Source organism: Kitasatospora brasiliensis (assembly GCF_032654805.1).
Lineage (GTDB): Bacteria > Actinomycetota > Actinomycetes > Streptomycetales > Streptomycetaceae > Kitasatospora > Kitasatospora brasiliensis.
Window position 1 is genome coordinate 170,368 of record NZ_JAUOOW010000009.1, and the last position, 115,343, is coordinate 285,710.

Below are 115,343 nucleotides of genomic sequence, written 5' to 3' on the forward strand. Positions count from 1 at the left end.
GGCGGCGACCACCGCCGCCGACACCCGCGCGACGGTGCGCGCCTTGGTCGCGGCCGGCGCCGGACTGCTGCTGTTCTGCGGCGGCGACGGCACCGCCCGCGACGTGCTCGACGCGCTCGGGCCCGAACCCCGGCTGCCGGTGCTCGGCATTCCGGCCGGGGTCAAGATGCACTCCGCCGTGTTCGCCGTCCACCCCCGGGCCGCCGCCGAGGTCGCCGCGGCCTGGGCGGCCGGCCTGGGCGTGCGCCTGGAGGCCGCCGAGGTGGTGGACCGGGACGAGGCCGCGCTGCGGGCCGGCCTGGTCTCCGCCCGGCTGTACGGTCGACTGACCGTCCCGGTGCTGCCCACCCGGGTGCAGCAGCGCAAGACCGGCAGCTCCGGGCCCGACCCGGGGACACCGGCCGGCATCGCCGCCGAAGTCGCCGAACGGGTCGGCCCCGGCGGGCTGCTGCTCCTCGGGCCCGGCAGCACCACCCACGCGGTGGCCACCGCGCTCGGCGCACCGCACGCCAGCCTGACCGGCGTCGACCTGCTGCGACTCGGCCCCGCGGGCGCCCTCGGCCCCGGCCACGCCGACGGCCTCGCCACCGCCGCCCGCGTCCTGATCCGCGACGCCCGGGCCGACCAGCTGCGCACCCTGCCCGCCACCCCCTTCATCGCCCTCTCCCCGATCGGCGGCCAGGGCTTCCTGCTCGGCCGCGGCAATCAGCAGCTCACCCCCGAACTGCTGCGCGCCGCGGGCCGGGAGCGGCTGCTGGTGCTCGCCACCGAGGCCAAACTCGCCGCCCTGGCCGGCCGTCCACTGCTGCTGGACACCGGCGACCCGGCACTCGACGACGCGCTCTCCGGACACGTCCGGGTGATCACCGGCCGCCGCTCCGGCGCCGTCTATCGCCTCTCCGCCTGACCCTGTAGAGGAGTCCCCATGATCGACCTGCACGGCAAGCGCGCGATCGTCACCGGCGCCGCCTCCGGCATCGGCCGGGCCACCGCCGCCCTGCTCGCCGAACTCGGCGCCGCGGTCGTCCTCCTCGACCTCGACGCCGAACGCGGCGAACAGGCCGCCAAGGAGATCGGCGGCACCTTCGTCCGCTGCGACGTCTCCCAACGCGCCGACTGTGAACGGGCGGTGAGCACCGCCATCGAGCAACTCTGCGGCGTGGACGTGCTGTTCAACAACGCCGGCATCATGCGCCGGTCCACCGTCACCGAGATCAGCGACGAGGACTGGGATCTGGTGATGGCCGTCAACGTCCGCTCGATCATGCTGCTCAGCCGACTGGTGGTGCCGCTGATGGCCGCGAACGGCGGCGGCAGCATCGTCAACACCGGCTCCGGCTGGGGCATCAAGGGCGGCGGCCGGGCCGTCTCCTACTGCGCCTCCAAGGGCGCCGTGGTCAACATGACCCGGGCCATGGCCATCGACCACGGGCCGGACAACATCCGGGTCAACTGCGTCTGCCCGGGCGACACCGACACCGGCATGCTCGCCGAGGAGGCCCGCCAGCTCGGCGAGGACCCCGCCTCCTTCTACACCGACGCCGCCGACCGCCCACTAGGCCGGATCGGCCGGCCCCGGGACATCGCCCAGACCGTCGCCTTCCTGGCCAGCGACGCCGCCGCCTTCGTCAGCGGCGCGGTCATCACCGTGGACGGCGCCGGCACCGCCTGACCGGAGGGGAGATGACTCCGGGCGACCGGTCGTGGGGGCCGGTCGCCCGACCGGTACGCTACCGACCGAGGAAGAAGGGAAGCCCGATGGCGATCGAGCGGCGCCCGCTGCGCGAGCAGGTGAAGGACGAACTCCTGGAGCAGCTCGGCCGCGGCCGGTTCACCCCCGGCGAGTCGATCAACGAGGTCCAGCTCGCCGAGGAGCTCGGCGTCAGCCGAACTCCCTTGCGCGAGGCCATGATCAGCCTGGAACGCGAGGGCATCGTCACCAGCGAACGCGGCAAGGGATTCCGCTTCGCGCCCACCGGCAAGCAGGAGTTCCTCGACCTCACCGCGATCGTGATCGCCCTGGAGTCGCTGGCCCTGCGCACCTCCGACCCGGCCCACCTGTCCGAGATCGCCCCCCGGCTGCTCGCCGAGGCCCGCGCCTTCTCCGCCGCCCAGGCCCCGCACGGCACCATCGAACGCTACGACGACGCCTGGCACGCCCTGCTGCTCTCCGGCTGCGCCAACACCCGGCTGCGCGAGATGATCGACTCGCTGAAGCTCACCCTGCACCGCTACGAGCGGGTGGTGGTCGGCGACCACGAGATCCTGGAGCGCGCCGCCGAGGAGCACGAGCGGATCGCCCAGTGCCTGCTGGACGGCGACCTCGACCAGGCCGTCACCGCGCTGGAGGCCAACTGGACCAGCGGCATGGAACGCATCCTCCACCGCCTCCCCCCGGTCACCACCGGCTGACCGGGCCCGGCCGCCTTCCCGACCGCGCCCGGCCGATGCCTCCGCCGATGCCCCCGTGGAGGTCAGTCGAGCAGCTCGGCGACGCCCGGGGTGAGCCAGTGCAGCCGGTCGGCCAGCCCCGCCGCCGCGAACCGCCCGGTGGTCTCCGCCCGCCCTTCGGTGAAGTGCTCCCACGAGGCGTAGTGGACGGGGACGACCCTGCGGGCGCCCAGCGAGGCGGTGAGCGCCGCCGCCTGCGCCGCGTCCATGGTGATCAGACCACCGCCGCCGAAGGCCTCGATCCGGGCGGCGCCGAGGTGCAGCACGGCCGTGCCGATCCTGAACCTCCGCCCCACCTCGTCCAGTTCGGGGATGTGGACGGTGTCGCCCGAGACGTACAGCGCCTCCTGCTCACCGGGCACCTCGACCACGAAGCCGGTGACGTCCCCGACCGGTCCGTGCACCCCGGGCGTGCCCGTCACCCGCAGGGTCCGGCCGTCCACGGTCAGGTCGCGGGTCTGCCACGGCGCCAGCCCGAGCGCCCCGCCGCCGAGCCGGGCCGCACCGCTGACCGTCGTCAGCACCGGACGCCCGGCCAGCAGGGTACGGCCGGTGGCGTCCAGATTGTCGGGGTGCTCGTCGTGGCTGAGCAGCACGGCGTCCACCGCGGGCAGCTCGTGCACGCCGACCGCCGGGCCGCCGGTGCTGCGCAGCACCACCGGGTCGTGCCGGTACTCGGCGGGGGCCGGGTCGAAGACCGGATCGGTGAGCAGCCGCAGGCCGCCGACCTCCAGCAGGACGGTCGCGGTTCCGATGTGCGTCGCCTTGATCTTCACAACTTTCCTTCTGCATCGATGAATTGACTGCCATTCAGCTCTCCGGTGTCCGGAATCCCGAACCGGCGCCGGTACTCCCCCGGCGTGGTCGAGAGCCGGTCCCGGAACACCCGGTGCAGGGTCTCCACGGAGCCGAATCCGCAGGCCCGGGCGACGCCCGGCAGCGGGTGGTCGCTGCGCTCCAGCAGCCGCCGGGCCGCCTCCAGGCGCAGCTCCTCGACGTACGCCCCGGGGGTGGTGCCGGTCTCGGCGCGGAAGACCCGCGCGAAGTGCCGCTCGCTCATGGCGAGTCGCCCGGCGAGCACGGGCACCGCCAGGTCGGCGTCCAGGTGCTCGCCGATCCAGCGGCGCAGGCCCCGCAGGTCCTCCCGGGCGCCCGCGCGGTGCGCCAGCGGGACGCTGAACTGACTCTGCCCTCCCGGGCGTTGGAGGTACATCACCATGATCCGGGCGATCTCCAGCGCCAGGTCGTCGCCGTGGTCCTCGGCGACCAGGGCGAGGGTGAGGTCCATCGAGGCGGTCAGGCCCGCGCTGGTCCACATCCGCCCGGAGCGGATGAACACCGGGTCGGCGTCCACCTCGACGGCCGGGTGGTCGGCGGCCAACCGCTCGGCGGTCGCCCAGTGGGTGGTCGCGCGGTGCCCGTCCAACAGCCCGGCCGCGGCCGTCACATGCGCGCCCGCGCAGACCGAGGCGACCCGCCCGGCCCGCGGCCCGGCCTCCCGCAGCCAGGCGACCACCGCCGGATCCACCCGCGGCACCGGCCCGTCCGGCCCCAGGTCCACCCGCCCCGGCACCAGCACCGTGTCCGGCCGCACCCGCTCCCCGGCCAGCGTCCCGCTCACGTACAGCGGCACGCCCGAGAAGGTCGCCACCGGACCGGCCCACTCCGCGCACACCCGCACCACGTACCCGGGCCGCCCGGGCGGCAGCAGCCGTCCGGCCAGCGCGAGGATCTCGGCCGGCCCGGTCACATCCAGCGCGTTCACCCCGGGAAACACCGGGACCACGACCAGATGGGGCAGGCGGGGTGCGTCGTTCATGCCCCCACCCTCGCCCGACGACGCCGCCGGCGGCAATGACGGGACTCTGCAACATCCGGCCACGGCCCGGCGACCTACGCCTGTGGTCCGACCGCCCCCGGGACCAGCGCCCGATGGACGCCCGACCGCCTCCCCGCAGCATGATGGCCCGCATGTGGGGAAAGTGGATCGACTGCCGGGTACGGCCCGCAGCACACGAGGCGTTCGCCGCCGGCCAGCGCCGCTGGTCGGCGATCTCCGACCAGCCCGGTCTGGTCGGCCAGGCCGGCGGCTGGGCATCCGGCGCCGACCGGGCCCTCCTGCTCGCCCTGTGGGCCGACGAGCCCGCGTACGCCCGCTTCATGCGCGAACGCCACGACCAGGCCGCCGCACTGGCCGACCAGCGCTCCAGCTACACCGCGATCGAGACCGCCACCGGCCCGATCGTCCTCACCATGCCGGGCGCGGCCCCCTCCCTGCCCGCCGCCCTCACCCGCGCCACCGTCCTACGGGCCGCCGACTGCCGCCTCCACCCCGGCCGCGCCGACCACTTCCTCGACGTCCAGCGCGAGGTCTGGGCCCCGGGCATGGCCGCCGCCGACGGCATGCTCGGCGGCGCCGTCACCCGCCTCGCCGCCGACCGCTACCTCGTCACCACCCTCTGGACCACCCCGGCCGCCCACCACGCCTACACCGCCCGCCACCTCCCCGCCCTGCTCGCCCGCGCCGCCGTCCCCACCGACGTCCACACCCTCACCGGGGGGCTACTCTCCCTCGAACCGTCCTGGCTGGTCCTGCCCGCCTAGACGCCGGGCCATGTCGCTGCCGCACTCCGCGGGTTCCGCCGAAGACCAACTCTCCGTCGTGGACTCCCTGATCACCTCCCCGTTCCCCGAGCGCGAGGGCACGGTCTTCCACCTCCCGGTCTGGCGGGTGCCCTCCACCGGCCGCTGGGTCGGCCTGACCGTCGCCCAGACCGACCGGGAACTCCCCTTCGAACTCCTGACCCCGATCGGCGACGACTCCTGCCTCCCCGCTGAGGCACCGCGCACCCCTACCCGGCCGGGGAGCCAGATCCACGCCGACCGGATTCAGCGCGCCCGGTCCACCGACCGCTCGCTCTGGTCACCGGCCCCGTGGCCGTGGCGCAGATAGCCGATCTCATCAGGACGCGCACGTACCCGGACTCCGCGCCATGCAGCGTCGGGCCAGCGGAGGACGGCGCCGAGGCCGCCGGGTGGGCCGTCCACGGGTTCGGGGAGGTGGACGGCTGCGGCGGCGGAGGCGGTGGCGGCGCGGAGGGCCGCGAGGGTGGGCTCGTCGGCCCCGGCGTCGGCCAGTCGCTGGACGGCGGCACGGTCGATCAGCGCCCGGCGCCGGGCGGCGTCCTCGGTGGCCCGGGAGGTGTCGAGGGAGACGGAGGCCCAGGGGCCGGGCCGGTCGAGCAGCTCAGGAACGCGAGGTCCATGTCCATGGCGGCCTCCCGCGGTCGGTGGGACGGCGGGCAGGTGCTCAGCGCCCGAACAGGTGCCTGCTCCGGCCGCCGGGCTGCGCGGGATCCGTCGGGTTCGGGGGCGCCGTACCGATCGTCCGCCGGTGCGTGACCCTTCGGGACAGCCGCGTCAGCGCGAGGCCGAGGCAGAAGAGCAGGGCCAGCGCCACACCGGAGAGGAAGATGCTCAGGCTGTTCAGCGCCACCAGGTTGGTGCCGAGGATCGTCACCTGGTAGTCGGGCCCACCGGAGAGGTTGTCCGCGATCAGCAGTCCGACGAACGCGCCGGACGCCGCCATCAGCAGAAGTCCCAGCAGCAGCATGGGGATCCCGTCCCTCCTGGAGTTGGATCGACCCCCCGCGTGCGTTCGCGCCTACCCGCCCCGGGCGGCCCGTAACGGCCGCCCGGGGGAAGGCGCGGACGCGGTCAGGCCATCGCGACGAGGCGGCGCAGCGCGGCCCGGGCGGGCGGGCCGCCGGTCAGGGGGTGGTTGCGGAGCAACGCTAGCGGGCCGGTCATTCGGTCTGGACGGCGATCAGGCAGGTGTCGTCGTCGGTGTCGGCGGGGCTGAGTTCGAGCAGCCGGTCCAGGTACTGCTCCAGGTCCGGGCCGGGGGCGCCGGCCGCGCGCAGCAGCTGGTCCACCGACTCCTCCACCGGGCGGTCCCGGCGCTCGACCAGCCCGTCGGTGTAGAGCAGCAGGACGTCGCCCGGGTCGAGCCGGGCGGTGCTCTCCTCGTATTCGGCGTCGTCCAGCGCGCCGAGCAGCACGCCGTGGGGCAGCGGCAGCACCTGGGCGCCGTCGGCGCCGAGCCGGATCGGCGGCAGGTGGCCGGCCCGGGCCCAGCGCAGCTCGCCGCCCACCGGGTCCAGCAGGACGCAGACGGCGGTCGCGGTGACCTGGCCGGGTTCGCGCAGGGCGACGGTGTTGGCCCAGGCCAGCAGCCGGCCCGGACCGGCGCCGGTGACGGCGAGCCCGCGCAGGGCGTGGCGCAGCGCGACCATCCCGGTGGCCGCGCCGACGCCGTGCCCGGCCACGTCCCCGACCGCGAGCAGTACCCGCCGGTCAGGGAGCACCAGTACGTCGTACCAGTCGCCGCCGACCCGGTCGCGCTGGGCGGCGGGACGGTAGCGGACGGCGGCGTGCAGGCCGGTGACGCCGAGCGGGGGCGGCGCGGCGGGCAGGATCGCCTGTTGGAGCCGCAGCGCCAGCTGGGCCCGCTCGGCGGACTCCTGCTCGGTGTCGGCCAGCCGCTCCCGGGTGGCGCCGAGCGCGACCTCCGTCCAGTGCTGGGCGGACACGTCGTGGTAGGCGCCGCGGACGGCGACCAGTCGGCCGGTCTCGTCCACCACCGGCTCGGCGATCACCCGGGTGAAGCGGTGGGTGCCGTCGGGGCGGTCCAGCCGGACCACCGCGGAGGCGGTGCGGTGGTGATGGCGGACGGTGTCCAGCAGCCGCCGGATGGCCGGCCGGTCGTCCGGGTGGGTGTGCCGGGCGAGCCGGTCCAGCGGTACGGGCGGGGCGCCCGGCGGCAGCCCGTACAGCTCGTGCAGCCCTTCGCTCCAGCGGATCCGGCCCTCGGCGGGGCGCTCCTCGAACCCGGCCACCCGGGCCAGCCGCTGGGCCTGGTGGAGGAGGGCGGTGCGCTCGTCCTCCTCCTGTTCGTCGTCCAGCTGCCAGCAGACCAGCAGCCGGTCGCCGAGCGGGACGACCGACAGCAGGACGGCCACCGGGACGGCCGGCCCCTGGTCCCGGAAGGCCAGCCGCACCCGCTCGCCGGTCGACGGCACGCCGGTCTCGTACGCGCGCAGCAGCCGGTCGAGCAGTCCGGCGGCGCAGGCGACCGGGTAGGTCTCCAGCAGCGAGGCGCCCTCCAGGGTGTCCCGGGGGCGGCCGAGCGGGTCGCGGAACCGGGCGTTGACCCGCAGCACCGTGAAGTCGGCGATCCGGTCGGCCCGCAGGACGGGGGCCAGCAGCAGGGCGGGGGTGAGCAGCCCGTCCAGGAGTGCGGCGGACTGCTCGGGCGGGACGGGCTCCGGGGGCGGGCCGAGCAGGGTGGTGCAGAGGTCGGCGAGGGCGTACAGCTCGCGGCGCTGCGGCGGCCTCAGCTCGGGCGCGGGGACGGCGGCCGGCCAGAGCAGCTCCAGCGCGCCGCGGCGGCGGCCCCGGTCGAGCAGCGGGAGGACGGCCCGGGCGGCGGCGGCGCCCACCGAGGGCCGCTCCGTCCCGGGGTCGCCGGGCCACAGCTCGGTTCCGCCGCCGACGGCCAGGTGCGCGGGGGTGGGCACGCCTGGCGGTACCCGGGCCCAGTCGGCCGCCTCCTCGGCGGAGAGCCCGGCGTGGGCGGCGAGGGCGAGCGCGCCGCCGGGGAGGCGCTGCCAGACGGCCACGGCACGGATTCCGAGGGCCGCCGCGGCCTGGTCCAGTACGGCCGTGGCGGCGTGCCGCAGGTCGGGCGCGGCGGCGAGCGCGGGCGCGACGGACGGGCCGATCTCCAATGGGCCCGCGCCCAACGTCCCCGCGCCCAACGAGCCCGTGCCCAACGAGCCGGCCTCCGACGGGCCGGTCCCCAGCCGGCCGGCCTCCGACGGGCCGGCCTCCGACGGAAGCGGTCCCCCGGTCGGCCGGGGGGCCGCTTCCGGCAGCCCCACGATGTCCGCCGCCAGCGCGAGCACCGGCACGCCCGCCTCCCGGGCCAGCCGGGCGAGGTGGGCGGCTGCCTCGGCGACCGGCAGTCCGAGCCGCTCGGCCAGGACGCCGGTGGCCAGGTCGACGGCGGCCCTGGTCCGCGCTTCGGCGTGCGCCCGGGCGGTGGCGGCCTGGAGGCGGCGGACGGTCTCGGCCAGGGCCCGGGCGGTGCGCTCGGCCGACTCCTGTTCGGCGGAGGATTCCTGCTCGGCGGTCACGGGCTACCCCCGGTCATGACGCGCCCAGCCAGTCCCGCATCCGCTCCAGCAGCAGGGCCGTGTCGACCGGTTTGGTGACGTGGTCGTCGGCCCCGGCGTCCAGGCTGCGGTCCCGGTCGCCGGGCATGGCCTTGGCGGTCACGGCGACGACGGGCAGCTGCTCGAAGCGCGCGTCGGCGCGGATCGCCGCGATGGCCGCGTAGCCGTCCAGTCCGGGCATCATGACGTCCATCAGGACGAGGTCGACCTCCGGGTGGGCGCGCAGCAGGTCGAGCCCGGCGCGGCCGTCGGAGGCGTGCAGGACGGTCAGTCCGTGCCGTTCCAGGGCGGCGGCGAGCGCGAAGACGTTGCGGATGTCGTCGTCGACGATCAGCACCGTCCGCCCGGCGATCGGTCCCGCCTCGGCCGGGGGCGTCGGGGCCTCGGCCGGCGGGGCGCTCTCGCCCCCGAGTGCCCGGACCACCCGGACCCTCAGTTCGTCCAGCCCGCCGACGTGCTCCAGGCCCTGGGGCGGCTCGCCGCGGCCCCCGTACCCGAGCACCGGTGTGCCGCCCGCCGCGAGGCCGCCGAGCAGCGGAGCGAGTTCCGCGGCGCCGACCAGGTCCACCAGGACGCACCGGTACGGCCCGCCGGTGAGCGCGGCCCGCACCCCCGCCTCGTCGCCCACGCCGTCCACCCGCACCTCCGGTGACGAGTCCCCCGGCGCCACCGCCGCGGCCCGGGCGAGGTGGGTGAGCAGCCCCGGCGCCTCGGGCTCGACCACCAGGACCCGTGCCTCGGCCGCCGCCTCCCCGTCCGGCCCCCGCTCGGCCTCGGCCGCCGGGGCGTGCCCGTCCAGCGGCAGGTACAGCGTGAACCGGCTGCCCTGCCCGGCCGCGGAGCTGACGGCGATGGTCCCGCCGAGCAGCCGGGCCAGCTCCCGGCTGATCGACAGCCCGAGGCCGGTGCCGCCGTAGCGCCGCGCGGTGGAGCCGTCGGCCTGCTGGAAGGCGCCGAAGATGGTGTCCAGGTGGGCCGGGTCGATGCCGATCCCGGTGTCGTCCACGTGGAAGGCCACCGCCGCGTGCGCCCGGCCGAGACCGGGCGGCAGCTCCGCCTCCTCGACCCGCTCGATCCGCAGGTCGATCCGCCCGGTGTCGGTGAACTTGACGGCGTTGGACAGCAGGTTGCGCAGCACCTGGCGCAGCCGCGCCTGGTCGGTGACGATCCGCTCCGGCACGCCCCGGCCGATGGTCATCTCGAAGGCGAGACCCTTCTGGTCGGCCAGCGGCCGGAAGGCGGACTCCACGTACTCCAGCAGTTCGCGCACCGTGAAGGGTTCGATGGCCAGGTCCATCTTCCCGGCCTCCACCTTGGAGAGGTCGAGGATGTCGTTGATCAGCTGGAGCAGGTCGGTGCCGGCCGAGTGGATCACGCCCGCGTACTCGACCTGCTTGGCGGTGAGGTTGCCGCCGGAGTTCTCGGCGAGCAGCTGGGCGAGGATGAGCAGGCTGTTGAGCGGGGTGCGCAGCTCGTGGCTCATGTTGGCCAGGAACTCGGACTTGTACATCGAGGTACGGGTCAACTCCCCTGCCCGTTCCTCCAGTTCCTGACGGGCCTGCTCGATCTCCAGGTTCTTCGCCTCGATGTCCCGGTTGCGCTGGGCGAGCAGTGCGGCCTTGTCTTCCAACTCGGCGTTGGAGCGCCGCAGTTCCTCCTGCCCGGCCTGCAACTCCTCGGACTGGGCCTGGAGTTCGGCGGTGAGCCGCTGGGACTCGCCCAGCAGCTCGTCGGTGCGGGCGTTGGCCAGCAGGTTGCCGAGGTTGACCCCGCAGGCCTCGGCGAACTGGGCCAGGAAGTCACGGTGGACCTGGGTGAACGGATGGAAGGAGGCGAACTCCATCACGCCGATCAGCCACTCCTCCAGGGCGATCGGCAGGATGACCACGGAGCCGACGTCGGCCTCGCCCGCGCCGGAGGAGACGGTGGCGTAGCCGGGCGGCAGCCCGTCCACCGCGACGGTCCGCCGGTTCCGGGCGGCCTGGCCGACCAGGGACTCCCCCAGCCGCAGCCGGCGCCGCTCCCCGGCCGGGCGGCCGTACGCGCTGATCAGGGCCAGTTCGGTGCCGTCCGGGCCCTCCTCGGCGAGGAAGAACGCGCCGTACTGGGCACCGACCAGCGGGGTCAGCTCGTCGGTGATCATCTCGGCGACGGAGCGGATGTCCCGCCGGCCCTGGATGGCGGCGAAGAAGCGGGCCAGGTTGGTCTTGAGCCAGTCCTGTTCCTGGTTGGCCCGGGTGGTCTCGCGCAGCGATCCGACCATCGCGTTGATGTTGTCCTTGAGGTCGGCGACCTCGCCGGAGGCGTCCACGCTGATCGAGCGGGTCAGGTCGCCGGCCGCGACGGCGCTGGTGACCTCGGCGATCGCCCGGACCTGCCGGGTCAGGTTGCCGGCCAGCTCGTTGACGTTCTCGGTGAGCCTCTTCCAGGTGCCGGAGACGCCCTCCACCCGGGCCTGGCCGCCGAGCCGGCCCTCGCTGCCGACCTCGCGGGCCACCCGGGTGACCTCGGCGGCGAACGAGGACAGCTGGTCGACCATCGTGTTGACGGTCGTCTTCAGCTCCAGGATCTCGCCGCGCGCGTCCACGTCGATCTTGCGGGTGAGGTCCCCCACGGCGACGGCGGTGGTGACCTGGGCGATGTTGCGCACCTGGCTGGTCAGGTTGTGCGCCATGAAGTTGACGTTGTCGGTGAGGTTCTTCCACGTCCCGGCGACGTTGGGCACCCGGGCCTGGCCGCCCAGGATGCCCTCGGTGCCGACCTCCCGGGCGACCCTGGTCACCTCGTCGGCGAAGACGGACAGGGTGTCCACCATGGTGTTGATCGCGTCGGCGAGCGCCGCGACCTCGCCCTTGGCCTCTACGGTGATCTTGCGGGAGAGGTCGCCGCGCGCCACCGCCGTCGCCACCTCGGACATCGAGCGGACCTGGCCGGTCAGGTTGGAGGCCATCACGTTGACGTTGTCGGTCAGGTCCTTCCACGTCCCGGAGACGCCCCGGACGGTGGCCTGGCCGCCCAGGTTCCCGGCGGTGCCGACCTCCCGGGCGACCCGGGTGACCTCGTCCGCGAAGGAGGACAGCTGGTCGACCATCGTGTTGATGGTCTCCTTCAGCTCCAGGATCTCGCCGCGCGCGTCGACCCGGATCTTCTGGGTCAGGTCGCCCTCGGCGACGGCGGTGGTCACCTCGGCGATCGAGCGGACCTGGGCGGTGAGGTTGTCGGCCATGACGTTGACGGACTCGGTCAGCCCGCGCCAGGTGCCGGAGACGTCCCGGACGTCCGCCTGGCCGCCCAGCCGCCCCTCGGTGCCGACCTCGCGGGCCACCCGGGTGACCTCGGCGGCGAACGAGGACAGCTGGTCGACCATCGTGTTGATGGTCGTCTTGAGCTCCAGGATCTCGCCGCGGGCGGCGACCGAGATCTTCTGGGTGAGGTCCCCCTCGGCGACCGCGGTCGCCACCTGGGCGATGTTGCGCACCTGCCAGGTCAGGTTGCCCGCCATCGCGTTCACCGACTCGGTGAGGTCGCGCCACGTCCCGGCGACGCCCGGCACCTGGGCCTGGCCGCCCAGCCGGCCCTCGGTGCCGACCTCGCGGGCCACCCTGGTCACCTCGTCCGCGAACGAGGACAGCGTGTCCACCATGGTGTTGACGGTGTTCTTCAGCTCCAGGATCTCGCCGCGCGCGTCCACCTCGATCTTCTGGGTGAGGTCGCCGCGCGCCACCGCCGTGGTCACCTGGGCGATGTTGCGCACCTGCCAGGTCAGGTTGCCGGCCATCGCGTTCACCGCGTCGGTCAGCTCCAGCCACGTCCCGGTCGCGTCCGGCACCTGGGCCTGGCCGCCCAGCCGCCCGTCGGTGCCGACCTCCCGGGCCACCCTGGTCACCTCGTCGGTCACCCGGGCCAGCTGGTCGGCCATGCCGTTGAAGACCTCGGCGATCTCCCCGAGCACCCCCGGCCGGTCCGGGGCGAGCCGGGTGCGGAAGTCCCCGTCGCGCACCGCCGTGAGCCCGGCGAGCAGCTGCCGCAGCGCCTGCTCGGCCTGATCGGCCACCGGGGCGCCGGATTCCGGGCGCTCGTCCATCCGTCCACCGTCCGGATCGCTCGCACGGCCGGGGTGCGCCGTCCGGGCACCTCGGCCCCGAAGGCGGCGGCCGCCGCCCTGCTCCCACTGTGCCACCGAGAGCCGGGGGTGACACTCGGAGGGCCTCAGCCCGGGACGGTCTCGCGGATCGGGAAGGCGTCGGTGGCGCCGGTCAGTTCGAGCATCCGCAGGATCAGCGGCCGGGGCCGGGCCAGTTCGATCCGGCTGCCGTCGGCGGCGGCCCTGGCCTTGGCCCGCAGCAGCGCGTTGAGCCCGGTGGAGTCGCAGAACTCCAGCCCGGCGCAGTCCAGCACGACCACGGAAGCGGGCTCGGCGACCGCCCGGTCCAGGGCGGTGCGCAGCTCGTGGATCGAGTCGAGGTCCAGTTCGCCGAGCAGGACCAGCACGCTGCCCCGGGCCCACGGCCGGACGTCGATGGTGAGCCCTTCGGCCCGGTCGACGGCCGGACCGCCGGGGTTGGACGGGCGCTTCGTCATGGCGGCGGGCTCCTCTCGCTGCGTCCGGGGCCGCGCGGGCCGGCGCCCGGCGCTCACACCTCGCGGCTATCCGCTACGGCGCGCCGGAAACCCTCGCGGACGCCTCCCGGGCCGGCGCGGGAAGACGGGTGCCGGCGGGCGCGGCACCTCCAGCCACACCGACTTCCCGCCGTCTTCCGGCTGCGAGCCCCAGGCCCGGGCGAGCCGGTCCACCACCCGCAAACCGTGCCCGCCGGGCTGCCCCGCTCCGGCGAACGGGCGCAGCCGCGGCGGGACCGGGCTGTCGTCGGCGACCTCCACCCGCAGCCGGGCGCCGTTCCAGGACAGCCGCAGTTCGCGCGGGCCGCCGCGGGCGTGCAGACAGGCGTTGGTGACCAGCTCAGAGACCATCAGCAGGACGTCCTCGGCGGCGGCCCGCCCGTCGGCGTCGACGGCCGGCAGCCAGTGCCAGGACACCAGCGCCCGCCGGCTGAATTCGCGGCTGCGCTGCACCGCGCCGGTCCTGCCCTCCAGGGCCAGTCGTCTGGTCTGCTCCCGGCCTGGCGGCCCTCCGTTCGCGGGACGGTTCACGGCCGCCCTCCTCAGGCCCGCCCCGGGGGTGCGGCAGGGCTTCCGGGGCCGTCCTCGGAGGCCGCCAGCGCCGTCCGCAGGTCCGGATGGACGCGCAGCACGTCGTCGGCCCCGGTGATCGCGAACAGCCGCGCCACCAGCGGACGCGGACCGGCCAGCTCCAGGCACAGTCCGACCGCCTGCGCGTCCAGCCGGGCGCGCAGCAGGATGTTCAGCCCGGTGGAGTCGCAGAACCACAGGTCGGTGAGGTCGACCACGATCCGCTTGATGCCGTCCCGCGAGGGCGGCGGGGCGAGCGCGGCGCGCAGCCCGTCCGCGGTGTCGTGGTCCAGCTCCCCGGCCACGCTGACGACCCGTACCGGCCCGCGGTCGCCGACCGCGACGCGCAGGCCGCCGGGTTCACGGGATTCCTCGGATGGCCCTGGCATGGCTCGCTCCCGGTCCGGCCGGAACGCTGGGGCGCCGCCCCGACCATCATCGCGCGCACCGAACCCGATCGTCCGGACGGCCGTACCCGCGCGCGTTCCGGGTACGGGCGGGAGCACCGTCCGTCGGCCGACCATGCCCCGCGTCTGCCCGGGGCGGGCCCGGTCACACCTGCCGGACGGCCGACACTCCCGGCCTCCGGACGTTACGGCTCGCCCCGGCTGGGCAGCCGCCCAGTGCCGGTCCGAACGGTGACGGCGCCGTCCCGGCGGCTCCCAGGAGGAGGCCCACGGCCGTGAGGTTCATCGACCGCAGCACCGCGGGGCACCAGCTCGCCGCGCGGCTCGTCCCGCTGCTCCGCGACCGGGCGGGGGTGGTGGTCCTCGGTCTCGCCCCGGGCGGGCTGCCGGTGGCCGCCGAGGTCGCCGAGGTGCTGGGCGCGCCGCTGGACGCCGCGGTGGTCCGGCTGCTGGCCGTGTCGGGCCACGACCGGCCGGTCGGCGCGATCGCCGACGGCGACCCGCCGCTGGTCGACCGGTACACCCTGAAGAGTCTCGGCGTCACCGCGGCGGAGCTGGGCGCGAGCGTCAAGCGCGAGCGGGTCGAGGTCCACCGCCGCGAGGCGCTCTACCACCAGGACCGGGCCCGGCTCTCGCTGCGCGGACGTACCGCCGTCCTGGTCTGCGACGGCCTCATCGACGCCCTCACCACCCGGGCCGCCGTCCACGCCCTCGCCGCCGACCGGCCGGAGCTGCTGATCCTGGCCGCCCCGATCGGCGACGCCCGGATCGCGGCCGACCTGCGCCGGGACGTGGACGCCCTGGTCTGCCTCCACCTGCCCCGGTACGCCCACGCCGCCGCCCCCTGGTACGACGAGTTCCACACGGTCACCGACCGCGAGGCGGCCGTCCTGCTCCACCGCCTCGCCCCATGATCGCCAAAATCCTTTGCCGGACGGACGGCACATCGACCATCCTCCGTGCATGAACCTTCCCCAGCACGTCATCGCCCTGGACGGACTGACCCTGCGCCGCTTCGACGCCGCGACGGACCTGCCCGAGTTCCTCGCCGTCATCGAGGACTCGCTGGAGCACCTGCGGCCGTGGATGCCCTGGGCGGCCGACCACAGCGCCACCCGGACTGCCGCGTTCCTCGCCGAGCGTCCGGGACTCTGGGCGAGCGGGCGGGACTTCACGTACGCGATCACCCAGGACGGCGCGATCGTCGGCGCCTGCGGGCTGTTCCGGCGCGAGGACACCCCGGACGACGTCCGGGAGATCGGCTACTGGCTGCACCCCGCCGCCACCGGGCGCGGGCTGGCCACCCGGGCCGCGCGGGCCCTGGCCGCCGAGGCCTTCCGGCTGCCAGGGGTGGCCTGCGTGGAGATCGTGCACGACCCGGCCAACCTGGCCAGCGGCGCCGTCCCGGCCCGGCTCGGCTTCACCGAGCACGTGCGCCGCCCCGCCGAGGCGCTCGCCCCGGCCGAGACCGGCGAGGAGCTGGTCTGGCGGCTGACCAGGGCCCAGGCCTCGGCTTCGTGACTCCGACCGCCCGATCGCCTTTGCCTAAATACTATTTGACGCTTCATCACTTCATCTAAGGGGCCCGCCGCGACAGTCGCGCACCCTCGGGACGCTCCGCGCGCCCCCGCCGCACGCCCCGCACCGCGGCCTTCCGCACGACCCGTGACCTCCGAACGGCGGACCCGTGGACTCCTCCAGCCGTTCCACGGGTTCGCCGACACCCCGTCAGGAGCTTGTACCGAAAGGTCCGTTTCCCCATACTTCCGGACAGCGCCTGTCAGGAGCAGATCACCCGCCGCGCTTCCGGAGAGCACCGGTCGATGTCCGCCCACCGCCTGACCGCGCTTCACGGCCCCGACCCCCTCAGGGCCGCTCACCCCAGGAGGAGATCGGTGAGGACCACGCGCAGGACTCCCCGCACCACACGCCGCTTCCGCCTGCTCGCCGCGACCCTCGGCCTGCTGACCGCCACCGCGGTCGCCACGCCGGGCGCCGCCGCCGCTCCCACCCGCGGCACCCGGGCGGAGCAGCTCTCGGCGGTCAGCACGGCCATCCTGAACGCCGCCGTCGACGGCACCGCCTGGTACGTCGACGAGACCGCCGGACAGGTCGTGGTGACCGCCGACAGCACCGTGTCCAAGCTCTCGCTCGCCAGGCTGATGAGCGCCGTCGGATCCGACGCGTCGTCCGTGGCCATCCGCCGGGTCCCCGGCAGGTTCACCCCGCTGGTCGCCGCCGGGGACGCCATCTACGGCGGCCAGTACCGCTGCTCGCTCGGCTTCAACGTGGTCAGCGGCAGCACCTACTACTTCCTCACCGCCGGGCACTGCGGCAACGTCGCCCCCGACTGGTACACCGACGTCGCGCACAGCAACCGGATCGGGCCGACCGTCAGCTCCACCTTCCCCGGCAACGACTTCGCCCTGATCCGCTACGACAACTCCGCGCTCAGCCACCCCGGCGGCTTCACCTCCGCCCCGGACGCCTACATCGGCGAGTCGGTCCAGCGCACCGGGTCGACCACCGGCACCCACGGCGGCACCGTCACCGGCCTCAACGCCACCGTGCGCTACACCGACGGCGGCATCGTCTACGGCCTGATCCAGACCGACGTCTGCGCCGAGCCCGGCGACTCCGGCGGCCCGCTGTTCGACGGCAGCCTGGCGCTCGGCCTCACCTCGGGCGGCAGCGGCGACTGCACCTCGGGCGGGACGACCTTCTACCAGCCGGTGAACAAGGCGATCTCCGCGCTCCCCCTGTACAACGTCAGCGTGTACTGACCGTACCGCCGCAGGCCCGCCGCACCGGGCGGCGGGCCTGCGGCCGCGTCCGGGGGCGGTCAGCCCGCGTACACGTCCTCGACGTACCGCCCGGCCTCGACCAGCCCCTGGAGCCAGTCCCGCGCCTGCCGCTCGTCGGCTCCCGGGGTGCGCTCCCGGTACAGCTCCAGGAAGGCCGCCCGGACGCCCGGCGCCATCCGGGCCCCGTCGCCGCACACGTACACCTCGGCTCCGGCCCGGAGCAGCTCCCACAGTTCGGCCGCCTCGGCCGCGATCCGGTCCTGCACGAAGCGCCGACCGTGCTGCGGCCGCTCGCTGAAGACGGGCCGCAACGAGACCGCGCCGGCCTGCTCGGCCGCCTCCAGCTCCTCCCGGTGCAGGTAGTCCGCCGCCTCGTCGTCACAGCCGAAGTACAGCAGCGCGGGGGCGAGTTCGGCCCCCTCGGCGAGCAGCGCGCGGCGGTCGGCGACGGCGCCCCGGAACGGCGCCAGGCCGGTACCGGCCGCGATCATCACCACCGGGGTGCGGTGCCCGATCCGGAACGCCTCCCGGCACGGCCGCACCCGGGCCAGCACGGTGTCACCGACGGCCACCCGGTCGAGGTGGCCGGAGCCGGTGCCCCGGAAGGTACCCCGGCCCGAGCGGGCCGGCCCGCTGAGCACCGAGACCATCAGGTCCACCTCTCCCGGGCGGTCGGCGGGCGAGGAGGAGATCGAGTAGTGCCGCGGCCGGATCGGCGGCAGCAGCTCCAGCAGCACCGGCCAGGTCAGCTGCTCCCGCAGCGCCGGATGGTCCTCGATCAGGTCCAGCAGGGTGCGCGGGTCGTCCTCGGGCAGCGCCCGCAGCGCGGCCCGCTCGGGCGGGCAGGGGTTGAGCGCGGCCAGCGCGGCACGCTGCCCGGCGCTCGGCCGGTCCTGCAACTCCACGTGGTGGGTGAGTAGTTCGCGCACCGTCAGCGGGCGGTCGACGGCCGGTTCGGTGCGCCGGGGCGCCACGATGCCCAGCACCGTCTCCAGGTCCGCGCCGACCAGCTTGGCGGCGCGCTCGACCAGCAGCGGGTCGTTGGCCGGCAGCACGGTGAGGTGGTCGGCGGTCCGATAGCCGACGCCCTCCGGCAGCGCGAGGCGCACCAGCCGCTTGACCCGGTGGTAGCCGGGGTCGGTCAGGCTGCCGACGGCGGTGACGGTCAGCTCCGCCATGTCGTGCCGGGCGGCCAGCGCGGCCAGCGGGCCGCCGGTCACCTCGGTCACCGTGTAGCCGACCGCCGGCCGCGGCTCGGCGGGGGCGTCGGCGTCCCCGTACCGGGCCAGCAGGGCATCGCGCAGCGCCTCGGTGAACTGCCGTACGGTGCCGTCCAGGTCGCCGGAGGCGTCGGCCTCGGCACGGGCCAGCAGCCGGGTGCCGCCGAGTTCCGCGAGCCGGTCGTCGATCAGGGCCGGGATGCGCTGGTAGGTGGCGGCGTAGGTGCGGTCGCCGATGCCGAGCACCGCGTACTCCACCCCGGCCGCCCGCGGTTCCTCGCCCTCCTGGAGCCGGCGGACGAAGACGGCCGCGTCGTCGGTGGGCTGCCCGTTGTACGAGGCGGCGGTGATCACCACCGGCCGGTCGGTGGGCAGCCCGTCCGCGTAGGCGTCCAGCGGGGCGGTCTCGGTCTCGCAGCCGAGCTCGGCGGCGACCTCGGCGAGCTGCCGGCCGAACTCCCGGCAGGCGCCGTAGTTCGAGCCGTGCAGGAGCAGCAGCCCGGTCCCCCGGCGCACCCGGCCGGGGCGCTCGGCGGCGGCGACGGTGCCGGTGCCGGTGTCGGTGCCGGTGTCGGTGCCGGTGTCGGTGCCGGTGTCGGCCACAGCCGTCGGCGCGGCCGCGGCCATCGGGTCGGGCTCGCGCCGGGCCAGGGTGAGGGTGAACCCGTCGGGCTTGATGGTGAGCGTGTGCTTGATGGTCAGCCGGTAGTCGGCGTGGTCGATCAGCCGGTAGCGGTGGACCAGCATGCCCAGCAGCATGGTCGCCTCGTGCAGCGCGAACTGCCGCCCGATGCAGGCGCGTTCGCCGGTGCCGAAGGGCTTGAAGGCGTGCGGGGAGCGGGCCTGCTCGCACTCCGGGTCGAACCGGGACGGGTCGAACAGCTCCGGGTTGTCGCCCCACGCCGGGTCGCGGTGCAGCATCGGCGTGTGGACGAAGACCGTCTCTCCGGCGCGCAGCGGGATGCGGCCGCCGAGCAGGGTGTCCTCGCGCGCCTCCCGGCTGAACTGGGGCGCCGTCGGCCACAGCCGCAGCGCCTCGTTGAGCACCTGGCGGGTGTGCCGCAGCCGTCCGACGTCCTCGTAGGAGGGCTCGGGATCGGCCTGGTCGCCCCAGAGTTCGTCCACCTCGCGCCGCACCTGCCGCAGCACGACCGGGTTCTTGGCGAGGTAGTAGAGCGCGAAGGAGAGCGCGCCCGAGGTGGTCTCGTGGCCGGCGATCAGGAAGGTGATCACCTGGTTGCGGATGTTCTCGGCGTCCAGCCGGCTGCCGTCCGAGGGGCGCACCGCGCCGAGCATCAGGCCGAGCAGGTCCTCGGCCGGGCCCTGGACGCCCTCCCCGGCGCGGGCGGCGATCACCTCGTCCACCACGGTGGCCAGGTAGTCGGCGTCGGCCCGGAAGGCCTCGTCACGCTCGCGGTGGTCGGCCTCCGGGTCACTGGTGATCTTGAACATCGCCCAGTCCAGGCAGCGCACCATCGCCTCGACGAACGGGTGCAGTTCGTCCCGCTCGAAGGAGTCGAAGTCGAAGCCGAAGCCGGCCAGTCCGATGGTGTCCAGCGTCATCCGGGTCATGTCGCCGGGCACGTCCACCGGCAGCCCGGCGGCCTGCCGCCGGTCCCACGATGCGATCAGCCGGCGGGCCACCCGCAGCATCACCGGGTGGTAGGTGCGCATCGAGCCGAGCGCGAAGGCGGGCATCAGGATGTCGTGCGCCCTGGCCCAGTTGGGCTCGTCATTGTAGGCGGTGAACAGGCCGTCACCGGCGAACCGGCGGACGTTCTCCAGGCCCGGGCCGATCGACTTGGTGAACCTGGTCTCGTCGGCCAGCTCCTCGACCAGGTCCAGTCCGCTGACGATCAGGGCGTCCTGGCCGTGCAGCCGCTGGATGAAGGCGGGGCCGTGCTCTCTGACCAGTCCCATGGTCCGCAGCATCGGGACGGCGGCCGGCGGCAACGACGAGATGTCCACCAGGGGGACGCCCCGGCTCTCACCCTCGGTCGCACTCTCCACGGTCTCGGTCATCAGGGTCCCTCCCACAGCTGGAAAACTCGGCTGCTTCCACTCTGCGCCCACCGGGCGGGAGGTCGGGGGGTGGTCACTACATGATTGTGTAGTGCCCGAGATGCCCGCGGACTTGCCTACGATTCGTCAGCTCTGGTGCGCGCGGGCGCCACGAGGAGGGGAGACGGATGCGTACGACCGAGGGGTGCGGGCCCGTACCGGGCAGCCGGCCGGACGCCGCGGTGATCTGGCGCAACCGGGCGCTGCGGCTGATGGACCATGTGCCGCTGCCCATCGCGGTGTGCCAGTTCGGCGGCCGCATCCTGATCGTCAACCGGGCGATGGCCGCCGAATTCGGCCTCCTGCCGGGGCAGTTGCGCAACCGCCGGATCCTGGAGTTCTTCACCCTCGGGGACAACACGACGCTCCAGACGCTCACCGAGGCCGTCCGGCTGCACCGCCGCTCGCAGTATCCGGCTCCGGTCTCCTGGACGCCGGTCGACGGCCGCGAGCGGCACGGCGAGATGACCGTCGCCCTGGTCAGCGACACCCCGGAGCAGACCCCGAGCCTGCTGCTCTCGCTGCGGGCCGCGGAGCCCCGGGGCGAGGCCCCGCCGCCCGCCCCACGGGCCGAGGTCAGCCCGGTCGAGGCCCGCATCCTGGCGGCGGCGGCCCGGGGTGACACCACCGCGCAGATCGCCCGGGAGATCGGTGTCACCACGGACGGGGTCAACTACCACCTGGCCAGGCTCACCCGCCGCTGGCGCGTGCCCAACCGCACCGCCCTGGTCGCCCGCGCCTACGCCACCGGCGTCCTGGCCCCGGACGCCTGGCCGCCGCGGCCGGCCCGCTCCTCCTCCTGACCGGAGCGGCGGACCGAAGGCACCTCAGGAGCGGACCGCCTCGATGAAGGCCGTCGTGGCGTCCGGCTCCGGGAGCCGGCGTCCGTAGGCCTCGGCGAGCCGGGCCAGGCTGGTGACCTCGGCGCTCCAGCCGTGCCGGTCGAGCCATCCGTCGGTGCCCGGGCCGAGCCCGCCGCGCCACAGCGCGATCAGCTCGGCGCGGGCCGGGTCGTCCGGCGTGCGGCTGACGTCCCGGCCCTGCTCCACCAGCAGTCGACTGCCCGGGGCGGCCAGGGCGGCCACCGCCGTGAGCAGGGCGGCCGCCTCCTCGGCGGTGAGGTAGACCAGCAGCCCCTCCGCCAGCCAGGCCGAGGGCCGCGCCGGGTCGAACCCGGCCTCGACCAGCCGGTCGGGCCAGCGCGGGTCCACCAGGTCGGCGGGCAGCGCGGTGCGCTCCACGCGCGGCACGGCGCCGAGCCCGTCCAGCACCTTCTCCTTGAACTCCAGGACCGGGCCCAGGTCGAGCTCGAACACCCGGGTGCCGGACGGCCAGTCCAGCCGGTAGGCGCGGGCGTCCAGGCCCGCCGCCAGCAGGACCACCTGGTCGGCACCGGCGGCGAGCAGCCGCTCGTCGTAGAAGCGGGTGCGCAGGATGCCGTGCGCGACCAGCGACTTGGCGAAGCCGGTGGCCGGGCCGGAGGGGGCCAGGGACAGCCCGGCAGCGGTGACGAACGCGGCGGCGTACGGGTCGAAGAACAGCGGATCGGGGCGGGAGCTCTCGAAGGCCCGCACCCGGGCGACGGACAGGGCGGTGCGGGAGACGGGGCTGAGCGGTTCCGAGGTCGTCATACCTGGCAATCTACGGGGTGCGCCTCCCCGTAGAGTTCCACAAGTCGGTTACAAGCTGCTCCAGTTGTTCCCCTCACCGGCCGATCCCTGCCATGCTCCGGGCTGAGTGCCCGGCAATCGCACCCGGGCCCGGCCGGAGGGAGTGCCCTGCCGATGAGTGAACCGTCCGATGCCCCGGGCCCGACGGACGCGGTACCCGCCGACGCGACCGCCCCGCGCGGCCGCCTTCGATCCGCCCTCGCCGCCGGCCTCCCGGCCGTGCTGGTCCTCGTCCAGATCGTGGTCGTGGCGGCCGGCCTGTCCCTGGTCGCCCTCGGCTTCTCCAGGTACCTCGACGCCTACGACGCGTCGATCGCCTACCGCGGCGCGCCGGCCTGCGGCGTCTCCGTCACCACGGACTGCACCAGGCAGGAGACCGCCAAGGTCACGAAGATGGAGGCCCAGCGGGACGCCGACTCCCCCACCTACGAACTGACCGTCTCCCGCGAGACGGCGGCCCCCGCCAAGTACTCCGTCACCGAGGGCCTCTACGACAGCGTGGGGATCGGCACCGACATCGACCTGAAGTTCTGGAACGGCCATCTGGTCGAGCTCTCACACCAGGGCCACCGCTCCGACGTCCTGAGTTTCCCCTGGCTCACCGCCCTCGGACTGGGCTGCCTGGTCGGCGCGGGAACCACGCTCGGCCTCTACGGCGCGTTCGGACGCCGGATCGCCCACTGGGCGATCCCGCTCGCCGCCTTCCCGGTCCTCGCCGTCCTCACCCTGCTGGGAAGTGTCGTCCTGCTCGCCACCCGGTGGCCCCTCGTCCTCGTCGTCGCCTTCCCGACCCTCGTCTGGCTGATCGCGACCGTCATCGCCGCCGGGTTCGTCTGGGACGAGATCTGACCTACCCACCGGGGCCCGGCACCAGGGGTGCGATGACCTTCTCGGTCGGGTTTCCGGGGTCGTCCTCGTAGTGGTAGCGGTACTGGCCCTCGTCCGTCAACGTGCCGACGATCGAGCTCGTCGTGCTGGTGACCAGGCCGAGGAGCAGGAGGGCGATGACCAGGCCGCGCCCGGCGCCGCTGAGCACCAGCGGGCGGGTGGCCGACACCCGGCCCTCGGGCTCGCTGCCCGGCTCGTCGCCGAACAGCCGCTTGGGGTAGGCGGAGGTGAGCATCCCCAGGTAGGCGTAGTAGCGCATCCGATAGCGCACGATCGCCGCCGTCGCCTCGAACAGCGCCTGCGGCATCCGGCCGAGGATCAGCACCACCAGCCAGATCACGAACGACGCCACCCACCACCCCCCGTACACCAGTCCCTGCACGATCGACGCCGGGATGACCAGGATGATGCGGAACAGCACGGCGAGCCGGTTCAGCTCGCCGGGCCGCAGCCCGACCTGTACCGGGTACTCGGGGGCCTCGAACCGGAACGGCGGGTAGCGGTCCACGGTGAGCATCAGGTACGCGGTCACCCTGGTGTCGTACGGGAGGAACGCGCTCAGGTAGTCCGCCGCGAAGCCGGGCAGCCGGCCCAGCACCAGCGCGCCGAACCAGCCGATGACGGTGACGACGACCGCCACCATCGTCAGCACCCAGACCACCACGAACTGGGGGATCAGCAGCAGCATCCGCAGCAGCACCGTCCACCGCCGCTGCGGGCCGGGCGCCGGCACGTCCAGCGCCGGGAGCCACTCACGGCTGACGGGAGTGGGGGGAGCCTGCCACATCCGGGCCTCCACGGTCTCGGGACGGGCCCTGACCATCGGGCACCGCCGGGTGCCCTCCGAAGATGGCAGCACCCCGCCCGCCGCGCGCGCCGCACTGCGCCGGACGGGTGAGCCCCCTGCCGGAGTCCGCGTTCGGTGGTGCGATGGAACCACCGAGCACCGCACCGAGCCGGGAGGGCCGCATGAAAGCCGCCGTGGGAGACCGCATCACCGTCGAGGGCACCCGGCCGGGCGCGGCCCGCAGGGAGGGCGAGATCGTCCGGCTGCACCACCCGGACGGCAGTCCGCCGTACGACGTCCGCTGGGCCGACGACGACCGGGTGACCGAGTACGTCCCGGGGCCGGACGCCCGGATCCATCCCGCGACCGCGCGGACCGTCCCGCCCCACCCCCACCTGTTCGCCGACTGACCGGCCGCCGCCGTGACCCGCCCGGCCGATGCCCCCGCCCGTGGGCTGACCAGCACCGAGGCCGCCCGGCTGCTCGCCGCGCACGGCCGCAACGAGGTCGCCGCCGACCGCCGGGTGCCGCTGTGGGCCCGGGTGGCCGCCCAGCTGCGCGACCCCCTGATCACCGTGCTGATCGCGGCCGTCGCGCTCACCCTGGCCATCGGCGACCACCCGGACGCGGTGGTCATCGCCCTGGTGATCGTGGTCAACACCGCCGTCGGCGTGGTCCAGGAGATCCGGGCGGAGAGCGCCGTCTCGGCCCTGTCCCGGCTCTCCGCCCCCGCGGCCAGGGCGGTGCGGGACGGGGAGCCGCGCAAGGTCCCCTCGGCCGAGGTCGTCCCGGGCGACGTGGTGGCGCTCGCCGAGGGCGACATCGTGCCGGCCGACGCCCGGCTCCTGGAGGCCGCCGCCCTGCTGCTCGACGAGTCGATGCTGACCGGCGAGTCCCTGCCGGTGGCCAAGGAGGCCGAGGACGGCGAGCTGTGGGCGGGCACCGTCGTCCTGCGCGGCCGGGCGCTGGCCGAGGTCACCGCCACCGGCACGGACAGCGCCCTCGGCAGGATCGCCGCGCTGCTGCGCCCCCGGCCCGAGCCCACCCCGCTCCAGCGGCGGCTGGCCGGGCTCGGCCGGGTGCTGGCGGCGGTGGCCGTCGGGCTGTGCGTCCTGGTCTTCCTCCTCGGGCTGCTCCGGCACCAGCCGCCCGGCGAGATGGCCGTCACCGCGATCAGCCTCGCGGTCGCCGCCGTACCGGAGTCGCTGCCCGCCGTCGTCACTCTCGCGCTCGCCCTGGGCGCCCGCCGGATGGCCGCCCGCCGCGCCGTCGTGCGGCGGCTGCCCGCCGTGGAGACGCTCGGCTCGGTCACCGTGCTGGCCACCGACAAGACCGGCACCCTCACCGAGGGCCGGATGGTGGTCGAGCGCCTCTGGACGCCGCACTCCACGGCGACCGTGACCGGCCTCGGCTACGGGCCCGCGGGCGAGGTCCGACGCGACGGGCCCGCCGCCGACGAACCCGACGGGACGGGGCCGCTGCTCACCGCCGCCGTGCTGTGCAACGACGCCGCGCTGCGCCCGCCGGCCGACGGGGAGGCCGACTGGCGGGCCCTCGGCGACCCCACCGAGGCCGCCCTGCTGACCGCCGCAGGCAAGGCCGGGCTGGACCACGAACAGCTGCGCAAGGCCCTCCCCCGGGTCGCCGAGACGCCGTTCGACAGCACCCGCAAGCGGATGAGCACCATCCACCGCAGGCCCGACGGCACCGTGCTGGTCTGCCTCAAGGGCGCCCCGGAGGCCGTCCTGATCCCCACCGTCCTCGCCGAGCCGCCGGAGCTGCTGGAGCGGGCCCGGAGCGCGGCCGCCGAGCTCGCCTCCGACGGCTTCCGGGTGCTCGCCGTGGCCGGTCGGGATGTCGGCCACGTCCCCGACCCGCCGCAGGCCGCCGAGCACGGGCTGCGCCTGCTCGGCCTCACCGCGATGGCCGACCCGCCCAAGCCCGCCGCGGCCGCCACCCTGGCCGCCTGCCGCCGGGCCGGCATCCTGCCCGTGCTGGTCACCGGCGACCACCCGGCCACCGCCCGCGCCCTGGCCGTACGGATCGGGCTGCTGGACGCCTCCGCCGGGCCCGAGGCGGTGGCCACCGGGCGGGACCTCGCCACCGGCGCCGTCACCGACCCGACCGGCGCCCGGGTGTTCGCCCGCACCGACCCCCGGCAGAAGGTCGACATCGTCCAGGCCTGGCGCGCCCGGGGCGCCGTCACCGCGATGACCGGCGACGGCGTCAACGACGGCCCGGCCCTGCGGCGGGCCGACATCGGCGTGGCCATGGGCCGGCGCGGCACCGAGGTCGCCCGCCAGGCCGCCGACCTGGTCCTCGCCGACGACGAACTCGCCACCGTGGTCGGCGCGGTGGAGGAGGGACGCCGGGTGTACGACAACATCCGGCGCTTCCTGGTCTTCGGCCTGGCCGGCGGCGCGGCCGAGATCCTGGTGATGCTGGCCGGCCCGCTGTTCGGCCTCGCGCTGCCCCTGCGCGCGGGCCAGATCCTCTGGATCAACCTGCTCACCCACGGCCTCACCGGCGTGGCCATGGGCGCGGAGCCGGTCTCCCCCGGCGCGATGGACCGGCCACCGCGCCCGCCCGACCAGCACGTCCTCGGCTCCGGAGTCTGGCAGCGGGTGGTGCTGCTCGGCCTGGTCCTCACGGCCGCCTCCCTCGCCGCCGCGCTCTGGGCCCGCGGCGGCGACCGCCCCTGGCAGACCGTCCTGTTCCTCGCCCTGCTGGTCGGCCAGCTCGGCACCGTCCTGGGGCTGCGCGAACGGCTGCTGACCGGCGCCAACCCCTTCCTCCCGCTGGCCGTCCTCGCCTCCGCCGCGCTCGCGGCGGCCGCCCTCTACCTGCCCTTCCTGCGCGATCTGCTCGACACCGAACCGCTCGCCTGGGCCGACCTCGCCGCCCCCGCGGCCGCCGGGGTGATCGGCTTCGCGGCGGCCCGGCTGCGCCGGTACGCCGCCTGACGCGGCGACCGGCGCCGCCGCGACGGCCGGTAGATTCGGCTCCCCCACCACCGACCGAGGGAGCGCCCGTGCCCGAGCGGCCCAGCCTGCTGTACGTGACCGACCTGGCCTACCCCGCCCGCGGGCGCCGCTACGGCGACGAGGACGTCGTGCTCACCTCCCGGCTGCGGGAGTGGTTCGACCTGGCCCTGTGCCACCCGCTGGACGCCCGCGCCCTGATGGGCCGCTTCGACGGGGTCGTCATACGCAACAGCGGACCGGTGCTGCACTATCGGGAGGAGTACGCCCGCTTCCGTGCCCAGGCCCTCGCCGACGGCGTCAAGGTCTACAACCCGCTGACCGGGCGGGCCGACATGGCGGGGAAGCGGTACCTGCTGGACCTGACCGAGGCGGGCCACCCGGTCATCCCCACCGTCGACCGGCCGCAGGACCTCCACCGGCTGCCCGCCGCCGACCGGTACGCCGTCAAGCCCCAGGAGGGCGCCGACAGCATAGGCCTGCGCTTCCTCACCCGCGCGGAGCTGGACGGCCTGGACTGGGAAGGGGTGCTGGTCCAGCCGCGGATCGACTTCCGGTACGAGGTCTCGTTCTACTTCGTCGACGACGCCTTCCAGTACGCCCTCCACGCGCCCGACCCGGCCCGGCGCTGGGTGCTGGAGCCGTACCGGCCCAGCGCCGCCGACCTGGAGTTCGCGCGCGGCTTCGTCCGCTGGAACACCCTGGACCACGGCATCCAGCGGGTGGACGCCTGCCGGGCACCGGACGGGCGCCTGCTCCTGGTCGAGCTGGAGGACCTCAACCCCTACCTGTCGCTCGACCTGGTCGCCGAGGAGGTCCGGGAGGGCTTCGTCCGGGCCCTGGCGGACGCGCTGCACCGCTTCCTGGGCTGACGCCGGGTACGCCGCCGCCCCGGGAACCGTCTCCCGGGGCGGCGGCGGTCCACCCGGCGTCAGCAGATCCGCGGCAGCTGCTCGCCCATCGGCAGGTCGACCACCCGGGTGCCGCCGAACCCGGTCCGGGCGACGACCATCCCCGGGTGCTCCGCGACGCACTCGCCGATCACCACCGACTCCGCGCCGAGCGGGTGGGCGCGCATCGCGGCGAGCACCGAATCCGCCGATCCGCGCGGGACGAAGGCGACCAGCCGGCCCTCGTTGGCGATGTACATCGGATCCAGGCCCAGCACCGCGCACGCGTTGGCCACCGGCTCCGGGACGGGCACGGCGCGCTCGCTGAGCACCACGCCCACCCCGGCGGCCGTCGCGATCTCGTTGAGCGCCGCCGCCAGACCGCCCCGGGTGGGGTCGCGCAGCACGTGCAGGTCGGCGGTGGCCGCGAGCATCGCCTCGACCAGCCCGCCGAGCGCCGCGCTGTCGCTGCGCACCTCGACCCCGAACTCCAGGCCCTCCCGGACGCTCATGATCGCCACCCCGTGCAGCCCGATCGGCCCGCTGACGATCACCACGTCGCCGGGCACGGCCCGCTGCGGCCGGATGTCGACCCCGGCCGGAACGAGCCCGATGCCGGCGGTGTTCAGGTAGACGCCGTCCCCGTGCCCGGCCTCCACCACCTTGGTGTCCCCGGTGGCGACCTCGACCCCGGCGGTCCGGGCGGCGGCGCCGAGCGCCCGGGCCACCCGGTCCACCACCGCCATCTCCACCCCCTCCTCCAGGATGAAGCCGCAGGACAGGTAGGCCGCCCGGGCCCCGCTCATGGCGAGGTCGTTGACGGTGCCGTTGACCGCGAGGTCCCCGATGCAGCCGCCGGGGAAGAACAGCGGCCGCACCACGTAGGAGTCGGTGGAGAAGGCGAGCCGGGCGCCGCCCAGCTCCAGCACCGCGGAGTCGCCGAGCCCGGCGAGCACCCGGCCGCCGAAGGCCGGCGCGAAGAGGTTCTCCACCAGCTCGGCGGACATCGCCCCGCCGCCGCCGTGCCCCATCACCACCCGGGGGTGGTCGCGCAGCGGCAGCGGGCAGCTCCATCCGGAGAAGTCCGGCCGCTCGGTGAGCAGTTCGGTGTCAGCCAAGGCGACCCGCCTCCTGAGGCTCCTGTGACTCCGGGGTCCCGATGGTCACGCCCGGCACGCCCAGCCGCCGGTACAGGTAGTACGCGGCGCATGCCCCCTCGCTGGAGACCATCGTGGCGCCGAGCGGCGTGCGCGGGGTGCAGACGGTGCCGAAGGCCTCGCACTGGTGGGGCTTCAGCAGCCCCTGGAGCACCTCGCCGCTGCGGCACTCGGCGGGCTCCCGGGTGGTGATCCCGCCGACGTCGAAGCGGTGCTCGGCGTCGTGGTCCCGGTAGCGCGGCGAGAGCCGCCAGCCGCTCAGCGGGATCACCCCGATGCCCCGCCAGGCGCGGTCGGCCACCTCGAAGACGTCCTCCAGCATGGCCCGGGCCGCCGGGTTGCCCTCGGGGCACACGGCCCGCGGGTAGGCGTTCTCGACGCTGTGCTCGCCGCGCTCCAGCTGCCGGACGGTGCGCCGGATGCCCTCCAGGATGTCCAGCGGTTCGAAGCCGGTGACGACGATCGGCACCCGGTGGCGCTCCGCCAGCACCGGGTACTCGGCGGTGCCCATCACGCTGCACACGTGCCCGGCGGCGAGGAAGCCCTGGACCCGGCAGTCCGGCGAGTCCATGATCGCCTCGATCGCGGGGGGCACCCGGACGTGCGAGACCAGCATGCTGAAGTTGCGCAGCCCCTGCTTCCTGGCCAGGTGGACGGCCATCGCGTTCGGCGGGGCGGTGGTCTCGAAGCCGATGCCGAAGAAGACCACCTCCCGGTCCGGGTTCTCCCGGGCGATCCGCAGCGCGTCCAGCGGGGAGTACACCACCCGGACGTCCCCGCCCTCGCCGCGGACCCGGAACAGGTCCCGGTCGGTGCCGGGCACCCGCAGCATGTCCCCGAAGGAGCAGAAGATCACCCCCGGGCGGGCGGCGATCGCCAGCGCCCGGTCGATCACCTCCAGCGGGGTGACGCACACCGGGCAGCCCGGCCCGTGGATCAACTCGACGCCCTCCGGGAGGAGTTGGTCGATGGCGTGCCGGATGATGCTGTGCGTCTGGCCGCCGCACACCTCCATCAGCGCCCACGGCCGGGTGACCGTCGCCCTGATGTCGGCGAGCAGCCCCGCGGCCAGCTCGGGGTTGCGGAACTCCTCCAGGTACTTCACCGTGCGACCTCCTCAGCCGCTCCTGCCGAAGCCTCTCCCGCCGCAGCCTCTCCTGCCGGCCCGACCGCCCGAGCCGCTTCCCACGGGTCGCCGAACTCCTCCTGCAACAGCCCGAGTTCCTCGAAGAGCGCGAGGGTGCGCCGGGCCGACTCCTCGTCCAGGCGTTGCAGCGCGAAGCCCACATGGACGATCGCGTACTCCCCCACCGCCAGGTCGGGCAGGTACTCCAGGCACACGTCCTTGACCACGCCGCCGAAGTCCATCACCGCCATCCTGGTCCCGTCCCGCTCCCCGATCTCCGTCACCCTGCCGGGCACCGCCAGGCACATCCGCCCTCACTCCTCCCGGGTGGCCGACGACCGGGCGGCCACCATCAGCTGGCCGAGCGCCAGCCCTCCGTCATTGGGCGGCACCCGGCGGTGCCGCAGTACGGTGAAGCCGTCCTCCCCGAGGCCGCTCGCGCAGGCCGAGGAGAGCAACGCGTTGGCGAACACCCCGCCGCTGAGCGCCACCGTGCCGGTGCCGTACCGGCCCCGGGCGGCGGCGCAGATCCGCCGGACCAGCTCGGCCACGGCGGCGTGGAAGCGGGCCGCGACCAGCCCGGCGGGGGCGCCGGAGACCACCTCGGCCACCACGGCGGCCAACACCGGTGCGGGGTCGGCGATCCAGCCGTCCGAGCGCGTCGCGAGCCCGAACCGATAGCCCTCCGCCGGGCCGAACTCACAGGCGGCCGCCTCCAGTTCGATCGCCGCCTGGGCCTCGTACCCGGCCCGCTGGCAGATCCCGGCGAGCGAGGAGACCGCGTCGAACAGCCGCCCCATGCTGGAGGCGGGCACGCAGTGCAGCCCGCGCTCCAACTGGCGCTCCAGCAGCCGCAGTTCGTCCGACGAGCAGGCTTCGACCGACGGCAGTCCGGGTGTCCAGGGCAGCCCGGCGGCGCGCAGCTGGGCGAGCGCCGTGCGGTACGGGCGCTCGACGGCCGCGTCCCCGCCGGGCAGCGGGGCGTAGCCGAGGTGGGCGAGGCGGCGGAACCGGTCGTAGTCGGCCAGCAGCACCTCGCCGCCCCAGACGGCGCCGTCCTCGCCGTAGCCGGTGCCGTCGAAGGCGACCCCGAGCACCGGCCGGCTGCCGTCCAGGCCGTGTTCGGCCATCACCGCGGCGATGTGGGCGTGATGGTGCTGCACCCGGCGCACCGGCCGGCCGGCGGCGGTCCGCTCGGCGTGCCGCAGCGAGCGGTAGCCGGGGTGCCGGTCGGCGACGAGCAGTTCGGGCCGTACCCCGCTGACCGTGCCGAGCTGTTCCACGGCCCGGTCGAAGGCCCGCAGCGTGGCCAGGTCGTCCATGTCGCCGATGTGGCCGGACAGCCAGGCGTAGCCGTCCCGGGCCAGTGCGAAGGTGTTCTTCAGGTCGCCGCCGACCGCCAGCGTCGGGCGGACGGGCACCGGCAGCGGGAGCGGCAGCGGGGCGTAGCCGCGCGAGCGGCGCAGCGGCAGCAGCTCGCCGTCGACCACCCGCACCACCGAGTCCTCGCACGGCACGTGGATCGGCCGGTCATGGGTGAGCCAGCCGTCCACCAGCGGGGCGAGCCGCTCCAGCGCCTCCCGGTCCTCCGTGACGATCGGCTCGCCGGAGAGGTTGGCGCTGGTCATCACCAGCAGGTCCGGCCCGGGGGCGGCGAGCAGCAGGTGGTGCAGCGGGGTGTACGGGAGCATCACCCCGAGGTCGGGGCTGCCCGGGGCGACGGCCTCGGGCACCGGCAGGCCGGTGCGGCGCAGCAGCACGATCGGCCGGACCGGGCCGGTGAGCAGTTCCCGTTCGACCGGGCCGACCGGCAGCAGGGCCTCGACGGTGGCGAGGTCGCGGGCCATCAGGGCGAACGGCTTGGCGCCGCGCCGCTTGCGCCGGCGCAGCAGGGCGACGGCCGCGGTGTTTCGCGCGTCGCAGGCCAGGTGGTAGCCGCCGATGCCCTTGACGGCCAGGATCGCGCCGTCGGCCAGCATCCGCCGGGCCCCGGCGAGGGCGTCCTCGCCGGAGCGCGCGGGGCGTCCGGGCACGGTCAGCGCGAGCGCGGGCCCGCAGGCGTGGCAGGCGATGGGCTGGGCGTGGAAGCGGCGGTCGGCGGGGTCGGTGTACTCCCGCTCGCAGTCCGGGCACATCGGGAAGCCGGCCATGGTGGTGCCGGCCCGGTCGTACGGCAGGCCGGTCACGATGGTGTGCCGGGGGCCGCAGTTGGTGCAGCTGATGAACGGGTGCCGGTGGCGCCGGTCGGCCGGGTCGTCGAGTTCGGCCAGGCAGTCGGCGCAGGTCGCGGTGTCCGGCGGGATCAGGGTGGCGCGGGGGCCGTCGGCGCGGGAGGGGACGATCCGGAAGCCGGTGTCGCCGGTGACGGCGAGCGGGGTGTGCTCCACCGAGTGCACCTGGGCGAGCGGCGGTGCGTCGCCGGCCACCCGCCGGCAGAAGGCGTCCAGCGCGTCCCGGCCGCCCTCGATCTCGACCAGGACGCCCTCGCCGGTGTTGGTGACGCTGCCGGCCAGACCGAGCCGGCCGGCCAGACCGTGGACGAAGGGCCGGAAGCCGACCCCCTGGACCAGGCCCCGGACGGCGACCCGCCGCCGCTCGCGCTCGGCCTCCGGGTGAGCGGCCGTCACGCGCGCTCCCCCACGGCGGAGTGGCCGTGGGCGTCGTCGTGCGAGTGCCCGTGCCCGTGCTCGTCGTCGTCGTCGTGCGAGTGCGGCGCCGGCGCGGACATCACCGGCCGGTGCGGCTCGGCCCCGCCCAGTACGGCCAGTGCCCGGTCCAGCAGCGCTCCGACGCCGTCCCCGGTGCGGGCCGAGGTGGGCAGCACCTCCACCCCGGGGTTGACCCGCTGGACGTTGGCCAGGAACGCCGCTTCGTCGAACTCGGCCGCCGCGGCGAGGTCCGCCTTGGTCACCAGCACCAGGTTGGCGAGCCCGAACGCCGTCGGGTACTTGAGCGGCTTGTCCTCGCCCTCGGTCACCGAGGCCAGCACCACCCGCAGCGTCTCGCCGAGGTCGTAGGAGGCCGGGCAGACCAGGTTGCCGACGTTCTCCACGAACAGCAGCCGGCAGTCCGCCGGGAGCCAGCCGTCCAGGTGCCCGGCGAGCATCCGGGCCTCCAGGTGGCAGAGCCCATCGGTGAGCACCTGCTTCACCGGCGCGCCCGAACGGGCCAGGCGCCGCGCGTCGTTCTCGGTGGCGAGGTCGGCGGTCAGCGCGGCGACCGCCAGCCCGCGCCGCCGGGCCAGCCCCAACTCGGCCTCCAGCAGGGCGGTCTTGCCGCTGCCGGGGCTGGACAGCAGGTTCACCGCGACTGTCCCCCGCTCGGCCAGCGCCGCCCGCAGCCGGCGGGCGCTGTCGTCGTTGCGGGCGAGGACCGCCTGACGGAGGTCGACCGTATGGCACATTCGGCATCAGCCTTTCCGCGAGGGCTCTCAGAGCCCGTCTTGTCGATCATTCCCGGGTGCGCGACAAGACGCCCCCTAGGCCCACTGGACGTCGAGGATCTGCAACTCGCGCCCGGACAGCAGCTCCACGCCGCCACCGCCCGAGCAGGTGGGGCAGCCGAGGTCCGGCGGCATGCCGACCGCCCACTCGACCGCGCAGGGGGTGCAGCGGGCCCGGGCCGCGACGGCTTCGGTGTCCAGCACCGCGCCCGCCACCAGCGTTCCGGCGCAGGCCAGTTCGAAGCAGAAGTCGAGCGCCTCGGGCACCACACCGGCCAACTCGCCCACCCGCAGCCGGACCCGGGCCACTCCGGGAGCACCGTGTTCGCGCGCCGCCGCGTCCACCTGCTCGACGACGGCTTCGGCGATCGACATCTCGTGCATGGGTCCCTTCCCGGGGCGGGCGGCAACGGGCCCCATTACAGGGCGCGGTGGCGGCGACGGCCCGAAGCCGCGCCGCCACCGGGGGCGGGGCTGCACCGTTCGCAGCAATCCGCACCTCACATCCGGGAGATGTGCAGGTACCGCTTGATGTCCGGCAGGCTCTGCCAGACCGCCGCGCCGATCCCCGCCAGCAGGGCCGCGCAGAACAGTTTCCTCAGCATGGTGTTGTCTCCTTCTCCGGCTGCGCGGCCTCGTCCACGACCCGCAGGATCACTCGGACCGCCTCCTCCACGGCGGCGGTGACGGGCTCGCTGAGCCCGATGCCCTCCTCCAGCGAGGCCGGCTCGCAGCCGACCACCAGCACCCGGGCGGGCGGTTCGCCGCCGGTGCCGGCGGCGAGCGTGGCGAGCAGCGCCAGCACCGCGTCCGGCCCCATCCGGTGCCCGTCCAGCACGGGCACCTCCGACGGCGGTTCGTCGTCCGGCTCGATCAGGTAGACCGTGCCGGGCACACCGCCCCGGCGGGTGGCGTCCACCAGGACGGCGGTGCGGTAGCCGTCCAGCAGCCGGTAGGCCAGGTCCACCCCGCGCACGCCGACGTCGACCAGCTCGACGCCCTCCGGCAGCGGGTGGGCGGCGAGCCGGCGGACCGTCTCGACGCCGAAGCCGTCGTCGCCGAGGAAGATGTTGCCGACCCCGGCGACCAGCACCGTCACGACCCCTCCAGCGGGGTGACCTCGTCGGGCTGGAAGTAGCGGAAGCGCCCCTGGGCCCGCCACAGGTCGGCGCCCGGGTCGTCCTCCACCGTGACGGCCAGGTGCACCGAGCCGTCGAGGTCGTGCAGCACCGCCTCCACGACGCCGGTGCGCCCGTCCAGGAAGAGGTCCTGGGCGTCGGTGCGCCGCCGTCCGGGGCGCAGCAGCACCCGGCTGCCGGCGCCGACCTCGCGGCCGTCGACCAGCACCCGGTCCCGCTCGGGGTCGACGTCGGGGTCGTTGCCCGGGTCCCACCACGGCTGTTCCCCCTGGCCGGCGGCGTCGCCGGTGATCTCGCGCAGTCCGCGGATCGCCCCGTGCAGCCGTTCGAGCACCTCGGGCGGCATGGACTCGGCCAGGTCGATCACCGCGCCGGCCCGCTCGTCGGTGCCCCGGGCCTCGCGCTTCTCCGCCTCGGTCAGGGCCGCGGTCCGCAGCGCCAGGATCTCGTCGATCTCGGTGGAGTCGTACAGGGTGCCCAGGCTCTCCGGGGCGATCCGCGGATGGTCCTCCAGGATGATCGGCGAGGACAGCACCACCCGGCGCTCGCCGTCCGGGCCGGCCAGCACCGGCCAGGTGCGCTCGTTGCGGCACCGCTCGACGGCCGGGCGGGCCCATTCGGGCGGGTCGGTGACGGACAGGAAGCGGCCGTGCTCCAGGCCGAGCAGCAGGTGGGCGGAGACCAGCGAGCGCGGCAGTGCCTGCTCGCGGCCGGCCTCCCGGGGCGGCACCCACTCGGAGGTGTTCTCCACCTCGGCGGTCAGCCGCTGCGCCAGGTACGGGCCGGGCACCTCCTCGGCCCGCAGCCGGACCAGGCCGTCGACCTGTTCGCGCCGGCGCACCAGCCGGCCGACGACGGCGCCGTCCTCGTGCACCAGCCCGGTCTCCCCGACGCCCGGCAGCCGGAACGCCCGCTGCACTCCCTGGCCCTCCAACTCCTCGACGGGCACCAGGAGTTCGATTCGCTCCTCGACTCCCTCGTCCCACTCGACGAGGTCCCGGTCGGCCAGCTCCAGCCGCTCCACGGACTCGAAGCCGGCCGCGACGGCCCGCTCCACGGTGCGCCGCTGGACCCGCAGGAAGCGCAGCTCGACCGCCAGCACGTCCCCGCCGCGCGCCTCCATCACGCACTCGGTGCGCTGGTGGGAGTGCTCGCCGCCCTGCGCGGTGTACTCGGGCGGCACCAGGACGCCGAACTGCCAGCGCAGCCGGTTCTTGGCCGCCGAGGCCCGGTACGGGTAGAGGACGTAGCCCTCCAGCAGCACCGCGTCGGCGATCTGCCGGGCGGCCGCGAAGCCGCGCTCGATCGCCTCGGGGAAGCCGCTCACCTGGCCCCCTCCCCGATCGCCGCCGCCGCGAGCAGCTCGCGCATCGTCGCCTCCCAGGAGGGCAGCGCCCGCCGGGAGCGGTAGGCCAGCAGTTCGTCCATCAGCTCGTCCGGCAGGCGCAGCCAGCCGCTGTCGGGGAAGTGCCGGTCGATCGCCTCCCGCCAGACCCGCACCGGCATCCGCACCCGGGCCTCCCGGTCCCAGGGCACCGGGCTGACCTGGAAGCCGCCGGGGCCGGCGAAGGCGGTGCCGGAGAAGAGCAGCAGCAGCGGCACCTCGCCGCCGTCCAGCGCCCGGAAGTAGCGGGCCGCGGCCACCTCCTGGTCGTAGGTGCAGGGCACCGCGAGGTCGATCTCGGTCTCGCCGGTGAAGCCGGGCACCAGCAGCGGCACGGTGGCGAACTGGACCGGGTTGAGGGTGGTCGCCCAGCGCTCCCGGCCGCCGAACAGGTCGGTGAGCCGCTCGCCCTCGCCGTCGCCGTACGACCGGCGGGCCGGCTCGATCCGCAGCTGGCACTGGAGGGCGACGGCGTGCACCCGGGTGTCCGGCGCGGCGGTGATCCGCAGCCGGAACACCAGGGTCGGCCCGGCCGCGTACGGGTCGGAGCGCACGCCGACGCAGGCGAAGCCGAGGGCCGTCACGCCGTCACCTCCGCGGGCAGCGGGCGGGCCCGGTCGGCCAGCCGGGCGAAGAACGCGTCGAGTTCGGCCCTGGCCTCGGCGCCGCCGTCGAAGCCGTGCCAGCAGCGCCGCAGCCGGCCGACCAGCTCGTAGCAGACGTCGATCGGCACCAGGTAGCAGGCGACGCGCTCCTCGGTGCGGCGCAGCAGCAGCGCCTCCACGTCCGGTTCCAGGGCGTCGGCCAGCCGGCTGCCGCCGAGGGCGCGCTGCCAGGTGTCCTCGTCCAGCTCGCTCTCGGTGGCGCCGGCCGGGCCGGGGTAGAAGGCGAGCAGCTGGTCCAGCACGGTGTTGCGGAACAGGAAGGCGGTGCCGACCGGGATGCCCAGTGCCGACCAGGCCCGCTGGTCCAACTCGCCCGCCGGGTCGGCGAGGTAGCGGTCCGGCACGGTGCGGTAGCGGCCGCCGGCCGCGCCCGGCTGCTGGAACAGCAGACCGCAGGCGGTGCAGGCGCAGGCCAGGGCGCGCTCCTCGGTGTCCACCAGGTGGCGGTGGCCGGCCGGCAGGTCCCGGCCGCAGAACGCGCACTGCTCGGGGCGCGGCGCGGCGGGTTCGCGCAGCCGGTGCAGCAGGGCCGTGCCGTCGCGGGAGATCCGGCGGGTGTTCATCGCACCTCCGCGGTCTGCGACGGGCGGGTACCGATCTGGAGCAGCTGGGGGGCGCGTTCCAGTTCCACGGCCGTCACCTCGGGGGCGTGGCAGGCGAGGGCGGCCGCGACCTCCTGCTCGCCGCAGCCGCAGCCGCTCACCGTCCGGCGCAGCCGCAGGGTGCCGGTGGCGGGGTCGAAGCCGGCCTTCTCGACCTTCTCGGGCAGGGCGGCCAGCGCCCGGTCGATCCGGGCGGTGAGGTCCTCGGGGTGGAGGTCGTGCAGGAGCAGCAGCCCGGCCACGGCCGGGTCGTCCAGCATCCGCTCCAGCGCGGGCGGGGGCAGCGCCGGGACCATCCTGGCCAGCCCCTGCCCGTAGAACTCCATGATGTCGCGGACGAGTTGCTCACCGGCCCGCTCGGCGTCGGCGCCGCTGCCGGCCAGCTCGTCCAGGGCCTGCTGGATCCGCAGCCCGGTCTGCTCGGCCGTCATGCGGTGAGCCCGCTCAGGCCGGTGGGCACGTGCATGGTCTGGACGGTGCGTCCGCCGCCGACGTACATGTGCACGCCGCAGGGCAGACAGGGGTCGAAGCTGCGCACCGCGCGCATGATGTCGATGCCCTTGAACCGGTCCGGGGGGTTCTCCTCGAAGATCGGGGTGTTCTGCACCGCGTCCTCGTACGGGCCGGGCGTGCCGTAGCTGTCCCGGACGCTGGCGTTCCACGGGGTGGGCGGGTACGGGTGGTAGTTGGCGATCTTGCCGTCGCGGATCACCATGTGGTGCGAGAGCACGCCGCGCACGGCCTCGGTGAAGCCGCAGCCGATCGACTCGTCCGGCACCTCGAAGCGCTCCCAGGTCTGGCTGCGCCCGGCGCGGACCTCCTCCAGTGCCTTCTCGGCGAAGTGCAGGGCGGCGGCGGCCGCGTACGCCTGGAAGTAGGTGCGGGCGCGGTTGCGCTCGATGGCGTTGCTCCACTGCGGGATCTTCCACTCGAAGGTGACCTCGGGCTTGGTCATCGAGCGGGGCAGGTTGATCCTGACGCTGTGGCCGGTGGCCTTGATGTAGCCGATGTCGACCAGTCCGGACAGGGCGGTGGACCACAGGCGGGCGATCGGGCCGCCGCCGGTGTCCAGGGCGAGGTGGTCCTTGCCGTCGAACCAGCGCGGGGACATCACCCAGCTGTACTTGTCGTCGAAGTCGCGCTTCTGCGGGGCGGGGATGGTGTGCTGGTTCCACGGGTGCCGGGGGTCGACGGGGTTGCCCAGCGGGTCGTGGGTGACGAACAGGTCCTTGCCCTGCCAGTCCTCGTAGTAGGAGCTGCCCAGCAGGATGCGGATGCCGAGGTTGATCTCGGTCAGGTCGTTGGTGACGAGCTTGCCGTCCACCACGACGCCGGGGGTGACGAACATCCGCCGGCCCCAGTCCGTCATGTTGCGGTAGGTGAAGTCGCAGTGGTCGGGGTCGTTGAGGCTGCCCCAGCAGCCGAGCAGGACCCGCCGCCGGCCGACCTCCTCGTAGCCGGGCAGCGCCTGGTAGAAGAAGTCGAAGAGGTCGTCGTGCAGCGGCACGACCTTCTTCATGAACTCGACGTAGCGCATCAGCCGGGTCAGGTAGTCGGTGAACAGCTGCACCGTGGCGACGGTGCCGACGCCGCCCGGGTAGAGCGTGGAGGGGTGCACGTGGCGGCCCTCCATCAGGCAGAACATCTCCCGGGTGTAGCGGCTGACCTGGAGGGCCTCGCGGTAGAACTCGCCCTCGATCGGGTTGAGCGCGCGCATGATGTCGGCGATCTTCTTGTACCCGTGCTCCGCGGCGTGCGGGGCCTCGGTGCGCTCGGCCTGTTCCAGCACTCCGGGGTTGGTCTCGCGGACCATCTTCTCGCAGTAGTCGACCCCGACCAGGTTCTCCTGGAAGATGTTGTGGTCGAACATGTACTCGGCGGCCTCGCCGAGGTTGATGATCCACTCGCCGAGGTGCGGGGGCTTCACCCCGTACGCCATGTTCTGGGTGTAGACGGAACAGGTGGCGTGGTTGTCGCCGCAGATCCCGCAGATCCGACTGGTGATGAAGTGGGCGTCGCGCGGGTCCTTGCCGCGCATGAAGACGCTGTAGCCGCGGAAGACCGAGGAGGTGCTGTAGCACTCCGCGACCTTCTTCTGCTTGAAGTCGATCTTCGTGTGGATGCCGAGGCTGCCCACGATCCGGGTGATCGGGTCCCAGGACATCTCGGTCAGGCCGCTGCCGTCGCCGGCCGCCCTCGTGATCGGTGTTGCCATCGTCTCTGTCGTGTCCTTCTCTGATCGGGGGCGGAGGCAGCGGTGACGGGCCGCACACCGGGCGGTGTGCGGCCCTGCGGCGTCACCAGGGCGGGCGGTAGCCCGTGGTCAGGTGGCGGCCGGAGTGGCGCCACTTCGGTTCCTTGTCCAGGGTGTTCAGCGTGATCGCGCGCAGCCGGCGGATCAGCGTGCCGTACGTGCTGCTGGCCGCGGAGGAGAGCCGCGAGCCGGGCGGCGGGTCCATGAAGGGCATGAACTTGTCCGGGAAGCCCGGCATGGTGCAGGCGATGCAGATGCCGCCCACGTTCGGGCAGCCGCCGATGCCGTTGGTCCAACCGCGCTTGGTGACGTTGCACTTGACGACCGGGCCCCAGCAGCCGAGCCGCACCAGGCACTCGGGGGTGCCGTAGTCGGTGGCGAACTGGCCCTGCTCGTAGTAGCCGCCGCGGTCGCAGCCCTCGTGCACGGTGGCGCCGAACAGCCAGGCGGGCCGCAGCTTGTCGTCGAGCGGGATCATCGGCGCGGAGCCGGCCAGCTGGTACAGCAGGTAGGTGAGCGTCTCGGCGAAGTTGTCGGGCTGGATCGGACAGCCCGGCACGCAGACGATCGGCAGCCCGGCCTTCGACTTCCAGTCCCAGCCCAGGTAGTCGGGGACGCCCATCGCGCCGGTCGGGTTGCCGGCCATCGCGTGGATGCCGCCGTACGTGGCGCAGGTGCCGATCGCCACCACGGCGGTCGCCTTGGGGGCGAGCCGGTCCAGCCACTCACTGGTGGTGATCGGCTGGCCGGTGGCCGGGTCGTCGCCGAAGCCGCACCAATAGCCCTCCTTCTTGGTCTTCTCATTGGGGATGGACCCCTCGACGACCAGCACGAACGGCTCGATCTCGCCGCGGTCGGCCTTGAAGAACCACTCGACGAAGTTGTCCGCGCCCTGGACCGGGCCGCACTCGAAGTCGATCAGCGGCCAGTGCACCGCGACCTTCGGCAGGCCGGGCAGCGCGCCGGTGACGATCTCCTCGATGCTCGGCTGCATCGCGGCGGTCAGCGAGACGGAGTCGCCGTCGCAGCTGAGGCCGGCGTTGATCCAGAGGATGTGCACCACGTCGGTGTCGGTGGTCGCAGCTTTGTCCGCTGTTGAGGCTGTTGCAGGTGTTGCAGCACCCATGAGGATGCCTCCTCGGGGATGGGAGCCGGACGAAGTGGCTCAAAAGCCAGTCATAACAACGGTTCGGGCCGCGCGCCGGTCCGCACCGCGCGAACCGGGGCCCGGGGAGGCAAGCCCGATACGGCCGTTCGGGTCATGCCCGGACACCCAGGCCCGTGGTCGCGGGGCGCTTGTGGACGAACGCGGAACGCAGCGCGTGGTACGGCGATTCGGGTGTGAAGAACTGCCGGTGCATCACCGCGAGCTCCTCCTCCCGGTAGGCGTCGAGCGGCTTCGCCCGCTCGTCGGCCTCCCGCGCGGCCTTCTTCGCCGCGATCCGCTGCTGGGTGGTGGGCGAGGCGGCCAGCAGCCCGGCCAGGTGGGCGGTGGCCGGCCCGAACTCCTCCGGCCCGCGGGCGAGCACCCGGTCCACCAGGCCGATCCGCTCGGCGGTGGCCGAGGAGACCGGCAGCGCCTGGCGGGTCAGCCGCTCGGCCGCCGGCCCGCCGACCCGGCGCGGGAGGGTGTACGTCCAGTACTCCGACCCGTACAGGCCCATCAGCCGGTAGTGGGGGTTGAGGACGGAGCCGGCGCGGCACCACACCTCGTCCGCGGCCAGCGCCAGCATCACGCCGCCGGCCGCCGCGTTGCCGCCGACGGCGGAGACCACCAGCCGGTCGGTGGTGGTGAGCACCGCGTCGACCAGTTCGTCCATCGCGGTGATGTTGTCCCAGGACTCGACGGCCGGGTCCGGCGCGGCCTCGATCACGTTGAGGTGGATGCCGTTGGAGAAGAAGTCCCGGCCGCCGCCGAGCATCAGCACCGAGGTCGGGCGGGCGAGGGCGACGCGGTACGCGGCCAGCAGTCGGCGGCAGTGCTCGGTGGACATCGCGCCGCCCGGGAACGAGAAGCGCAGGAAGCCCACCGCGCCCTCCTCCCGGTAGCGGATGTCCGACCAGGGCCGGGGGCCGTCCTCGCCGGGCATCAGCGGCGCCGGCACCTCCGGCAGGGGCGGCAGCAGGGCGCCGAGCGCCGTCACCGCCGGGAGCTTGATGCCCGTACGGCCCTCGGGGGTGCGGTGGCGCAGCTCGGGGATCCACACCGCGCCGTCCACGGTGGCCCGGCACACGGCGCCGGCCCGGGTGGCGAGCAGCTCGCCGGGGCGCCCGCACAGCAGCGGTTCGCGGTGCCCGCCGTGCAGGTACCAGGCGCCGCCGCACAGCTCGTCCAGCACCCCGGGGCGGGAGTCCGCCGCGCGGAGCCTGCGCAGCACCTCCTCGGTCGCGTCCGCCGCCCAGTCGATCCGGCGCTCCTGCTGGCGCAGCACCGGCCGGGTGCGCACCGTCGCGTGCCAGCCGGGGCCGCACTGGCGCTGCGGCTCGTACCCGTTCGAGGCGAAGCGGTCCACGGCGAGCAGCGCGGCCGCCACCGCCGCGTCGGCGACCTCGTTGCGGTAGAGGTCGCTCTTGCCGTACTCCGGCAGCCGGCAGGGCGCCCAGGCCCAGACCGGACCGGCGTCCATCTCCGCCTCGGCCTGGAGCACGGTGACGCCCCACTCGGTGCGGCCCTCCTGGATCGCCCGGTCCAGCGAGGACGGGCCTCGGTCTCCGGGCGGGCCGGGGTGGACGATCAGGCAGGTGAGCCGGGACCAGACGTCCCGCGGGACGGCCGTGCGCAGTATCGGCGCGAGCAGCAGGTCGGGCCGCAGGCGGTTCACCGTATCGCGCAACTCGTCGTCGTCACCGGCCAGTTGGAGGTCAACGGTGTGGCGCCGATCGCGCAGTTCGGCGTGCAGCCGCTGGCTGAGGCTGTTGAACGCGCCGGCCAGGAGAAGAATCCGCATGTCCGCCTCCGGCGGGGTGGGGGTCCGGGAACCCGGTGATCATCCCTGCCACCCCGACGGCCCCCCGGCCGGTCCGGCATGTCGCGCCGCGCGTTCACCCGGGCGGCCGGAGCCGGGCCGGCCCGGGCCGGGCGCCGGACGGGACGTCAGGTACGGCCCGCGTCACCAGGTGGCGTCGCGGGCGCCGGCGATCTGCCGTACGGCGAGCAGCGCGGTGTCGTCGCCCAGCCGGCCCCCGGTGTGCAGGACGACCGCGGCGGCCACCTCGTCGACCAGGAGGCCGGGGGAAGCGGCACCGGGGATCTTCGCCAGCCGCTCCAGGTGGGTGCGCAGCGGGAAGAACGTGCCCACCCGGTCGCGGGCCTCGGTCACCCCGTCGGTGACGATCAGGATCGTCTCGTCCACGTCCAGTCGCAGCCGCCGGACCTCCGGCAGCCCGCCGGACAGCTGGGCCAGCCCGATCGGGGCGCCCTCGCCCGGCGGCAGCTGGCGCAGGCCCGCGGGGCCGAGGACGTACGGGCTGTCGTGGCCGAAGTTGACCACCTCGATCTCCCCCGGCGCGTCGAGCGGGAACCAGATGACCACCGCCGTGGCGAACCGCTCCTCGCGCTCCCCCAGCCGCTCCGCCAGCAGGTTCTGCCGGTGCAGCCGCTCCTCCAGCCAGGAGGCGACGGTGGCCAGGTCGCCCTCGTGGAAGGCGGCCTCGCGGAAGCAGCCGACCAGGGCCGCCGCCGCGGAGACGGCCGGCAGCCCCTTGCCCTGGACGTCGCCGAGGATGACCCGCGCCCCGAACGGCGTGGCCAGCACGTCGTAGAAGTCGCCGCCGACCCGGGCCTCGACGTCCGCCGCCAGGTAGCGCGCCGCCGAGTCCACCCCGCCCCACCCCGGCGGCACCGGGCGCAGCACCACCTGCCGGGTGGTCTCGGCGGTGCCCTGGAGATGGCGGACGTAGGCGGCGGCCCGCGCGCGGAAGATGCTGATCGGCACGGAGAGCAGGGCTCCGGCGATCACCAGCAGGAAGTCCTCCACCCCCTGGGACTTGCTCCAGATGTTGTCCAGGGCCGGATAGGCGGCGATCGTGAGCAGGGCGAACAGCCCGGTGGCGGCCGGCCCGCAGAGCCCGCCGGCCACCACGGGCACCATGACCAGCCAGCTGACGGACGCGAACGAGACCGGGGTGGCCGCGTCCACGCCCACCACCAGCGCCATCACCGCCAGCGGCACCAGCCAGGAGCGGTGGCCGTACCGGATCAGGATCGGCATCCGCTGCCCCGGCTCCTCCACGGAACGCGCCCGCACGCCGTCCCTCCCCTTCTCGCGCCGTCCCCCGCGCGGAGGAGCGGAGGTTGCGGCCCAAGGTACGGTTCCCGGCTCCGGCGGGGGCGGTGCGGCGGCGTGACGGCCGCGGCGCTCGCACGTTCGGCCCAGTCGGGCGGCCACTGCCGGTGCCGGCGCCGCTACCGACAGGCCTCGCGGGGGCTCGCCGCATGCGGCTTTCCGGGTGAGGGGGCAGGGTGGTGTCCTACGGACCTGCCGTCGGGACCATCGGCGCACTCCGTGACCCGGCCGTCGACCGAAGGAGGCGCCATGCGCACCCGGAAGATCCCCCGTCGGAGCCTGGCGCTCGCCGCCGCCCTCGCCGCGCTGCCGACCGTCGCGGTGGCCTCCCCCGCCGTCGCCACCACGCCCGGCGCACCGCCCGTCCGCTTCGTGGAGCTGCCGAGCAGCCCGCTGCCGTCCGACCACGGGCAGCGGACGATCAACGTCACGTACCGCAACGACTCCTCGACGGACCGGACGGTGGCCCCGCAGGTCCTCGTCGAGTCCCCCGCCAACGGCCCCTTCCTCTCCCCGTCGAGCATCCGGCTGGAGGTGCTGGCCCCCGACGGGCACTGGCGGACCCTGCCGCTCGGGAACCAGACCGGCACGCTGTACACCCGGCTCGTCCCGGCGAAGCTCGTCCTGCACGGGCACCACACCCTGAACGAGCAGTACCGGCTCACCGTCATCGGGCGGGCCCCGGCCCAGGGGACGATCGAGCCCCGGGTGGCGCTCTACGCCTGAGCCGGGCCGCCCTCGGGGACGTGGCGGGCCCTCGGATCGCGCCCAGGGCATCCGGGAGCCCGGGGCGACATCGGCGCCCAGCGGTGCGGGGGCCTGCTGCCGGTGTGAGGTCAGGTCCGTTTGAAGAACTCCACCTCCGCGAGGGCGACGGCGCGGCCGGGCCCGGTGCCGGCGGCCTCGCGGACGGTGAGCTTCACCTGGGTGACGTCGCTGAGCCCGGTCGGCACGGTCTGCGGGCCCGGCCGGTCGTCGAGCGTGACCTGCTGCCGGTGGACCTCGCCGTCCTTCGCCGTGACCTCCAAGGCGAGGACGGTGGGGCGGGCCTGCTGCCGGAACTGCTCCGGATCCGGGGAGGCGCCGGTGTGGACGATCAGGTCCACCAGCCGGAACGGGGTGCGGAAGGAGAAGGTGACGGAGTCCCCGACCGCGGGCGCTCCCCAGTAGGTGTTGCTGAGCCCGTCGTCGGCCGCGGTCGCCGGATGGCCCTCGACGGCGGCGCTCGCCGAGGTGGCGGCGGGGGTGATCGGCGCGGTGTTGCCGAGCTTGTCCAGGACGTCCTGGAAGGCGTCCCGGCCGGCCGGGTAGAGCAGGATTCCGGCGACCACGACGGCGATCAGCACCAGCAGGGCGATGGTGCGGCGCAGCGCGTTGCCCGAGCCGCCGATCCGCACCCGGCGACGAAACGGCCGACGGATGCGCCACCAGGGCGGCTTCGGCGGAGCCGCGGTGGCGGTCAGCGGGGCGGCGCAGCGACGGCAGAACTTCCGCTCGGGCAGGTTGGGCGTGCCGCAGCGGGGGCAGGGCGGGCCGTCCTGGGGCTCGGCGGCCTCGGTCGGCCGGCTGACGGGGCGGGGTGCGACGGGCTTGGCGGGCTGGACGGCCACCGGGTCGCTCTGCGGCTCGGGGGCTTCGGTGGGCTCTGCGGGCTCGGGGGCGGGGGCCGGGACGGAGGCTTCGGGGGCGGCTGCTTGGGGGGCGGGCGGCTGCTCCGCCGGGGCCTTGTCCTCGGTCTTGGACACCTCCTCGGCCCTCGCGGGTCCGGCCGCCGGGCCCTGCGACCAGCCGAGGTAGGCGCCGCAGTTGCCGCAGAAGTCGTCCCCCTCCTTGTTGGCCGTCCCGCATTCGGGGCACACCGGCATCCCTCAGCCCTCCGCTCGCCCGGGTGGGCCGGGCAGGATCTCCACCCGGCAGGTCAGCTGGACCGGACAGCCCGCCGTGACGACGGACCGCACCCGGCCTTCGTCCGGTGCCGCTCCGCGCAGCGGCCAGACCCGGACCAGCACCTCGCCGCTCGGCGCGGGCGGCAGCGCGGCAGCGGGGTCGGTGGACCAGGAGGCGCCGCCGCCGTCCACGATCTCGGCGCCGGCCCCGAGCACCAGCCGCAGCCGCTCGGTGAGGCCGTGTCGGGTGCCGCGCCAGCGGTGCAGTTCCACCGCGCGTTCGACCACCGCGCGGCGGACCTCCACCGGCCAGTCCGGGTCGAGCTCCACCGCGACCCAGGAGGCCAGCCAGTCGAGGAAGTCGGGTGGCGCGAGGCCGGGCCGGAAGTAGGCGGGCAGGTTGTCCAGGGTGGCGAAGACCGGGGCGAGGACGGTGTCCAGGCCGGCGGTGAACCGCTGGGCGAGGTCGTCGTCGGCGAACAGGGCGGGCAGCAGCCCGCCGATCGGGTGCGGGCTGGGCAGCCCGGGTACCGCCGCACGGGTCATGACGCACCTGCGGTGACCACGACCTGGTGCTGGTGGGAGAAGACCAGGGCGTCCGGTGGCACCTCGACCCGTTCGGCGGGTGCGCCCCGGCGCCCGGTGATCGGGTCCGCCGGGAAGAGCCGCAGCTCCTCGACCCCCGCGACGGCGGCCACCCGCTGGAGCACCGCAAACACCTCCCCGTACTGCACGGCCCGGCCGAACGGCCACCCGGTGCCGTCCGCTCCGCCGCGCAGCGGGTTGAGGTGGCGGTACAGCGCGGCGAGCGCCTCCTCGCGAACCCGGTCCGGGTCGGCGGCGCGGGTGGTCAGCCGGGCGACCACCGTCACGCCCTGGTAGGCGGGGGGCTGGACGAGCAGCCGGGTGCCGATCAGCCGCCGCTCGTCGAGGGCGGTCGCGACGGCGGCGAGCACCTGCTCGTCGGGGATCAGCTGCTCGAAGCGCAGCCGGTCGCCCTCGTCCGCGACCGCGTCGGGCACCACCAGCACCCGGACCGCACCGGGATCCCCGGCGCCCGCGGGCAGGCAGCTGATCCGGGCGGCGGACGGCGCGGCCTGGCGGGCGATCAGCTCGAAGTCCCCCGCGGTGACGGCGCGTTCCTGGAGGCGCAGCTGGTGCGGGGCGCGGGCCTTGGCGTTGTCCACGGTCTCGCCGTCGACCCCGCCCCGCGCCGCCTCCCGGTTGTCCACCCGGGCGATGTAGGGGACGGAGCTGCGCAGCACCGTGACGGTGCCTCGGGCGACGTTGCCCGCGAGCCCGCCGCCGGTGCGGTAGTGCGGCACGCGCAGCCGGGCGCCCTTGGGCGGGACGGCGCCGAAGGCGCGCAGGCTGCCGTCGGGTTCGCGGACGGCGGGCGGGAAGAGGAACTCCCCGGTGGTCGCGTCCAGCACCACGTGCCGGTCGGCGGGCGAGGACTCGCCGAAGTGCTCGACCAGCGTCCAGCGCTCCCAGCCGTCCCCGGCGGCGACCTCGACCACCGGGGGCTCACCGTCCAGCAGCACCGGTGGCCGGGCCAGCCGGAAGCGCTGGCCGGCGACGCCCTCCGAGGTGCCGAGCTGCGCGTCGAGGACGGTCCGGGCGTGGACGGCGGTCGTGGTGCCGCCGACCGTGAACACCTCGGCCCGGCGGATGGTGGGCGACTCGGAGTAGAACGGCTGGCCCGGCCGCGGCTCGGTGACCCGGCAGCGCAGCCAGCCGGCTCGCCGGCCGGTGACCACCGAGGCGGTGTGCCCGGCGGGCACGAACACCACCACCTCGCCGGGCCGGTTGAGGCCGCCGGTGGTGTCGCTGCCGGTCTCGCAGCCGATCCAGCGCGCGCCGTCCCAGACCTCCCAGGCCAGCGGCGGCTGGCGCGGGTCGACGCCGACGCCCTCCACCCGGCTGTCCAGCCGGACGGTCAGGATGCAGCGCGGCACCACGGCCGGCAGGGCGAGGAGCAGGGCGTCCCCGGCGGCCGGGCGCGGCTGGAAGCAGGGCACGTCCGCGCCGTCGGCCAGCCGGGCGGTGGCGTCGACGTGCTCGCCGGAGGCGGTGACGGTGACCAGCCGCTCCAGCGAGCTGGGCACGATCGGCAGGTCCTCGGCGGTGGAGAAGACCACCGCGTCGTCGGTCTCGGTGCGCAGCGTGGAGACCTCGGTGCCCGCCCGCAGCAGGACCGTCTCGGGCTGCGGGGCGGAAAGCCAGAAGTCGACCTCGGCCCGGGCCGCGGCGGGCGGGAAGAGCCGGATGCCCAGCAGGTCGAGGAAGGCGGCGTAGTTCTTCTCCGGCACCCGGTTCAGCCGGTAGAGCAGCTGGTCCACCAGGTAGGCGAAGGTCTCGATCAGGGTGACGCCGGGGTCGGAGACGTTGTGGTCGGTCCACTCCGGGGCGCGCTGCTGGACGTACCGCTTGGCCTCGTCGACGAGCTGCTGGAAGCGGCGGTCGTCCAGGTTCGGGGAGGGCAGGGCCATCAGCGCCCGCCCCCGTCCGCGGCCGCCGGGTGCTCCGGGATGGTGTAGAAGGGGAAGACCAGGTTGCGGCGGTCGTTGGTGGCCCGCACGGTGTAGTGGACGTCGATGTAGAGGGTGCCCTCCTCGACGCTGTCGAAGGCGATCACGACGTCCTCGACCTCGATCCGCGGCTCCCAGCGCTCCAGGGCGATGCGCACCTCGCGGGCGATCCGCCCGGCGGTGGTGCTGTCGCCCGGGGCGAAGACGTACTCGTGGATGCCGCAGCCGAATTCGGGGCGCATCGGCCGCTCGCCGGGGGCGGTGCCGAGGATCAGCCGGATCGCCTCCGCGAGTTCCCGGTCGCGCTCCACCATGCCGATGCCGCCGGTGGCGTTGACCCGCAGCGGGAAGGCCCAGCCGCGGCCGATGAAGCTTCCGCTCATGCGCCCGCCTCGCTTCGCTCGGCAGGGGCATTCGCCCACGCGCACCTCCTGATGATGAGCTCGCTGCGCTCGCTCATGCCGCGCCTCCGATCAGCACGTTGAACGCGCCGGTGGTGATGGTGGCGCCGCAGGTCGTCTTGTCGCCCATCCGGGCGGCGGGCAGGCCGCCGATCAGGACCACTCCCCCGGTCACCGTGCCGAGTTCGGGCTCGACGAGGTTGGCGGGGCCCATCTCCACGTGGGGGACGCAGGCGTGGATGCTGCCGACCACGGCGGCGGGGCGACCGCCGATCAGTACGGTCGCCACCTTGAGGGCGCCCGGCGGCGGGGTGGTGAGGGCGCCGCCGTGGTCGGTGAGGTCGCCGGTCCGGGCTGCGGGGGGCATCTGCGGTCTCCGTTTCCGAGTGTTTCCTGGGCGATGGTTTTGACGCTTCACCAGTCAGTGACGCTTCGTCAGTTGATCCGCACGAAGGCTCCCTTGAGCACCGCCTCGGCCCCGCCGTCCACGGTGACCGCCGCCGTCCCCCGTACGGTGACCGATCCGCCGCGCACGTCGACCGTCCCGGTGCCGGCGTCCAGGGTGATGCCGGACGGGGAGAGCCGTACCGTACTGCCGGCCGTGCCGCCGAGGCCGTGGACGGTCAGCACGATCTCGCCGCGCCGCTGGTCCAGACTGACCTCCAACGTCCCGTCGCCGCTGGCCAGCCGGACGCCGGACGTGCCGCCCGGCACGTCCAGCAGCTCCAGCCGGTGGCCCGAACGGGACACCACGGAACGGCGGTTGACCTTCCCGGCGGCCGCGTCGACCAGCGGCACGTCATGCGGGGAGGGCCGGTCCACGCCGTTGTAGAGCCCCCCGAGCACATAGGGGCTGTCCAGGTCCCCCTGCTCGAAGCCGACCAGCACCTCGTCGTTGACCTCGGGGCTGACCACACCGCCGCCCCCGGCGCCGCCCCACTGCACGGTGCGCACCCAGTCGGAGACGTAACTGTCGTCCAGCCAGGGGAACATGAGCTTCACCCAGCCGCGCTGCCCGCCGCCCGGCTCGCGGACGTCGGTGACCACGGCGACGGCCAGGCCGGGCATCCGCGGCCCGCGCGGCGGGGCGTTGCCGCCGGTGACCAGCCCGGCGAGCGAACGGTCGGGGGCGGCGCTGACCACCACGGTGGTGCGGTAGCCGCGGAACGGTTCGAGCAGGTGGCGCACCCCGGTGGCGGTGTAGCGGCCGGAGAAGGCGGCGCCGACGTTGCCCAGGGCGACGGCGGTGCCCGCCCGCAGCCGCGGGTTGCCCTCCGCGACGGCCTCCAGCTCCCCGAAGCCGGCGGCCACCGAGGCGGCCAGCGACCGGGCCGCGGCGGCGGCCTGCGCCTGGGTGCGGTACGGGGTGTCGGCGACCGTCAGCCGGGCCCGGCCGGGCAGCGCCGGGGAGCCCATCCCCGGCTGCACGGTCCGGGAGGCCACGGCCGGCTCGGTGGCCACCAGGGCGCTCTTGGTGGTGACGTTCCAGCCGCGCGCCTCCACGGTGTCCGCGCCGCCGGCGCCGGTCAGCACCCCGCGCAGCTCCAGCAGGTTGCGGCCGTACTCCAGCACCAGCGGGTTGCGCGGCGCGGGGGTGGAAGGGTCCGGCGCGCCGGAGGCGGCCTCGGGGCTGACGAACTCCAGCCTCCCGTCGTCGTCCACCCGCACCTGGGCGCCGCTCTCCTGGGCCAGGAACTGGAGGAACTCCCAGTCCGGGACGTTCGCCTGGGAGAGCTGCTGGTGGACCACCGGGAAGGAGTCGATCCTCCCGCAGGTCAGCCCGGCGCCCGTGGCGACCTCGCGGACGATGTCGGCGGTCGTCATGTTGCGGAAGGCCTTGACCCGGCGCCCGCGCATCAGCCGGTGGGTGACCGCCGAGGCCCGCACCACGGTGTACGAGCCGGTGGCGTCCACCTCCAGCTCCAGCGCCGTCACCTCGCCGGTGAACAGCCGCGCCCGGGTGTTCCCCTGGACGGTCACCACGGACACCCGCAGCGGGGTGCCGATGGTGATCCCGGTGGCGGCGAGGAAGGCGTGGTTCGCGTCCCGGAAGGACAGCACCGCGGTGTCGGGCAGGCCGACGCTCTCCTCGACGTCGCAGGACACCAGTTGGGCGGCCCAGATCGGCGGCAGCGGGCCGGGCGCCTCCACGACGGGATCGGCGGCGAAGGAGCGGCCGCCGCGGGCCTCGGGCGTGGTCACGACCGCCCGCCCGAGGTCACTTCGTCGACCGCCGGCACGATCAGCTCCGCGCCCGGGAGCAGCGCCAGCGGATCGTCGATGTCGTTGGCCTCCGCGATGGCGCGCCAGGCGGTGGCGTCCCCGTACGCCCGCCAGGCCAGCAGCGGCAGGCTGTCGCCCGCGACCACCCGGTGGGTGCTGCGGGCCTCCGGCGAGCCGGAGGTCGGGTTCTGGCCGGCCGGGTCGACGCTCGCCTCGTCGATGGTGAGCGAGCAGGTCGCCCGCAGCGGGTTCCCGTCGACGTCGAAGAGCGTGTAGGTGACCGAGAGCCCGGTCAGCACCCCGTTGAACGAGGTGGTCTTCAGGGTGCCCCAGTCCAGCCGGATCCACGGGCTGGCCGGCGTCTTGCGGGCCAGGCTGGTCGGGGTGGGCACGCACGCCGTCATCAGCTGCTCCACCGCCCGCTCCACCGAGTTGTCATGGGTCGCGGTCGAGTCCAGGAACACGTCGAGCGAGAGCGAACGCGGGCCGCTGCCGACGAACTCGGGCAGCGCGCTCTCGCCCGCCATCCGGGACGGGGTGCGCCGCCACTCGCTGGTCTTGCGCAGCACCAGGGTCGCCGGGTTGAACTGGAGCGGAAGGCGGGCGAGCGCGCCGCCGGGCTGGGCGCCGACCGTCGCCGGTGGTTCCATGATGGTCAGTTGGGCCCGGGTGACGCTCGCGGGGACCGCTGGGGACATCCTGGTGCTCCTTCCGGTGGCTCGGGCGGTTGGGGGTGAGCGGGAACGCGGTCAGGACGGGCGCAGGCCCGCGTGGGCGATCTCCAGGGTCTCCATCGCCGCCTGGGAGTTGGCGGGGTCGAAGGACGGGCCCTCCCAGCGCACCGGGACGATCCCGAGCACCTGCCAGCCGACGATCCGGCCGAGGTCCGGCCGCAACGCCACGATCTCGCCGTCCTTCGGCTCGACCTTGCGGACGATCTCGGCCAGCCAGCGGGTGATCTTGGCGCTGTCCGAGGTGACCGCGCGGGTCAGCGTGATGTTGGACCAGGTGATGCGGCCGGGCAGCTGCCAGGCGAAGCCGTTGTTGCCGCCCTCCGCGTACTGCTCGATCTCCACCTGGGCTCCGAGGCCGGAGCAGGTGGTGAACTCGCCCAGGTCGTTGCCGCCGATGGTCAGGCTGAAGAACACACTGGACGCGAAGATGGTGTCGGTCATCGGTTCCGTTCCCTGCTTCCTCTGGTTCCCGTTCAGCGGCGCATGTCGTACGGCCTGCCGCTGCGCTCCCGGCCCCTGCGCAGTTCGGTGCGCAGCAGGCGGCCGACCGGTTCGACCAGGCGCCGGGCCAGTTCGTCGAGGTCGGCGGGGCCGGTCGGCGCCGTTTCGGGGGGCTTCGCGGGGTTTGCGGCGGGGTGGGGTGACGGGGCGCGTTGCACCGTGGTGGGCGGGCGCGCCGGTACGGCGGTCAGCGGCACCCCGGTCAGGCCCGCTTGCTCGGCCACTCGTTGCAGCAGCCGCGCGGTGCCGGGTGCGGGAGCGGGCGAGGTGGTCGGGACGTGCCGTGGCGTGGCGGGTGCGGAGGCGCCGGCGGGCGGCTGGGCCGGGGACGGCTGCGGGGGCCGGGTCGTGGCCGGGAGGCGCTGGACCGGTGGGGCCGCCACGGGCCTGAGCCGGACGACCGGCGGGCGCGGGGCGGGGGTTCCTCCGGAAGAGGGGCTCGCTGCGGACCTCGGCGCGGCGGCACGTTGCACAGCGGCCGCCGCACCGGAAGAACGGCCCGACAGCGCTGGGCCGCCTCCCGCCGCGCTCGGCACCAGCGTTCGGGAGCGGCCGGGCGCGCCCTGCGATCGGTCCGTAGACCCGGCCTCGTTCGGAGCCGCGTTTGGCAGAGCCGGGCTCGCCTGCGCCGGCGGATGGTCGGCCGCTATCCGACCATCCGGCCGGTCCACCGAGCGCCGGGAGAACGCACGCCGCACACCACCCGACACCCCACGCGACGCCGGTGCGCCCTGCGAGCGGCCCGGCTTCACCGGACCTCCCGCCGTGTCCGGCATCGCCGTTCGGGGGCCGCCGGGCGAGCCCTGCCATTCGTCCGCAGAGCCGACTGCTTTCGGAGCGGAGCCTGGCAGCCCCGGACTCGCTTGCACTGACGGCCGGCCGACCACCGTCCGCTCATCCGGCCGGGGCGCCAAGCGCCGGGACATTGCACGCCGCACAGCCGCGACCATCCCGCGCGACGCCCCCGAACCGGACGAGCGACCTGGTGGCACAGCCGCCCCCGGGGAGCGGAGCTGTCGCGAGATTGCCTGCGCGGCGACGACGGCATGGTCCCCCGCGCCCGGCGCGCGGCCCGGATGTGAACGCGGGCCCTGTGGGCCGGCCGCCCGCGATTCGCTGTCCGTACGGGACGGCGCGGGCGTGGTGGGCCAGCTGACCGGGACCACGGGCCGCGCGGGCGCCGGGCCCGCGTCGACGGGAGCGGTGGCCCCGGGTACGGGCGGCGTCGACGCGGCAGCGAGGACGATCGCCATCCGGCGCTCGCCGAGCAACCCACGCCGCTGACCTCCGAGTTGGATGGCTCGTTGCACGCCCAAGCCCCCGGAGGCCGGACGCGTGGGGACTATCACGGGAGCCCCCGGCTCGCCACCGTCACCTCCGGGCGGGGCACCGGCCGGTCGGGTCCGGCCGCTGGGGGTGACCGGCCGCGGGGCGGCGGACACCACGGCCGGCGCCCGACTGCCGCGTTCGGCGTTCGGGAGCGCGCTGCGACCATCGAGAGCCGGGGCGATCGCGGCCGCCGATCGCCCTTCACCGCCGGGCTGTCGGGCGGCGCGCGGCACGGGCAGCCCCTCATCGGCCACTGACGAGACGCCGGCAGACGCGGCTTCGCCCGTCGCCGGGGCCGCGATCCGCCGGATGGGCCCGCGCCCGCCGAGCAGCGGAGCGGTGCCGCCCGCCGCGGTTGCCGTCGGCGGCAGCGCGTCGAGCGGCGCACCCAGACCTGCACGCGTGCGGGCAGGGGGCGGCGAGGAGGGCGTGCGCCGGCCGGGCGCCTCACCCAAGGGCCCACGCCCGGGAGCCGGTTCGGCAGGCCCAGCTGTACGGGCGCCTCGGGCCGAGGCGCCGGCGTCCCGGCCTCCACCTGTCGTCGGCCGGACGTTCTCGGCAACGCCAGTCCCGGCCTCGGCGGGAACGACGGGCATGGCCGGCGCACCTGAGGCGGCGGCGGGGCCAGGAGAGCTGTCGACGGCCACGGGCGTGGCACTGGCGGGCAACGCGGTCAGCGGCGCACCGAGGACCGGGCGGACCACTGCGCCGACCGGTCCTTCCGTCGCCACCACCGGCGGCGGCTCGGCGACCGCGCCCGACGCCCCAACCGCCCCCGGGACCACCGCCACCGGGCGCACGGGCAGCGACCGGGGCCGCCGGGCCACGACCAGTGGGGCACCGACGGAACGCGGGCGCACCGGGCGGTCGTCGTACCGGCCCGCGGGCACGGCGGCCCCCTCGGAGGTCGCGGGATTCGGCGAACTGCCGCTCACCGCAACGGATTTATCCCCGTCTCCACCCGCGCGCGCCGGGCGCGGCCCCGACCGAACCGGGAGCCGCCGCAGTCGCACGGACCGCTGGACCTGCCGGACCTGCCGGACCGACCCCAACGCCCCATCCTCCAGGGGAGGTTCCGTCGACCCCTCCCCCGGCGCGACCGCCACGACAAGCTCGTCCCCGCCCCCGAGCACGGCAGCCGGGTAGCCGGGCCGCGCCACCGCCCGCAGCACGCCGACCGGCGCGGTCGGGAGCACCGCGTGGCCGAGTGGGCCGCACAGCGACGGGTCCTGCCAGGCGGCGAGCCGGGACCGGAACCTCAGACCGTCGCTGACGCCGCGTGCCGGCCCGGCCAGGGTCGGGACCAGCGGCGCGACGGCACGCCAGCCCCCGTCCCCGCCCGGCGGCCGGTCGGAAGCAGCGTCGGAACCATCATCGGCAGCCCCGCCACCCCGCCGCCGCCCGAGCCGTCCCCACACCCCCACCCCGCTCACCCGCCTTCGCTGATACGGGTGTTGAGCCGAGCGATCTCCCGCACCCACTGCCCGCGTTCGCGGTGGGTCAGGTCGAGGATGTCCTCCCGCTGCCAGTGGAAGTGGTAGGCGATGTACGCGATCTCCTCGTACAGCCGAGCAGGCGCGTACGTCACGATTCCCCCAGGCGCCCACCGGCGAGGTCGACCTCGAAGGCGCCGTCGCAGTGCGGGCAGGTCACCGCGGCGCGCGTGTGGCCTTCGCTGTTGATCCGCTGGTAGAGGTCCTGGAGGAACGCCACGTCGGTGGCGTACATCCGCTCGACGACCCCGGCGTGCACGTCGCTGAGGTCCCCCAGCCGGGTGATCACATGGCTGAGCAGCACCACGCTCAGGTACGCCGGGTTCTCCTTGACCCGCAGGTCGATCTGCGGCATCAGTTCGTCCCGGGCGGTGGCCAGGCGCATGGTGCCGTGCCGGTGGACGGTGCCCTCGTCGTCGAGGTAGCCGAGCGGCAGCTCGAACTCGAACTCGGTGTGCGGCGCCCGCGCCCGGGCGGGCGCGGAGGCCGGCTGCTGCGGCGCGGTGTTCTGCGCGGCAGTGGCCGGGGCCCGTTCCAGCAGTTCCTCCAGCGCGATCTTCCGCCTCATTCGACGCTGATCTCTTCGAAGACGATGGTCACGGTCTCGGTGGCGGCGCTGGATTCGCCCGCGCTGAGCGTCGGGCCCTCCCAGCGGCTTGCCCAGGCGTTGATCAGCTGGATGCGCCGCAGGGTGGCGCCGGTGGTGTCCTTGACCTCGATGGTGAGGTTCTGCCGCGCGGTGTTGATCGCCCCGTTGTTGAGGGTCTCCTTGATCCATTCCGTGAACGCGCCGCTCTTGTCGAGGCCGCGGGTGATGGTCACCTCACCGGGCAGCCGGGCGCCGGGCTGCTTGCGGACGATCAGTTTGCCCTCTTGGGTCACCTGCTTGTACTCGACGACGTCCTGTTCGACCGTCAGGTTGCTGATCTCCTTGACGGACTCGACGTTGTAGCCGCCGAGTTGGACGCCGAATATGTGTGTGGAGAGCGGATCGCCTTCAGCCATGGGTGTGCTTCACCTTCCGATGCGCGGGTGCGAGGGGTGGTGCCCGGTGGTGCCCGACCGTACGGCGGTCATCCGGCGGTCACTCGTCGACGAGGCTCGTGCTGTCGGAGAACTGCGACAGCCGGAACACCACGAACTCCGCCGGCTTCACCGGGGCGACCCCGATCTCGCAGACCACCTGGCCGAGGTCGATGGACTCCGGCGGGTTGTTGTCGCGGTCGCACTTGACGTAGAAGGCCTCGGCCGCGGTCCGGCCGAACAGCGCGCCGCGCCGCCACTCCTCGGTGAGGAACGCGGTGATGTTCCGGCGGATGCTGGACCACAGCCGGTCGTCGTTGGGTTCGAAGACCACCCACTGGGTCCCCAGGAGGATGGACTCCTCCAGGTAGTTGAAGAGCCGGCGCACGTTCAGGTAGCGCCACGCGGGGTCGGAGGAGAGGGTGCGGGCGCCCCAGATCCGGATGCCGCGCCCGGGGAAGGCCCGTACGCAGTTGACGCCGATCGGGTTCAGCAGGTCCTGTTCGCCCTTGCTGAGGCGCAGCTCCAGGTCCACCGCCCCGCGGATGACCTCGTTGGCGGGCGCCTTGTGCACTCCGCGCTCGGCGTCGCTGCGCGCCCACACCCCGGCGATGTGACCGCTCGGCGGGACCAGGAGGTTGCGGCCGCCGGCCGGGTCGAACACCTTGATCCACGGGTAGTAGAGCGCGGCGTAGCGGGAGTCGAAGCCCGCCTCGTCGTTGCGCCAGGTGCGCATCCGCTGGGCGTCGAGGCCGGGCGGCGGGTCCAGTACGGCGATCCGGTCGCCCATCTGCTCGCAGTGCGACATCACGGCGAGCTGCACGGTGCGCAGGCCCTCGTCGTCGAGGTCGCCGCGCTGGTAGGCGCTCATCAGGTCGGGCACCGCGACCATGGTGATCTCGTCGATCGCCTCCAGGCCACCGAGGCCGGTGCGGGCGGCGGCGTCACCGACGTACTCGCCGACGTACGCGGCGGGGTCGGGCCGTCCGGCCGGGGCGGCGGCGGGCGCGGGTGCGGCGGGCAGGACGTGGGTGCGGCGCTCGGGGCGGCTCGGCGCGGTGCCGGGCTGTTCGGTGACGGCGACCAGCTTCGACTCCCGCAGCTGGGTGACGACGTAGCCCTTGGTGCTCCTGCGGGTCGAGACGTCGTAGCTCTCCGCGACCTCGCCGCCCCGGCGCACCAGCAGCCGGAACCGGTCCTCGGGGACGTTCTCCCCCTCCGGGTCGGCGACCTCGACGGACACCTCGCCGCCCGCGCCGGGCAGGGCCGAGAAGAGGAAGCCGGCGATCTCGACGGGCGGGGCCGCGGTGACGGCGGGCGGGGCGGGGGAAGCGGCCCGCCGGACCTGGTCGCCGACCCGTACGACGTAGGCGGAGCCGCCGCCGTTGGCGAAGAAGCCGTACACCGCGTGCGCCAGGTAGGTGCCCTCGGTGAAGCCGCCGAACCGCTGGACGTACTGGTCCCAGTTGGTCACCAGGGTGGGCTCGTGGAACGGGCCGGTCCCGGCGGACCCGACGAACGCGGCGACGGCCGTGCCGACCCCCTCGATCGGCCGGGCACCGGACTGGACCTCCTCCACGTACACGCCCGGGGTGAGGTACGACGGCATACGCGCTCCTTCGGGTGGTCCATCGGTTCTCGCCGATCATTCGCCCCCGAGTCTGCTGCCCGGGCACCGCCCGGGAACATGCCTCCCGGTCCCGGACCGGGGGCAGCAAGCGCTGCCCCCGGCGGACACCCCGTGAGGACCTCCGGGGAGAAGGGGTCAGCCGTGCCCGGCGTCCCCGAGGACGCCCAGCCACGGCCCGAACTCGCTCGCCAGCACCAGCCGGCCGAGCTTGCGGTACTCGCCGACCACCGCGGAGACCAGCTGCGCCATGCCCAGCGGGGTGCCCGACCCGGCGGCCAGGTAGGCGGCGGAGACGGCGCAGGCTCGGATGGAGCCGCCGGTGAGCTCGAAGTGCCGGGCGCAGAAGTCCAGGTCGAGGTCGTCGCCGCGGGGCACCAGCGGGCCCAGGCAGCGGTCCCACAGCAGGCGCCGCTGTGCCTCGTCCGGCAGCGGGAACTCCGCGACGACGTCCAGCCGCCGGGTGAACGCCTCGTCCAGGTTGGCCCGCAGGTTGGACGTCAGCACGGCGATCCCGTCGAAGGACTCCATCCGCTGGAGCAGGTAGGCCGTCTCCACGTTGGCGTGCCGGTCGCGGGCGTCCTTGACCTCGGAGCGCTTGCCGAACAGCGCGTCCGCCTCGTCGAACAGCAGGACGCCGTTCACCTGGGCGGCCTCGGTGAAGATGCGTTCCAGGTTCTTCTCGGTCTCGCCGATGTACTTGTCCACCACGGTGGAGAGGTCCACCACGTAGAGCTCCATGCCGAGTTCGGCGGCGACCACCTCGGCGGACATGGTCTTGCCGGTGCCCGACTCCCCGGCGAACAGGGCGATCACCCCGGTCCCCCGGCCGCCGCCCGGGCGCATCCGCCAGCGGCCGAGCACCTGGTCGCGGTGGCGGGCCCGCAGCACGAGTTCGCGCAGCCGGCCGGCGGTGGGGGCGGGCAGCACCAGGTCGGACCAGCCGACGGCGGGCTCGATCCGGCGGGCCAGGCGGGCCAGCCCGGCGGCGTTCTGCGCCCGGACGGCGGTGCGCAGGTCCTCGGCGCGGACCGGGCGGTGCTCGGCGGCCGCCGTCCGGGCCGCCACCGAGGCGGCGCGCGCCAGTTGCTCCCCGTCCAGCCGGTAGGCGGCGAGGGCTTGGGTCAGCTCCTCGTCCGGTTCCTCGGCCAGGTCCTCGGCCAACTCCTCGGCCAGCGCGCGGGACCACTGCTCGGCGCGTTCGCGGGCGTCCGGCGGCGGGACGGTGACCACCACCGGGCTCCGGGCCGACCAGGCCGGGTCCCAGACCTGCGGGCCGTGCACGAGCAGCGGGACGCCGGCGAGTTCCGCGCACAGCTCGCGCAACAGCGCTGCCCGCTCGGGTCGTTCGGGTTCGAGCCGGTCCAGCGGTCCGAGCACCACACCGCCGCCGCCCAGCCGCGCCTCCCGGGCGAGTGCCCGGACGGTGGCCTCGGCCGGGCGGGCGGCGAGCTCGGTGGCGTCGACCACCAGCGACGGCGGGCCGTCGGCGGCGAGGGCGGCCACGGCCAGCGGGCGGGCGTGGCCGGCCCGGTCCAGCAGGTGCACCAGTGCGCCGTCGGCGGCCAGGGCGCGCAGCCGCTCGACGAATGCCTCGGACCGGCGCACGGGTTCGGGCTCGGCGCGGTGGGCGAGCCCGGCGAGTGCGGCGTCCGGGTCGTCGTCGCCGAGCAGATGGGCCGTCACCCGGTCCGGGACGCGCAGGGTGCGGGAGAGCAGTGGGCGGTCCGGCTCGGTGACCTCCAGCAGGCCCCCGGCGATCAGCGGGGCCCGGGCGGAGAAGCGGAAGCGGCCGGCCGCCGCGCCGGGCAGGGCGCACAGCTCCAGGGCCAGGCCGATGGTCGCCCGGCGGCGGGTCAGGTCGTCGTTGAGGTAGCCGTAGAGCTGCTCGAAGCGGGCGTCGAGGTCGGGGGCGAGGGCCACCAGCAGCAGATCGAGGTCCACCGGGAGCAGCCCGAAGGCGGCGCCGAGCCGTCCGAGTCGGGAGCCGGGCGGCGGCACGGGGGCGTCGTCGGGGGCGTCGTCGGGGGCCGGGGCGCTCCGGCGCACCGTCGCGGAGGCCGCCAGGATGCGGTCCACCGCCTCCGGGCCGAGGTACTGGCCCCGGTACGGGTCGTCCGGGTCCGGATCCTCGGCCCGGCGCTCGCGCACCGCGGCGCGGACCCGCTGTTCGACCCGGTGCAGCCGCTCCCACAGGTGGTCGGGGTCGCCGCTCATCGGGCCCTGCCGGGCGCGCTGCCGCGCGGTCGGCGGCCCGGCGGCAGCCCGCGCTCCCGAGGCGCGGCGAAGCCGTCCGGGCCGGGGTCGGAGGCGCCCTGGTAGCGCAGCCGGCGGCCCGGTCCGTCGACAGGCAAGCCTTCACTTGCGTGTAGCACCAGCCCTTCGGTGACGGGCGGTCCGGCCGGGCTGCGCTCGCCGGGCAGCGGGGCGAGCACCCGGAGGTCGACGGAGGGGCGCAGCTCCCCACCGAGCGAGGACCAGACGTCGGACACCGAGGGCAGGCCGGTGTCGCGCCCGGCGATGTCCAGCCCGACGGTCAGTCCGAGCTCGGCGAGGGTGCCGGTGAGCAGCCGGGCGGGCAGCGCGTCCGTGGCCGTCAGGCACTGCAGCACCTCGGCCAGCAGCCGGTGTTCGTCCTGCGGCCGGTTGGTCCAGGCGGTGACCAGGTAGGCCAGCTCGAACCAGCGGGGCGCGGGCCGGTGGCCGGTCACCAGGCCGTCCGGGTCGTGCTCCGCGAGGGTGCCGGCCTGGCGGCGGTCGGGGTCCTCGCGCAGCCCGTAGAGGAAGACGCTGACCGTGGGCGCGTTGCGGCGGGCGGCGAAGTCGCGGGTGGGCGCGTCGAAGACCACGTCGATGCCGCGCTCGGGCAGGCCGGTCTCGGCGAGCAACCGCCGTAGTGCCTCGTCCACTTCATGGATCACGGGCGTGCCGCCTTGGGCGCGACGGATTCGCGCGTCACCGCCGCTCCACCTCCCCCGGCGGGCCGATGCTGCCCTCCACCACCAGGAAGGGGCAGGTCACCGGGGAGAAGCCGGGGCCTTCGGCGGTGATGGTGCGCGGGCCCGTCTCGTCCTTGGGGAGGATGAGCAGCTGGCCGGCGAAGGTGCCGTCGGCCTTCGGGTGGGTGGGGGCGGCCGCGGCGGTGATGCCGGGCTGCCAGGTGAACCGGACGGGGGCGCCGGGCGGGAAGTCCACGCCGCGGACCGAGGTCACGAAGCCGGGCTTGCCGATCGGTGGCACCGCGACGATGCGGGGCTGGAGGATGCGCAGCGGGGTGCTCGCGCGGTGCGGTCCCGGCGTGGCGTCGGTGCCGGTGGTGGTCAGTTCCGCGGTGATGGTGGTGTCCAGGGCCGCCACGGGTGAGAGCACCACCCGGAGCACCTGGCTGCGGCCCGGGGCCAGGTCGGCGAGTGCGCAGCCGCCGCTCCGGCAGCCGGGGGGCAGGGCCTCGGTGGGCACCCCGGCGGGCAGGCCGAGGGTCAGGCGCAGGCCGGTCGCGAGGGCCTGGCCGCTGTTGCGCACCGTGTAGCTGACGGTGACGTGGCCGCCGACGTAGCCGGGGGCGGGCTGGGCGTCGACGGCGACGCCGGGGCCGGCCTGCGGCGGTGGCGGGGCGGGGACCGGGGGCGGGGGCGGGGACGGCGGCGCCGGGGTGGGTGGGGGCGTGGGCGTGGCGGTCGGTGAAGCGGTCGGCGAGGGTGAGGGGGCCGGTGACGGCGTGACGGTTGGCGACGGCGTGGCGGTCGGTGAGGGGCTCGGCGGTGCCAGGACCGGCAGGAAGGTCCGGGCGGAGTCGTCCTCGGGGTAGGGGTCGACCACCGCGCCGGTGACGCTCCAGCCGAACTCCTGGTTGCCCGGCTGGGTGCCGATCAGGGTCGCGGTGATCCGGACCACCTGGCGCGGGGCCAGGGTGCCGAGTTCGCAGCGCAGCGCCGCGGCGTCGCACGATCCGGTCGGGGTGGTCAGCTTGCCGAGCCGCGCGCCGGTCGACACCGAGACGGTGAGGACGGTGCCGGGCGAAGGCCCCGGGCCCTTGTCGGTGACGGTGACCGTCACCTCCGTGCCGCCGTCGACGGGGACGGCCGGGGTGCGCTCGGGCACGCTGAGCGCCAGGTCGACGGCCTGCTGGACGGCCGGTTCCTTCTGGCGGCCCGGCAGCCGGTGGTCGATCGGGGTGAGCGTGCCGGTCGCGAAGTCGTACCGGCCGAGGCCCTCCGGCGAGTTCGGCGGCGCGGCCCGGCGGGAGGTGAGCACCAGCTGGGCGCTGTCGGCCGTCCAGGCGACGTCGCGGGGTTGGAAGGGGCCGTCGGCGGTGGCCTCGGGCAGCGGCCGGGTGCAGGCGCCCTGGCCGAGCCCGGCGGGCAGGACCACCGTGCAGTCGGCGCCGGTCGGGGTGGTGACGACCACGCCGTCGCGCCGGTTGTTGCCGCCGTCGCCGGCCTTGCGGTTGAAAGCGATGCGGCGGCCGTCGGGGGCGAACGCCGGGCTGTCGTCGATGACGGCGCAGTTGCCCGGACAGGCCGTACGGCTCAGGTCGGTCTGCCGGGTGAGGTCGTCGGCGGGCACCGTCCAGACGTGCAGGTTGCCGGCGTTGCCGTCGACCACAGCGGTGCGGGAGAAGGCGATCAGCTTGCCGTCCGGGGACCAGAAGGGCTGGCCGTCGGAGGCGTCCGGTTGGCCGGGCGGCGGCGTGAGGGTGCCGACGGTCTTCCCGGTGGCCACCTCGGCGATCAGCACCCGCCCGGGCCGGGCCGGCTCCTGGCCGGTGGCCGGGGTGCTGCGGCTGAACGCCATCAGCCTGCCGTCCGGGGAGAGGGACGGGTCGGTGTCCCGGTCGGTGGGGCCGCGCCCGGCGAGGTTCATCGGGTGCGGGTTCGCGCCGTCGGCGTCGACCAGCCAGATCCGTTGGATCCGCCCGGCGGGCCCGTCCTCGTAGCGGGTCACCACGATCTGCCGACCGTCGGGCGTGTAGGCCTGCCGCTCGTACCAGGGGTCGTAGCCGGGGCTGGGGTGGAACAGCGGGTCGGCGGCCGGGTCGGTGCTGGTGTTGCCGTCGGCGGCCGGATCCTCGGTGAGCACACTGATGCCCAGGTCGCGCGGGTCGCCGCCGTCGGGACGGACGTCCTCCAGGTCGGCGACGTTGGCGGCGGCGGCACTGGTCTGCTCGACCACCGGGCCACCCCCCTGCTGGGTGCCCAGCCAGGTCGGGGTGGCGATCAGCCTGGGGGCGCTGTACAGGAGTTCGGGCGGGTTGCAGTCGCAGGTGGGGGCGCGGTAGAGGTTCACCACCGGCGGCGGGTCCGGGTCGGGCTGCCGGGCCGGCGACGCGGGGGTGAGCAGGTCGGCGCTGAGGAAGAGCACCCCGCTGCCGTCGGCCAGCCAGGCCGCCGAGCCGGTCTTCCAGGTGGAGCCGGTGCCGGGGAAGAAAGCCTTGTCGCCACCGGTGGGCGAGGTGAGCATCAGCGTCCGGCCCTGGTCGCCCTGGTCCCAGGTGTAGACGATCTGGTTGCGGTGGGCGTCGTCGCCGACCGGGTTCCAGGTCGGGTCGACGGCGTCCCCGCTGGTCACATTGGTGACCTTGACGGGAGCGCCGCCGGCGAACGGCCGCAGGTAGACCTGGCGGTGGCCGGGTTCGCCGTCGCAGGAGTACGCGATCCACCGTCCGTCGGGCGAGACGCTCGGGTGGGTCTCGTCGGCCGCGCCGTCGGTGATCCGGCGCAGGCCGCCGCCGTCCCGGTCCACGGCCCACAGGACGTGCCGGGAGACGCCGCCGGCGGCGGGTTCCAGCGCCTCGAAGACGACACCTTTGCCGTCCGGGGCGAGCGCCGGGTGGGCGGTGTCCATGCCGGTGGTGAGCCGGTGCACGGCGCCGGCCGCGTCGCGCAGGTACACCTGGGGCAGCGGCCCGTCCCGCAGGCTGGTGAAGACCAGTTCGTCGCCCCGGGCCGAAGGGTCCCGGTCGAAGTGGATCGGGCCGGGCCCGAACAGCGGGGCACTGGCCGCCGTACCCGTCACCCGGCCGAGGCCGCGGTGGTCGGTCCCGGCGAAGACGATCCGCCCGGCCGCCGGGTCGACCACGGTGACGCCCCGCTCTTCCGGGGCGGCGGAGCCCAGGGTCGCCAGGGCCGTGGCGAGCGCGAGCAGGACCGCGAGGACGGCCCGGGTCGGCCGCCGGAAGGAGCGGGGAGTGCCGGGGGCGCCGATCACGCTCGACCTCACAGGTTACGGGGGGCGGGTCTCCCCGGCAGTGTCCCCGTGTTCGAACCCGTGGCGGCAGAGCCGGGGCACCCTCGGCGGGGGAAGCGATCGGTGTCCCCGAAGGGCAGGCGGCCCGCCCACGCCGCTGTCAGCCGAGGCGGATGTGCTTGACCCCGGTCCAGGCGCGGCGGAGGTGCCCCTGGAGCGCGCTCTCGGTGTTCGGGGCGAGAGTCAGCCCGGAGGCGGCGGCGATGTGGTCGGCGACCTGCGGGACGGTCAGCCGATCGGTCCACACCTGCTGGCCGAACTCCTCCTCGCGCAGACGCTCCAGGCAGAGATCGAGCTTCGACACGGCGAAGCTCTCCCCCCGCAGCGCGGCATCCACCCCCGCCACGAACTGCACGACGTGCCCGAACCCGCGCTCACGCAGCCGCCGCAGAACGGTCCCGCGCTCGGCCAGCAACGCGAAGTGGCGGACGTCATGGCCGCGTTCGCGCAGCCGGCCGACGGTCTCGCGGAAATACACCGGCTCCACGACCGTCATCGGCGCGATCACCACGCCATGGTGATGGGTGAGGACGTGGTCCAGCACCTCGAAGACCCCTTGCCGCCAGGCGGGCAGGTCCTGGAAGTCCCCGCGCAGCCGCGGCGGCATCATCCGGTGCAGGCCGAAGCCGACGTCCTCGGGGTCGCAGACGACACTGCCGGGCAGGCGGCGCCGGATCTCGTGCGCGGTCTGCGTCTTGCCCGCGCCGAACGGGCCGTTGATCCACAGGAGCATGCCCCGACCCTACGGCGTGGGTCCCGCCGGAGGTCAGCCTGCTTCCACTCCGGACGGGCTTCCCGCCGAACTCCGGTGGTAGCGGGCGTTCTTCCCGGGCCATCGGGGGTCGATGAAGGGCGGGCGGTCGACCCGCTCGAAGCACCGCAGCAGGAAGTCGGTGAACGTGCCGGCAGTCTCGAACCACTCTCCGCTCTCGCTGCGGACGATGATGCGCCACTCGTCCGGGTCCGGTTCCAGGGCCAGGAAGTAGTACGTGTTGCCCTGCTCGTCGCACCCCCAGGTGATCAGGCCGCCCTTCTCGGGGTGGAAGGGCCATGGGTGGTGTTCGGGGTCGTTCGCTCCCTGCTGCCCCTGGCCCCAGAGCCGCTCAGCCTCCTCGTGGCTGCCGTCCATCGGTCGGTCCAGCCACACGTATCCGTCCACGGCGCCGGGCCCGAAGAGGTCCAGGAACGCCTTGTAGTCGGTGGGCAGGGCCAGTCCCAGGTAGGCCTCTCCGACGCCAGCCACAACTCCGGCCGCGCCCGGTCCCACTGCTCTGGCTCGCCGAGTTGCTCCCTCAACCTGTCCAGCGCTGTTGCCGACATGGTCTGTCCCTTGCTGTGGTGTTCGGACGGTGAGTGGTCGCATCCTGCCGCCGGGGACCGACAGGACGGCACCCCGGTGCGCCGATGGGGCGGGGTAGGTTGAGGCGACTCGAGCAGAAGGGGCCAGCAGTGATCAGGGGGCCGTATCCGTTCGGCGACGGCATGAATGCCGCATGGGATCTGGTGGTCTGGCACGGCGACTTCGAGCGGGTCGAGATCGCCACGCTGAGCCGCGAGGACATTGATCGGGTCCGCGACTGCTTCGACCATGGCGACGATGTATGGATGTACAACGTGTACGCCGTGCCGGACAGCGTCCTGCCGAAGATCGCCGATCTCGTTCCGGGGCAGCAGCTCGAACCTGGTATCCAGCACTACATCGAGGCGCGGCAGAACCTTCCGGGCGGAGAACTCTGGTTTCCCGAGCCGGGGGAGCTCCCGCCTGGTCACGTGCCTCCCCCGTGAGACGTCCGGCCTGTTGCGTGAGAAGTCGGCCGGGCCGACTTCTCACGCGTGCCCGCGCTGCCCTGCCTACGGGCGCGGTTTCGTGATCCGGGCACCGGGTTCGCGGGGGCTTCGTCGTTGGCAGTGGCCGCGCTGGACTTCACCGGCGCGGAGGTATCCGCGCCGGCCGAAGGGGTGGCGACAGCGGATCCGTCGTACTCCGAGTGCCTCAGAAGGGGGGGTTTGGCTCGCACACCCCTGATGCGTGGTCGATGGTGTCAGTGACAGCCCCTCTCTCCTTGTGGAGGCACCATGAAATTCCGCATGACACTCGTGCTCAGCATGGCGGCGCTGGCGGCGGCCTTCGCCTCGCCGCAGGCCCTGGCCCACACTCCCCGCGCGGCCGGCCACGCCTCGACAGCCGCCCCGGCGGCTCCGATGATCAACCAGCAGGTCTATCGGTGTCAGAGCCTCACGTCTCTGCCCGACGACTCGATCGCGGGCGACGGTTGCACGCCCCGTACGAACCCTGAAGGGTCGTTCATGATGCAGGGCCCCCAGGGCACCTACTTCTGCGACAGAGGGGGCTACGTGGGAGCCAGGCTATTCGGCATCGAATGCGAGAGGGTCGGGTAGCTGTAAGCGGCGAAGAAAGCCAGGACATCAGCATGGCGGACTGGGAAGCGGTGGTCGCCGATGATCCCGGCCTCGCGATTGCCCCGATGTGGTGGACCGCCGGCCGGATTGTGTCCAAGAACCCGAGCGATGCGGTGGCCGGAGTGCCCGACGACATCGTCTTCACGACCAAACCCCGCCTCGCCCTGCTGGTCGAACTGGCGAAGAAGCCACCAAGCTTCGGCACGTCGCAGCCACTACCGGCGGCGGCTTTCCGTCCCCTCAAGCACGTAGATCGCGAAGTGGCACTGGAGTACTAGGCACCCGCTCCAAGCGGTTCCTTGGCGCAGCCAGTTGCGCATGGCCTGATCATCGAACAGAGAGACAAGCTCGCATGATGTTCGTTCCGAACGAGGCCACCACCGCCGCGACCTGGCGCAAGTCATCGCACAGCAACGAGTCCACGAACGGCGTCGAGTTCGCGATGGGTGAGCCGGTCTCGTACATCCGCGACTCGAAGGACCCTTCCGGACCCGCCCTCACCTTTGACCGGGCGGCCCACTCGGCCTTCACCGACGCCGTCGCAGCCGGGGAATTCGACTTCGGACTCCTCTGAGCATCCAAGCGGTGCCTCGCCCGGATCGGGCGAGGCACCGTTTCCTTCCTCCGACTAGATCAGGCCGCGCCGCATGGCGTAGCCCACGGCGTGGGCCCGGTTCCGCAAGCCCAGGCGGGTGATGATCTCGTGCAGCACGTTCTTCACCGTGCGCTCGGAGTACGACGTCTTGGTCGCGATCTCGCTGGTGTCGAGGCCCTCCGCTACCAGCCGCAGCATCTCCGCCTCCCGGGCCGTCAGGGTCGAGAGGGTCAGGCCCCTCCCGTCCAGCATCGTCCGCTGGAGCATGCCGATCCGGTCCAACAGCTCCCCCAGCAGGTCCCCAGGCATCACCCCCTCCCCCTTCGCCAGCGCGGTGATCAGGTGCACCAGCCGGTCCTGGTCGGCCTCCGACCTCCGCAGCACCGCAGCGACTCCGCACTCCACTATGGTCTGGAGCCCACCGGCCTCGAAGTGCCCCACGACCAGGCCTATCCGGCCGGACGTCGCCAACCGCAGGCGGCGCAGGTGCTCGGTGACGGTCTCGGTCAGGGCGTCGACCACCAGCAGGGAGACCTCGGCCCGGCCGGCCTCGCCCTCGCTGAGCAGTTCCACCTCGGGCCGCTGGCGCAGCTGTTGGACCACGCCGGTCTGGAGGATGAGGTCTTCCGCGTACACCGCCACCCGCACCTGGGCCCGCCGGCCGCGCAGTTGCTCGGGGACGCGGGGCCTGGCGACGCTGCCGGACCGGAGGGTGGCGACGGCTTCCTCAGGGGTTGCATCGGTCGACGTCATCGAACTACTCCGTTCATCAGGTGCCTGCGAGGGTGAGGGCCGACCACTGGAGCAGCATCGACCGGGGATTGGGGGAGAGGGTCACACGGGCAAGGGATGGTGCCCCCAGCCTGCCCGTACGGCCCTCTCCTCCGGAGGCCGGACGGTCTTACCGTCACGCTATGACCACATCCGCCGAACTCGCCCTGCCCGCACTGACGGTGGCGCCCGGTGGCGTGGCCACCACGACGCTGACGGTGCGCAACGATCTCGACATCGTCGAGGCCTACACCTTCGAGGTGGTCGGCGACTGCGCCGGGTGGACGACGGTCGAGCCGGCCCGGGTCTCGCTCTACCCGGGGACGTCCGAGACGGTGACGGTCCGGCTGGCTCCGCCGCGTTCCCCCGACACCCGGGCCGGTGAATTCCCGCTCGGGATACGGGTGTTGCCGGTCGAGCACCCCGATCTGGTGGCGGTTCCGGAGACCACCGTCACCGTGACGCCGTTCGCCGAGCTGCGGGCCGCGCTGGCGCCGCGCCGTCGCCGGGGCTGGCTGCGCGGACGCTACCGGGCTTCGGTGCGCAACCTCGGGAACGCCCCCACGGGTGTGACGTTCACGCCCGGACAGGCGGGCGAGGAGCTGCGGTTCGGGGTCACACCGGAGAAGCTGCGGCTGGAGCCCGGCGAGTCCGGGGAGGTGCGGGTGCAGGCGCGCACCCGCAAGCTGATCTGGTTCGGCAAGCCGGCGAATTGGCCGTTCGAGGTCGCGGTGGGCCCGGAGCAGCGAACGGAGGGCGAGACCCAGCGAACCACCCTGGAGGGCGAGTTCGTCCAGCTGCCGATCTTCCCCCGGTGGCTGCTCGCGCTCCTGGCCCTGCTGATCGCACTGCTGCTGGCCTGGTTCGCCCTGGTCCGCCCGGCGGTGCGCAGCTCGGCGAAGCAGGCCGCCGTGCAGGCCGTCGCCCGGCAGAGCGCCACTCCGAGCACGCCCACCGGCGATTCGCCGGGCGCCCCCGTCAACGGGAGCACCCCGGGCGGGCAGGGCAAGCCGGGCAGCGGGAAGCCGACTGCCGGGCCCGGCAGTCAGGGCGGCCCGGGGCCGGGTGGTCTGGCGGCGCCGGGGACGGGGCAGCAGAGCTCCGCCACGATCGACGTGCAGACCGCGAACGCCTCTGCGGCAACGGGAAGTTACCAGGTGCCGCACGGCAAGGTCTTCGACATCACCGACCTGGTGGTCGCCAACTTCCAGGGGGACCAGGGGCTGGTGACCATCACGGCCGGGAACAAGACGATCACCACCATCGCCTTGGAGACCTTCCGCAACCAGGACTACCACTGGGTGACTCCCCTCCAGGTCCCCGAGGACCAGGCCGTGACGGCGAACGTGACCTGCGAGGCGCCGGGCACCCCGGCCTCGGGCAAGCAGGCGGACACGTGCCACGAACTCCTCAACATCAGCGGGACGTTGAGCGACATCCGGCCGGGGAACTGACCTGGCGCGGACGCGCGCGGGATGCACTCCTCTCACTTCTCGTGACCATGCCAACACTCGTTCGACACTGTTGCAGTGCACACCCGTCCGAACAAAGCCGACTCGCCCGCACCACCCCACGGTCTGTCCTCCGGGGGCAACCGGCCCGGTCCCTGCGGGCAATCGGCCCGCCCCTTACGGACGGTGGGGTGTCTCCCAGAGCATGAAGACGAACGCCGGCCCCGCCCATGGAAGGCGAGGCCGGCGTCGGAGCGTTCCGAACGGCTGCCGAATCAGAACCAGTGCAGGCAGTGCGGCGCGCGCTCGGCGCGGAACAGGGCGTCGGCGAGGACGGCCGCGCCCGGACGGTGGGCCCGGATGTGCCCGGCCCGGACGAGGGCGCTCGGGGCGGTGCCGCCGAGGTAGACCGAGCCCAGGTCCCGTATGTCCAGGGAGAGGTCGGGCTCGCGGTCCGTCGGGACGCACTCCGCCTTCCCGTCCCGGACGGTCAGCAGGTGGCGCCGGCGTTCGCCGAGGAAGGGGTCGTCGACGTCCAGGACCAGCTCGCCGTCCACGAACCAGCCGCGCGAGGTCAGCGCGCGCGGGACGTCCAGCAGCCGCACCCAGAGCCAGTCCGACTCGCCACCCAAGTCGGCGGCGCGGAGGTCGGCGAGCTGCCAGCGCAGCGGGTGGTCCGGCGAGCAGTGCCGGAAGACGACCTCGTCGACCAGGTCGTGGCCGATGGCGTAGCGGGCCAGGGCGGCGTACCCGGCGTCGTCGACGGCGACGGTCTCGTCCACCCTCAGGGTGTCGCCGTCCTTCCAGTAGCTCGCGTACCCGTCCGGGGTGCCGTCGGCGTCCCGGTGGACGGCGACGTAGCGCGGCGTACGGGCGATCGGGACCTGACCCGCGCCCAGCTCCCACCAGCGGTGCGGCCGGGACAGCGCGCCGGGCTGGGTGCGGCGGTACCGGTCGTAGATCTCCTCCAGGATCGCGCCGCACTCGGCCCGTCGCAGCAGCTCGACCGAGCCGCCCGCCCGGGTGTCTGCTGCCCCCTCGGCACGCGGGGCGGCGAAGGCGGCCCGGTGGCGCCGCACCGTCAGCCGCTCGGTGTACGTCGCCGGGCCGTAGCCGAACCTGCCGTAGATCCCGGCCTCGGAGGCGAGCAGCACGGAGAGGAACTCCCCCCGGGCCCGCAGGTCGGCCAGCTGGCGCCGCATCATCGCGGTGAGCACGCCCTGGCGGCGGTGGGTGGCCAGGACGCCGACCGCTGTCACCCCGGAGACCGGGAGGACGGCCTGTCCGGGCAGGGTGAGCTCGAAGGTGTGGGCACCGGCGGTGCCGACGGGCCGCCCGTCGGCCGTCACGGCGAGCAGGCCGCGGTCCGGCTCGGTGGCGGCCCACCAGACCCCGCCGCCGTCCGCGTCCGGGGTGTCCGGGAAGTGGCCCAGCGCGGCGTGGAAGATGTCGATGAAGGTGCCGAGGTCCTGGTCGGTCGTGGAACGGATCTCCATGTGGTGCTGCTGCCTCCCCGTATCGCCGGCCCCACCCCGTGTGGCGCCCACCGCAGTGCACCGGTACGGCGTTGCCGGGTCAAACGATTTACCCGGTCAAGTGGAGTAGGCCCCCTTCGCCGCCGGGTCGGCGAGGACCGGAAGCACTACATTGAGTCGGAGGGGGATGGCGGTCCCGGACGGGTGGCTGATGCTCACGATCACCGACTGGCTGCGCGGCCTGTCCGGCCCGGTCGGGTACGCGGTGGTCGCGGGCCTGGTGTTCGCCGAGGACGCCCTCTTCTTCAGCTTCTTCCTGCCCGGCGAGACCGCCGCCGTCTTCGGCGGCTTCCTCGCCCACCAGGGCAGGATCTCCATCGGCTGGATCGTCCTGTTCGTGGTCTGCGCGGCCGTCCTGGGCGACACCGCCGGCTACGAGATCGGCCGGTGGCTCGGCCCGAGGATCCTCGACTCCCGCCCGATGCGGCGCCACGCGAACCGGGTCGACCAGGCCCAGGACCTGATCCGCCGGCGTGGGCCGGCCGCCGTCTTCTTCGGCCGCTTCATCGCCTTCTTCCGCGCCATGGTGCCCACCCTGGCCGGGATCTCCCGCATGCCGTACCGGCGCTTCCTGCTGTACAACGCGCTCGGCGGCATCCTCTGGGGCATCGGGTTCACCCTGCTCGGCTACTTCGCCGGCGCCGCGTACACCCGGGTCGAGAGCACCGTCGGCCGCGCCCTGGCGCTGCTGATCGCCGCGCTCGTCCTCGTCGCGCTGGTCGTCTGGCACCTGCGTCGACGCAGGTCGAAGGCTCGCGCCTCGGAGGGGGACGGGGACGAGGAGCCCTGACGGGGACGGGGCGGGAGCCCTGACGGCGGGCGCTTTCGCGCCGCTCGGCCTCGTCCGTCCGGTTGACGACCGGCATTCGGGGCAGCCGCCCGGTGACCCATCCGCTGAAGCCCAGCACCCGGAAAGGGGAACGAGCCATGACCACACCCGACGAGCACGGAACACAGCCGGACCAGGCGACGCAGGAGCGGTCCGCCGAGGAGCGGACGATCACCTCCCCGACCCCGCACGACGTCCGGTCCAAGGCCGCGGGGCAGGTCGGGGCCCGGGAGCGGTCCGCCGAGGAGCGGGCGATCACCTCTCCGACCCCGGCCGACGTCCGGCGGAAGGCGGAGGCCCACAAGGGACCGGAGCCGCCGGCGGCGGATACCGCGGCCCCCTGACCGGGACCCCGCTCGCGCATGCCTCCGGGCGGTCGGGGTAGGCGGGCGCCATGCGGCGGCCCCGGCGCTCCCCCTCGGGGGCCGGGCCGGGACCGCCGTGGGACAGGAGAGGAGAAGACCTTGACCACGCAACCGTTCTCGCCGTCGGCCGACGGCCCTTCCCTGCTCGCCGTCGCGGTGCCCGCCCTGGCCCTGGCCGCCGTACTGATCTGCGCGTTCGCCTGGGGCAGCCACCTGTTGGTCCGCCGCCGGCCGCCGAAGGCGACTCGCCGCGAAGCCCGGCGCGAGCCCCGGGAGGACGGCCCGCCGCCACACCGCCGGGCATCCTGACCGCCTCGGCGCCGACCGTCACCAGCGGTCGTGCGCCTGCGGGCGGATCCGCCGGTCGTACAGCTCGCGGACGGCGTCCAGCGTGGCCTGCGGCAGCGGCGGCAGCTCGGCGGCGGCCGCGTTGGAGCGAGCCTCTCACGCCCGTTCGGACCAATCCACCTCGCCGACAGCCCCGGGCATGCGGTAGGAGTGCCCGAGCACCCGACGGCACCACCTGGGAGGCCCCGCCCGTGACCGTATCGATCGCCCTGTTCACCCAGGACCTGCGGCTGCACGACAACCCCGTGCTGCACGCCGCGCGGGCCGCGGCCGACCAGGTCGTGCCGCTCTTCGTGCTCGACCCCGCCGTCGCCGACGCCGGGTTCGCCGCACCCAACCGGCAGGCCTTTCTGGCCGACTGCCTCGCCGACCTGGACGCCTCGCTGCGCCGGATCGGCTCCCGGCTGACCGTGCGCCGCGGCGAGCCCGCCGAACAGACGGCCCGGGTCGCCGCCGAGGCCGGCGCCACCACCGTGCACCTGGCCGCGGGCGTCAGCGGCTTCGCGCAGCGGCGGGAGGCACGGCTGCGCGCGCTGTTCGGCGACCGTCTGCACGTCCACGACGCCTCGGTCACGGTGGTGCCGGCGGGCCGGATCACCCCGGCCGGGCGGGACCACTACGCCGTCTTCACGCCGTACTTCCGCGCCTGGCAGCAGGCTCCCCGCCGTACGGTGCTGGGCGCTCCCCGGGCGATCGACACGCCGGGCGGCCTCGGCGGCGAGCGCCCGGCCCCCGTCGGACCGCTGTCGCCCGCGCTGCCGCCCGGCGGCGAGAGCGCCGGAAGGCGGCGGTGGCGGCGCTGGGACGTCGACGGGTACGCCGCGGCGCACGACGACCTCGCCGCCGACGCGACCTCCCGGCTCTCCCCGTACCTGCACTTCGGCTGCCTCTCCCCCACCGAGCTGGTCGAGCGCGCCCTGCGCCAGGGCGGCGAGGGCGCGCAGGCGTTCGTGCGGCAGCTCGCCTGGCGCGACTTCCACCACCAGGTGCTCGCCGCCCGCCCGGACGCCGCGCGCCGCGACTACCGGCCCAGGGGCGACCTCTGGCACCGGGACGAGCGCGAGGCCGAAGCCTGGCGGCAGGGCCGCACCGGGTACCCGATCGTGGACGCCGGAATGCGCCAGCTCGCCGAGGAGGGCTGGATGCACAACCGGGCCCGGCTGCTGACCGCCGGCTTCCTCGCCAAGAGCCTGTACCTGGACTGGCGGATCGGGGCCGCCCACTTCCTGTCGCTGCTGGTCGACGGCGACGTGGCGAACAACCAGCTCAACTGGCAGTGGGTCGCGGGCACCGGCACCGACACCCGCCCCAACCGGGTGCTCAACCCGCTGCGCCAGGCCGACCGTTACGACCCGGACGGGGCGTACGTGCGCCGCTGGGTGCCCGAACTCGCCGGGCTCCCCGGCCGGTCCGCGCACCGGCCCTGGCCGGCGGGCGCCGACTACCCGCCGCCGCTGATCGCCCCGGACGCGCTCGCCGACCGGTTCCGCCGGGCGCGGGGGTTGGAGTGAACGCGGCTGCGGGGCCCGCTGGTTGAGCGCTGGCCGGCCCCGCAGCGGGGCCGCGTCCGTCAGGGCCGGTCGGTGGTGGAGACGGCCATGAGCTTCGTCACCGAGCCGTCCTCGCCGGGGACGTCGCGCAGGTGGCGGAAGCCCAGGCGGCGGCACATGGCCAGGCTCGGGGTGTTCTCCGCCCCGACCATGCCGTAGACCTCCTTGAGCCCCAACTCGTCCCCCGCGTAGCGGATCAGGCCGCGCACCACCTCGCCGCCCAGGCCCCGGCCCCAGAACTCGGGGGCCAGCGCGGTGATCAGCTCGTGGCCGTCGACGTTGCCGGTGGGCTTGACCTCGGCGTGGCCCGCGTACCTGCCGTCGACCCACAGGCCCCAGACGTCGAAGAGGTTCTGCGGGTAGACGTCGCTCAGGATCGCGCGGAACAGGGTGCGGATGTCCGGCTCCGGCACCAGGTCCTGGCCCATCCAGCGGCACACCTCCGCGTCGCGGAGCAGGGAGACGAAGGCGTCCTCGTCCTCGGGCCGGTAGGGGATGAACTCCAGGTGTTCGGTGCGCAGCGGAGGGGTCATGGTGCTCTCCTCGGGTTCGTGGTGGTACGGCGACTCCGCCCGGAGCCGGTCAGGCTCCGGCGTTCTCCATGCGCTCGCGCAGGCTCTTCGGGCGCATGTCGGTCCACACCTCGTCGACGTACGCGGTGCATTCGGCCTCGGTGCCCTCGGTGCCGACGGGCTGCCAGCCGGCCGGTACGTCGAGGTCGGCGGGCCAGAGGGAGTACTGCTCCTCGTCGTTGCGCAGCACCTGGTAGCGGGTGTTCTCGTCCATGGTCGGGCTCCTTCGTGGTGGATGGATGGTTCGGTCAGCGCTTTCCCCGGGCGTGCCGGGCGATCTGCCGCAGGGCTTCGGCGAACTCCTCGGCCGCGCGGCGTACTTCGGCGGTGTCGTGGACGGCGGGCCGGTGGTGCCAGGTGAAGGCGAGGCGTCCGTGCTGGGCGGCGCCGACCACCTCCAGCGGATGGGAGCCGCCGTCCCGGGGGTCGTGGTCCTGGCCGTAGGAGCCGAGTTCGGCGCGGACCAGGCCGTGGCCGGCGGTCTCGGGCCGGGCGTCCCACTGGCCGAGGTAGTTGAAGACCACCTGGCCGTGCCCGCCGGCGGCGAGCCGTTCGCGGACCTCGGGGGTGCCGAAGGTGCGCAGCGCGCCGTAGCCGAGCCCGTTGCCGGGCACCGCGCGCAGTTGGCGGCGGACGGACTTCACCAGGGCGCGCCAGTCGCGGTCCGGGCCGAGGTCGGCGGGGTCGGGGATGTCGAAGGTGACGGGGTGGACGGTGGTGAACCAGCCGACCGTACGGGTCAGGTCGACGCCCTCCAGCAGGTCCTCCCGGCCGTGGCCCTCCAGGTCCAGGCCGATCCGCTGCTGCCCGCTCCAGCGGGCCAGGGCGAGGGCGAGGGCGGCGAGCAGCACGTCGTTGACCCGGGTGCGGTAGGCGGCGGGGGCGGCGCGCAGCAGCGCCTCGGTGTCCGCCTCGTCGAGCTCGACGGTGACGGCGGCGGTTTCGGAGCCGGCCTCGGCCGGGCGGCCGGGCAACACCGCTCGGGCGCTCACCGCCTTTTCCCAGTACGGGAGTTCGTGGTCGAGCCCGCCTTCGGCGACGTGCCCGGCGAGCCGCTGCGCCCAGTCCCGGAAGGAGGTGCCGCGCTCCCCCAGGGTGATCGGCTCGCCCTGGGCGGCCTGTCGGTGGGCGCTCTCCAGGTCGTCGCGCAGCACCCGCCAGGAGACGGCGTCGACGACCAGGTGGTGGACGACCAGGAGCAGCAGGGCGGGGTGCTCGGGGTGGCCGGTGAACAGGGCGGCGCGCAGCAGCGGGCCGTGGGCGAGGTCGAAGCCGGCGTGGACTTCGTCGGCGGCCTTGGCCATGGCCAGGTCGGCGGCCTCGGCGGACTGGCCGGTCAGGTCGTACCGGAGCAGCAGCTCCTCGGTGGGGGCGGGCGGCGGGTTGAACTGGTGCCAGCCGCTCTCGTCGTGGGTGAAGCGCATCCGCAGCGCGTCGTGGTGCTCCAGCAGGGCGTCCAGGGCGGCGCGCAGCAGGTGGGGGTCGGGGTCGGCGGTGAGTTCGAGCAGGGTGGACTGGTTGAAGTGGTGGTGGGCGGCGCGCGGGGTGGTCAGGAACCACTCCTGGATGGGGGTGAGCGGGACGTCGCCGGTCACCGGGCCGTCGTCCGGTCGTTCGGTGGCGGTGCGGACGACGGTGGCGAGTTCGGCCACGGTCTGGTGGCTGAAGAGGTCCCGGGTGGCCAGCTGGAGGCCGTCGCGGCGCAGCCGGGAGACCACCTGCATGCTGAGGATGGAGTCGCCGCCGAGCAGGAAGAAGTTGTCGTCGGCGCCGACCTGTTCGAGGCCGAGGACGTCGGCCCAGATCCGGGCGATCCGGTGTTCGGTGTCGGTGCGCGGCGCCCGGCCCGGTGCGGCCGTGGCCTGGATCGGCCCGGGGTCGGGCAGGGCGCGGCGGTCGGTCTTGCCGTTGGGGGTGAGCGGCAGCCGGTCGAGGCTCACGAAGGCCGCGGGGACGAGGTGCGGTGGCAGCGATTCGGCGAGGTGGAGCCGCAGTTCGAGGGCGGGCGCGCCCGCGGTGGTGTCCGCCGGGACGACGTAGGCGACCAGTCGGCCGCCGCCGGGCCCGTCGGTGCGGACGGTGACGACGGCGTCGCGCACCAGGGGGCTGCGGCGCAGCGCGCTCTCGATCTCGCCGGGTTCGATCCGGAAGCCGCGCAGTTTGATCTGCTCGTCGGCGCGTCCGGCGAACCGCAGTTCGCCGTCGGCGTCGCGGCGGGCGAGGTCGCCGGTGCGGTACATCCGCTCGCCCGGGGCGCCGTACGGGTCGGGCAGGAAGCGGGTGGCGGTGAGGCCGGGGCGGCCGAGGTAGCCGCGGGCGAGGCCGGGGCCGGCCAGGTGGAGCTCTCCGGTGACGCCGGGCGGCACCGGCCGCAGGGCGGTGTCCAGGACGTAGGCGCGGGTGGCGCCGCTGGGGTGGCCGATGGCGGGGCTGCCCGTGCCGGGGGCCAGCGGGCCGGTCCAGCTGGCGACGACGGTGGCCTCGGTGGGGCCGTAGGAGTTGACCATCCGGCGGCCGGGGGCCCAGGTGTCGACCAGGTCGGCCGGGCAGGCTTCGGCGCCGACGATCAGGGTGCGCAGCTCGGGCAGTGCGGCGGCGGTCTCCGGGTCGATGGTGGCGAGCGCGGCCGGGGGGATCAGGGTGTGGCTGATCCGGCGGGCGGCCAGCACCTCGGCGAGGCGTTCGCCGACCAGCGGGCCTTCCTCCCCGGTGACCAGTGCGGCGCCGGAGAGCAGGGAGGCGCACAGCTCCAGGACGGAGGCGTCGAAGCTGGGCGAGGCGAACTGGAGCACCCGGTCGCCGGGGCCGACGGCGTACTGTTCGGCGGCGGCCGCGGCGAAGACGGCGAGTCCGCGGTGGGTCACCAGGACGCCCTTGGGGGTGCCGGTGGAGCCGGAGGTGTAGATGACGTACGCCGGGTGGGCGGGGGTGAGCGGGCCGGTGCGGTCGGCGTCGGTGGGCGCGGTGTCGGGGCCTTCGGCGGCCCAGACCTCGGCCGGGTCGTCGAGCAGCAGGTGGGCGCCGGCGTCGCGGACCATGAACTCCCGTCGGGGCGCCGGGTAGTCGGGGTCGACCGGGAGGAAGGCGCCGCCGGCCTTGGCGACGGCGAGTTGGGCGACCACCATGGCGGCCGAGCGGGGCAGCGCGAGGGCGACCAGCCGCTCCGGTCCGACGCCGCGCGCGATCAGCCGGTGGGCCAGCCGGTTGGCGGCCCGGTCCAGTTCGGCGTAGTCGATCCGCCGCTCGCCGTCGAGCAGGGCCGGCGCCTCGGGGGTGGCGGCGGCCTGGCGTTCGAACAGGTCGGGCAGGGTCGCCTCGGGCACCGGGCGGAAGGTGCCGCCCGGCTCGGGGGCCGGTGTGCCCGGGGCGGCCAGCGGCAGGGCGCCGACGGCGCGGCCCGGGTCCTGGGCGACGGCGGTGAGCAGGGTGGCGAGCTGGCCGGCCATCCGCTCGACGGTGGCCGGGTCGAACAGGTCGGTGTTGTAGGTGAGCAGGCCGTGCAGGGCGCCGCTCTCGGCCTCGGCGAACTCCAGCACCAGGTCGAAGGCGGTGCGGGTGTGGTCGGTCTCGACGTCGGTCACGTCCAGGCCGGGCAGGTCGAGTTCGGCGGCGGGGGTGTTCTGGAGGACGACCAGCGCCTGGAAGAGCGGGCTGCGGCTGGTGTCGCGCTCCGGCTGGACGGCGTCCACCACCTGCTCGAAGGGCACGTCCTGGTGGGCGAAGGCGTCCAGGACGGTCTGCCGGACCTCGCCGAGCAGAGCGGTGAAGGGCTGCTCGGGCTCGACCCGGGAGCGCAGCACCAGGGTGTTGACGAAGAAGCCGACGAGGTGCTGGATCTCGGCCCGGTCGCGGCCGGAGGTGACGGTGCCGACGGCGATGTCGGTGTCCCCGCCGAGCCGGGCCAGGTAGGCCTGGGCGGCGGCGACCAGGGTGGTGAACAGGGTGGTGCCGCGTTCCCGGCCGAGCTCGGCCAGCCGGTGGGCGGTGTCGGCGGGCAGCTCCAGCCGGGCGGTGGCGCCGCTGCTGGTGCGCACGGCGGGCCGGGGCCGGTCGGTGGGCAGCCGCAGCGGCATGACACCGTCCAACTGATGCTTCCAGTAGTCGAGTTGCTCCTCGGCGGGGGCGCCGACGGTGCGCTGCCAGTGCGCGTAGTCGGCGTACTGCACCGGCAGTGGCGCCAACGGCGATTGCGTGGAGTCGAGTTCGGCGCGGTAAAGGTGGGCCAGATCGGTGAGCAGCACCCCGGTGGACCATCCGTCGGTGACGATGTGGTGCAGGGTCAGCGCCAACACGTGTTCCCCGTCGGCCAGTCGGGCCAGCGCGGTGCGCAGCAGCGGGCCGCGCCGCAGGTCGAAGGGGCGGGCGCGTTCGGCGGCGAGCAGCTCGCGCAGGGCCTGTTCGGGCTGTCCGGACAGGTCGTGCAGCGCCAGCGGCACCTCCCGTGGCGGGTGGACGAGTTGGACGCCGTGGCCGTCGACGCTGTCGAAGGTGGTGCGCAGCGACTCGTGCCGGGCTGCCAGGGCGTCCAGGGCCGCGCCGAGCGCGTCGACATCGAGGGCGCCGCGCAGCCGCAGCGCGAGTGCGGTGACGTACTCGGCGCCGCCGGGCGCGAACTCCTCCAGGAACCAGAGGCGTTGCTGGGCGTAGGACATCGGGGCCGCGCCCTCGCGGGGCACCGGGCGGACGGGCGGGCGCGCCGGGGTGGCGGGCTCCGAGGTGAGCAGCCGGGCCAGTCCGGCCGGGGTGGGGTGGTCGAAGACGGCGCGCGGGCCGAGGTCGGTGCCGAAGGCCTCGGCGAGGCGGGCGGCGAGCCGGATGCTGAGGATGGAGTCACCGCCCAGCTCGAAGAAGCTCCGGTCGGTGCCGGGCGGGCGGATGCCGAGCACCTCGGCGAACACCTCGGTGGTGCGGCGTTCGGCGTCGGTGCGCGGCTCGGTGCGGGAGCGGCGCTCGCCGTCGGCCTCCGGCGCCGGGAGAGCGGACCGGTCGACCTTGCCGTTGCGGCTCAGCGGCAGGGCGGCGAGCGGGACGAAGGCGGCGGGGACGAGGTAGTCGGGCAGGGTGCGCGCGGCGAAGGCCCGCAGCTCCTCGGGGTCGAAGGCGTCGACGGCGTCGGGGGCGCCGACCGGGTAGGCGACCAGCCGGCGGGCGCCGGGCCGGTCCTCGCGGACCACCACGGCGACATCGGTGACCAGCGGGTGGGCGGCGAGCGCGGCCTCCACCTCGGCGGGCTCGACCCGGAAGCCGCGGATCTTCACCTGGTCGTCCGCTCGGCCGAGGAACTCGACGGTGCCCTCGGGGCGGCGCCGGGCGAGGTCCCCGGTGCGGTACATCCGGGCGCCGGGCGGGCCGTACGGGTCGGCGAGGAAGCGGGCGGCGGTGGCGCCGGGGCGGCCCAGGTAGCCGCGGGCCAGGCCCTCGCCGGCCAGGTACAGCTCGCCCGCGCAGCCGGGCGGCACGGGCCGCAGCCGTCGGTCCAGGACATGCACCCGGCGGTCGTCCAGCGGGCGGCCGATCGGGACGGTGTCGGGCACCGCGGCGGCGTCCGACAGGGCATGGGCGGTGGCGAAGGTGGTGGTCTCGGTGGGACCGTAGCCGTCCATCACGGTCAGCCCCGGGCAGGCCGCGAGAACGCGGCGCACGGCGGCGGCGGGCACCACGTCGCCGCCGGTCCACAGGGTCCGCAGGCCCGTGAAGCAGTCCGGCGCGTCCTGGGCGAGCAGCCGGAACAGCCCGGCGGTGAGCCAGAGCGCGGTCGGCCCGTCCGGTCCGGCGAGGCGGCGCAGCAGCGTCGCGTCCACCGGCCCTTCGGGGGCGACGATGACGCAGCCGCCGTTCAGCAGCGGCGCCCACACCTCGAAGGTGGCGGCGTCGAAGGCGACCGGCGAGTGCAGCAGCACCCGGGCGCAGCTGCCGTCGGCGAAGCGGCTGTCGGTGGCGAGCGAGGCCACGTCACGGTGCCGGACGGCGACGGCCTTGGGCTCGCCGGTGGAGCCGGAGGTGTACATCACGTACGCCAGCCGGTCGGGGTCCGCGACGGGCAGGTCCTGGGCGGAGGCACCGGTCCGGGCGGCGGTGACCTGCTCGGCGGTCAGCCGCAGGCCCGCGCCGGCCCGGTCGAGCAGCGCGCGGCGGCGCTCCTCGGGGGCGCGCAGGTCGACGGGCAGGTAGGAGCCGCCCGCCTTGAGCACGGCCAGCTGGGCGACGACGAGTTCGGCGCTCCGGTCCATCAGCAGCGCCACCCGACCTTCGGGGGCCGGCCCGTCGGCGAGCAGCCTGGCCGCCAGCCGGTCGGACCAGTCGTCGAGCCCCCGGTAGGTCAGTTCCCGGTCGCCGTCGCGCACGGCGGGCGCGTCGGGGGCCTGGCGGACCCGCTCGGCGAAGACGGTCAGCGGGCTGCTCGGCGCCGCCGGGCGGGCGGTGGTCCGCCAGGCGGCGAGCAGGTCGCGGTCGGCGGGGGTGAGCCGGTCCAGGGCGGCGAGGTCGCCGTCCAGGCCGTCGGCGAGGGCGGTCAGCAGCAGGGCGAGGCGGTCGGCGGCGTCCTGGGCCGTGCGCTCGTCGAACAGCGCCGGGTCGTAGGCCAGGTCGAAGGCGAGCTGCCCGCTGAGGTGGGCGCGCAGGCACCAGGGGAAGGTGGTGGCGTCGTCGGCGCGCACCTCCACCACCCGGACGCCGGTGCGGTCCGCGGCCGACTCGTCGACGGGGTAGTTCTCGAAGACCAGCATGCTGTCGAACAGCGGTTCCCCGGCGGGCAGTTCGCTCAGGCCCTGGATCCGGGGCAGTGCCAGGTGGTCGTGCCGGCGGCCGTCGCTCTGGCGGTCCTGGAGCTCCCGCAGCCACGGAAGCACGCCCCCGCCCGCCGATCCGACCCGAGTGGGCAGCGGGACCCGGCACGGCACGGTGTTGATGAACAGGCCGATCATCGTCTCGACACCGGGCAGTTCGGCCGGGCGCCCGGAGACGGTGGTGCCGAAGACCACGTCCTCGGTGCCGGCGTAGCGGGCCAGCAGCAGCGCCCAGGCGCCCTCCACCAAGGTGTTGACGGTCAGCCCGGCCGCCGCGCCGTTGTTCCGCAGCCGCGCGGAGAGCGCCTCGTCCAGGGCGCGGTGGACGGCGGCGGTGGCGCGGGCCCGGTGGGCTCCTGCGGGGCGGCGGTCGTAGGGCAGGACGGTCCGCTCGGTGAAGCCGGCCAGCGCGGCGCTCCAGTGCTCCTCGGCGGCCCGCCCGTCCTGCTCGCCCAGCCAGGCCAGGAAGTCCGCGAACGGCCGCCGGACCGGCCGGGGCGCCTGCGGACCGCCGGTGCGCGCCGCGTACTCCTCGCACACCTCGGTGAGCAGCTGGCCGGTGCTCCAGCCATCCAGGATCAGGTGGTGGGTGGACCAGAGCAGCAGCACCTCGCCGTCGGGCAGCGCGGCCAGGGCCAGCCGGCTGAGCGGCGCGGTGCCCAGGTCCAGCCCGGCGGCCCGCTCCTCGGCGAGCAGCCGTTCGGTCTCGGCGGCGCGCCGCTCGGGTGTCAGCGCGCGCCAGTCCAGCCGCCGGACGGGCAACTCGGCGTGCCGGGAGACCAGTTGGACGGGGTGCGGCAGGCCGCGCCAGTGCACGGAGGTGCGCAGTGCCGGGGTGCGGTCGGTGACCAGCTGCCAGGCCTCGGCGAAGGCGCCCGGGTCGGCGACTCCGGCCAGCCGCACGGCGATCCGGTCGATGTAGGCGCCGTCCTGGTCGACCAGCCCGTGGAAAAGCATGCCGGATTGCAGCGGGGTCAGCGGCAGGACGTCCTCGACGTCGCGGCCGTCGCCGACCAGGCCGTCCAGCTGCTGCTGGTCCAGGCCGGCAAGTGGGAAGTCGGACGGGGTGCGCCCGCCCGCGCCGGGGCTCGCGCAGTGCTCGGCCAGCTCGCGCAGCGCGTCGAGGGTCTGTTCGGCGAGGACGCGGACGGTGGCCTCGTCGTAGACCGCCGGCGGATAGGTCCAGCCCAGTTCGAGCCGGCCGTCCTGCACCGCGCCGATGACGTCCAGCAGATAGGGCCGGGGCTCGTCGGGGTCGGTGTCGCGCCCGGCCGGGGGCAGCGAGCCGCGCAGCAGCCCGTCCGCGCCGCCTCGGGTGTCCCACTGGCCGTGGTAGTTGAAGCCGACCTGCGGCGCCGCGCCCTGTGGGAGGCCGGACGGGCGCAGGTGGCGCAGCGCGCCGTGGCTGAGGCCGCGCAGCGGGACGGCGCGCAGCTGCTCCTTGACCGAGCGCAGGGTGTCGTGCCAGCCGGCCTCGGGGGCGACGCGCAGCGCGAGCGGGAATTCGGCGGTGAACCAGCCGACCGTCCGGGAGAGGTCCTGGTCGGCGAACAGGTCCTCGCGGCCGTGGCCCTCCACGCCGATCAGCACGGTCTCCCGGTCGCACCAGCGGGCCAGGGTGCGACCGAGGGCGCTGAGCAGGACGTCGTTGACCTGGGTGCGGTAGACGGTCGGCACCTGGCGCAGCAGCGCCTCGGTGGTCCGTTCGTCCAGGGTCACGGTGAGGGTGACGGCGGTGCCGTGGGTGTTGGGGCCTGGGCGCCCGGCGGGCAGTGCGGCCGGGGCCCGGCCGGTGCGGGTCCAGTAGGCGGTGTCGCCGTCCAGGGCGCCGGAGCGGGTGTGCCGTTCCAGCCGGGTGGCCCACCGGGTGTAGGAGGTGCCGGGCTCGGGGAGCCGGACGGGTGCGCCGGTGCGGGCGGTGCGGTAGGCCGCTTCGAGGTCGGCCAGCAGGATCCGCCAGGAGACGCCGTCCACCGCCAAGTGGTGGACGGTCAGCACGAGTTGGCCGGGCTGCCCGCCGTCGCCTTCGAAGAACAGGGCGCGCAGCATCCGTCCCTCGACCGGGTCGAGGGAGCGCTGGGCCTGCTCGGCGGCCTGTTGCACCCGCGCTTCCGCGACACCCCGGTGGTGGGTGAAGACGCCGTCCGGGCCCTCGGGTTGGACCTCCTGGCGCCAGCCGGTCTCGTGGCGCAGGAACCGGGTGCGCAGCGCCGGGTGGCACGCCACCAGGGCGAGCACCGCCTGCCGCAGCGCGGCCGGGTCGGCGCCGGGGGCGAGCGCGAGCCGCTGGGTCATGGTGAAGCGCAGCGCCTCACCGGGGCGGCGCCCTTCGAGGTACCAGTGCTGGATCGGGGTGAGCGGCGCCTCGGCGGGATCGGCCTCCACGGTCTCCGGAGACCTGGACAACTCGCCGACACACAGGGCGAGTTCGGCAATGTTCTGGTAGCGGAACACGTCCTTGGTGGTGAGGGTGAGCCCGGCGGAGCGGGCCCGGGAGACGATCTGGATGCTGAGGATGGAGTCGCCGCCGAGGGCGAAGAAGTTGTCCCGGGCGCCGACCCGCTCCATGCCGAGCACCTCGGCCCAGATCGCGGCGAGCCGCTGCTCGGTGCCGGGGCGCGGGGCGACGTACGGGGTGGTGCGTTCCGGCTGGGCGGCGGGGGCGGGCAGGGCGCGCCGGTCGGTCTTGCCGCTGACGGTGCGCGGGATGCGCGCCAGCGGGACGTACGCGGTGGGCACCAGGTGGTCGGGCAGGGTGCGGCGCAGCCAGGTCCGCAGTTCCTCGGCGGGCGGCACCCGGTCGCCGGCCGGCACCGGGTAGCCGACCAGCAGGGTGCGGCCGCCCAGTTCGCGGGCGGCGACGGCGCAGTCCGCGAGATCGGGGTGGGTCAGCAGGGCGGCCTCCACCTCGCCGGGCTCGATCCGGAAGCCGCGGATCTTGACCTGGGCGTCGGCCCGGCCGAGGAACTCCAGCTGCCGGTCCTCGCCCCAGCGGGCCAGGTCGCCGGTGCGGTACATCCGGGTGCCCGGCTCGCCGTACGGGTCGGCGAGGAAGCGGCCGGCGGTCAGGCCGGGCCGGTTGAGGTAGCCGCGGGCGACCTGCTCCCCGGCCAGGTACAGCTCCCCCGGCATGCCGGGTGGCACCGGGCGCAGCGTGCCGTCGAGCACGTAGGCGCGCATGCCCCGCCCCGGCCGGCCGATCACCGGCCGCTCGGAGTGGTCGGCGCAGCGGGCGTACGCGGCGTCGACGGTGCACTCGGTGGGCCCGTACAGGTTGTAGGTGGTGACGCCGAACTCGGCGTGTGCCGCGCACAGTTCGCGCCAGGTGGCGGCGGGGACCGCCTCGCCGCCGAGCAGCAGGACGCGCGGGTGGTGCGGGGCGGGGGCGAGCAGTCCGGCGGTGGTGAGTTCGCGCAGCAGGGAGGGGGTGACGTTGACGACGTCGATCCGCCGCTCGACGATCTGCGCGACGAAGGCCCGCGGGTCGAGCCGCACCTCCTCGTCGATCAGATGGAGTTCCTGGCCGAACGCCAGCAGCAGCGGGGCCTCCCAACTGGTGTCGAAGGAGAGGGAGGCGCTGAGCGCGACCCGCAGCCGGCCGCCGTCGGCGGTGTGCGGGGCGAGCACCCCGGCCCGGTGGTCGTGGCAGAGGTTGACCAGCTGGCGGTGCTCGACGACCACGCCCTTGGGGCGGCCGGTGGAGCCGGAGGTGTGGATGAGGTAGGCGGCGTGGCCCGGCAGCAGCGGGGCCGTTCGCTCGGCGTCGGTCAGGTCGTGGCCGGGCAGGGCGTCCCAGGGCACCTCGCGCAGGGCCTGCTCGGTCAGCACCGTGCGGGGCCGGGTGTCGTCGAGCAGCAGGGTGGCCCGCTCCTCGGGCAGGTCGGGGTCGACGAACTGGAGGGCGGCACCCGCCTTGAGCACCCCGAGCAGGGCGACCAGCAGGTCGGAAGTGCGCGGCAGCCGGACGGCGACCACCTGCTCCGGTCCGGCGCCGAGGGCGGCGAGGTGGCGGGCGAGCCGGTTGGCCCGGGAGTTCAGGGCGGCGAAGTCCAGGCTGGTGTCCCGGGCGACCAGCGCGGTGGCGTCGGGGGTACGGGCGGCCTGCGCCTCGAACAGGGCGGTGAAGGTGGTGTCCGGCGCGGGCATCGCTTCGCCCCGCCCCTGCCGCAGCACCTGCCGCCGCTCGTCCTCGGTCATCAGCGGCAGCGCCCCGACGCTTGTCTGCGGCGCCTCGGCGGCGGCCGCGAGCAGGGTGCCCAGCGCGTCGGCCAGCCGCCGGGCGGTGCGCTCGTCGAACAGTCCGGTGCTGTACTCCAGGTACCCGGTCAGGCCGCCGTCGTGCTCGGCGAAATCGAAGGAGAGGTCGAAGGTGGCGTTGCGGACCGGCGGGGTGACGGGTTCCACCGTCAGGCCGGGCAGCCGGGGTGCCTCGGCGCCGAGGTTGTGCAGCGCCACCATGACCTGGAACAGCGGGGTGCGGCTGGTGTCGCGTTCCGGCTGGAGGGCGTCCACCAGCCGTTCGAAGGGCACCTCCTGGTGGGCCAGCGCCTCCAGGACGGTGTGCCGGGCGGCGGTCAGCACATCGTGGAACGGCCGCTCGGGTCGGATGTCGCCACGCAGCACCAGGGTGTTGACGAACATGCCGACCACGTCGTGGAGTTCGCCCTGCTCGCGGCCGGAGGTGACGGTGCCCACCGCGATGTCGCGCTGCCCGGACCAGCGGGCCAGCAGCACCTGGCAGGCGGCCAGCAGGACGGTGTAGAGGGTGCCGTCGGCGGCCCGGCCGCGTTCGCGCAGCCGGTCGGTCAGCTCGGCGGGCAGGGTGAAGGTGACCAGCGCGCCCTCCCGGGTGCGCACCGCCGGGCGCGGCCGGTCGGTGGGCAGCTCCAGCGGGGCCAGGCCGTCCAGCGTCCGACGCCAGTGGTCCAGGTCGGCCTCGGCGGCGGCGGTACGGGTGCGCTGCCAGGCCGCGTAGTCGGTGTACCGGACGGGCAGCGCGGGCAGCTCCGGCCGGCGGCCCTCGACGGCGGCCGCGTACAGCTCGCCCAGGTCGCGGCCGAGCACGCCCATCGACCAGCCATCGGTGGCGATGTGGTGCACGGCCAGGACCAGGACGTGCTCGTCGGCGGCCGTCCGGGCCAGGTGGGCGCGCAGCACCGGCCCGGCTTCCAGGTCGAAGGGTGTGGCGGCGATCCGCTCCGACCAGGCGTCCAGGTCCGCCGGTCGGAGGTCCTCGCAGGGCAGTTCGACGGGCTGGGCCGGGCGCACCACCTGCCGGGCCCGGCCGTCCCGTTCGGCGTAGGTGGTGCGCAGCGCCTGGTGCCGCTCGACCAGGGCGTCCAGGGCGCCGCCCAGCGCGGCCCGGTCGAGGGTGCCGCGCAGGCGCAGCACGGACAGCGAGCTGTACTCGGTGCTGCCGGGCTCGAAGCGGTCGAGGAACCAGAGCCGCTGCTGGGCGTAGGAGAGCGGCGTTTCGGCGTCGGGGTCGGCGGCGGGGATGACGGGCCGTCCAGGGCCCGCGCCCGGCTCACCGAGTGCCTCGGCGAGGTCGGCGAGCACGGGGTGGGTGAACAGCAGCCGGGGCGAGAGGTCCGCGGCGTCGAAGGCGGCGCGCAGCCGGGCGGTGACCCGCACGGCGAGGATGGAGTCCCCGCCGAGGGCGAAGAAGTCGTCCTCGGCGCCGATCTCCCCGGCGTCCAGGACCTCCGTCCAGGCCTCTGCGACCAGCCGCTCGGCCCGGGTGCGGGGCGCGGTGCGCTCGCGGCCGGCCGCGAAGCCGTCGGGGCCGGGCAGCGGCAGGGCGCGCCGGTCGAGCTTGCCGTTGGGGGTGAGCGGCAGGGCGGCCAGCGGGACGTAGGCGGCGGGCACCAGGTAGGCGGGCAGCAGCCGTTCCAGGTGGGCGCGCAGGTCGGCGGCGGCCGGGGGCTGCGCGGTTGCCTCGCCGACCACGTGGGCGACCAGTCGGCGGGTGCCGGCGGTGTCCTGGTAGACGCCGACGGTGGCCAGGGCGACGCCCGGGTGGGTCTGGAGGGCGGCCTCGATCTCGCCGGGTTCGATCCGGTAGCCGCGGATCTTGACCTGCTGGTCGGCGCGGCCCAGGTAGCGCAGGGTGCCGTCGGCCTGCCGGCGGGCCCGGTCGCCGGTGCGGTACATCCGGGTGCCGGGGGCGCCGAACGGGTCGGCGAGGAAGCGGGTGGCGGTCAGTCCGGGCCGGTTGAGGTAGCCGCGGGCCAGGCCCTCCCCGGCGACGTAGAGTTCGCCGACCGCGCCCGGAGGCACCGGGGCGAGGTCGCCGTCGAGCAGGTACAGCCGCAGGTCGGCGATGCCGGTGCCGATCGGGCCGGGGCCGCCGGCGGCGGCGGTCGCCCGGTCCAGGACGATGTGGGTGACGTGCACGGTGGTCTCGGTGATGCCGTACATGTTCACCAGGCGCGGCGCGTCCTCGGGGTGGCGCCGGTACCAGTCGGTGAGCCGGGTGACGTCCAGCGCCTCGCCGCCGAAGACCACCGTGCGCAGCGCCAACCGGCTTGACAGTTCCGGGTGTTCGGCGTCGGCTCGGGCCAGCTGGTGGAACGCGGACGGGGTCTGGTTGAGCACGGTGACTTGCTCCTCGGCGAGCAGCCGCAGGAAGTCCTCCGGGGAGCGGGCGGTGGACTCGGGCACCACCACGAGCCGGCCGCCGTGCAGCAGCGGGCCCCACAGCTCCCAGACCGAGAAGTCGAAGGTGTAGGAGTGGAACAGCGTCCAGACGTCCTCGGCGCCGAAGCCGAGCGGTTCCCGGGTCTGCTCGAACAGCCGCACCACGTTGGCGTGCGGCACCACCACGCCCTTGGGGCGGCCGGTGGAGCCGGAGGTGAAGATGGCGTACGCGGGGCTGTCGGGCAGCGGGCGGTGGCGGGGGCCGAGCGGGCCGGCCGGGCGCCCGGCCAGGTCGGCGCGCACCTCGGGGTCGGCGAGGGCGAGGACGGGGACGGCGACGCCGGTCGGCTCCTCGTAGGCCACCAGCGCCACCGGGGCGGCGTCGCGCAGCAGTTCGGCGCGGCGCTCGGCGGGCAGGCCCGGGTCCAGCGGCAGGTAGGCCGCGCCGGTCTTCAGCACGGCGAGGACGGCGACCACCAGCTCGGCGGTGCGGGGCAGCGCGAGGGCGACGTAGCGCTCCGGCCCGGCGCCGAACTCGGCCAGCCGGTGGGCGAGTTGCCAGGAGCGGGCGTCCAGCTCGGCGTACGAGAGGCGCTCCGCGCCGCAGCCGGCGGCCTCGGCGTGCGGAGTGCGGGCGGCCTGCGCCGCGAACAGCTCGACCAGGGTGCGCTCGGGCCGGCCCTGGGCGGTGCCGTTCCAGTCGACCAGCAGCCGGCGCCGTTCCGCCTCGGTGGTCCAGGCCAGGGCGCGCAGCGGGCGCTCCAGTCCGGCGGCCAGTTCGGTGAGCAGCAGGCAGAGCCGCTCGGCGAGGGCGCGGACGGTCGCGGCGTCGAACAGCCCGGGGTCGTAGGCGAGGTCGAAGCCGAGCCGCTCGCCCTGGTAGGCCCGCAGGACGAGCGGGAAGCTGGTGGCGTCCCGGGAGGAGACCTCCGCGAGCCGCACCCCGGCGCCGGCCGCGCGGGCGTCGTCGAAGGGGTAGTTCTCGAAGGCGACGATGCTGTCGAACAGCGCGCTGCCGGAGGGGAGTTCGCTGAAGCCGGTGAGTTCGGCGAGCGAGACCGCCGAGTGGCGTCGGGCCTCGGCCTGGGCCTCCTGGAGTTCCCGCAGCCAGTCGACGGCGGTGCGGGCGCCGTCCACCCGGACCCTGGTCGGCAGGGTGTTGATGAACATGCCGATCATCGACTCGACGCCCGGGAGCTCCTCGGGCCGCCCGGAGACGGTGGTGCCGAACAGCACGTCCGGCTCGCCGCTGTAGCGGGCGAGCAGCAGCGCCCAGGCACCCTGCACCACGGTGCCGAGGGTCAGCCCGGACTGCCGTGCGGTGCGGGCGAGTTGCTCGGAGACCTGCTCGGACAGGGCGGCGCTGTGGCTGCCGGCCGAGCGGGCCCGGTGGGCCTCGCGCCGGGGGCGGTCGGCGGGCAGCGGGGTGGCGGTGGCGAAGCCGTCCAGGACGGACCGCCAGTGGGCGCGGGCGGCCTCGGTGTCCTGCTCGGACAGCCAGCGCACGTAGTCGGCGAAGGGTCGGCGCACCGCCGGGGTGGGCGCGCCGCCGGTGGTGAGCGCCGCGTACTCCTCGAACACGTCGGTGAGCACCTGGGCGAGGCTCCAGCCGTCCAGGATCAGGTGGTGGGAGGTCCACAGCAGCTGGAGCCGGGCTTCGGGCAGCCGGACCAGGGTGAGCCGGGTGAGCGGGGCGGTGGCGATGTCCAGGCCGAGGGCGAGGTCCTCGGCGCGCAGCCGGGCCAGCCGTTCGGCGCGCTCGGCGGGCTCCACGGCCCGCAGGTCGAGGTGGGTGATCGGCAGCCGGACGGCTCGGTGCACCACCTGGAGCGGGGCGGGGACGCCCTCCCAGACCACCGAGGTGCGCAGCGCGGGGGTGCGCTCGGCGACCCGCTGCCAGGCCAGGGCGAGGGCCTGCGGGTCGGCGACGCCCTCCAGCAGCAGGGCGGCCTGGTCCAGGTAGACGTCGTCGGGGCCGCCGACCAGCCGGTGGAAGAGCATGCCCTCCTGGAGCGGGGTGAGCGGCAGCAGGTCCGCCACTTCCCGGCCGTCGCCGACCAGCCGGTCCAGCGCGGCCTGGTCCAGGCCGGCCAGCGGGAAGTCGGAGGGGGTGCGGCCGCCGGCGCCGGGGCTCGCGCAGTGCTCGACGATCGCGCGCAGCGCGGCGGTCACGGCCTCGGCCAACTCCCGTACGGTGTCGGCCTGGTGCACCTGGTCGCTGTAGTGCCAGGTGAGTTCGAGTTCGCCGTCGGCGACCACGGCGGAGACGTCCAGCAGGTGGTCCAGCGGCTCGTCCGGGGCGCAGTCCCGGCCGGGTGCCTGGCCGGCGGGGGCGAAGTCGCCGGCCTCGGGGGCGCTCCACTGCCCGTGGTAGTTGAAGCAGACCTGCGGCAGCGGGACGTTCCGCAGGGCGGTGGCGTGCTCCGAGGGCGCGCCGAGCCGGGCCAGGGCCTCGTAGCCGAGGCCGCGCCGGGGCACGGCGCGCAGCCGCTCCTTGACCTGCTTGAGGGTGGCGGCCCAGTCGGGGGCCTCGGGCAGGTCCAGGGTGACGGGGTACTGGGTGGTGAACCAGCCGACGGTGCGGGACAGGTCGAGACCGTCGAACAGGTCCTCGCGGCCGTGGCCTTCGAGGGCGACGGTGACGCGTCCGGTGCCGGTCCAGTCGGCGAGGGCCCGGCCCAGTGCGCTGAGCAGCACGTCGTTGACCTGGGTGCGGTAGACCTCGGGAACCTTGCGCAGCAGCGCCTCGGTGGTGGCCCGGTCGAGCCGGCCGCGCAGGGTGCGCACCGAGCCGGCCGTGGGGGTGCCGGGCAGGTCGACGGGCAGCGGCGCGGCGGGGGCGGCGGTCGCGGCCGTCCAGTACGGCAGGTCCTCGTCCAGGCCGCCGGCCCGGACGTACTCGGCGAGCCGGTGCGCCCAGTCGGTGAACGCGGTGGGCTCGGGCGCCGGTTCGGGGGCGCCGCCCTCGACGGCCTGCCGGTAGGCCTGCGCCAGGTCGGCGAGCAGCACCCGCCAGGAGACGCTGTCCACGGCGAGGTGGTGGGCGGCCAGGAACAGCTGGGGCCGGGCCCCGCCTTCGGCGCGGAACAGCACGGCCCGCAGCAGGGTGCCGGTGGCCGGGTCCAGCTCGGCGCGGGCGGCCTCGGCGGCCCGCAGCCGGTCGGCCTCGGGGTCGCTGCCGGGGTCGATCCGGCTCAGTGGCGCGCCGATCGCGGCGACCGGTTCCTGACGCCGGCCGGACTCGCCCCGGGTGAAGCGGGTGCGCAGCGCCGGATGGGCGGCCACCAGCGCGCCCAGCGCCCGTTCCAGGGCGGGTTCGTCCAGTTCGTACGGCAGGTCGAGCAGCATCGACATGGTGAAGTGGCGCAGCGGGCCGTGGGCGGCGAAGAACCACTCCTGGACGGGGGTGAGCGGGGCGGGGCCTTCCCGGTGCCGTTCGACGGCGGCCGGGGCGTGGGCGGTGCGGGCCGCGGCGGCCAGGTCGGCGACGGTCTGGTGCCGGAAGACGTCCTGGGAGCCGATCCGCAGGCCCTGGGCGCGGGCCCGGGAGACGGCCTGGATGCTCAGGATCGAGTCGCCGCCGAGTTCGAAGAAGTTGTCGGTGACGCCGACCCCGGGCACGCCCAGCACCTCGGCCCAGATGGCCGCGAGGGTCTCCTCCTCAGGGGTCCTCGGCGCGACGAACTCCCCTTCCCGGAGGTCGACTTCGGGGGCGGGCAGGGCGCGGCGGTCCAGCTTGCCGCTGGTGCTGAGCGGCAGCGCGCCGAGCACGGTGAAGGAGGACGGCACCAGGTGGTCGGGCAGCACCCGGCGCAGCGCCGCGCGCAGCTCGGCGGCGGGCAGGGCGGCGCCCTCGGCGAAGGCCAGGTAGGCGGCCAGCCGGTTCTGCCCGTGGGCGTCGGGGACGGCGAGGACGGCGGCCGCGGCGACCTCCGGCAGATCGAGCAGCGCCGCCTCCACCTCCCCGGGTTCGATCCGGTGGCCGCGCACCTTGACCTGGTCGTCGGCGCGCCCGAGGTACTCCAGGCGCCCGTCGGCCGTCCAGCGGGCGAGGTCGCCGGTGCGGTACATCCGGGCGCCGGGCGGCCCGTACGGGTCGGCGGTGAAGCGGGCGGCGGTCAGGCCCGGACGGCCGGCGTAGCCGCGGGCGAGCTGTTCGCCGGCCAGGTGGAGTTCGCCGCTGACCCCGGGCGGCACCGGCTGGAGCCGCCCGTCCAGGACGTAGGCGCGGACGTTGGGCAGCGGGCGGCCGATCAGCGGCCGGCCGCCGCCGTCGATCCGGCAGGCGAGCGCGTCGACGGTGCACTCGGTGGGGCCGTAGTAGTTGTAGGCGGCCACCTCGGGATGCGCGGCGAGTTCGCGCCAGAGCCGGGGCGTGAGCGCCTCGCCGCCGAGCATCAGCACCCGGGGGCGGTGGCGGGGGTCGTCGAGCAGCCCGGCGGGCAGCAGTTGGCGCAGGTAGGAGGGGGTGAGATCGAGGAAGTCGATCCGGTGGCGCACCACGTACTCGACCAGGGCGGCCGGGTCCATCCGGGTGGTCTCGTCGACCAGGTGCAGCGGGTGGCCGTCGGCCAGCAGCAGCACGCCCTCCAGTGAGGTGTCGAAGGAGAAGGAGGCGGTCAGCGCGACGTTCAGCGGCCCGCCGCCGGCGTCGGCGACGAAGCCCGCCCGGTGGGCGGCGAGCAGGTGGGCCAGGGCGCGGTGCGGGACGGTGACGCCCTTGGGGCGGCCGGTGGAGCCGGAGGTGTAGAGCACGTACGCGGCGGTGGCCGGGTCCGGCGCGGGGAGCGGGCCTCCAAGGCCTCCCGGGCCTCCCGGGCCTTCCGGACCTCCCGGGTCGGAGGTGTCCGGCAGGGCGCGCAGCGTCTGCTCGTCCAGCACCAGCGCCGGGCGGGCGTCCTCCAGCAGGTGGCGGACGCGCTCCTCGGGCAGGGCCGGGTCCAGCGGCAGGTAGCCGGCCCCGGCCTTCCAGACCGCGAGGACGGCCACCACCAGGTCGGCGGTGCGCGGCAGCCGCAGCGCGACCAGGCGCTCCGGACCGGCACCGCGGGCGATCAGCCGACGGGCGAGCCGTTCGGCGCGGGCGTCCAGGGTGGCGTAGTCCAGCCGTTCCTCCCCCGCGACCAGGGCCAGGGCCTGCGGGGTCGCTTCGGCCCGGCGGAGGAACAGTTCGGGATAGCTCATGGCCTCCACGGGCAGCGCGGTGGCGTTCCAGTCCCGGGTGACCAGCGCGGTCTCCCGCTCGGAGAGCAGCGGCAGGGTGGCGAGCGGCCGGTCCGGCTCGGCGGCGGCGCCCTCCAGCAGCCGCAGCAGCTGCTCGGCCATCCGGCGGGCGGTCGGCGCCTCGAAGAGGTCGGCGCGGTACTCCAGGACGCCGGTGAGCGCCTCGCCGTCGGGGACGAACTCCACGCTGAGGTCGAAGGTGGCGGCCTGCCGGGGCACGGTGACGGGGGCGACGGCGAGTCCGTGCGGGGCGCCGGCCGAGGGCGGGGCGGGGTGCAGCAGCACCAGGACGTCGAACAGCGGGTTGCGGCCGGCCTCGCGGGGTGCGCCGACCGCCTCGACCAGCCGCTCGAAGGGCGTCTCGCCGTGTGCCAGGGCGTCGTTGCCGGTCTCGGTGGCGGCGGTGAGCAGCTCGCGGAAGGAGGCGTCGGGCTCCACCCGGGTGCGCAGCACCACGGTGTTGACGAAGCAGCCGACGGCCCGTTCCAGCTCGGTGCGGGTGCGGCCGGCCAGCAGCGAGCCGACGGTGATGTCCTGCTGCCCGGACCAGCGGGCCAGCAGCGCCTGGGTACCGGCCACCAGCGCGGTGTTGAGGGTGCCCTGCCGTTCGGCGGCGAGGGCGCGCAGCCGGGCGGTGAGCGGGGCGGGGACGGTGAAGGTGTGCAGGGCACCGGGGCCGGCCTCCTCGCCGCGCCGCGGGTGGTCCAGCGGCAGCTCGGGCGCCACCGCGCCGGCCAGCTTCGCTCTCCAGTGGGCGAGTTGGCCTTCCAGCCGGGCGCCGGAGAGCTGCTCGCGCTGCCAGATCGCGAAGTCCGGGTACTGGGCGCCGACTTCGGGCAGCTCGGGTTCGGCGCCGCGGGCCAGGGCGCCGTAGGCGGTGCACAGCTCGTCCAGAACGACGCCCATCGACCAGCCGTCCGTGACGATGTGATGGGCTGTCAGCTGGAGCACGTGGTCGTCCGGCGGCTCGGCCACCAGGAGGGCGCGCAGCAGCGGCCCCTGCCCGAGGTCGAACGGGCGGGAGTACTCGCGGAGCAGGATCGCGTCCAGGTTCTCGCCTTCGGCCGGCTCGTGGACGGGCAGCTCCACCGGCCCGGCGGGCCGGACGGTCTGCACCGGCCGGCCGTCGTCCTCCGTGAAGGTGGTGCGCAGGGCCTCGTGCCGCGCCACCACGGCGGTGAGCGCCGCGGCGAGCGCCGCACGGTCCAGCGGGCCGGTGAACCGCAGGGCGACGGCGCTGTTGTAGCGCGGGTCGCCGGGGCGCAGCCGGTCCAGGAACCAGAGCCGCTGCTGGACGGAGGAGGGCGGCAGCGGCCCGCTGCGGTCGGCGCGCGGGATGGCCCGCTCGACGGCGGCCTGGGCGCCGCCGGACCGGCCGGCCAGCCGCCGGCGCAGGGCTTCGCGCAGGTCGGCGGGCAGCGCGGCGGCGCGGTCTCGCTTCGAGGGCGTCGAAGGCGTCATGGTCGTCGGCTCCTCACCGTTCGTCATCGTCGGGGCCGCCGTGGGCTGCGGCTTCGTCTGCGCCGTCGAGTGCGGCGCCCTCCGGTGCGGCACCGTCGAGTGCGGCACCGTCGAGTGCTGCGGCTTCCAGTGCTGCGGCTTCCAGTTCGCTCAGCACCAGGTCCTCGATCAGCTCCGCCAGGGCGGCCACGGTGCGGGAGACCAGCACGTCGCGGGGGGTGAGCGTGACGCCGAAGGCGTCGTTGGCGCGGGAGGCGATCAGCAGGGCCCGCATCGAGTCACCGCCGAGCTGGAAGAAGTCGTCGGTGGCGCCGACGGCGGTGTGCAGGGTCTCGGCCCAGATCTCCGCCACCGCCTCCTCGGTGGGCGTGCGGGGCGCCACCCGCCCGGCCGGCTCGGCCTCGCCCGGGTCGGGGGCGGGCAGCGCCGCGCGGTCGGTCTTGCCGCTCGCGGTGAGCGGGAAGCGCTCCAGCACCGCGAAGGCCGCGGGGACCATGTGGCCGGGCAGCGAGCGGGCCGCCAGGGCGCGCAGTTCGGCGCCGGTCGGCGGTTCGCCGCCGGGGGCGGCCAGCAGGTGGGCGACCAGCCGGGGCAGTCCGGGTTCGTCCTCCCGGACGCTCACCACGGCGTCCAGCACGGCCGGGTGGCGCACCAGGACGGCTTCCACCTCGCCCGCCTCGATCCGGTGGCCGCGCAGCTTCAGCTGGTGGTCGGTGCGGCCCAGGTAGTGCAGTTCGCCGTGCCGGTCGCGGCGCACCAGGTCACCGGTGCGGTACATCCGGGCGCCGGGCGGCCCGTACGGGTCGGCGGTGAAGCGGGTGGCGGTCAGGCCGGGGCGGCCGAGGTAGCCGCGGGCCAGGGCCGGTCCGCTCAGCCACAGTTCGCCGGGCACGCCGTCGGGCACCGGACGCAGCCGGGCGTCCAGGACGTACGCGGCGGTGCCGGGCAGCGGGCGGCCGATCGGCGGGGCGGCGCCGTCCGCGGCCAGCGGGGCGGACCAGGCGGCGACCACGGTGGCCTCGGTGGGGCCGTAGGAGTTGACCATCCGGTGGTGCGGGGCCCAGCGGGCCACCAGGTCGGCGCCGCAGGCCTCGGCGCCGACGATCAGGGTCTTCAGCGCGGGCAGGGTGCCCGGAGTGCCGGCCGGCAGGGTGGCCAGGGCGGCGGGCGGCAGCAGGGTGTGGGTGATCCGCCGTTCCCGGAGCAGTTCGGCCAGCTGCTCGCCGAGCAGCGGCCCGGGTTCGGGCACCACCAGTCGGGCGCCGTGCGGCAGGGCCAGGCACAGTTCCAGCACCGAGGCGTCGAAGCTGGGCGTGGCGAAGGCCAACACCCGGTCCCCCTCGGCGACTTGGTAGTGCGCGGCCTCGGCGGCAGCGAAGCCGGCCAGGCCGCGGTGGGTGACCACGACGCCCTTGGGCGTGCCGGTGGAGCCGGAGGTGAAGATGATGTAGGCCGGGTCGTCCACGTCCAGTGGGCGGGTGCGGTCGGCGTCGCTCGGGCGGTGCTCCGGGGCGCCGTCCGAGGCGGCGAGGAGTTCGGCGACCTCCTTGGCGTCCAGGGTCAGCGCGGGCGCGGCGTCGCGCAGCATCGCCGCGATCCGCTCCTCGGGATAGTGCGGGTCGACGGGCAGGAAGGCGGCGCCGCTCTTCGCCACCGCCAGTTCGGCGAGCAGCATCTCCGCCGAGCGGGGCAGCAGCAGGGCGACGATCTCCCCGGGGCCGGCGCCGCGCGCGATCAGCCGGTGGGCGAGCCGATTGGCGTGGGACTCGGCCTCGGCGAAAGTCAGGTGCAGGTCGCCGGCACTCAGCGCGACGGCCTGCGGCCACCGGTCGGCGGCGGTCTCGACGAGGGCGGGCAGGGTCGCCGGGGGCACCGGGGCGAGCGCCGGGCGGGCCGGGCCGTGCAGCAGCCGCTCCCGTTCGCCGGGCGGCAGCAGGTCCAGTTCGTCCAGCGGGGTGGAGCCGTCGGCCGCGGCCAACACGGCCAGGGCGTGCAGCAGTTGGGCGGCCAGCCCTTCGGCGGTCTCCCGGCCGAGGTAGCGGGGGTCGTGGCCGAGTTCCACGGCGAGCCGCTCGCCCGGCGAAACCACCACGGTGAGCGGATAGTTGGTCGCCTCCCGGGCGTCCAGTTCGCGCACCAGCAGGCCGTGCGCACCGGCGGTGGCCTCGCCGACCGGGTAGTTCTCGAAGACCACCAGGCTGTCGAACAGCTCGGTGCCCGGCGGGACTTGGCTCAGCCCGCGCATCCGGGCCAGCGGCAGGTGGTCGTACCGGCGGTCCTCGGCCTGCTCCTCCTGGAGGGTGCGCAGCCAGTCGGCGCAGGGCCTCCGGCCGTCCACCGCGATCCGGGCGGGCAGGGTGGTGATGAACAGGCCGACGATGCCGTCGGAGCCGGGCAGGTCGGCGGGCCGGCCGGAGACGGTGGTGCCGAAGCAGACCCGCTGCTCGCCGCTCCAGCGGGACAGCAGCAGCGCCCAGGCGCCCTGCACCACGGTGTTGAGGGTGAGCCGGTGGCGGCGGGCGAACTCCTGGAGGCCTTCGGTGGTGGCCTCGTCCAGCCGGTGCGAGAGCCAGTCGCCGGAGCGGGCGGTGTCGCCCTGGGCGGGGCGGCGGTCGTAGGGCAGCGCGGTGGGGGCGGCGAGGTCGGCCAGCACGCCGCGCCAGTGCTCGACGGCGGCGCCGGTGTCGCGGGCGGCGAGCCAGCCGACGTAGTCGGCGAAGGGCCGGCGCTCGGGCAGCTCGGGCCGCTCGCCCCGGGCGAGTGCCGCGTGGGCTGCCAGCACGTCCGCGAGGACGTGGAAGACGCTCCAGCCGTCCAGCAGCACGTGGTGGAAGGCCCAGACCACCCGCACCGCGTCCGGGCCGAGCCGGACCAGGTCGAGCTTCAGCAGCGGGGCCCGGTCCAGCGGCAGCGGGCGGGCCCGCTGTTCGGCGAGCAGTTCCTCCAGCCGCTGCTGCCGCTCGGGCTCGGCCAGTTCGCTCCAGTCGTGTTCGGTGACGGGCAGCACGGCTTCCCGGTGGACCAATTGGAGCGGCACCGGGACGTCGCGCAGCACCACCGAGGTGCGCAGCACCGGGGTGCGGTCGACGACGTGCTGCCAGGCGGCGGCCAGCGGCCCTGGGTCGCGGGCGCCGTCCAGCACGAAGGTGATCTGTTCGACGTACAGGCCGTGTTCGGCCTCGTCCAGGCCGTGCAGCACCATGCCGGTCTGGGTGGGGGTGAGCGGCTGGATCTCCGCCGCCTCCCGCCCGGTGCCGGCCAGCCGGTCGACGGCGGCCTGGTCCAGGGCGACGAGCGGGAAGTCGGAGGGGGTGCGGCCGCCGGCGCCGGGTTCGGCGCAGTGGCGGACGATCTCCCGTAGCTCGTCCAGCAGTTCGGCGGCCAGCCGGGCGATGGTGGCGCGGTGGTGCACCGCGCGGGAGTAGGACCAGGTGAAGGAGAGCCGGCCCTCGCTGACCAGGCCGAGCACGTCCAGCAGGTGCGGGCGCCGGGCGGCGCGGTCCATGCCGCCGGTGAGCGGGCCGGCCGGGGCGTGCAGCAGGCCGCCGGGGGCGGCGCCGCGGTCCTGTCGGCCCAGGTAGTTGAAGCCGAGTTGCGGCAGCGCGAGGTCCGCGGACGTGAGGTGGCGCAGTGCGCCGTGGCCGAGGCCGCCGTGCGGGACGGCCCGCAGGCCCTCCTTGACGGCCTTCAGGGCGGCGCCGGTGTCCGCGTCACGGGGCACGTCCAGGGCGACGGGGTACAGCGCGGTGAACCAGCCGACGGTGCGGGACAGGTCGACGCCGTCGAAGAGTTCCTCGCGGCCGTGGCCCTCCAGGGCGACGACCACTCGGCGCCGTCCGGTCCAGCGGGCCAGCACCCGGCCGAGGGCGCAGAGCAGGACGTCGTTGACCCGGGTGCGGTAGGCCTCCGGGACGTCCTGGAGCAGTCGGCGGGTGTCCTCGACGCCCAGGGCGAAGTTCAGCGACTCCTCGGTGTCGGCCGTGTTGGCGCCGTCCAGGTCCACCGGCAGGCCCTCGTCCACCAGCCCTTGCCAGTACGGGAGTTCGTCGTCGAAGCCGCCGGAGGCGGTGTGCGCGGCGAGCCGTTCGGCCCAGGCCCGGAAGGAGGTGCTCTTGGCGCCGAGGTCGGGCCGCTCGCCCGCGCTCAGCGCGCGGTGGGCGCGCTCCAGGTCCTCCAGCAGGATGCGCCAGGAGACGGCGTCCACCACCAGGTGGTGCGCGGCCAGCAGCAGCACCGGGCGGGGATCGCCCGGGAAGCGGCAGAGGGCTGCTCGCAGCAGCGGTCCGGCGGCCAGGTCGAAGCCCTCGGCGAGCCGCTCGGTCAACCGGAGCAGGACGGCCTCCCGCTCCTCGCCCTCGGCCGCCTGGTGGACGTGCAGTTCGGGCGCCTGGCCGGGTGCGCTGCCCCACTGGCGCCACCGGCCGTCGGGGAGCGGTTCGAAGCGCAGCCGCAGCGCGTCGTGGTGCTCCAGGACGGCGGCCAGCGCGGCCCGCAGCGGCTCGGCCCCGGTGTCGGGGGCGAGGGTGAAGGAGACGGACTGGGTGAGCGCGGCCGGGTCGCCGTCGAGGGTGTCCAGCAGCCAGTGCTGGACGGGGGTGAGCGGCGTCTCGCCGGTCACCGCGCCCTGTTCGGCGGCGAGTTCGGGGCTCGGCGACCGCTCGGCGGCGCGGGCGAGTTCGGCCAGGGTCTGGTGGGCGAACAGGTGCCGGGGGGTGAGTGCCAGTCCGGCCCGGCGGGCCGCCGAGACGACCTGGATGCCGAGGATCGAGTCCCCGCCGAGCGCGAAGTAGTTGTCGTCGGCGCCCACGTCGGGCACGCCGAGCACCTCCTGCCAGATCGCGGCCAGGGCGCGCTCGGCCTCGGTGCGCGGGGGCCTGGCGCCGGCTACCGCCTTGACGGTCCAGACCGGCTCGGGCAGGGCACGCCGGTCCAGCTTGCCGGTGGCGCCGAGCGGCAGCCGCTCCAGCGCCACCACCAGGGCGGGCACCAGGTGGTCGGGGAGGGTGCGCCCGAGGAGGGCCCGCCACGCGGCCTGGTCGGGCAGGGCGGCGCCCTCGCGGGGCACGGCGTAGCCGACCAGCCGCTTGTGGCCGTCCTGGTCGACCACCCGGGCGGCGGCCGCCGAAACCTCGGGGTGGTGGGCCAACGCGGCCTCCAGCTCGCCGAGTTCGATCCGGAAGCCGCGCACCTTGACCTGGTCGTCGGCCCGGCCGAGGTATTCCAGCTGCCCGTCCGGGCTCCAGCGCACCCGGTCGCCGGTGCGGTACATCCTCCCTCCTGGCCCGCCGCCGGGCTGGGGGCAGCTCCCGGCCGCCCGGCCGGGGGCGAGGGTCCCATCACCGGGCGGGCCGTACGGGTCGGGCAGGAAGCGGGCGGCGGTCAGCCCGGGGCGGCGCAGGTAGCCGCGTGCCACGCCGGTGCCGGCCAGGTACAGCTCCCCGGGCGCGCCGACGGGCACCGGGCGCAGCCGCTCGTCCAGGACGTAGGCCCGGGTGCCGCCGACCGGCCGGCCGATCGGCGGGTCGCGGTCCGGGTCGGCGGGGTCGCAGCTGTGGGCGGTGGCGTAGACGGTGGCCTCGGTGGGTCCGTAGATGTTCAGCACCCGGCAGCCGGGGACGGCTTCGCGGACCTGGCGCACGGTCCGGGCGGGCAGTCCTTCGCCGGCCAGCACCACGGTGTCGGCGGCGAGTCGGACGGCTCCTTCGGCGAGCAGCCCGCCGAGGGCCGAGGGCACCGCGCTGAGCAGTCCGGCCCGCCAGGGACCAGGGCGCTCGGCCAGGGCCAGCAGGTCCCGGACGAGTTCCACGCAGCCGCCGGAGAGCAGCGGAGCGAAGATCTCGAACACCGACACGTCGAAGTTGAGCGAGGTGGCGGCGATCACGTGGGCCAGCCCGTGGCCGGCGAACTCGGCGGCGGCCCAGTCGGTCAGGGCGAGCACCGAGGCGTGGGCGACCACAACGCCCTTGGGGCGGCCGGTCGAGCCGGAGGTGTGGATGACGTACGCGGGGTGCTCCGGTCGGAGGGCGGTGTGCCGCTCCTCCTCGGGTACGGCGTCGGCGCGGGCGGCGGCCAGTCGGTCGGCGCAGGCCGGGTCGTCCAGCACGATCCGGGTGAACGGGCCGTCCGGCAGCCGCTGTCGGCTCACCGCGGTGGTGACCACGGCGTCGGGCCGGACGTCCTCGAAGAGGTAGGCGATCCGCTCGGCCGGGTATCCCGGGTCGACGGGCAGGTAGGCGGCGCCGCTCTTGAGCACCGCGAGCAGGGCGACGGCCAGTTCGGCGGTGCGGGGCAGCGCGAGGGCGACGAAGCGCTCGGGGCCGGCCCCGGCCTCGATCAGCAGCCGGGCCAGCCGGTTGGAGCGCTCGTCCAGCTCCCGGTAGCTCAGCACGGTGTCGCCGGCCCGGACCGCCGGGGCCTCGGGGGTGCGGGCGGCCTGCCGGGCGAAGGCCTGGGGCAGGGTGTGCCGGGGCGCTTCGCGTACCGCGCCGCCGAGGCGCTCCAGCAGTTCACGTCCCAGGTCCGGTTCCAGCAGCGGAAGTTCGGCCGTCGGCCGGTCGAGGTCGGCCGCCATTCCGGCGAGCAGGGTGCGCAGGCTCGCGCCGAGCCCTTCGACGGTGGCGGTGTCGAAGGCGGCCGGGTCGTGATCGAGGCTGACCTCGATGTCCGCGCCGGGGGCCACCACCACGCCGAGCGGGTAGCTGGTCGGCTCCAGCACCTGTTCGGTCTCCACGCCGAGGCCGTGCCGGGTCAGCGCCCGGGCGTCGAAGGGGTAGTTCTCGAAGACCACGATGCTGTCGAACAGAGCGGTGCCGCCGGGCAGTTCGCTCCAGCCCTGGAGCTGGGCCAGCGAGACGGCGTCGTGCCGGCGGGCCTCGGACTGACTGTCCTGCACCTCCCGCAGCCACTCCAGCAGCGGGCGCCGGCCGTCGATCCTGACCCGGGTCGGCAGGGCGTTGATGAACAGCCCCACCATCGAGGTGACGCCGGGGAGTTCGGCGGGCCGGCCGGAGACGATGGTGCCGAACACCACGTCGTCCCCGCCGCCGTAGCGGGAGAGCAGCAGCGCCCAGGCGCCCTGGAGCACGGTGTTGACGGTCAGCCCGGCCTGCCGGGCGGTGGTGCGCAGCCGCTCGGACAGCTCGGGGCCGAGGGCGACCCGTACGGTGGCCGAGGAGGAGGCGCGGTGGGCGCCGGCCGGGCGGCGGTCCCGGGGCAGTTCGGTGGGGGCGGGGAAGCCGGCCAGGGTGGCCCGCCAGTAGCGCTCGATCTCGGCCCGGTCCTGGCCGGCCAGCCAGCGCAGGTAGTCGGCGTAGGGCGCCCGCTCGACGATGGCGGGCGCTCGGCCGGAGGTGAGGGCGGCGTAGCGCTCGCACACCTCGTCGAAGACCTGGGCGGCGCTCCAGCCGTCGAGCAGCACGTGGTGGAAGGTCCACACCATCCGCACGCTGGTCGGCGTCAGCCGGATCAGGGTGAGGCGCAGCAGCGGGGCGCCGGCCAGGTCGATCCCGGCCGCCCGGTCCTCGGCGAGCAGCCGGGCGGTGTCCTGCTCGACCTGCTCGGCGGGGCGGCCGGTCCAGTCGTGGTGGGCCACCGGGACGACGGCCTTGTGCTGGACGACCTGGAGCGGTTCGGCGCCGTCCTGCCAGCTGAGCCGGGTGCGCAGCACGGCGTTGGCGTCGGCGGTCCGCTGCCAGGCCTCGGCCAGTGCCCGCGGGTCGCCAACCCCGGTGAGCACCAGCCGCACCTGGTTGACGTAGGTGTCGCCGTCCGGGTCGAGCAGGCTGTGGAAGAGCATCCCGGCCTGCATCGGGGTCAGCGGGTAGACGTCGGCGACGCCGCGGCCGTCCCCGGCGATCCGGTCCACCGCCGCCTGGTCGAGCCGGGCGAGCGGGAAGTCGGCGGGGGTGCGGCCGCCGGCGCCGGGCTCGGCGCAGTGGGCGACGATCTCCGTCAGCGCGCCGAGCATGGCCTGGGCGAGCCCGGTGACGGTGTCGGCGTGGTGCCGACCGGCGCTGTAGTACCAGCCGATCTCCAGCTCGCCGTCCTCGATCCGGGCGACCACGTCCAGCAGGTGCGGGCGCTCGGTGCCGGGGGCCTCCGCGCCGCCGAGGCCGCCGGGGACGGCGTGGACGAGGGCGGCGCCGTCGGCGGACCAGTCGAAGCGGCCCAGGTAGTTGAAGCTGATGCCGGGGGCGGGCGCGTCGGTGAGCGCCTCGTCCCGGGCGAGGTGGCGCAGCGCGCCGTACCCGAGGCCGCGGTCCGGCACCGCCCGCAGCTGTTCCTTGACGGCCTTGAGGGCGGCGCCCCAGTCGCCCGCCGGGATGTCGAGGGCGACGGGGAAGAGCGAGGTGAACCAGCCGACCGTCCGGGACAGGTCGAGGTCGTCGAACAGCCGGTCCTCGCGGCCGTGGCCCTCCAGGGCGACGGCGACGGTGGGCCGCCCGGCCCACCGGGCGAGCACCCGGCCGAGGGCGGTGAGCAGCACCTCGTCGATCCGGGTGCGGTAGACCCCGGGGACGTGGCGCAGCAGGGCGTCGGTGCGCTGGTGGTCCAGCCGGACGCTCACCCGGCGCAGGTCGGCGGCGGTGTTGCCGCCTTCGCCGTCCACCGGCAGCGGCTCGGCGCCGGCCCGGGCGGCGGCCGCCCAGTGGGCGCGCTGGTCGGCGAAGCCGCCGGCGGCGGTGTGCTCGGCCAGGCGGCGGGCCCAGGCGCGGACGGAGGTGGTCCGGGCGGGCAGCCGCAGCGGGCGGCCCTCGACGGCCTGCCGGTAGGCGGTCTCCAGGTCCTCCAGCAGCACCCGCCAGGAGACGCCGTCGACGGCGAGGTGGTGGACGGCCAGCAGCAGCCGGTCGGGGCGGGTGCCGTCGGAGGTGGACAGCCGGGCGGTGAGCAGCGGGCCGCCGTCGAGCCGGTAGGTGCGGTGCCCGGCCTCGTCCGGGGCGCCCTCGCAGATCTCCAGCAGCTCGGGCGCCGCCTCCTCGGCGGGGGCGCAGTACTGCCGCCAGGTGCCGTCCTGGGCGCGGACGAACCGGCCGCGCAGCGCGTCGTGGTGGGCCCACAGGGCGGCCAGGGCCCGGCGCAGGGCGTGGGGGTCGACGGCTCCGGGCGTCTGCACCACGACGCACTGGTCGAAGTGTTCGGCGTAGGGCGGGTTCGGATCCAGGAACCAGTGCTGGATCGGGGTCAGGCCGACCTCGCCGCTGACGGGTTCGGTGCCGGCCACGGTGACGGCGCTGCCGGCGGCCGCGGCCAGCGCGGCGACGGTGGGGTGCCGGAACAGGTCGCGCGGGGAGAGGGCGAGGCCGGCGGCGCGGGCCCGGGAGACGACCTGGATGCTCAGGATGGAGTCGCCGCCGAGCAGGAAGAAGTCGTCGTCCAGCCCGACCGGCTCCACGCCGAGCAGTTCGGCCCAGATCGCGGCGAGCAGACGTTCAGTCTCGGTGCCGGGGGCGCGGTGCGGGCGGTCGTCGGCGGCCTGCCGGAGGTCCGGGGCGGGCAGCCGTCGGCGGTCCACCTTGCCGTTGGCGGTGAGCGGGAGTTCGGGCAGCGTGACGAAGGCCGCGGGCAGCATGTAGTCGGGCAGGTCGGCGGCCAGGTGGGCGCGCAGCTCGGCGGCGCCGGGCGGCTGGGCGCCCTCGGCCGGCACCAGATGGGCAAGCAGCCGCTTGCGTCCGGCGTCCTCGCGCAGCGAGACCACCGCCTCGGCGACGGCCGGGTGGGCGGTGAGCCGGGCCTCGATCTCGGCGGGCTCGATCCGGAAGCCGCGGATCTTGATCTGGTCGTCCGCGCGGCCGACGAAGTGGAGTTCGCCGTCCTCGCTCCACCGGACGGTGTCGCCGGTGCGGTACATCCGGGTGCCGGGCGGGCCGAACGGGTCGGCGAGGTAGCGGGCGGCGGTCTCGCCGGGGCGGCCCGCGTAGCCCCGGGCGAGCCCGGCCCCGGCGATGTACAACTCCCCGGTGACGCCCGGGGGTTGCGGCTGGAGAGCGCCGTCCAGGACGTACGCCCGGGTGTTGTCCAGCGGGCGGCCGATCGGCAGCACGGCGGGCAGCTCGTCACCGGCGCGGAAGACCCGACGGGTGGCGAAGGTGGTGGTCTCGGTCGGGCCGTAGCCGTCGACCACGGTCAGGCCGGGGCAGGCCGCCAGGACCTTGCGGACGACCGCGCCGGGCACCGCCTCGCCGCCGGTCCACACCTCGCGGGCGCCGCGCAGACAGCCCGGATCCTCCTGGGCGAGCAGCCGGAACAGCCCGGCGGTCAGCCACAGGCAGCGCACGCCCCGCTCGGTGACGGCGTGCCGGACGGCGGCGGCGTCCAGGTCCTCCGGTGGAGCCAGGACGGCGGTGCCGCCGCGCAGCAGCGGCACCCACAGCTCGTAGGTGGCGGCGTCGAAGGCGTGCGGGGAGTGCACCAGCACCCGGTCGTGACCGGCGAAGGCGCGGTCCAGGGCGAGCGCGGCGACGTCCCGGCGGCGCGCCGCGACGCCCTTGGGGGTGCCGGTGGAGCCCGAGGTGAACATCAGGTACTGGACGTTGTCGGGGTGGACGGCCGCGGGGGCCGCCGCATGCCGACCGCCGGACTGGTCCACCCGCACCACCCGTTCGGCCGGGAGCAGTTCGGTGGCCGTGTCCGCCCAGTGGGCGTCGGTGAGCAGCAGTTCCGCGCCCGCCTCGGCCAGCATCCGGTGCAGCCGCTCGCGCGGCGCCCGCCCGTCCAGCGGCACGTGGACCCCGCCGGTGCGGACCAGCGCCAACTGGGCGACGACCAGCTCCACGGAGCGCTCCATCAGCACCCCGACCGGCTGCTCCACCCGGACCCCGCGCGCGGCCAGCCGCCCGGCCGACTCGGCGGCCCTGGCGTCGAGTTCGCGGTAGGTCAGGCGCTCGGATCCGGCCTCCACGGCGATCGCGTCGGGCGTGCGCAGCACCTGCTCGGCGAACAGCTCGGCGATGTCACCGGCGGGCTGCTCCACAGCGGTGGCGTTCCAGTCGACCAGGACGCGCCGGCGCTCCTCTCCGGTCAGCAGCGGCAGCCGCGCGGGCGGGCGGTGGGCGCCCTCGGGCATGGCGGTCAGCACGGTGGCGAGCTGCCCGGCCAGCCGCCGCACCGTGGACTCGTCGAACAGCCGCGGGTCGTAGCAGAGCCGCAGCGACAGCTCCGGGCCCGGGTAGGCGAGCAGGGCGAGCGGGTAGTTGGTGGTCTCGATCCCGTCCAGGTCGCGCAGCCGCAGGCCGTGGGCGCCGGCCGCGTCCTCGTCGACGGGGTAGTTCTCGAAGACCACCAGGCTGTCGAACAGGCCGCTCTGCTCGGGCAGTTCGGTGCCGGCCCGCAAACGGGTGAGCGGGACGAAGCCGTGCCGACGGTCCTCGTTCTGCTCCCGCTGCAGCACGCGCAGCCAGTCGAGCAGGGTGCCCTCGGCGGGCACCGCGGTGCGGGTCGGCAGGGTGGTGATGAACAGGCCGGTCATCGCCTCGACGCCGGGCAGCTCGGGCGGCCGCCCGGAGGAGGTGGTGCCGAACACCACCTCCGCCCGCCCGGCCTGGCGGCCCAGCAGCACCGCCCAGGCGCCCTGGACCAGGGTGTTGAGGGTGAGCCCGGCGCCGCGCGCGAGGCCGTCCAGGGCCTTGGTCGCGGCGGCGGGCAGGGTGAACGGCACCGCCCGGGTGGACTCCGCGCGGTGGCTGCCGACCGGCTCACGGTCGTAGGGCAGCGGCGTCGCCTCGGCCAGCCCGGCGAGCCGGCCCTGCCAGTACCGCTCCGCCCGCGCGTGGTCGCGCCCGGCCAGCCAGGCCAGGTACTCCCGGTACGGCCGGCGCTCCGGCACGGTGCCGTACGGGACGGCGGTGCCCGAGCCAGGGGCGTCCGACCCCGGGCGAACGAGCGCGGCGTGCACGGCGAAGACGTCGGAGAGCACCTGGAACAGGCTCCAGCCGTCCAGGATCAGGTGGTGGAACGACCACAGCACCCGCACCCGCTCCTCCGGGAGCCGGATCAGCACCAGCCGCTGGAGCGGCGCCCGCGCCAGGTCGAGACCACAGGCCCGGTCCCGGTCCAGCAGCTCGGCCAGCCGGTCGCCGCGCTCCTCCTCGGGCAGTTCGCGCCAGTCCAGCCGGGTGACCGGCACGGCCGCCCGGCGGTGCACCACCAGCAGCGGCTCGGGCACCTGCTGCCAGCGGACGTGGGCGCGCAGCAGCTCGGTGCGGTCGGTGACCCACTGCCAGGCCTCGGCCAGCCGCGCCGGGTCGGGCACGCCCTCCAGGACGAAGTCCAGCTGCTGGAAGTAGGCGCCGCTGTCCTCCTCGGCGAGGCCGTGGAAGAGCATGCCGGACTGGGTCGGGGTGAGCGGCAGCACGTCCTCCACCGCGCCCGGGTCCGCGCCGGTGATCCGGTCCACCGCCGCCTGGTCGAGCCGGGCCAGCGGGAAGTCCGACGGGGTGCGCCCGGCGGCGCCGGGGCCGGCCGCGTACCGGGCGAGGGAGGCCAGCTCCTCGGCGAAGCGCCGGGCCAGCGCCTCGACGGTGGCACTCCGGTGGACGGCCGTGGAGTGGAACCAGGTGAACTCCAGCGCGTCGCCGTCGAGCCGGCCGACCACCTCCAGCGGGTGGGGGCGCCCGGTGCGCGGGTCGGCGTCCAGTTCCAGCGGCCGGAAGGTGCCGTGGAACAGCCCGCCCGGGTCGTCCGGGAGGGCGATCCGGCCCAGGTAGTTGAAGCTGATCCGGGCGGGCGCGGCCGCGGGCGCGGTGCCGGGGCGGCCGAGGTACCGCAGCGCCTCGAAGCCGAGGCCGCGCCGGGGGACGGCGCGCAGCTGCTCCTTGACCCGCTTGAGGACGGTGTCCCAGTCGGCGTCGGCGGGCACGGCCAGGGCGACGGGGTGGCGGGTGGTGAACCAGCCGACCGTACGGCTGAGGTCGAGGTCGGCGAACAGCTCCTCCCGGCCGTGCCCCTCGATGTCCACCACCACCTGCTCCAGGCCGCTCGCCCCGCACAGGGCCCGGCCGAGGGCGCTGAGCAGCACGTCGTTGGCCTGGGTGCGGTAGGTGTCGGGCAGGGTGCGCAGCAGGGCGGCGGTGTCGGCGGCGCTCAGCCGGACGGTGACGGAGCGTTCGGTCGCGTAGCTGTCGGGGCCGTCGAGTTCGGCCGGGAAGGCCTCGGCGGGCTGGGCGGGGATCGCCCCGGCCCAGTACTCCGTCTCGTCCTCGAAGCCGCCGGCGGCGGCGAAGCCGCTCAGCCGCTCGGCCCACTGCCGCAGCGGCGAGGACTTCGCCGGCAGCGCCCCCGTGCCGGCGCGGCGGGCGCGGTAGGCGGTGTCGAGGTCCTCCAGCAGCACCCGCCAGGAGACCCCGTCGACCACCAGGTGGTGGACGGCCAGGTGGAGCACCGGCGCCAGTCCCTCGGCGCGCTCGTGCAGGACGGCACGCAGCAGCGGCGCGCCACCGCCCAGGTCGTACGGGCCGAAGTGCGGGGTGTCCGTGTCCGGGCCGGTGTGCCGGGCCAGGGTGATCCGGGGGGTCGACTCCCGGATCTGCCAGCGCGCGGCGCCGTCGGGCTCGGTGAAGGCCGAGCGCAGCGCGTCGTGGTGGGCGACCAGGTCGTTCAGGGCGTCCTCCAGCGCCGCCCGGTCGAGGTCCTCCGGCAGCAGCAGGGAGAGCGCCTGGCCGAAGTGCCCGGCCCGCCCGGCGGCCCGCTCCAGCCACCAGCGCTGGATCGGGGTCGGGACGGCCTCGCCGGTCGCGGCCGCCGGGGCGGGCGCGACCGGGGCCTCGGCGTCCTCGGCGGCCCGGGCGAGGGCGGCGACCGTCTGGTGCCGGTAGAGGTCCCGGGAGGTCACCGGCAGCCCGGCCCGCCGGGAGCGGGCCACCACCTGGATGCCGAGGATGGAGTCGCCGCCGAGGTCGAAGAAGTTGTCGTCGGCGCCGACCCGCTCCAGCCGCAGCACTTCCGCCCAGATGGCGGCGAGCGCCCGCTCGGCGGGGGTGCGCGGGTCGACATGGCGGACGACGCAGTCGCGGGCCGGCTCAACCGCCAGGCCGCGCTCTTCGACCCGGCCGAGGTGCTCCAGCTCGCCGTCGGCCGTCCAGCGCACCAGTTCCCCGGTGGGGTACAGCCGCTCCCCCGGCCCGCCGTACGGGTCGGCGACCGCCTCCGGCCGGTCATCGCTCGGGACGTACAACTCCCCTGGCACACCGACAGGTTGGGGCCGGAGCGCCCGGTCGAGCACATAGCCCCGCCCGCCGTGCGCGGGCGCCCGCCAGGCGTCGAGCAGCGCGCGCCGCTCCTGCTCGGGGATCAGCGGCAGTTCGGCGAGGGTGCGCTGTGGCCCGTCCGCCATCCCGGCCAGCAGGAGGTGCAGGTGGGCCGCCAGGGCGGCCACCGTCCGCCGCTCGAACAGGTCGGTGTTGTACTCCACGGTCAGCGTGCAGCCGTGGCCGTCCCGCGGGGTGAACTCCAGCACCAGGTCGAAGCGGGCGGCCGGGCGGGGCAGCGGGTGGTCCTCGAAGCGCAGGCCGCCGGTGGGCGCCGGGACGGCGGGGGTCTGCTGGACGACCACGACCTGGACCAGCGGGGTCCGGCTGGGGTCGCGGGGCGGGGCCAGTTCCTCGACCACCCGGTCGAAGGGCACCTCGGCGTGGGCGAAGGCGTCCAGCAGGGTGGTGCGCATCTGCTCCACGAAGCGGTCGACGGTGGCCCGTTCGTCCACGTCGCCGCGCAGCACCACGGTGTTGACGAAGAAGCCGGTCACCTCTTCCAGCTCCCGCCGCTCGCGCCCGTTGGTGACGGTGCCGAAGGCCACGTCCCGCTGGCCGGAGTAGCGCGAGAGCAGCAGCGCGGACGCCCCGGCGAACAGGGTGAACACGGTGGTGCCGCGGCCCGCGGCGAGGTGGCGCAGCCGGTCCACCAGCTCGGCGGGGAGGTGGTGGCGGTGCGCCGCGCCGTGGGTGGTGCGCTCGGCGGGCCGGGGACGGTCGGTGGGCAGCCGCAGGGTCGGCAGCCCGGCCAGGGCGCGCTTCCAGTGGGCGAGGTCCGCGCCGTGGTCGGTGCGGCCCTGTTCCCAGCGCGCGAAGTCCGGGTACTGGAGCGCCGGTCGGGGCAGTGCGTCCGGCTCGCCGGTGGCTTCCGCCCGGTGCAGCGCGGCCAGTTCGCGGGTGAGCACGCCCACCGACCAACCATCGGTGACGATGTGGTGCTGTGCCAGCAGCAGCAGGTGTTCCTGCTCGGCGAGCCGGACCAGCAGCGCCCGGGTGAGCGGGCCGCGGGCCAGGTCGTACGGCCGTTGCAGTTCCTCGGTGAGCAGCCGTTCGGCGGCCTCGGCGCGCCGCTCGGGCGGCAGGTCGGCGAGGTCCTCGGTGCGCAGCGGCAGTTCGGCCCGCTCGCCGACGCGCTGGACGAGCTGCCCGTCGACGGTGGTGAAGGTGGTGCGCAGCGCGTCGTGGCGGGCGGCGAGCCGGTGCAGGGCCCGGCCGAGGGCCTCCCGGTCGACCGGGCCGCGCAGTCGCAGGGCAACGCCGGTGTTGTTCTCGGTGGTGCCGGGGGTGAGGTCGTCCAGGAACCAGAGCCGGTGCTGGGCGCTGGAGAGCGGCAGCGGCTCTCCGCGCGGGGCGGGCGGGATCGCCTCCGGCGGCGCGGCGGTGGGCGGCCGGTCGAGCAGCGGGGCGAGGGCGGCGACGGTGCGGGCGGTGAAGACGTCCCGCAGGGTGAGCCGGATGCCCGCCTGTTCGGCGACCCGGGCCAGGGTTCGGGCGGCGAGGATGGAGTCGCCGCCCAGCTCGAAGAAGTCGTCCGTCGCGCCCACCGTGTCGACGCCGAGGACCTCGGCCCAGATGCCGGCGAGGGTGCGCTCGTGCTCGGTGCGCGGGGCGAGGTGTTCGGCGCCGGCCTGCCGGGCGGGTGCGGGCAGCGCCCGCTGGTCGACCTTGAGCTGCGGGGTGAGCGGCAGCGCGGCCAGCACGACGACGGCGGCGGGCACCAGGTGGGCGGGCAGCGCGGCGGCCAGGGCGGTGCGCAGCCGCGCCGGGTCCGGGGCGAGCGCGGGGTCGGCGGGCGTGGCGTAGCCGACCAGCCGGGGGTGGCCGGGCTCGTCCTCGCGGACCACGACGACGGCCTGGTCGACGGCGGGGTGGGCGCGCAGCGCGGCCTCGATCTCGCCCGGTTCGATCCGGAAGCCGCGGACCTTGACCTGCCGGTCGAGCCGGCCGAGGAACTCCAGTTCCCCGTGGGCGTTCCAGCGGGCCCGGTCGCCGGTGCGGTAGAGCCGGGCACCGGGTGGGCCGAAGGGGTCGGCGACGAAGCGGTCGGCGGTCAGGCCGGGGCGGCTCAGGTAGCCGCGCGCGACGCCCTCGCCGCCGAGGTACAACTCGCCGTCACTGCCGGGCGGTTGGGGCCGCATGGCCTCGTCGAGCACGTACACCCGGGCGTGCGGCAGGGCGGCGCCGATGGTGGGCGAGCCGGTGCCCGCGGCGAGCGGGCCGGTCCAGGTGGCGACGATGGTGGCCTCGGTCGGGCCATAGGAGTTGATCATGCGTCGGCCGGACGCCCAGCGATCGACCAGTTCGGCGGGGCAGGCCTCGGCCCCGACGATCAGGGTGCGCAGATGGCGGCCCGCACCGGCGGGGACGGTGGCCAGGGCGGCGGGTGGGATCAGGGTGTGGGTGATGCGGTGCTCGTCCAGTACGGCGGCGAGTTCCTCGCCCAGCCAGGGGCCGTCCGGGGGGATCACCAGGGTGGCGCCGGTCAGCACGGAGACGAAGAGCTCCAGTACGGAGGCGTCGAAGCTGGGCGAGGAGAACTGGAGCACCCGGTCGCCGGGCCTGATCGCGTAGTTCTCGACGGCCGCCTCGGTGAAGCCGCCGATCCCCCGGTGGGTGACGACGACGCCCTTGGGCGTCCCGGTGGAGCCCGAGGTGTAGATCACGTACGCCGGGTGGTCGAGGCCGGCGGTGGCGTGCGGGCCGGGGTCGGCGGGCCCGTCCGTCTCCAGCAGCTCGCGGACGGCGGCCGGGTCGTCCAGCACGATCGCGGGGGCGGCGTCGCCGAGCATCAGGGCCCGCCGCTCGGCGGGGTAGGCCGGGTCCACCGGCAGGAAGGCGGCGCCGGACCGGGCGACGGCCAGCTCGGCGGCGATCAGCTCCATCGAGCGCGGCAGGACCAGCGCCACCGTCCGCTCCGGCCCGGCGCCGCGCCGCCGCAGCTCGCGGGCCAGCCGCTCGGCCCGGTGTGCCAGCTCCCGGTAGGTCCAGGTGCGCCGGCCGTCGGTCACCGCGGGCGCGTGCGGGGTGCGGGCCGTCTGGGCGGCGAACAGCGCGTCGAGCGTGCGGCTCTCCGGCGTGGAGGCGGCGCCGGCCCGCGGCGCAGCGGACGGAGGCACGGGCTGGGCAGGCCGGTCGGCCATGGCGGAAGGTCCTTCCGGACGGAGGCGACGAACGTGGGTCGGGGCAGGCGGTGGCCGCCCTCGGCCCGGGGGGACGGTGTGGTGGCGGTACGGGGGTGCGGCTCAGTGCGACTCAGTCGGCCCGGCGGGCGGTGCGCCCGGAGACCTGCACCCGGTCGATCCGGCCGGTGGCCGGGTCCCGGTGGAAGGCGCCGCCGGGCTCGGGGCGGCCGGTGTCGGGGGCGACCAGGTCGTAGGAGAGGTCGGCGTAGCAGCGCAGCGGGATCGGCGGGTCGCCGTCCACCGACAGCGCGAGCTGCCCGCCGCCGGCCGCTTCGACCCGGTAGCGGATGGCGCCGTTGCGGTAGTCTCCCGCGCACTCGGGCAGCGGGACGGTCTCGCCCGCGCCGACCGGCTCGATCGCGGCGGGCACCCGTATCCCGGCCAACTCGTCGAGTTCGGCCGCGAGTTCGCGCCAGAGCGCGGTGGCGGCGCCGGCGTTGCCGGTGAAGGCGACCACCACACCGCTGTCCGGGTCGGCCCGCAGGTGGCAGGAGGTGCCCATGGCGTTGCCGTCGTGGCCGCACCACAGCTGCCCGTCCTGCCGGTAGAGGGCCACCCCGGCGCCCCAGCCGTCGGCGAGGGCTCCCGGCCGGGCGCCGGGCTGGGGGCGGCGCATCTCCTCGGCGAGGTCCGGGGGCAGTGCCTTGGCCCGGCCGACCAGGGCGGCGCCGAGCGCGGCGAGGTCCGTGGCGCTGGCCAGCAGGGCGCCGGCCGGGGCCTCCAGCGGGGCGAGGTTCTGCCGCACGGCCCGGGGCCGGCCGGTCGCGGCGTTGAGCGCGTGCCCGGCGGCGACCGGGCGCCCGGGGTCGGTGGTGTCGACGAACACCGGTCCGGTGCCGAAGGGTTCGAGCAGCAGGGCGCGCACCGCCTCGTGCCAGGGCATCCCGGTCACCGTCTCCACCAGCCGCCCGGCCGCGACGTAGCCGGCGTTGGAGTAGGAGAAGTCCGTCCCGGGTGGGAACAGGGCGTCCCGGGCGGTGCACACGGCGGACAGGTAGCGCGCCGCGGTGGTCCGGGCGGCGGCGTCGGAGTCGGGCCCGGTGGGCAGTCCGCCGGTGTGGCCGAGGAGGTGGCGAATCGTTACTTCAGGCAGCTGCCGGAGTTCCGGCAGGTGCTCGGCGGCCGGTTCGTCCAGGTCGAGGTCGCCGTCCTCGGCGAGCAGCAGCACCAGCGCGGCCGTGTACGGCTTGGTGAGCGAACCGACCGGTACGGCGGTGTCGGCGGTGAAGCGCGCCCCGGTACCGATGTCGGCCACCCCGGCGTGCAGGGCGACGGTCTGCGAGCCGGTGTCCAGCACCAGTTGGGCGCCGGGCACCCGGTGGGCGCGCGCGAGCGTGTCGAGCCGGTGCTGCAGCGCACCGCGCAGCAGGAGGAGCGGCGCGCGCTCGCGGGTGGGCGCCGAGCTGGGGTACGGCATGGCGGAAGCTCCCGTTACTGGTTCTTGCCGCCGGCGCACGGGCGCCCGCGGCGGAATTACGGATTGCCGTACGACACGGCGGGGAATTCCCGGCCGCCGTCACCGTGCGGCTCGGGATGCGCGCCGGCGCGCGGAATCGACCGGGGAACCGGCCGGCCCGGAGCCGTTCCGGCCCCGCTCCAACTTGTCCGGAGCGGACGGTGCGAAGACGATCGGAATTCCACGCCGCCCGGTGAACGGCGGGGGAGGGAACGGCCCGCGGTGAACCGCGGGCGGCCGAATACCGTTACCCCGCGGGCGCGGCCGGACGGAATCCGATCCCCCGCCGACCGGCCGCTCTCCCGGCGCTGGTCTGCGTGATTGCCGTTCCCGGCATGTCCATCCCCCTTTTTTTGCGATGCGCCCCCGCAACCGCCGCGCGAAACGCGCGGACACGGCCAGGAGTCGCACAATCCGTGCCACCCGAACGTCTGAACGAGCGAACGTCCGGGCGACGAACGCGCATCAGTCTTCACCGCCGAGTCAGCCGCTCGCAACCCCTTCCGATTGAATGGAAAGCGACTCCCCACGGCTCCCCCGGTAATCGGAACCACAAAATCCCAGGTGCGACTCCCGGCCACACCCGGAGCGCCCGGGGAAGATGAGAATTTCTTTGGCCGAAACTGTGACGTTCACACCCCCCCATCAACTCGAACAGGCATTCGCGGAAATATCCGAGTGATTTCCCGGACGCATGGGACGGCTGTGATTCCCGAGCCGCAATGCGACGGAAGTGAAAACCGGTCAGCCGCCGCACGTCAGCAGCCCCATCGCCGCGTCGACGATCAGTTCGGGAGCCGGACCGACGTCCAGCGCGGCCCCCCGCTCGTCCGGCTCCAGCGGTTCCAGCGCGGCGAGCTGGGAATCGAGCAGCGTGGTCGGCATGAAGTGGCCCCGGCGGCGGTGCAGCCGCGAGGCCAGCAGGTCGTGGCCGCCCGTCAGGTGCAGGAAGAAGGCGCCTGGACAGGCCGCGCGCAGGGTGTCCCGGTAGCGCCGCTTCAGCGCGGAGCAGGTGACCACGCCGCCGGTGCCCGCCGCCTCCCGTTCACGCAGCCACCCCCCGATGGCCTCCAGCCAGGGCCGGCGCCGCGCGTCGTCCAGCGGGATGCCGGCCGCCATCCGGGCGATGGAGTCCGGCCGGTGGAAGTCGTCGCCGTCCGCGAAGGGGACGGCCAGCCGCTCCGCGAGCAGCCTGGCCACCGTCGACTTGCCGGTGCCGGAGACCCCCATCACCACGACGTACGGGCGCTGCGTGCCGAGGGACATCGGCGCCGCCTACCGCTGCCGGGGCGGCGGCCCCTGCGATCCTGCCGGGTACTCCTCCAACGGCACCAGGTCCCGCTCCCAGGCGGACAGCACCGGCTCCAGCACCCGCCACGCCTCCTCGGCCTCGTCGCCGCGGATGGACAGCGCCGGGTCCCCGTTCAGCACGTCCAGCAGCAGCCGCCCGTACGCGGGCAGGTCCTGCGGCTCCATCCGCGCGGTCAGCGACAGCGGCGCCAGCTCGTGGGCGTGGGCGCCGATCCCGGTCAGGTCCAGGGCCAGCCCCTCCGGCTCCAGCTCGAAGCGCAGCACATTGGGCAGCGCCTCCTCGCTGTGCTCGAACGGCAGGTGCGGCACCGGGCGGAAGTGCACCGCGACCTCCTTGCGGTCCACCCCGAGCGCCTTGCCGCTGCGCAGCCGGAACGTGGTGCCGGCCCAGCGCCAGCTGTCCAGCTCCAGTTCCACCTCGGCGAAGGTCTCGGTGCGGCGCTTGGGGGCCACCCCCTCCTCGTCGATGTACGCGGGCACCTCGCGCTCCCCGATCCGGCCGGGCAGGTAGCGCGCCCGCCGGGTGCGGTGCACCACGTCGTGCTCGGTCAGCGGCCGCACCGAGCGCAGCACGTCCACCTTCCGGTCCCGCAGGTCCCGTTCGCCGAGTGTGATCGGCGGTTCCATGGCCACCAGGCAGAGCAGTTGCAGCAGGTGGTTCTGCACCATGTCCTTGAGCGCTCCGACGTGGTCGTAGTACCCGGCCCGGCCCTCCAGCGCCAGGGTCTCGTCCCAGACGATGTCCACCCGCTCGATGTGGGTGCTGTTCCAGATCGGCTCCAGCACCCGGTTGGCCAGCCGGCTGCCGAGCACGTTCTGGACTGTCGTCATGGCCAGGAAGTGGTCCACCCGGAACACCGCCTGCTCCGGCACCAGGTCGGCGAGCAGCCGGTTCAGCTCCTGCGCGCCGGCCAGGTCTTCGCCGAACGGCTTCTCCAGGACGACCCGGCTGCCGGGCGGCAGACCCAC

77 protein-coding genes and 1 pseudogene (2 of these 78 only partly in view) are annotated in these 115,343 nt (G+C 75.1%); 23 read left to right on the plus strand and 55 right to left on the minus strand.

What is annotated here, in order from left to right; genetic code table 11:
* The 3 genes from QWJ13_RS30970 to QWJ13_RS30980 form a co-directional block, all read left to right on the plus strand.
* On the plus strand, positions 1-907 hold the 3' portion of the coding sequence (locus QWJ13_RS30970; RefSeq protein ID WP_316528678.1) for an ATP-NAD kinase family protein. Its footprint begins 269 nt before the window's first position; 907 of the gene's 1,176 nt are visible here — the last part of the coding sequence; its start codon lies off the left edge, out of view; its stop codon occupies positions 905-907.
* A gap of 18 nt (positions 908-925) precedes the next feature.
* The gene (locus QWJ13_RS30975; RefSeq protein WP_316528679.1) at positions 926-1,672 is read left to right on the plus strand and encodes an SDR family NAD(P)-dependent oxidoreductase; all 747 of its coding nucleotides are present in this window, start codon (positions 926-928) and stop codon (positions 1,670-1,672) included.
* 86 nt (positions 1,673-1,758) lie between these two features.
* Positions 1,759-2,412 carry a GntR family transcriptional regulator gene (locus QWJ13_RS30980; protein WP_316528680.1) on the plus strand — a complete coding sequence of 218 codons (654 nt, stop codon included), beginning with the start codon at positions 1,759-1,761 and terminating at the stop codon, positions 2,410-2,412.
* A gap of 62 nt (positions 2,413-2,474) precedes the next feature.
* On the opposite strand, the gene QWJ13_RS30985 is transcribed toward QWJ13_RS30980, so the two are convergent.
* Positions 2,475-3,227, minus strand: coding sequence for an MBL fold metallo-hydrolase (locus QWJ13_RS30985; protein ID WP_316528681.1), 753 nt, complete (start codon positions 3,225-3,227; stop codon positions 2,475-2,477).
* A complete protein-coding gene (locus QWJ13_RS30990) occupies positions 3,224-4,270 on the minus strand; it encodes a GlxA family transcriptional regulator (protein WP_316528683.1) in 1,047 nt (348 codons plus the stop codon). The genes QWJ13_RS30985 and QWJ13_RS30990 overlap by 4 nt, the downstream gene beginning before the upstream one ends.
* A gap of 152 nt (positions 4,271-4,422) precedes the next feature.
* Here QWJ13_RS30990 and QWJ13_RS30995 point away from each other — a divergent pair, with 152 nt between their 5' ends.
* Positions 4,423-5,055 (plus strand): DUF4937 domain-containing protein, encoded by a 633-nt coding sequence (locus QWJ13_RS30995; protein WP_316528685.1) that lies wholly within the window; start codon positions 4,423-4,425, stop codon positions 5,053-5,055.
* Positions 5,056-5,065: 10 nt separating this feature from the next.
* On the plus strand, positions 5,066-5,404 hold the full coding sequence (locus tag QWJ13_RS31000) for a hypothetical protein (protein WP_316528687.1): 339 nt from the start codon (positions 5,066-5,068) through the stop codon (positions 5,402-5,404).
* A 357-nt stretch (positions 5,405-5,761) separates the two neighbouring features.
* Here the strand turns inward: QWJ13_RS31000 and QWJ13_RS31005 are convergent, their stop codons facing one another.
* The 6 genes from QWJ13_RS31005 to QWJ13_RS31030 form a co-directional block, all read right to left on the minus strand.
* A complete protein-coding gene (locus QWJ13_RS31005) occupies positions 5,762-6,064 on the minus strand; it encodes a hypothetical protein (RefSeq protein WP_316528690.1) in 303 nt (100 codons plus the stop codon).
* 193 nt (positions 6,065-6,257) lie between these two features.
* The gene (locus tag QWJ13_RS31010) at positions 6,258-8,648 is read right to left on the minus strand and encodes a SpoIIE family protein phosphatase (protein ID WP_316528692.1); all 2,391 of its coding nucleotides are present in this window, start codon (positions 8,646-8,648) and stop codon (positions 6,258-6,260) included.
* 13 nt (positions 8,649-8,661) lie between these two features.
* Entirely contained in the window at positions 8,662-12,771 is a 4,110-nt protein-coding gene (locus QWJ13_RS31015; protein ID WP_316528694.1) for a HAMP domain-containing protein, read from the minus strand.
* Positions 12,772-12,896: 125 nt separating this feature from the next.
* The gene (locus QWJ13_RS31020) at positions 12,897-13,268 is read right to left on the minus strand and encodes an STAS domain-containing protein (RefSeq protein WP_316528696.1); all 372 of its coding nucleotides are present in this window, start codon (positions 13,266-13,268) and stop codon (positions 12,897-12,899) included.
* 66 nt (positions 13,269-13,334) lie between these two features.
* Positions 13,335-13,838: an ATP-binding protein gene (locus tag QWJ13_RS31025; protein ID WP_316528698.1), complete on the minus strand. Its 504-nt coding sequence runs from the start codon at positions 13,836-13,838 to the stop codon at positions 13,335-13,337.
* Positions 13,839-13,849: 11 nt separating this feature from the next.
* Positions 13,850-14,266 (minus strand): STAS domain-containing protein, encoded by a 417-nt coding sequence (locus QWJ13_RS31030; protein WP_316528700.1) that lies wholly within the window; start codon positions 14,264-14,266, stop codon positions 13,850-13,852.
* Positions 14,267-14,559: 293 nt separating this feature from the next.
* Here QWJ13_RS31030 and QWJ13_RS31035 point away from each other — a divergent pair, with 293 nt between their 5' ends.
* The 3 genes from QWJ13_RS31035 (at position 14,560) to QWJ13_RS31045 (ending at position 17,067) form a co-directional block, all read left to right on the plus strand.
* Complete coding sequence (locus QWJ13_RS31035) at positions 14,560-15,198, plus strand: phosphoribosyltransferase (protein WP_316528702.1); 639 nt, start codon at positions 14,560-14,562, stop codon at positions 15,196-15,198.
* Between the two features lie 49 nt (positions 15,199-15,247).
* Positions 15,248-15,805 (plus strand): GNAT family N-acetyltransferase, encoded by a 558-nt coding sequence (locus QWJ13_RS31040; protein ID WP_316528703.1) that lies wholly within the window; start codon positions 15,248-15,250, stop codon positions 15,803-15,805.
* Between the two features lie 374 nt (positions 15,806-16,179).
* Entirely contained in the window at positions 16,180-17,067 is an 888-nt protein-coding gene (locus tag QWJ13_RS31045) for a S1 family peptidase (RefSeq protein ID WP_316528704.1), read from the plus strand.
* A gap of 59 nt (positions 17,068-17,126) precedes the next feature.
* Here QWJ13_RS31045 and QWJ13_RS31050 read toward each other — a convergent pair whose 3' ends face one another.
* Positions 17,127-20,330, minus strand: coding sequence for a bifunctional cytochrome P450/NADPH--P450 reductase (locus QWJ13_RS31050; protein WP_316528706.1), 3,204 nt, complete (start codon positions 20,328-20,330; stop codon positions 17,127-17,129).
* A gap of 167 nt (positions 20,331-20,497) precedes the next feature.
* Between QWJ13_RS31050 and QWJ13_RS31055 the strand changes: the two genes are divergently transcribed.
* On the plus strand, positions 20,498-21,172 hold the full coding sequence (locus tag QWJ13_RS31055; protein WP_316528708.1) for a helix-turn-helix transcriptional regulator: 675 nt from the start codon (positions 20,498-20,500) through the stop codon (positions 21,170-21,172).
* A gap of 24 nt (positions 21,173-21,196) precedes the next feature.
* Here the strand turns inward: QWJ13_RS31055 and QWJ13_RS31060 are convergent, their stop codons facing one another.
* Complete coding sequence (locus QWJ13_RS31060) at positions 21,197-22,000, minus strand: SAM-dependent methyltransferase (RefSeq protein ID WP_316528710.1); 804 nt, start codon at positions 21,998-22,000, stop codon at positions 21,197-21,199.
* 153 nt (positions 22,001-22,153) lie between these two features.
* Here QWJ13_RS31060 and QWJ13_RS31065 point away from each other — a divergent pair, with 153 nt between their 5' ends.
* The gene (locus QWJ13_RS31065; protein ID WP_316528712.1) at positions 22,154-22,888 is read left to right on the plus strand and encodes a hypothetical protein; all 735 of its coding nucleotides are present in this window, start codon (positions 22,154-22,156) and stop codon (positions 22,886-22,888) included.
* Position 22,889: 1 nt separating this feature from the next.
* Here the strand turns inward: QWJ13_RS31065 and QWJ13_RS31070 are convergent, their stop codons facing one another.
* Positions 22,890-23,714 carry a DUF4389 domain-containing protein gene (locus tag QWJ13_RS31070; protein WP_316528714.1) on the minus strand — a complete coding sequence of 275 codons (825 nt, stop codon included), beginning with the start codon at positions 23,712-23,714 and terminating at the stop codon, positions 22,890-22,892.
* 182 nt (positions 23,715-23,896) lie between these two features.
* Between QWJ13_RS31070 and QWJ13_RS31075 the strand changes: the two genes are divergently transcribed.
* The 3 genes from QWJ13_RS31075 (at position 23,897) to QWJ13_RS31085 (ending at position 27,567) form a co-directional block, all read left to right on the plus strand.
* Positions 23,897-24,124: a DUF1918 domain-containing protein gene (locus tag QWJ13_RS31075; protein ID WP_316528716.1), complete on the plus strand. Its 228-nt coding sequence runs from the start codon at positions 23,897-23,899 to the stop codon at positions 24,122-24,124.
* A gap of 12 nt (positions 24,125-24,136) precedes the next feature.
* Complete coding sequence (locus tag QWJ13_RS31080; RefSeq protein ID WP_316528717.1) at positions 24,137-26,677, plus strand: cation-translocating P-type ATPase; 2,541 nt, start codon at positions 24,137-24,139, stop codon at positions 26,675-26,677.
* 68 nt (positions 26,678-26,745) lie between these two features.
* Positions 26,746-27,567 (plus strand): ATP-grasp domain-containing protein, encoded by an 822-nt coding sequence (locus QWJ13_RS31085; RefSeq protein WP_316528719.1) that lies wholly within the window; start codon positions 26,746-26,748, stop codon positions 27,565-27,567.
* Positions 27,568-27,626: 59 nt separating this feature from the next.
* Here QWJ13_RS31085 and hypE read toward each other — a convergent pair whose 3' ends face one another.
* The 16 genes from hypE to QWJ13_RS31160 all read right to left on the minus strand — a co-directional run bounded on the left by hypE (position 27,627) and on the right by QWJ13_RS31160 (position 43,565).
* Positions 27,627-28,703: a hydrogenase expression/formation protein HypE gene (gene hypE / locus QWJ13_RS31090; protein WP_316528722.1), complete on the minus strand. Its 1,077-nt coding sequence runs from the start codon at positions 28,701-28,703 to the stop codon at positions 27,627-27,629.
* Positions 28,696-29,847 (minus strand): hydrogenase formation protein HypD, encoded by a 1,152-nt coding sequence (hypD, locus tag QWJ13_RS31095; RefSeq protein ID WP_316528724.1) that lies wholly within the window; start codon positions 29,845-29,847, stop codon positions 28,696-28,698. Before hypD ends, hypE begins: the two co-directional genes overlap by 8 nt.
* Positions 29,844-30,176 (minus strand): HypC/HybG/HupF family hydrogenase formation chaperone, encoded by a 333-nt coding sequence (locus tag QWJ13_RS31100; protein ID WP_316528726.1) that lies wholly within the window; start codon positions 30,174-30,176, stop codon positions 29,844-29,846. Before QWJ13_RS31100 ends, hypD begins: the two co-directional genes overlap by 4 nt.
* Positions 30,177-30,182: 6 nt before the next feature.
* Complete coding sequence (hypF, locus tag QWJ13_RS31105) at positions 30,183-32,495, minus strand: carbamoyltransferase HypF (RefSeq protein ID WP_316528728.1); 2,313 nt, start codon at positions 32,493-32,495, stop codon at positions 30,183-30,185.
* Positions 32,492-33,271, minus strand: coding sequence for a hydrogenase nickel incorporation protein HypB (gene hypB / locus QWJ13_RS31110; protein WP_316528730.1), 780 nt, complete (start codon positions 33,269-33,271; stop codon positions 32,492-32,494). The genes hypF and hypB overlap by 4 nt, the downstream gene beginning before the upstream one ends.
* Positions 33,272-33,346: 75 nt before the next feature.
* Positions 33,347-33,694 (minus strand): hydrogenase maturation nickel metallochaperone HypA, encoded by a 348-nt coding sequence (hypA, locus tag QWJ13_RS31115; RefSeq protein ID WP_316528732.1) that lies wholly within the window; start codon positions 33,692-33,694, stop codon positions 33,347-33,349.
* Positions 33,695-33,810: 116 nt separating this feature from the next.
* Positions 33,811-33,915, minus strand: coding sequence for a DUF6893 family small protein (locus QWJ13_RS34450; protein ID WP_432277633.1), 105 nt, complete (start codon positions 33,913-33,915; stop codon positions 33,811-33,813).
* The gene (locus QWJ13_RS31120; RefSeq protein ID WP_316528896.1) at positions 33,909-34,403 is read right to left on the minus strand and encodes a hydrogenase maturation protease; all 495 of its coding nucleotides are present in this window, start codon (positions 34,401-34,403) and stop codon (positions 33,909-33,911) included. Before QWJ13_RS31120 ends, QWJ13_RS34450 begins: the two co-directional genes overlap by 7 nt.
* A gap of 2 nt (positions 34,404-34,405) precedes the next feature.
* Positions 34,406-35,776, minus strand: a complete 1,371-nt coding sequence (locus QWJ13_RS31125) for a hypothetical protein (protein ID WP_316528734.1) — start codon at positions 35,774-35,776, stop codon at positions 34,406-34,408.
* Positions 35,773-36,417, minus strand: a complete 645-nt coding sequence (locus QWJ13_RS31130) for a DUF6084 family protein (protein WP_316528735.1) — start codon at positions 36,415-36,417, stop codon at positions 35,773-35,775. The genes QWJ13_RS31125 and QWJ13_RS31130 overlap by 4 nt, the downstream gene beginning before the upstream one ends.
* On the minus strand, positions 36,414-37,061 hold the full coding sequence (locus QWJ13_RS31135; protein WP_316528736.1) for a DUF5947 family protein: 648 nt from the start codon (positions 37,059-37,061) through the stop codon (positions 36,414-36,416). Before QWJ13_RS31135 ends, QWJ13_RS31130 begins: the two co-directional genes overlap by 4 nt.
* A complete protein-coding gene (locus QWJ13_RS31140; RefSeq protein ID WP_316528737.1) occupies positions 37,058-37,531 on the minus strand; it encodes a thioredoxin in 474 nt (157 codons plus the stop codon). The genes QWJ13_RS31135 and QWJ13_RS31140 overlap by 4 nt, the downstream gene beginning before the upstream one ends.
* Complete coding sequence (locus tag QWJ13_RS31145) at positions 37,528-39,315, minus strand: nickel-dependent hydrogenase large subunit (protein WP_316528738.1); 1,788 nt, start codon at positions 39,313-39,315, stop codon at positions 37,528-37,530. The genes QWJ13_RS31140 and QWJ13_RS31145 overlap by 4 nt, the downstream gene beginning before the upstream one ends.
* Positions 39,316-39,397: 82 nt before the next feature.
* Positions 39,398-40,480 (minus strand): NADH-quinone oxidoreductase subunit B family protein, encoded by a 1,083-nt coding sequence (locus tag QWJ13_RS31150; RefSeq protein WP_316528739.1) that lies wholly within the window; start codon positions 40,478-40,480, stop codon positions 39,398-39,400.
* Between the two features lie 133 nt (positions 40,481-40,613).
* A complete protein-coding gene (locus QWJ13_RS31155; RefSeq protein ID WP_316528741.1) occupies positions 40,614-42,302 on the minus strand; it encodes an enoyl-CoA hydratase-related protein in 1,689 nt (562 codons plus the stop codon).
* 162 nt (positions 42,303-42,464) lie between these two features.
* The gene (locus tag QWJ13_RS31160; protein ID WP_316528743.1) at positions 42,465-43,565 is read right to left on the minus strand and encodes a PP2C family protein-serine/threonine phosphatase; all 1,101 of its coding nucleotides are present in this window, start codon (positions 43,563-43,565) and stop codon (positions 42,465-42,467) included.
* Positions 43,566-43,889: 324 nt separating this feature from the next.
* Between QWJ13_RS31160 and QWJ13_RS31165 the strand changes: the two genes are divergently transcribed.
* Positions 43,890-44,366 (plus strand): signal peptide protein, encoded by a 477-nt coding sequence (locus tag QWJ13_RS31165; protein WP_316528745.1) that lies wholly within the window; start codon positions 43,890-43,892, stop codon positions 44,364-44,366.
* Positions 44,367-44,476: 110 nt separating this feature from the next.
* On the opposite strand, the gene QWJ13_RS31170 is transcribed toward QWJ13_RS31165, so the two are convergent.
* The 18 genes from QWJ13_RS31170 to QWJ13_RS31255 form a co-directional block, all read right to left on the minus strand.
* A complete protein-coding gene (locus tag QWJ13_RS31170) occupies positions 44,477-45,505 on the minus strand; it encodes a zinc ribbon domain-containing protein (RefSeq protein ID WP_316528747.1) in 1,029 nt (342 codons plus the stop codon).
* 3 nt (positions 45,506-45,508) lie between these two features.
* On the minus strand, positions 45,509-46,072 hold the full coding sequence (locus QWJ13_RS31175) for a phage tail protein (protein WP_316528748.1): 564 nt from the start codon (positions 46,070-46,072) through the stop codon (positions 45,509-45,511).
* Positions 46,069-48,018: a putative baseplate assembly protein gene (locus QWJ13_RS31180; RefSeq protein ID WP_316528750.1), complete on the minus strand. Its 1,950-nt coding sequence runs from the start codon at positions 48,016-48,018 to the stop codon at positions 46,069-46,071. Before QWJ13_RS31180 ends, QWJ13_RS31175 begins: the two co-directional genes overlap by 4 nt.
* Positions 48,018-48,440 (minus strand): GPW/gp25 family protein, encoded by a 423-nt coding sequence (locus tag QWJ13_RS31185; protein ID WP_316528752.1) that lies wholly within the window; start codon positions 48,438-48,440, stop codon positions 48,018-48,020. The genes QWJ13_RS31180 and QWJ13_RS31185 overlap by 1 nt, the downstream gene beginning before the upstream one ends.
* 73 nt (positions 48,441-48,513) lie before the next feature.
* Positions 48,514-48,825 carry a PAAR domain-containing protein gene (locus QWJ13_RS31190; protein WP_316528754.1) on the minus strand — a complete coding sequence of 104 codons (312 nt, stop codon included), beginning with the start codon at positions 48,823-48,825 and terminating at the stop codon, positions 48,514-48,516.
* A 68-nt stretch (positions 48,826-48,893) separates the two neighbouring features.
* Positions 48,894-50,660, minus strand: coding sequence for a VgrG-related protein (locus QWJ13_RS31195; protein ID WP_316528755.1), 1,767 nt, complete (start codon positions 50,658-50,660; stop codon positions 48,894-48,896).
* Positions 50,657-51,379, minus strand: a complete 723-nt coding sequence (locus QWJ13_RS31200) for a CIS tube protein (RefSeq protein WP_316528756.1) — start codon at positions 51,377-51,379, stop codon at positions 50,657-50,659. The genes QWJ13_RS31195 and QWJ13_RS31200 overlap by 4 nt, the downstream gene beginning before the upstream one ends.
* A 51-nt stretch (positions 51,380-51,430) precedes the next feature.
* Positions 51,431-51,856 carry a phage tail protein gene (locus tag QWJ13_RS31205; protein ID WP_316528758.1) on the minus strand — a complete coding sequence of 142 codons (426 nt, stop codon included), beginning with the start codon at positions 51,854-51,856 and terminating at the stop codon, positions 51,431-51,433.
* 32 nt (positions 51,857-51,888) lie between these two features.
* Positions 51,889-52,299 (minus strand): hypothetical protein, encoded by a 411-nt coding sequence (locus QWJ13_RS31210; RefSeq protein WP_316528760.1) that lies wholly within the window; start codon positions 52,297-52,299, stop codon positions 51,889-51,891.
* 2,375 nt (positions 52,300-54,674) lie between these two features.
* Complete coding sequence (locus QWJ13_RS31215; protein ID WP_181970396.1) at positions 54,675-54,833, minus strand: DUF6760 family protein; 159 nt, start codon at positions 54,831-54,833, stop codon at positions 54,675-54,677.
* Entirely contained in the window at positions 54,830-55,306 is a 477-nt protein-coding gene (locus tag QWJ13_RS31220; RefSeq protein ID WP_316528765.1) for a hypothetical protein, read from the minus strand. Before QWJ13_RS31220 ends, QWJ13_RS31215 begins: the two co-directional genes overlap by 4 nt.
* Positions 55,303-55,743 carry a phage tail protein gene (locus QWJ13_RS31225; protein WP_316528768.1) on the minus strand — a complete coding sequence of 147 codons (441 nt, stop codon included), beginning with the start codon at positions 55,741-55,743 and terminating at the stop codon, positions 55,303-55,305. Before QWJ13_RS31225 ends, QWJ13_RS31220 begins: the two co-directional genes overlap by 4 nt.
* Positions 55,744-55,822: 79 nt before the next feature.
* Positions 55,823-57,370: a phage tail sheath family protein gene (locus QWJ13_RS31230; protein WP_316528769.1), complete on the minus strand. Its 1,548-nt coding sequence runs from the start codon at positions 57,368-57,370 to the stop codon at positions 55,823-55,825.
* Between the two features lie 156 nt (positions 57,371-57,526).
* The gene (locus tag QWJ13_RS31235; protein ID WP_316528770.1) at positions 57,527-59,605 is read right to left on the minus strand and encodes an ATP-binding protein; all 2,079 of its coding nucleotides are present in this window, start codon (positions 59,603-59,605) and stop codon (positions 57,527-57,529) included.
* Positions 59,602-60,309, minus strand: a complete 708-nt coding sequence (locus QWJ13_RS31240) for a Pvc16 family protein (RefSeq protein ID WP_316528772.1) — start codon at positions 60,307-60,309, stop codon at positions 59,602-59,604. Before QWJ13_RS31240 ends, QWJ13_RS31235 begins: the two co-directional genes overlap by 4 nt.
* Before the next feature lie 34 nt (positions 60,310-60,343).
* On the minus strand, positions 60,344-63,595 hold the full coding sequence (locus tag QWJ13_RS31245; RefSeq protein WP_316528775.1) for a hypothetical protein: 3,252 nt from the start codon (positions 63,593-63,595) through the stop codon (positions 60,344-60,346).
* A gap of 139 nt (positions 63,596-63,734) precedes the next feature.
* On the minus strand, positions 63,735-64,367 hold the full coding sequence (locus tag QWJ13_RS31250; protein WP_316528777.1) for an AAA family ATPase: 633 nt from the start codon (positions 64,365-64,367) through the stop codon (positions 63,735-63,737).
* A gap of 33 nt (positions 64,368-64,400) precedes the next feature.
* On the minus strand, positions 64,401-64,877 hold the full coding sequence (locus tag QWJ13_RS31255; RefSeq protein WP_316528779.1) for an SMI1/KNR4 family protein: 477 nt from the start codon (positions 64,875-64,877) through the stop codon (positions 64,401-64,403).
* Between the two features lie 206 nt (positions 64,878-65,083).
* On the opposite strand from QWJ13_RS31255, the gene QWJ13_RS31260 reads away from it, so the two are divergent.
* The 4 genes from QWJ13_RS31260 (at position 65,084) to QWJ13_RS31275 (ending at position 66,629) form a co-directional block, all read left to right on the plus strand.
* Entirely contained in the window at positions 65,084-65,419 is a 336-nt protein-coding gene (locus tag QWJ13_RS31260) for a hypothetical protein (RefSeq protein ID WP_316528781.1), read from the plus strand.
* A 291-nt stretch (positions 65,420-65,710) separates the two neighbouring features.
* Positions 65,711-66,034, plus strand: a complete 324-nt coding sequence (locus QWJ13_RS31265; protein ID WP_316528783.1) for a hypothetical protein — start codon at positions 65,711-65,713, stop codon at positions 66,032-66,034.
* A gap of 32 nt (positions 66,035-66,066) precedes the next feature.
* Positions 66,067-66,333, plus strand: a complete 267-nt coding sequence (locus tag QWJ13_RS31270; protein WP_316528785.1) for a hypothetical protein — start codon at positions 66,067-66,069, stop codon at positions 66,331-66,333.
* Between the two features lie 74 nt (positions 66,334-66,407).
* A complete protein-coding gene (locus QWJ13_RS31275; RefSeq protein ID WP_316528787.1) occupies positions 66,408-66,629 on the plus strand; it encodes a DUF397 domain-containing protein in 222 nt (73 codons plus the stop codon).
* A 54-nt stretch (positions 66,630-66,683) separates the two neighbouring features.
* Here the strand turns inward: QWJ13_RS31275 and QWJ13_RS31280 are convergent, their stop codons facing one another.
* Positions 66,684-67,403: a helix-turn-helix transcriptional regulator gene (locus QWJ13_RS31280; RefSeq protein ID WP_316528789.1), complete on the minus strand. Its 720-nt coding sequence runs from the start codon at positions 67,401-67,403 to the stop codon at positions 66,684-66,686.
* Positions 67,404-67,564: 161 nt separating this feature from the next.
* Here QWJ13_RS31280 and QWJ13_RS31285 point away from each other — a divergent pair, with 161 nt between their 5' ends.
* Entirely contained in the window at positions 67,565-68,875 is a 1,311-nt protein-coding gene (locus QWJ13_RS31285) for a COG1470 family protein (RefSeq protein ID WP_316528791.1), read from the plus strand.
* Positions 68,876-69,147: 272 nt separating this feature from the next.
* Here the strand turns inward: QWJ13_RS31285 and QWJ13_RS31290 are convergent, their stop codons facing one another.
* A complete protein-coding gene (locus QWJ13_RS31290) occupies positions 69,148-70,368 on the minus strand; it encodes a GNAT family N-acetyltransferase (RefSeq protein ID WP_316528793.1) in 1,221 nt (406 codons plus the stop codon).
* A 166-nt stretch (positions 70,369-70,534) separates the two neighbouring features.
* Here QWJ13_RS31290 and QWJ13_RS31295 point away from each other — a divergent pair, with 166 nt between their 5' ends.
* The 3 genes from QWJ13_RS31295 (at position 70,535) to QWJ13_RS31305 (ending at position 71,910) form a co-directional block, all read left to right on the plus strand.
* Positions 70,535-71,197, plus strand: a complete 663-nt coding sequence (locus tag QWJ13_RS31295) for a DedA family protein (RefSeq protein WP_316528794.1) — start codon at positions 70,535-70,537, stop codon at positions 71,195-71,197.
* 137 nt (positions 71,198-71,334) lie between these two features.
* Positions 71,335-71,580: a hypothetical protein gene (locus tag QWJ13_RS31300; RefSeq protein WP_316528795.1), complete on the plus strand. Its 246-nt coding sequence runs from the start codon at positions 71,335-71,337 to the stop codon at positions 71,578-71,580.
* Between the two features lie 120 nt (positions 71,581-71,700).
* The gene (locus QWJ13_RS31305) at positions 71,701-71,910 is read left to right on the plus strand and encodes a hypothetical protein (protein WP_316528797.1); all 210 of its coding nucleotides are present in this window, start codon (positions 71,701-71,703) and stop codon (positions 71,908-71,910) included.
* An 18-nt stretch (positions 71,911-71,928) separates the two neighbouring features.
* On the opposite strand, the pseudogene QWJ13_RS31310 reads toward QWJ13_RS31305, so the two are convergent.
* Positions 71,929-72,045 (minus strand): annotated as a pseudogene (locus tag QWJ13_RS31310) (aldo/keto reductase); the annotation flags it as partial.
* Positions 72,046-72,140: 95 nt separating this feature from the next.
* Between QWJ13_RS31310 and QWJ13_RS31315 the strand changes: the two are divergent.
* Complete coding sequence (locus QWJ13_RS31315; RefSeq protein WP_316528799.1) at positions 72,141-73,460, plus strand: cryptochrome/photolyase family protein; 1,320 nt, start codon at positions 72,141-72,143, stop codon at positions 73,458-73,460.
* Positions 73,461-73,519: 59 nt separating this feature from the next.
* Here the strand turns inward: QWJ13_RS31315 and QWJ13_RS31320 are convergent, their stop codons facing one another.
* The 7 genes from QWJ13_RS31320 to QWJ13_RS31350 form a co-directional block, all read right to left on the minus strand.
* A complete protein-coding gene (locus QWJ13_RS31320; RefSeq protein ID WP_316528800.1) occupies positions 73,520-74,032 on the minus strand; it encodes a GNAT family N-acetyltransferase in 513 nt (170 codons plus the stop codon).
* A gap of 49 nt (positions 74,033-74,081) precedes the next feature.
* Positions 74,082-74,285: an MbtH family protein gene (locus QWJ13_RS31325; protein ID WP_316528801.1), complete on the minus strand. Its 204-nt coding sequence runs from the start codon at positions 74,283-74,285 to the stop codon at positions 74,082-74,084.
* 34 nt (positions 74,286-74,319) lie between these two features.
* The gene (locus QWJ13_RS31330; protein ID WP_316528802.1) at positions 74,320-94,179 is read right to left on the minus strand and encodes a non-ribosomal peptide synthase/polyketide synthase; all 19,860 of its coding nucleotides are present in this window, start codon (positions 94,177-94,179) and stop codon (positions 74,320-74,322) included.
* A 13-nt stretch (positions 94,180-94,192) separates the two neighbouring features.
* A complete protein-coding gene (locus tag QWJ13_RS31335) occupies positions 94,193-111,565 on the minus strand; it encodes a non-ribosomal peptide synthase/polyketide synthase (RefSeq protein ID WP_316528804.1) in 17,373 nt (5,790 codons plus the stop codon).
* 112 nt (positions 111,566-111,677) lie between these two features.
* On the minus strand, positions 111,678-113,024 hold the full coding sequence (locus QWJ13_RS31340) for a serine hydrolase domain-containing protein (RefSeq protein ID WP_316528806.1): 1,347 nt from the start codon (positions 113,022-113,024) through the stop codon (positions 111,678-111,680).
* Between the two features lie 783 nt (positions 113,025-113,807).
* Positions 113,808-114,329, minus strand: a complete 522-nt coding sequence (locus QWJ13_RS31345; protein ID WP_316528808.1) for a gluconokinase — start codon at positions 114,327-114,329, stop codon at positions 113,808-113,810.
* A 9-nt stretch (positions 114,330-114,338) separates the two neighbouring features.
* Positions 114,339-115,343: the 3' portion of a glucose-6-phosphate dehydrogenase gene (locus tag QWJ13_RS31350; RefSeq protein WP_316528810.1), read on the minus strand. Its footprint extends 363 nt past the window's final position; the window shows 1,005 of its 1,368 coding nt (coding positions 364-1,368); the start codon falls outside the window, past its right edge; it ends in the stop codon at positions 114,339-114,341.

Coding starts and splice junctions, on each gene's coding strand:
- QWJ13_RS30975 (WP_316528679.1), top strand. CDS start 926: ATGATCGACCTGCACGGCAAGCGCGCGATCGTCACCGGCGCCGCCTCC.
- QWJ13_RS30980 (WP_316528680.1), top strand. CDS start 1,759: ATGGCGATCGAGCGGCGCCCGCTGCGCGAGCAGGTGAAGGACGAACTC.
- QWJ13_RS30990 (WP_316528683.1), bottom strand. CDS start 4,270: ATGAACGACGCACCCCGCCTGCCCCATCTGGTCGTGGTCCCGGTGTTT.
- QWJ13_RS30995 (WP_316528685.1), top strand. CDS start 4,423: ATGTGGGGAAAGTGGATCGACTGCCGGGTACGGCCCGCAGCACACGAG.
- QWJ13_RS31000 (WP_316528687.1), top strand. CDS start 5,066: ATGTCGCTGCCGCACTCCGCGGGTTCCGCCGAAGACCAACTCTCCGTC.
- QWJ13_RS31005 (WP_316528690.1), bottom strand. CDS start 6,064: ATGCTGCTGCTGGGACTTCTGCTGATGGCGGCGTCCGGCGCGTTCGTC.
- QWJ13_RS31015 (WP_316528694.1), bottom strand. CDS start 12,771: ATGGACGAGCGCCCGGAATCCGGCGCCCCGGTGGCCGATCAGGCCGAG.
- QWJ13_RS31020 (WP_316528696.1), bottom strand. CDS start 13,268: ATGACGAAGCGCCCGTCCAACCCCGGCGGTCCGGCCGTCGACCGGGCC.
- QWJ13_RS31030 (WP_316528700.1), bottom strand. CDS start 14,266: ATGCCAGGGCCATCCGAGGAATCCCGTGAACCCGGCGGCCTGCGCGTC.
- QWJ13_RS31040 (WP_316528703.1), top strand. CDS start 15,248: ATGAACCTTCCCCAGCACGTCATCGCCCTGGACGGACTGACCCTGCGC.
- QWJ13_RS31050 (WP_316528706.1), bottom strand. CDS start 20,330: ATGACCGAGACCGTGGAGAGTGCGACCGAGGGTGAGAGCCGGGGCGTC.
- QWJ13_RS31055 (WP_316528708.1), top strand. CDS start 20,498: ATGCGTACGACCGAGGGGTGCGGGCCCGTACCGGGCAGCCGGCCGGAC.
- QWJ13_RS31060 (WP_316528710.1), bottom strand. CDS start 22,000: ATGACGACCTCGGAACCGCTCAGCCCCGTCTCCCGCACCGCCCTGTCC.
- QWJ13_RS31065 (WP_316528712.1), top strand. CDS start 22,154: ATGAGTGAACCGTCCGATGCCCCGGGCCCGACGGACGCGGTACCCGCC.
- QWJ13_RS31070 (WP_316528714.1), bottom strand. CDS start 23,714: ATGTGGCAGGCTCCCCCCACTCCCGTCAGCCGTGAGTGGCTCCCGGCG.
- QWJ13_RS31075 (WP_316528716.1), top strand. CDS start 23,897: ATGAAAGCCGCCGTGGGAGACCGCATCACCGTCGAGGGCACCCGGCCG.
- QWJ13_RS31100 (WP_316528726.1), bottom strand. CDS start 30,176: ATGTGCCTGGCGGTGCCCGGCAGGGTGACGGAGATCGGGGAGCGGGAC.
- hypB (WP_316528730.1), bottom strand. CDS start 33,271: ATGTGCCATACGGTCGACCTCCGTCAGGCGGTCCTCGCCCGCAACGAC.
- hypA (WP_316528732.1), bottom strand. CDS start 33,694: ATGCACGAGATGTCGATCGCCGAAGCCGTCGTCGAGCAGGTGGACGCG.
- QWJ13_RS34450 (WP_432277633.1), bottom strand. CDS start 33,915: ATGCTGAGGAAACTGTTCTGCGCGGCCCTGCTGGCGGGGATCGGCGCG.
- QWJ13_RS31135 (WP_316528736.1), bottom strand. CDS start 37,061: ATGAACACCCGCCGGATCTCCCGCGACGGCACGGCCCTGCTGCACCGG.
- QWJ13_RS31140 (WP_316528737.1), bottom strand. CDS start 37,531: ATGACGGCCGAGCAGACCGGGCTGCGGATCCAGCAGGCCCTGGACGAG.
- QWJ13_RS31145 (WP_316528738.1), bottom strand. CDS start 39,315: ATGGCAACACCGATCACGAGGGCGGCCGGCGACGGCAGCGGCCTGACC.
- QWJ13_RS31150 (WP_316528739.1), bottom strand. CDS start 40,480: ATGGGTGCTGCAACACCTGCAACAGCCTCAACAGCGGACAAAGCTGCG.
- QWJ13_RS31155 (WP_316528741.1), bottom strand. CDS start 42,302: ATGCGGATTCTTCTCCTGGCCGGCGCGTTCAACAGCCTCAGCCAGCGG.
- QWJ13_RS31160 (WP_316528743.1), bottom strand. CDS start 43,565: ATGCCGATCCTGATCCGGTACGGCCACCGCTCCTGGCTGGTGCCGCTG.
- QWJ13_RS31165 (WP_316528745.1), top strand. CDS start 43,890: ATGCGCACCCGGAAGATCCCCCGTCGGAGCCTGGCGCTCGCCGCCGCC.
- QWJ13_RS31170 (WP_316528747.1), bottom strand. CDS start 45,505: ATGCCGGTGTGCCCCGAATGCGGGACGGCCAACAAGGAGGGGGACGAC.
- QWJ13_RS31175 (WP_316528748.1), bottom strand. CDS start 46,072: ATGACCCGTGCGGCGGTACCCGGGCTGCCCAGCCCGCACCCGATCGGC.
- QWJ13_RS31180 (WP_316528750.1), bottom strand. CDS start 48,018: ATGGCCCTGCCCTCCCCGAACCTGGACGACCGCCGCTTCCAGCAGCTC.
- QWJ13_RS31185 (WP_316528752.1), bottom strand. CDS start 48,440: ATGAGCGGAAGCTTCATCGGCCGCGGCTGGGCCTTCCCGCTGCGGGTC.
- QWJ13_RS31190 (WP_316528754.1), bottom strand. CDS start 48,825: ATGCCCCCCGCAGCCCGGACCGGCGACCTCACCGACCACGGCGGCGCC.
- QWJ13_RS31200 (WP_316528756.1), bottom strand. CDS start 51,379: ATGTCCCCAGCGGTCCCCGCGAGCGTCACCCGGGCCCAACTGACCATC.
- QWJ13_RS31205 (WP_316528758.1), bottom strand. CDS start 51,856: ATGACCGACACCATCTTCGCGTCCAGTGTGTTCTTCAGCCTGACCATC.
- QWJ13_RS31220 (WP_316528765.1), bottom strand. CDS start 55,306: ATGAGGCGGAAGATCGCGCTGGAGGAACTGCTGGAACGGGCCCCGGCC.
- QWJ13_RS31225 (WP_316528768.1), bottom strand. CDS start 55,743: ATGGCTGAAGGCGATCCGCTCTCCACACACATATTCGGCGTCCAACTC.
- QWJ13_RS31230 (WP_316528769.1), bottom strand. CDS start 57,370: ATGCCGTCGTACCTCACCCCGGGCGTGTACGTGGAGGAGGTCCAGTCC.
- QWJ13_RS31235 (WP_316528770.1), bottom strand. CDS start 59,605: ATGAGCGGCGACCCCGACCACCTGTGGGAGCGGCTGCACCGGGTCGAA.
- QWJ13_RS31250 (WP_316528777.1), bottom strand. CDS start 64,367: ATGCTCCTGTGGATCAACGGCCCGTTCGGCGCGGGCAAGACGCAGACC.
- QWJ13_RS31265 (WP_316528783.1), top strand. CDS start 65,711: ATGAAATTCCGCATGACACTCGTGCTCAGCATGGCGGCGCTGGCGGCG.
- QWJ13_RS31270 (WP_316528785.1), top strand. CDS start 66,067: ATGGCGGACTGGGAAGCGGTGGTCGCCGATGATCCCGGCCTCGCGATT.
- QWJ13_RS31275 (WP_316528787.1), top strand. CDS start 66,408: ATGATGTTCGTTCCGAACGAGGCCACCACCGCCGCGACCTGGCGCAAG.
- QWJ13_RS31280 (WP_316528789.1), bottom strand. CDS start 67,403: ATGACGTCGACCGATGCAACCCCTGAGGAAGCCGTCGCCACCCTCCGG.
- QWJ13_RS31285 (WP_316528791.1), top strand. CDS start 67,565: ATGACCACATCCGCCGAACTCGCCCTGCCCGCACTGACGGTGGCGCCC.
- QWJ13_RS31290 (WP_316528793.1), bottom strand. CDS start 70,368: ATGGAGATCCGTTCCACGACCGACCAGGACCTCGGCACCTTCATCGAC.
- QWJ13_RS31295 (WP_316528794.1), top strand. CDS start 70,535: ATGGCGGTCCCGGACGGGTGGCTGATGCTCACGATCACCGACTGGCTG.
- QWJ13_RS31300 (WP_316528795.1), top strand. CDS start 71,335: ATGACCACACCCGACGAGCACGGAACACAGCCGGACCAGGCGACGCAG.
- QWJ13_RS31320 (WP_316528800.1), bottom strand. CDS start 74,032: ATGACCCCTCCGCTGCGCACCGAACACCTGGAGTTCATCCCCTACCGG.
- QWJ13_RS31325 (WP_316528801.1), bottom strand. CDS start 74,285: ATGGACGAGAACACCCGCTACCAGGTGCTGCGCAACGACGAGGAGCAG.
- QWJ13_RS31330 (WP_316528802.1), bottom strand. CDS start 94,179: ATGACGCCTTCGACGCCCTCGAAGCGAGACCGCGCCGCCGCGCTGCCC.
- QWJ13_RS31335 (WP_316528804.1), bottom strand. CDS start 111,565: ATGGCCGACCGGCCTGCCCAGCCCGTGCCTCCGTCCGCTGCGCCGCGG.
- QWJ13_RS31340 (WP_316528806.1), bottom strand. CDS start 113,024: ATGCCGTACCCCAGCTCGGCGCCCACCCGCGAGCGCGCGCCGCTCCTC.
- QWJ13_RS31345 (WP_316528808.1), bottom strand. CDS start 114,329: ATGTCCCTCGGCACGCAGCGCCCGTACGTCGTGGTGATGGGGGTCTCC.